The organism is Planotetraspora kaengkrachanensis (genome assembly GCF_016862895.1).
Taxonomy (GTDB): Bacteria; Actinomycetota; Actinomycetes; order Streptosporangiales; family Streptosporangiaceae; genus Planotetraspora; species Planotetraspora kaengkrachanensis.
Genome location: NZ_BONV01000015.1, coordinates 56,265 through 168,552, shown reverse-complemented (window position 1 = coordinate 168,552; position 112,288 = coordinate 56,265). Strand labels below are relative to the sequence as shown.

Annotated in this window: 108 protein-coding genes (2 of these 108 only partly in view); 52 read left to right on the top strand and 56 right to left on the bottom strand. The window is 70.6% G+C overall.

The window, feature by feature from the left end:
* Positions 1–7, bottom strand: partial view of an AraC family transcriptional regulator gene (locus Pka01_RS18940; RefSeq protein WP_203884120.1) — the beginning only. The gene continues 929 nt to the left of window position 1, outside the view; only the first 7 of its 936 coding nucleotides appear in the window; the start codon lies at positions 5–7; the stop codon falls past the left edge of the window.
* A 185-nt stretch (positions 8–192) separates the two neighbouring features.
* Here Pka01_RS18940 and Pka01_RS18935 point away from each other — a divergent pair, with 185 nt between their 5' ends.
* Positions 193–669 (top strand): anthrone oxygenase family protein, encoded by a 477-nt coding sequence (locus Pka01_RS18935; protein ID WP_203884119.1) that lies wholly within the window; start codon positions 193–195, stop codon positions 667–669.
* Positions 670–727: 58 nt separating this feature from the next.
* On the opposite strand, the gene Pka01_RS40820 is transcribed toward Pka01_RS18935, so the two are convergent.
* Positions 728–1,807, bottom strand: a complete 1,080-nt coding sequence (locus Pka01_RS40820; RefSeq protein ID WP_239115110.1) for a glycoside hydrolase family 75 protein — start codon at positions 1,805–1,807, stop codon at positions 728–730.
* A 43-nt stretch (positions 1,808–1,850) separates the two neighbouring features.
* Positions 1,851–2,297: a low temperature requirement protein A gene (locus tag Pka01_RS18925; protein WP_203884118.1), complete on the bottom strand. Its 447-nt coding sequence runs from the start codon at positions 2,295–2,297 to the stop codon at positions 1,851–1,853.
* Positions 2,298–2,524: 227 nt separating this feature from the next.
* Between Pka01_RS18925 and Pka01_RS18920 the strand changes: the two genes are divergently transcribed.
* Positions 2,525–3,190 carry a class I SAM-dependent methyltransferase gene (locus tag Pka01_RS18920; RefSeq protein WP_203884117.1) on the top strand — a complete coding sequence of 222 codons (666 nt, stop codon included), beginning with the start codon at positions 2,525–2,527 and terminating at the stop codon, positions 3,188–3,190.
* Positions 3,191–3,347: 157 nt separating this feature from the next.
* Positions 3,348–4,142: an SDR family oxidoreductase gene (locus tag Pka01_RS18915; RefSeq protein WP_203884116.1), complete on the top strand. Its 795-nt coding sequence runs from the start codon at positions 3,348–3,350 to the stop codon at positions 4,140–4,142.
* Here the strand turns inward: Pka01_RS18915 and Pka01_RS18910 are convergent.
* Positions 4,113–5,135, bottom strand: coding sequence for a helix-turn-helix domain-containing protein (locus tag Pka01_RS18910; RefSeq protein WP_203884115.1), 1,023 nt, complete (start codon positions 5,133–5,135; stop codon positions 4,113–4,115). The genes Pka01_RS18915 and Pka01_RS18910 overlap by 30 nt on opposite strands.
* Before the next feature lie 101 nt (positions 5,136–5,236).
* On the opposite strand from Pka01_RS18910, the gene Pka01_RS18905 reads away from it, so the two are divergent.
* Both Pka01_RS18905 and Pka01_RS18900 read left to right on the top strand, forming a co-directional pair.
* Positions 5,237–5,695, top strand: a complete 459-nt coding sequence (locus Pka01_RS18905) for a rhodanese-like domain-containing protein (protein ID WP_203884114.1) — start codon at positions 5,237–5,239, stop codon at positions 5,693–5,695.
* Between the two features lie 40 nt (positions 5,696–5,735).
* Positions 5,736–5,951, top strand: coding sequence for a DUF6203 family protein (locus tag Pka01_RS18900; protein ID WP_203884113.1), 216 nt, complete (start codon positions 5,736–5,738; stop codon positions 5,949–5,951).
* A 62-nt stretch (positions 5,952–6,013) separates the two neighbouring features.
* On the opposite strand, the gene Pka01_RS18895 is transcribed toward Pka01_RS18900, so the two are convergent.
* Positions 6,014–7,042 (bottom strand): GlxA family transcriptional regulator, encoded by a 1,029-nt coding sequence (locus tag Pka01_RS18895; RefSeq protein ID WP_203884112.1) that lies wholly within the window; start codon positions 7,040–7,042, stop codon positions 6,014–6,016.
* 72 nt (positions 7,043–7,114) lie between these two features.
* On the opposite strand from Pka01_RS18895, the gene Pka01_RS18890 reads away from it, so the two are divergent.
* From Pka01_RS18890 to Pka01_RS41275, 3 genes are all read left to right on the top strand, one after another.
* Positions 7,115–8,374 (top strand): MFS transporter, encoded by a 1,260-nt coding sequence (locus tag Pka01_RS18890; protein WP_203884111.1) that lies wholly within the window; start codon positions 7,115–7,117, stop codon positions 8,372–8,374.
* A complete protein-coding gene (locus Pka01_RS18885; RefSeq protein ID WP_203884110.1) occupies positions 8,371–9,033 on the top strand; it encodes a peptidyl-tRNA hydrolase in 663 nt (220 codons plus the stop codon). Before Pka01_RS18890 ends, Pka01_RS18885 begins: the two co-directional genes overlap by 4 nt.
* 154 nt (positions 9,034–9,187) lie before the next feature.
* On the top strand, positions 9,188–9,985 hold the full coding sequence (locus Pka01_RS41275; RefSeq protein ID WP_275414479.1) for a hypothetical protein: 798 nt from the start codon (positions 9,188–9,190) through the stop codon (positions 9,983–9,985).
* An 83-nt stretch (positions 9,986–10,068) separates the two neighbouring features.
* Here Pka01_RS41275 and Pka01_RS18875 read toward each other — a convergent pair whose 3' ends face one another.
* On the bottom strand, positions 10,069–11,934 hold the full coding sequence (locus Pka01_RS18875) for a CASTOR/POLLUX-related putative ion channel (protein WP_203884109.1): 1,866 nt from the start codon (positions 11,932–11,934) through the stop codon (positions 10,069–10,071).
* A 68-nt stretch (positions 11,935–12,002) separates the two neighbouring features.
* On the opposite strand from Pka01_RS18875, the gene Pka01_RS18870 reads away from it, so the two are divergent.
* Positions 12,003–12,590, top strand: coding sequence for a Maf family protein (locus tag Pka01_RS18870; protein ID WP_203884108.1), 588 nt, complete (start codon positions 12,003–12,005; stop codon positions 12,588–12,590).
* 10 nt (positions 12,591–12,600) lie between these two features.
* Positions 12,601–13,359, top strand: coding sequence for an EI24 domain-containing protein (locus Pka01_RS18865; protein ID WP_239115109.1), 759 nt, complete (start codon positions 12,601–12,603; stop codon positions 13,357–13,359).
* 27 nt (positions 13,360–13,386) lie between these two features.
* Here Pka01_RS18865 and Pka01_RS18860 read toward each other — a convergent pair whose 3' ends face one another.
* Positions 13,387–14,184 carry an SDR family oxidoreductase gene (locus Pka01_RS18860; RefSeq protein WP_203884107.1) on the bottom strand — a complete coding sequence of 266 codons (798 nt, stop codon included), beginning with the start codon at positions 14,182–14,184 and terminating at the stop codon, positions 13,387–13,389.
* A 163-nt stretch (positions 14,185–14,347) separates the two neighbouring features.
* On the opposite strand from Pka01_RS18860, the gene Pka01_RS18855 reads away from it, so the two are divergent.
* A complete protein-coding gene (locus tag Pka01_RS18855; protein ID WP_239115108.1) occupies positions 14,348–15,409 on the top strand; it encodes a DUF4192 domain-containing protein in 1,062 nt (353 codons plus the stop codon).
* Between the two features lie 66 nt (positions 15,410–15,475).
* Here Pka01_RS18855 and Pka01_RS18850 read toward each other — a convergent pair whose 3' ends face one another.
* The gene (locus tag Pka01_RS18850; RefSeq protein WP_203884106.1) at positions 15,476–15,826 is read right to left on the bottom strand and encodes a hypothetical protein; all 351 of its coding nucleotides are present in this window, start codon (positions 15,824–15,826) and stop codon (positions 15,476–15,478) included.
* A gap of 224 nt (positions 15,827–16,050) precedes the next feature.
* Here Pka01_RS18850 and Pka01_RS18845 point away from each other — a divergent pair, with 224 nt between their 5' ends.
* Positions 16,051–16,572, top strand: a complete 522-nt coding sequence (locus tag Pka01_RS18845) for a DUF1707 and DUF4870 domain-containing protein (RefSeq protein ID WP_239115107.1) — start codon at positions 16,051–16,053, stop codon at positions 16,570–16,572.
* Between the two features lie 13 nt (positions 16,573–16,585).
* On the opposite strand, the gene Pka01_RS18840 is transcribed toward Pka01_RS18845, so the two are convergent.
* The 5 genes from Pka01_RS18840 to Pka01_RS18820 all read right to left on the bottom strand — a co-directional run bounded on the left by Pka01_RS18840 (position 16,586) and on the right by Pka01_RS18820 (position 22,492).
* Positions 16,586–18,112 carry an ATP-dependent DNA ligase gene (locus Pka01_RS18840; protein ID WP_203884104.1) on the bottom strand — a complete coding sequence of 509 codons (1,527 nt, stop codon included), beginning with the start codon at positions 18,110–18,112 and terminating at the stop codon, positions 16,586–16,588.
* A 45-nt stretch (positions 18,113–18,157) separates the two neighbouring features.
* On the bottom strand, positions 18,158–19,630 hold the full coding sequence (locus Pka01_RS18835; RefSeq protein ID WP_203884103.1) for a glycosyltransferase family 39 protein: 1,473 nt from the start codon (positions 19,628–19,630) through the stop codon (positions 18,158–18,160).
* 89 nt (positions 19,631–19,719) lie between these two features.
* Positions 19,720–20,094, bottom strand: coding sequence for an FKBP-type peptidyl-prolyl cis-trans isomerase (locus Pka01_RS18830; RefSeq protein ID WP_203884102.1), 375 nt, complete (start codon positions 20,092–20,094; stop codon positions 19,720–19,722).
* Between the two features lie 153 nt (positions 20,095–20,247).
* Complete coding sequence (locus Pka01_RS18825) at positions 20,248–20,937, bottom strand: general stress protein (RefSeq protein WP_203884101.1); 690 nt, start codon at positions 20,935–20,937, stop codon at positions 20,248–20,250.
* A gap of 115 nt (positions 20,938–21,052) precedes the next feature.
* Entirely contained in the window at positions 21,053–22,492 is a 1,440-nt protein-coding gene (locus Pka01_RS18820; RefSeq protein ID WP_203884100.1) for a GuaB1 family IMP dehydrogenase-related protein, read from the bottom strand.
* Between the two features lie 106 nt (positions 22,493–22,598).
* Between Pka01_RS18820 and Pka01_RS18815 the strand changes: the two genes are divergently transcribed.
* Positions 22,599–23,069 (top strand): GyrI-like domain-containing protein, encoded by a 471-nt coding sequence (locus tag Pka01_RS18815; protein ID WP_203884099.1) that lies wholly within the window; start codon positions 22,599–22,601, stop codon positions 23,067–23,069.
* Between the two features lie 106 nt (positions 23,070–23,175).
* Here the strand turns inward: Pka01_RS18815 and Pka01_RS18810 are convergent, their stop codons facing one another.
* Both Pka01_RS18810 and Pka01_RS18805 read right to left on the bottom strand, forming a co-directional pair.
* Positions 23,176–23,844 (bottom strand): nitroreductase family protein, encoded by a 669-nt coding sequence (locus tag Pka01_RS18810; RefSeq protein ID WP_203884098.1) that lies wholly within the window; start codon positions 23,842–23,844, stop codon positions 23,176–23,178.
* A gap of 70 nt (positions 23,845–23,914) precedes the next feature.
* Positions 23,915–25,036 carry a CaiB/BaiF CoA transferase family protein gene (locus Pka01_RS18805; RefSeq protein ID WP_203884097.1) on the bottom strand — a complete coding sequence of 374 codons (1,122 nt, stop codon included), beginning with the start codon at positions 25,034–25,036 and terminating at the stop codon, positions 23,915–23,917.
* A 75-nt stretch (positions 25,037–25,111) separates the two neighbouring features.
* Between Pka01_RS18805 and Pka01_RS18800 the strand changes: the two genes are divergently transcribed.
* Entirely contained in the window at positions 25,112–26,089 is a 978-nt protein-coding gene (locus tag Pka01_RS18800; RefSeq protein ID WP_203884096.1) for a 2-hydroxyacid dehydrogenase, read from the top strand.
* Positions 26,090–26,117: 28 nt separating this feature from the next.
* On the opposite strand, the gene Pka01_RS18795 is transcribed toward Pka01_RS18800, so the two are convergent.
* Complete coding sequence (locus Pka01_RS18795) at positions 26,118–26,852, bottom strand: N-acetyltransferase (protein ID WP_203884095.1); 735 nt, start codon at positions 26,850–26,852, stop codon at positions 26,118–26,120.
* Positions 26,853–27,076: 224 nt separating this feature from the next.
* On the opposite strand from Pka01_RS18795, the gene Pka01_RS18790 reads away from it, so the two are divergent.
* The 4 genes from Pka01_RS18790 (at position 27,077) to Pka01_RS18775 (ending at position 32,799) form a co-directional block, all read left to right on the top strand.
* Entirely contained in the window at positions 27,077–28,450 is a 1,374-nt protein-coding gene (locus tag Pka01_RS18790; protein ID WP_239115106.1) for an FAD-binding oxidoreductase, read from the top strand.
* Positions 28,451–28,504: 54 nt separating this feature from the next.
* Positions 28,505–29,764: an SAM-dependent methyltransferase gene (locus Pka01_RS18785; RefSeq protein WP_203884094.1), complete on the top strand. Its 1,260-nt coding sequence runs from the start codon at positions 28,505–28,507 to the stop codon at positions 29,762–29,764.
* Between the two features lie 244 nt (positions 29,765–30,008).
* Positions 30,009–31,283, top strand: coding sequence for a cytochrome P450 (locus tag Pka01_RS18780; protein ID WP_203884093.1), 1,275 nt, complete (start codon positions 30,009–30,011; stop codon positions 31,281–31,283).
* A 241-nt stretch (positions 31,284–31,524) separates the two neighbouring features.
* Positions 31,525–32,799: a cytochrome P450 gene (locus tag Pka01_RS18775; RefSeq protein WP_239115105.1), complete on the top strand. Its 1,275-nt coding sequence runs from the start codon at positions 31,525–31,527 to the stop codon at positions 32,797–32,799.
* A 20-nt stretch (positions 32,800–32,819) separates the two neighbouring features.
* Here the strand turns inward: Pka01_RS18775 and Pka01_RS18770 are convergent, their stop codons facing one another.
* Positions 32,820–34,466 (bottom strand): hypothetical protein, encoded by a 1,647-nt coding sequence (locus tag Pka01_RS18770; RefSeq protein ID WP_203884091.1) that lies wholly within the window; start codon positions 34,464–34,466, stop codon positions 32,820–32,822.
* A 622-nt stretch (positions 34,467–35,088) separates the two neighbouring features.
* Here Pka01_RS18770 and leuS point away from each other — a divergent pair.
* Complete coding sequence (gene leuS, locus Pka01_RS18765; protein WP_203884090.1) at positions 35,089–37,551, top strand: leucine--tRNA ligase; 2,463 nt, start codon at positions 35,089–35,091, stop codon at positions 37,549–37,551.
* A 110-nt stretch (positions 37,552–37,661) separates the two neighbouring features.
* On the opposite strand, the gene Pka01_RS18760 is transcribed toward leuS, so the two are convergent.
* The gene (locus tag Pka01_RS18760) at positions 37,662–38,762 is read right to left on the bottom strand and encodes a MalY/PatB family protein (RefSeq protein ID WP_239115104.1); all 1,101 of its coding nucleotides are present in this window, start codon (positions 38,760–38,762) and stop codon (positions 37,662–37,664) included.
* Between the two features lie 108 nt (positions 38,763–38,870).
* On the bottom strand, positions 38,871–39,569 hold the full coding sequence (gene lexA, locus Pka01_RS18755) for a transcriptional repressor LexA (protein WP_203884175.1): 699 nt from the start codon (positions 39,567–39,569) through the stop codon (positions 38,871–38,873).
* 361 nt (positions 39,570–39,930) lie between these two features.
* Here lexA and Pka01_RS18750 point away from each other — a divergent pair, with 361 nt between their 5' ends.
* The 3 genes from Pka01_RS18750 to Pka01_RS18740 all read left to right on the top strand — a co-directional run bounded on the left by Pka01_RS18750 (position 39,931) and on the right by Pka01_RS18740 (position 44,477).
* On the top strand, positions 39,931–40,860 hold the full coding sequence (locus tag Pka01_RS18750; RefSeq protein WP_203884089.1) for a LysM peptidoglycan-binding domain-containing protein: 930 nt from the start codon (positions 39,931–39,933) through the stop codon (positions 40,858–40,860).
* A gap of 176 nt (positions 40,861–41,036) precedes the next feature.
* Positions 41,037–41,498, top strand: coding sequence for a transcriptional regulator NrdR (gene nrdR, locus Pka01_RS18745; protein ID WP_203884088.1), 462 nt, complete (start codon positions 41,037–41,039; stop codon positions 41,496–41,498).
* Positions 41,499–41,597: 99 nt separating this feature from the next.
* Positions 41,598–44,477, top strand: coding sequence for a vitamin B12-dependent ribonucleotide reductase (locus Pka01_RS18740; protein WP_203884087.1), 2,880 nt, complete (start codon positions 41,598–41,600; stop codon positions 44,475–44,477).
* 98 nt (positions 44,478–44,575) lie between these two features.
* Here Pka01_RS18740 and Pka01_RS18735 read toward each other — a convergent pair whose 3' ends face one another.
* From Pka01_RS18735 to Pka01_RS18725, 3 genes are all read right to left on the bottom strand, one after another.
* Positions 44,576–45,154 (bottom strand): 3'-5' exonuclease, encoded by a 579-nt coding sequence (locus tag Pka01_RS18735; RefSeq protein WP_203884086.1) that lies wholly within the window; start codon positions 45,152–45,154, stop codon positions 44,576–44,578.
* 92 nt (positions 45,155–45,246) lie between these two features.
* Positions 45,247–45,762 carry a methylated-DNA--[protein]-cysteine S-methyltransferase gene (locus Pka01_RS18730; protein WP_203884085.1) on the bottom strand — a complete coding sequence of 172 codons (516 nt, stop codon included), beginning with the start codon at positions 45,760–45,762 and terminating at the stop codon, positions 45,247–45,249.
* Positions 45,762–47,267: a DNA-3-methyladenine glycosylase 2 family protein gene (locus Pka01_RS18725; RefSeq protein ID WP_203884084.1), complete on the bottom strand. Its 1,506-nt coding sequence runs from the start codon at positions 47,265–47,267 to the stop codon at positions 45,762–45,764. The genes Pka01_RS18730 and Pka01_RS18725 overlap by 1 nt, the downstream gene beginning before the upstream one ends.
* 132 nt (positions 47,268–47,399) lie before the next feature.
* Here Pka01_RS18725 and Pka01_RS18720 point away from each other — a divergent pair, with 132 nt between their 5' ends.
* Positions 47,400–48,254, top strand: a complete 855-nt coding sequence (locus Pka01_RS18720; protein ID WP_203884083.1) for an isocitrate lyase/PEP mutase family protein — start codon at positions 47,400–47,402, stop codon at positions 48,252–48,254.
* Here Pka01_RS18720 and Pka01_RS18715 read toward each other — a convergent pair whose 3' ends face one another.
* Positions 48,255–49,199, bottom strand: a complete 945-nt coding sequence (locus Pka01_RS18715) for a helix-turn-helix transcriptional regulator (RefSeq protein ID WP_203884082.1) — start codon at positions 49,197–49,199, stop codon at positions 48,255–48,257.
* Between the two features lie 62 nt (positions 49,200–49,261).
* Here Pka01_RS18715 and Pka01_RS18710 point away from each other — a divergent pair, with 62 nt between their 5' ends.
* Positions 49,262–50,449 (top strand): epoxide hydrolase family protein, encoded by a 1,188-nt coding sequence (locus Pka01_RS18710; protein WP_203884081.1) that lies wholly within the window; start codon positions 49,262–49,264, stop codon positions 50,447–50,449.
* A 39-nt stretch (positions 50,450–50,488) separates the two neighbouring features.
* Entirely contained in the window at positions 50,489–51,115 is a 627-nt protein-coding gene (locus tag Pka01_RS18705) for an NADPH-dependent F420 reductase (protein ID WP_203884080.1), read from the top strand.
* Between the two features lie 31 nt (positions 51,116–51,146).
* Here Pka01_RS18705 and Pka01_RS18700 read toward each other — a convergent pair whose 3' ends face one another.
* Complete coding sequence (locus tag Pka01_RS18700; RefSeq protein ID WP_203884079.1) at positions 51,147–51,581, bottom strand: YbjN domain-containing protein; 435 nt, start codon at positions 51,579–51,581, stop codon at positions 51,147–51,149.
* A gap of 175 nt (positions 51,582–51,756) precedes the next feature.
* Between Pka01_RS18700 and Pka01_RS18695 the strand changes: the two genes are divergently transcribed.
* Positions 51,757–52,338: a GNAT family N-acetyltransferase gene (locus Pka01_RS18695; protein WP_203884078.1), complete on the top strand. Its 582-nt coding sequence runs from the start codon at positions 51,757–51,759 to the stop codon at positions 52,336–52,338.
* On the opposite strand, the gene Pka01_RS18690 is transcribed toward Pka01_RS18695, so the two are convergent.
* Positions 52,331–52,861, bottom strand: coding sequence for a TetR/AcrR family transcriptional regulator (locus tag Pka01_RS18690; protein ID WP_203884077.1), 531 nt, complete (start codon positions 52,859–52,861; stop codon positions 52,331–52,333). The two genes, Pka01_RS18695 and Pka01_RS18690, sit on opposite strands and share 8 nt — an antisense overlap.
* A 76-nt stretch (positions 52,862–52,937) precedes the next feature.
* On the opposite strand from Pka01_RS18690, the gene Pka01_RS18685 reads away from it, so the two are divergent.
* Positions 52,938–53,744: an SDR family NAD(P)-dependent oxidoreductase gene (locus Pka01_RS18685; RefSeq protein WP_203884076.1), complete on the top strand. Its 807-nt coding sequence runs from the start codon at positions 52,938–52,940 to the stop codon at positions 53,742–53,744.
* Here the strand turns inward: Pka01_RS18685 and Pka01_RS18680 are convergent.
* The 4 genes from Pka01_RS18680 to Pka01_RS18665 all read right to left on the bottom strand — a co-directional run bounded on the left by Pka01_RS18680 (position 53,729) and on the right by Pka01_RS18665 (position 56,953).
* Complete coding sequence (locus tag Pka01_RS18680; RefSeq protein WP_203884075.1) at positions 53,729–54,373, bottom strand: pyridoxamine 5'-phosphate oxidase family protein; 645 nt, start codon at positions 54,371–54,373, stop codon at positions 53,729–53,731. The genes Pka01_RS18685 and Pka01_RS18680 overlap by 16 nt on opposite strands.
* Positions 54,374–54,437: 64 nt before the next feature.
* On the bottom strand, positions 54,438–54,599 hold the full coding sequence (locus tag Pka01_RS18675) for a hypothetical protein (protein ID WP_203884074.1): 162 nt from the start codon (positions 54,597–54,599) through the stop codon (positions 54,438–54,440).
* Between the two features lie 712 nt (positions 54,600–55,311).
* Positions 55,312–56,169, bottom strand: a complete 858-nt coding sequence (locus Pka01_RS18670) for a TIGR03620 family F420-dependent LLM class oxidoreductase (RefSeq protein WP_203884073.1) — start codon at positions 56,167–56,169, stop codon at positions 55,312–55,314.
* Positions 56,170–56,203: 34 nt separating this feature from the next.
* Positions 56,204–56,953: an SDR family NAD(P)-dependent oxidoreductase gene (locus Pka01_RS18665; RefSeq protein ID WP_203884072.1), complete on the bottom strand. Its 750-nt coding sequence runs from the start codon at positions 56,951–56,953 to the stop codon at positions 56,204–56,206.
* Positions 56,954–57,066: 113 nt separating this feature from the next.
* Here Pka01_RS18665 and Pka01_RS18660 point away from each other — a divergent pair, with 113 nt between their 5' ends.
* Positions 57,067–57,669, top strand: coding sequence for a TetR/AcrR family transcriptional regulator (locus tag Pka01_RS18660; RefSeq protein ID WP_203884071.1), 603 nt, complete (start codon positions 57,067–57,069; stop codon positions 57,667–57,669).
* Between the two features lie 568 nt (positions 57,670–58,237).
* On the opposite strand, the gene Pka01_RS18655 is transcribed toward Pka01_RS18660, so the two are convergent.
* On the bottom strand, positions 58,238–58,594 hold the full coding sequence (locus tag Pka01_RS18655) for a hypothetical protein (protein WP_203884070.1): 357 nt from the start codon (positions 58,592–58,594) through the stop codon (positions 58,238–58,240).
* Positions 58,595–58,983: 389 nt separating this feature from the next.
* Between Pka01_RS18655 and Pka01_RS18650 the strand changes: the two genes are divergently transcribed.
* Positions 58,984–59,238, top strand: a complete 255-nt coding sequence (locus Pka01_RS18650) for a metallothionein (RefSeq protein ID WP_203884069.1) — start codon at positions 58,984–58,986, stop codon at positions 59,236–59,238.
* Positions 59,239–59,244: 6 nt separating this feature from the next.
* Here Pka01_RS18650 and Pka01_RS18645 read toward each other — a convergent pair whose 3' ends face one another.
* The 3 genes from Pka01_RS18645 to folE all read right to left on the bottom strand — a co-directional run bounded on the left by Pka01_RS18645 (position 59,245) and on the right by folE (position 60,712).
* The gene (locus Pka01_RS18645) at positions 59,245–59,592 is read right to left on the bottom strand and encodes a hypothetical protein (RefSeq protein WP_203884068.1); all 348 of its coding nucleotides are present in this window, start codon (positions 59,590–59,592) and stop codon (positions 59,245–59,247) included.
* 69 nt (positions 59,593–59,661) lie between these two features.
* Complete coding sequence (locus Pka01_RS18640) at positions 59,662–60,057, bottom strand: arsenate reductase family protein (RefSeq protein WP_203884067.1); 396 nt, start codon at positions 60,055–60,057, stop codon at positions 59,662–59,664.
* Positions 60,058–60,076: 19 nt separating this feature from the next.
* Entirely contained in the window at positions 60,077–60,712 is a 636-nt protein-coding gene (gene folE, locus Pka01_RS18635) for a GTP cyclohydrolase I FolE (protein ID WP_425571060.1), read from the bottom strand.
* A gap of 113 nt (positions 60,713–60,825) precedes the next feature.
* On the opposite strand from folE, the gene Pka01_RS18630 reads away from it, so the two are divergent.
* The 6 genes from Pka01_RS18630 (at position 60,826) to Pka01_RS18605 (ending at position 67,276) form a co-directional block, all read left to right on the top strand.
* Positions 60,826–61,548: a helix-turn-helix transcriptional regulator gene (locus tag Pka01_RS18630; protein ID WP_345338311.1), complete on the top strand. Its 723-nt coding sequence runs from the start codon at positions 60,826–60,828 to the stop codon at positions 61,546–61,548.
* 4 nt (positions 61,549–61,552) lie between these two features.
* A complete protein-coding gene (locus Pka01_RS18625; protein WP_203884065.1) occupies positions 61,553–62,788 on the top strand; it encodes an NAD(P)/FAD-dependent oxidoreductase in 1,236 nt (411 codons plus the stop codon).
* 139 nt (positions 62,789–62,927) lie between these two features.
* The gene (gene sthA, locus Pka01_RS18620; protein ID WP_203884064.1) at positions 62,928–64,331 is read left to right on the top strand and encodes a Si-specific NAD(P)(+) transhydrogenase; all 1,404 of its coding nucleotides are present in this window, start codon (positions 62,928–62,930) and stop codon (positions 64,329–64,331) included.
* Between the two features lie 409 nt (positions 64,332–64,740).
* Entirely contained in the window at positions 64,741–64,989 is a 249-nt protein-coding gene (locus tag Pka01_RS18615) for a carbohydrate-binding protein (protein ID WP_203884063.1), read from the top strand.
* Complete coding sequence (locus Pka01_RS18610) at positions 64,986–65,996, top strand: LacI family DNA-binding transcriptional regulator (protein WP_203884062.1); 1,011 nt, start codon at positions 64,986–64,988, stop codon at positions 65,994–65,996. Before Pka01_RS18615 ends, Pka01_RS18610 begins: the two co-directional genes overlap by 4 nt.
* On the top strand, positions 65,993–67,276 hold the full coding sequence (locus tag Pka01_RS18605; RefSeq protein WP_203884061.1) for a GH1 family beta-glucosidase: 1,284 nt from the start codon (positions 65,993–65,995) through the stop codon (positions 67,274–67,276). Before Pka01_RS18610 ends, Pka01_RS18605 begins: the two co-directional genes overlap by 4 nt.
* Before the next feature lie 45 nt (positions 67,277–67,321).
* Here the strand turns inward: Pka01_RS18605 and Pka01_RS18600 are convergent, their stop codons facing one another.
* The gene (locus Pka01_RS18600) at positions 67,322–67,975 is read right to left on the bottom strand and encodes a maleylpyruvate isomerase family mycothiol-dependent enzyme (protein WP_203884060.1); all 654 of its coding nucleotides are present in this window, start codon (positions 67,973–67,975) and stop codon (positions 67,322–67,324) included.
* Between the two features lie 68 nt (positions 67,976–68,043).
* Here Pka01_RS18600 and Pka01_RS18595 point away from each other — a divergent pair, with 68 nt between their 5' ends.
* Positions 68,044–69,099, top strand: a complete 1,056-nt coding sequence (locus Pka01_RS18595; RefSeq protein WP_239115103.1) for a sigma-70 family RNA polymerase sigma factor — start codon at positions 68,044–68,046, stop codon at positions 69,097–69,099.
* Positions 69,100–69,118: 19 nt separating this feature from the next.
* On the opposite strand, the gene Pka01_RS18590 is transcribed toward Pka01_RS18595, so the two are convergent.
* Both Pka01_RS18590 and Pka01_RS18585 read right to left on the bottom strand, forming a co-directional pair.
* Entirely contained in the window at positions 69,119–70,255 is a 1,137-nt protein-coding gene (locus Pka01_RS18590; RefSeq protein WP_203884058.1) for a low temperature requirement protein A, read from the bottom strand.
* A 46-nt stretch (positions 70,256–70,301) separates the two neighbouring features.
* Positions 70,302–71,291 carry an isopenicillin N synthase family dioxygenase gene (locus Pka01_RS18585; RefSeq protein ID WP_275414478.1) on the bottom strand — a complete coding sequence of 330 codons (990 nt, stop codon included), beginning with the start codon at positions 71,289–71,291 and terminating at the stop codon, positions 70,302–70,304.
* A gap of 105 nt (positions 71,292–71,396) precedes the next feature.
* Here Pka01_RS18585 and Pka01_RS18580 point away from each other — a divergent pair, with 105 nt between their 5' ends.
* Complete coding sequence (locus Pka01_RS18580; protein WP_203884056.1) at positions 71,397–72,311, top strand: DMT family transporter; 915 nt, start codon at positions 71,397–71,399, stop codon at positions 72,309–72,311.
* Between the two features lie 95 nt (positions 72,312–72,406).
* Here Pka01_RS18580 and Pka01_RS18575 read toward each other — a convergent pair whose 3' ends face one another.
* Positions 72,407–73,225 (bottom strand): DoxX family protein, encoded by an 819-nt coding sequence (locus Pka01_RS18575; protein ID WP_203884055.1) that lies wholly within the window; start codon positions 73,223–73,225, stop codon positions 72,407–72,409.
* 75 nt (positions 73,226–73,300) lie between these two features.
* Positions 73,301–74,833, bottom strand: coding sequence for an MFS transporter (locus Pka01_RS18570; protein WP_239115102.1), 1,533 nt, complete (start codon positions 74,831–74,833; stop codon positions 73,301–73,303).
* Between the two features lie 240 nt (positions 74,834–75,073).
* On the opposite strand from Pka01_RS18570, the gene Pka01_RS18565 reads away from it, so the two are divergent.
* The 3 genes from Pka01_RS18565 (at position 75,074) to Pka01_RS18555 (ending at position 81,173) form a co-directional block, all read left to right on the top strand.
* The gene (locus tag Pka01_RS18565) at positions 75,074–76,948 is read left to right on the top strand and encodes a tetratricopeptide repeat protein (RefSeq protein ID WP_239115101.1); all 1,875 of its coding nucleotides are present in this window, start codon (positions 75,074–75,076) and stop codon (positions 76,946–76,948) included.
* A 57-nt stretch (positions 76,949–77,005) separates the two neighbouring features.
* Entirely contained in the window at positions 77,006–79,357 is a 2,352-nt protein-coding gene (locus Pka01_RS18560; protein WP_203884052.1) for an AAA family ATPase, read from the top strand.
* 118 nt (positions 79,358–79,475) lie between these two features.
* Positions 79,476–81,173, top strand: coding sequence for an ABC transporter family substrate-binding protein (locus Pka01_RS18555; protein ID WP_203884051.1), 1,698 nt, complete (start codon positions 79,476–79,478; stop codon positions 81,171–81,173).
* Here the strand turns inward: Pka01_RS18555 and Pka01_RS18550 are convergent.
* The 5 genes from Pka01_RS18550 to Pka01_RS18530 form a co-directional block, all read right to left on the bottom strand.
* Positions 81,163–82,035: a 5-oxoprolinase subunit C family protein gene (locus Pka01_RS18550; RefSeq protein ID WP_203884050.1), complete on the bottom strand. Its 873-nt coding sequence runs from the start codon at positions 82,033–82,035 to the stop codon at positions 81,163–81,165. The two genes, Pka01_RS18555 and Pka01_RS18550, sit on opposite strands and share 11 nt — an antisense overlap.
* Positions 82,032–82,655 (bottom strand): 5-oxoprolinase subunit B family protein, encoded by a 624-nt coding sequence (locus tag Pka01_RS18545; RefSeq protein ID WP_203884049.1) that lies wholly within the window; start codon positions 82,653–82,655, stop codon positions 82,032–82,034. The genes Pka01_RS18550 and Pka01_RS18545 overlap by 4 nt, the downstream gene beginning before the upstream one ends.
* A complete protein-coding gene (locus Pka01_RS18540; RefSeq protein WP_239115100.1) occupies positions 82,652–83,416 on the bottom strand; it encodes a LamB/YcsF family protein in 765 nt (254 codons plus the stop codon). Before Pka01_RS18540 ends, Pka01_RS18545 begins: the two co-directional genes overlap by 4 nt.
* Before the next feature lie 209 nt (positions 83,417–83,625).
* On the bottom strand, positions 83,626–85,125 hold the full coding sequence (locus Pka01_RS18535; protein WP_239115124.1) for a hypothetical protein: 1,500 nt from the start codon (positions 85,123–85,125) through the stop codon (positions 83,626–83,628).
* Positions 85,126–85,274: 149 nt separating this feature from the next.
* Complete coding sequence (locus Pka01_RS18530) at positions 85,275–85,520, bottom strand: hypothetical protein (protein ID WP_373318165.1); 246 nt, start codon at positions 85,518–85,520, stop codon at positions 85,275–85,277.
* A 100-nt stretch (positions 85,521–85,620) separates the two neighbouring features.
* Between Pka01_RS18530 and Pka01_RS18525 the strand changes: the two genes are divergently transcribed.
* The 3 genes from Pka01_RS18525 to Pka01_RS18515 all read left to right on the top strand — a co-directional run bounded on the left by Pka01_RS18525 (position 85,621) and on the right by Pka01_RS18515 (position 90,401).
* Positions 85,621–86,187, top strand: coding sequence for an HhH-GPD-type base excision DNA repair protein (locus Pka01_RS18525; protein ID WP_203884046.1), 567 nt, complete (start codon positions 85,621–85,623; stop codon positions 86,185–86,187).
* Positions 86,188–86,365: 178 nt separating this feature from the next.
* On the top strand, positions 86,366–88,456 hold the full coding sequence (locus Pka01_RS18520) for a SpoIIE family protein phosphatase (RefSeq protein WP_203884045.1): 2,091 nt from the start codon (positions 86,366–86,368) through the stop codon (positions 88,454–88,456).
* Positions 88,457–88,673: 217 nt separating this feature from the next.
* Complete coding sequence (locus Pka01_RS18515) at positions 88,674–90,401, top strand: RNA polymerase sigma factor (protein ID WP_203884044.1); 1,728 nt, start codon at positions 88,674–88,676, stop codon at positions 90,399–90,401.
* 175 nt (positions 90,402–90,576) lie between these two features.
* Here Pka01_RS18515 and Pka01_RS18510 read toward each other — a convergent pair whose 3' ends face one another.
* Entirely contained in the window at positions 90,577–91,323 is a 747-nt protein-coding gene (locus Pka01_RS18510; RefSeq protein WP_203884043.1) for a YaaA family protein, read from the bottom strand.
* Between the two features lie 86 nt (positions 91,324–91,409).
* Here Pka01_RS18510 and Pka01_RS18505 point away from each other — a divergent pair, with 86 nt between their 5' ends.
* Entirely contained in the window at positions 91,410–92,147 is a 738-nt protein-coding gene (locus tag Pka01_RS18505) for a GNAT family N-acetyltransferase (RefSeq protein ID WP_203884042.1), read from the top strand.
* 52 nt (positions 92,148–92,199) lie between these two features.
* On the opposite strand, the gene Pka01_RS18500 is transcribed toward Pka01_RS18505, so the two are convergent.
* Positions 92,200–92,433: a DUF7455 domain-containing protein gene (locus Pka01_RS18500; RefSeq protein ID WP_203884041.1), complete on the bottom strand. Its 234-nt coding sequence runs from the start codon at positions 92,431–92,433 to the stop codon at positions 92,200–92,202.
* Between the two features lie 245 nt (positions 92,434–92,678).
* Here Pka01_RS18500 and Pka01_RS18495 point away from each other — a divergent pair, with 245 nt between their 5' ends.
* Positions 92,679–94,751 carry a DNA gyrase/topoisomerase IV subunit B gene (locus Pka01_RS18495; RefSeq protein ID WP_203884040.1) on the top strand — a complete coding sequence of 691 codons (2,073 nt, stop codon included), beginning with the start codon at positions 92,679–92,681 and terminating at the stop codon, positions 94,749–94,751.
* 162 nt (positions 94,752–94,913) lie between these two features.
* The gene (locus Pka01_RS18490) at positions 94,914–95,978 is read left to right on the top strand and encodes a DUF418 domain-containing protein (protein WP_203884039.1); all 1,065 of its coding nucleotides are present in this window, start codon (positions 94,914–94,916) and stop codon (positions 95,976–95,978) included.
* A 41-nt stretch (positions 95,979–96,019) separates the two neighbouring features.
* Here Pka01_RS18490 and Pka01_RS18485 read toward each other — a convergent pair whose 3' ends face one another.
* The gene (locus Pka01_RS18485) at positions 96,020–96,592 is read right to left on the bottom strand and encodes a TetR/AcrR family transcriptional regulator (RefSeq protein WP_203884038.1); all 573 of its coding nucleotides are present in this window, start codon (positions 96,590–96,592) and stop codon (positions 96,020–96,022) included.
* A gap of 114 nt (positions 96,593–96,706) precedes the next feature.
* On the opposite strand from Pka01_RS18485, the gene Pka01_RS18480 reads away from it, so the two are divergent.
* Positions 96,707–97,720 carry an aldo/keto reductase gene (locus Pka01_RS18480; protein ID WP_203884037.1) on the top strand — a complete coding sequence of 338 codons (1,014 nt, stop codon included), beginning with the start codon at positions 96,707–96,709 and terminating at the stop codon, positions 97,718–97,720.
* Positions 97,721–97,785: 65 nt separating this feature from the next.
* Here Pka01_RS18480 and soxR read toward each other — a convergent pair whose 3' ends face one another.
* From soxR to Pka01_RS18460, 4 genes are all read right to left on the bottom strand, one after another.
* On the bottom strand, positions 97,786–98,238 hold the full coding sequence (gene soxR, locus Pka01_RS18475) for a redox-sensitive transcriptional activator SoxR (RefSeq protein WP_373318164.1): 453 nt from the start codon (positions 98,236–98,238) through the stop codon (positions 97,786–97,788).
* An 85-nt stretch (positions 98,239–98,323) separates the two neighbouring features.
* Positions 98,324–98,647 (bottom strand): hypothetical protein, encoded by a 324-nt coding sequence (locus tag Pka01_RS18470; RefSeq protein WP_203884036.1) that lies wholly within the window; start codon positions 98,645–98,647, stop codon positions 98,324–98,326.
* Between the two features lie 33 nt (positions 98,648–98,680).
* On the bottom strand, positions 98,681–99,679 hold the full coding sequence (locus Pka01_RS18465; RefSeq protein ID WP_203884035.1) for an SPFH domain-containing protein: 999 nt from the start codon (positions 99,677–99,679) through the stop codon (positions 98,681–98,683).
* 127 nt (positions 99,680–99,806) lie between these two features.
* Positions 99,807–100,316, bottom strand: a complete 510-nt coding sequence (locus tag Pka01_RS18460; RefSeq protein WP_203884034.1) for a beta-class carbonic anhydrase — start codon at positions 100,314–100,316, stop codon at positions 99,807–99,809.
* Positions 100,317–100,473: 157 nt separating this feature from the next.
* Between Pka01_RS18460 and Pka01_RS18455 the strand changes: the two genes are divergently transcribed.
* Entirely contained in the window at positions 100,474–101,508 is a 1,035-nt protein-coding gene (locus tag Pka01_RS18455) for an acetate and sugar kinases/Hsc70/actin family protein (RefSeq protein ID WP_203884033.1), read from the top strand.
* Between the two features lie 84 nt (positions 101,509–101,592).
* Positions 101,593–101,964 carry a VOC family protein gene (locus Pka01_RS18450; RefSeq protein ID WP_203884032.1) on the top strand — a complete coding sequence of 124 codons (372 nt, stop codon included), beginning with the start codon at positions 101,593–101,595 and terminating at the stop codon, positions 101,962–101,964.
* Between the two features lie 71 nt (positions 101,965–102,035).
* On the opposite strand, the gene Pka01_RS18445 is transcribed toward Pka01_RS18450, so the two are convergent.
* Both Pka01_RS18445 and Pka01_RS18440 read right to left on the bottom strand, forming a co-directional pair.
* Positions 102,036–104,588 (bottom strand): DNA gyrase/topoisomerase IV subunit A, encoded by a 2,553-nt coding sequence (locus Pka01_RS18445; protein ID WP_203884031.1) that lies wholly within the window; start codon positions 104,586–104,588, stop codon positions 102,036–102,038.
* 562 nt (positions 104,589–105,150) lie between these two features.
* Entirely contained in the window at positions 105,151–105,453 is a 303-nt protein-coding gene (locus tag Pka01_RS18440) for a hypothetical protein (protein ID WP_203884030.1), read from the bottom strand.
* Positions 105,454–105,527: 74 nt separating this feature from the next.
* On the opposite strand from Pka01_RS18440, the gene Pka01_RS18435 reads away from it, so the two are divergent.
* The gene (locus Pka01_RS18435) at positions 105,528–106,073 is read left to right on the top strand and encodes an RNA polymerase sigma factor (RefSeq protein WP_203884029.1); all 546 of its coding nucleotides are present in this window, start codon (positions 105,528–105,530) and stop codon (positions 106,071–106,073) included.
* Between the two features lie 10 nt (positions 106,074–106,083).
* Here the strand turns inward: Pka01_RS18435 and grpE are convergent, their stop codons facing one another.
* From grpE to Pka01_RS18420, 3 genes are all read right to left on the bottom strand, one after another.
* Positions 106,084–107,304 carry a nucleotide exchange factor GrpE gene (grpE, locus tag Pka01_RS18430; RefSeq protein ID WP_203884028.1) on the bottom strand — a complete coding sequence of 407 codons (1,221 nt, stop codon included), beginning with the start codon at positions 107,302–107,304 and terminating at the stop codon, positions 106,084–106,086.
* 55 nt (positions 107,305–107,359) lie between these two features.
* The gene (locus Pka01_RS18425) at positions 107,360–107,719 is read right to left on the bottom strand and encodes a hypothetical protein (RefSeq protein ID WP_203884027.1); all 360 of its coding nucleotides are present in this window, start codon (positions 107,717–107,719) and stop codon (positions 107,360–107,362) included.
* 345 nt (positions 107,720–108,064) lie between these two features.
* Positions 108,065–108,640 (bottom strand): GNAT family N-acetyltransferase, encoded by a 576-nt coding sequence (locus Pka01_RS18420; protein ID WP_203884026.1) that lies wholly within the window; start codon positions 108,638–108,640, stop codon positions 108,065–108,067.
* Positions 108,641–108,750: 110 nt separating this feature from the next.
* Between Pka01_RS18420 and Pka01_RS18415 the strand changes: the two genes are divergently transcribed.
* Positions 108,751–110,859, top strand: coding sequence for a RecQ family ATP-dependent DNA helicase (locus tag Pka01_RS18415; protein ID WP_203884025.1), 2,109 nt, complete (start codon positions 108,751–108,753; stop codon positions 110,857–110,859).
* A 128-nt stretch (positions 110,860–110,987) separates the two neighbouring features.
* Here the strand turns inward: Pka01_RS18415 and Pka01_RS18410 are convergent, their stop codons facing one another.
* Positions 110,988–111,881 (bottom strand): carbohydrate kinase family protein, encoded by an 894-nt coding sequence (locus Pka01_RS18410; RefSeq protein WP_203884024.1) that lies wholly within the window; start codon positions 111,879–111,881, stop codon positions 110,988–110,990.
* Between the two features lie 298 nt (positions 111,882–112,179).
* Here Pka01_RS18410 and Pka01_RS18405 point away from each other — a divergent pair, with 298 nt between their 5' ends.
* On the top strand, positions 112,180–112,288 hold the start of the coding sequence (locus tag Pka01_RS18405; RefSeq protein ID WP_203884023.1) for a bifunctional acetate--CoA ligase family protein/GNAT family N-acetyltransferase. 2,534 nt of this gene lie beyond the right edge of the window; 109 of the gene's 2,643 nt are visible here — the first part of the coding sequence; its start codon is at positions 112,180–112,182; its stop codon lies off the right edge, out of view.

The following is a 112,288-nucleotide window of genomic DNA, read 5'->3' as shown; positions in this document are numbered from 1 at the left end:
CGTCCATGCGCCCGAGTCTAGACACTCGGACATGCCATCGGGATTCTCAGCGATGGCGGGGATCGCCCGGGCGGACTTCACTGGAGCCATGACAGGAAACGGAGACAAGAGGGCGACCGGTGCGGCCACCGCGATCCGCGACTTCGCCGGCCACGCCCCCGGGGCGGCCACGCCGGGCGAGGGGGAGACGTCATGAGCGAGTCGCTGCGCACGGTGGTCCTGTTCGCGGCCACGATGACGACGGGGCTGATGGCAGGGCTGTTCTACGCGTACTCGGTCTCGGTGATGCCCGGCCTGGCCGCGTCCGACGACCGGACCTTCGTGGTGGCGATGCGCAGGATCAACATCGCCATCCAGAACGGCCTGTTCCTTCTGGCCTTCGGCGGGTCGGCCCTGCTGACCCTGGCGGCGGCGCTCCTCCATCTCGGTGAGCCGCAGACGCCCCCGCTGGTGGCGGCGTTCGTGACGTACGCGCTGGCCCTCGTGCTCACGTTCTCCGTCAACATCCCGCTCAACAACGCGCTCGACAAGGTCGACGAGGCGGCCCCGGCGGCCGAGCACGCCCTGGCGCGGCAGCGGTTCGAGCGCAGGTGGGTGCGCTGGAACGTCGCCCGCACCTTCGTCCACCTCGCCGCCTTCGCCTTCATGATCTGGGCCCTCATGGTGTGACCGCCGGAGGGAACGTGACGTGCCCGCCCCGCGGCGCCGGGGCGGGCACATCACGCGTTCAGTTGGCGGAGACGAACTGCTGGGCGAGTTGCTGGCCGAGGGTGACGGCCTGCTGGTGGTTCTCGACGGCCGAGACCTTGGTGCCCGAGCCGGTGAAGACGACGTACGTCACCGGCCCGTCGGTGCCGCCGGTGCTGGGGTCGGGGTCGATGCCCAGGTCGGAGGCCGCCTTGTGGGACGCCTCACCGATGATCTGCGTGGGTCCGGTGTCGCCGACCACCGCGTACTCGATCTTGCCGTTGTAGATGACGGCGACCACCGTGCCGCAACCGATGCCCTTCGACGTGTAGTTCCAGATGCTGCTCGAGCTCGGCACCACGACGTACGGCAGGGCCGCGGAGTTGAGGGGGGAGTCGCCCGTCGTGTGGCAGGCGGTGTCGGGGTAGAAGCAGCAGTCGGTGTCCTCGTTGCACTGGGTGGTGCGGACGCCGTCGCAGTCGATGTCCATGTCGGCCTTCCAGAACACCGCGCCGGTCTTCTGGCACACCGGGACCGTCGCCGTGCTGACGTCCTCGTCGGTCTTGTACTTGCCGCTGGAGATCTGCGAGCACGACGTCACCTTGGCCAGCAACTGGTCGGCGGTGACGGTGCCGCCGCCCCCGCCGGGTGTGGTGGCGTCGATGTAGTCGAAGTTCGGGTTGCCGTCCGCGTTCGCGGCGGTGATCCGCACCTTGTTGGCGCCCGCGTTGAGGTTCGTGGTGATCGAGACGGTCGCCCAGGTGTCCCAGTTGCCGGTGCTGTTGAACGCGCGGTTGGCCGAGACGACGGTGCCGTTGACCGCGATGTTCGCGGTCCGGGTCGTGCTCGGTCCGTTGGAGTAGCGGATCGCCAGGGTCGAGCTGCCGGCGGCCGCCGCGGTCACGGTCCATTCGGTGTAGCTGCCCGAGACGTTGTCGCCGTTGACGAATCCGCTGCCGGAGTAGCCGGCGTGGTTCGCCTCGACCACGCCCTGGGAGACGACGGCGTTCTCCGCCTCCAACCGGTTGGTCGCCGCGTTCGCGGAGCCTCCGGCGAACAGGCCGGCCGCCACGAGACCCAGCATCACCAGCGCTGATGCGAAGCGGGGGGTCCTTCGCATCCCTCACCTCCAGAAGTTAGGAAGGCTTACTAACAATTGGCGGCTACGGTAGATCGAGAGTCAGGATTTGGTCAAGTCCCGAGAAAGGTGGAAAAAATCTGGCTTGTCGGGTAATTCCGAGCGAGGCGCGCGGCCCGCGGCGGAGCGACTCCCAGCTCGCGACGGCGACGACGACCGTCACCGCGGCGGCGGCCACAGCGAGCGCCACGAACTCGGCGGGCATGAGGGCGATCAGGGCCGCGACCCCGGCGAGATGGGACGCGGGGAGGTGCCCCCAGAGCACGCGCTTGAACAGGGCGTGACCGGCGAGGAAGAGCACCGGTCCGCTCGACGCGGTCAGGGCGACCTCCACGCGGGCCTCGCCCGGATGGCTGATGACCAACTCGTCGCCGACCGCGGACGCGACGATGCCCGCGACCATGGGCGGGTGGAGGAAGGTGTGGGCCGAGCGGGCGAGCGCAGCAGGCCCGAGTCCGTCGTCACGGACCACACGTTGGGGATATTCCGTACGAAACGGAAGTAGATGGGAGTTATCTCTACGTTAAGGCTTTTAGCCGTCTAATGACGGCATTCGCGTGGGAGGCGCAATTTGACAACCCGCCTTGACCTCGCAGAACTGGGATAATGCTGAATTTATGGTGAAATGGCTTGACTCGAATAGTGGCCACCCTCTATTCAGGAGAAGCAGGAGTCGGATGAGCACCATTGGTGGCGTAGATGACAATCGAATCTGGTTCGGGTAGCGCCCGGCAGGAGTACCGCGCACTGCAGGCGGAGGCGTTCAACCGCATCGGTGTCCGCTACGACGACGCATTTCCCCATAAAGAGGGACAAGTCGCCGCTGGGGAATGGTTGATCAAGCAGCTCAAGCCCGGCTCGCGCGTCCTCGATGTGGGCTGCGGAACCGGAGCGCCCAGCGCGCAGCAGTTCGCACAGGCCGGTTGCGAGGTGACCGGCATCGACATCTCCCCGGTCATGCTCGAGATCGCGCGGGAGAACGTCCCCGAGGGCACGTTCCTGGAGCTCGACGTGCTCGAGCTGGACGGCTCACTCGGCGCCTTCGACGCGGTGACCGCGTTCTTCTCGCTGCTGATGTTGCCCCGCGCGGGCATCACCGAGGCCCTCGGCAAGATCTACTCGGCGCTCGCGCCCGGCGGGCTGTTCTCGCTGAGCATGGTGGAGATCGACCTCGACGACGTTCCCTTCCAGTTCCTCGGGGCGCCGGTGCGGGTGACCGGCTATCTGCGCGACGAGTTGCGAGCGGCGGTCGAGGACGCCGGCTTCACCGTCCTGACCGAGAACCACATCTCGTACGCCCCGGCGACCACCCAGGCCCCACCGGAGATCCAGCTGTTCTTCAACTGCCGGCGCGAGCAGCTCTGAGCGGCCTCACCGGTGAACTCGGCGTGGGCCGCGCTGACGTCTTCGACGGGCAGGACCGTGTGGTTCTCCCCGCCGATCCCGTACTGCAGGCCGCGTTGACGGCCGCCGCGACGGGCGCGTAGGTTCCGATACCGACTGGTCGGTTCGGAGGGGTCGCATGCGAGTTCAGGACAAGGTGGTCGTCGTGACCGGTGCGGCGAGCGGGATCGGCCGCGCCATGGCGTTGCGGTTCGCCGAGGAAGGGGCGGCCGGGATCCTCGTGGCCGACCTGGACGAGGCGGGCGCGGCCGCCGTCGCGGAACGGATCGGCGATCGCGCGAGGGCCGTCCGGGCGGACGTGAGCGTCGAGGACGACGTCCGGGCGATCGTCGACACCGCCGAGCGTTCCCTCGGCCCGATCGCCCTGTTCTGCTCCAACGCCGGGATCATCACCGGCCACGGCGTGGAGGAGGCGACGGACGAGGAGTGGTCGCGCACCCTCGCGGTCAACACCCTCGCCCACGTCTACGCCGCCCGCGCGGTTCTTCCCGCCATGGTCGAGCGCGGCGGCGGATACCTGCTCAACACCTGCTCGGCCGCGGGCCTGGTGAACTGCCCCGGCGACGCGCCGTACGCCGTGAGCAAGGCGGCGGCGATCTCCTTCGCCGAGTGGGTGGCGATCCACTACCGGGCCAGGGGCATCGGGGTCAGCGTGCTGTGCCCTCAGGGAGTGCGCACCGGGATGATGCGGGAGGACCTCGAGGACGAGAACCTCACGGCCCGTGCCGTCATCTCCTCCGGAGCCGTGCTCGAACCCGAGGAGGTCGCGGGCCACGTGGTCGAGGGCCTGGACGCGGAGCGGTTCTACATCCTGCCCCATCCGGAGGTGGCCGGCTTCTTCCAGATGAAGGCCGGCGACCCCGACCGCTGGCTCAGCGGGATGTCACGTTTCGTGGAGTCGCTCGCCCGCTGAGCCGGCGGGCGCCGTGTCCCGGCGGAGAACCGCCCCGAACGTCCGCCGGTACGCCGAGGGGGACGTCCGCATGGCACGGGCGAAATGGTGGCGGAACGTCACCGGGCTCTCGAAGCCGACGGCGGCGCCCACCTCCTCGACCGGCACCGCCGTGGTCTCCAGCAGGGGCAGGCTGGCCGTGATCCGCTGCGCGACGACCCAGCGGAGCGGGCTCGTCCCGGTCCGCCGGTTGAAATGGCGGACGAAGCTGCGCGGCGACATCCGCGCGACCCCGGCGAGCACGGCTACCGTGATCGGCTCGCTGAGATGGGCCAGAGCCCACTCCATCGCCCGTCCGACGGCGTCGTCGTCGTCCACGGGGGTGACGGCGGCCTCGATGAACTGGGCCTGACCGCCCTCGCGGTGGGGCGGCACGACCAGCCGCCGGGCCACGGCGTTGGCCACGCTCGGGCCGTGGTCGAGCCTGACCAGGTGGATCAGCAGGTCGATCCCCGCGGCGCTGCCCGCGCTGGTGAGGACGTCTCCGCCGTCCACGTAGAGCACGCCGGGGTTCACCCTGACCTCGGGGAACCGTTGCTGCAGGATCGCGGCGTACTTCCAGTGGGTCGTCGCCTCCCTGCCGTCGAGCAGGCCCGCCGCCGCGAGGGCGAAGGCCCCCGAGCAGATCGAGACGACCCTGGCCCCCCGGTCGTGGGCCGCCCGCAGCGCCGCGACCAGCGCGGGGGAGACCGCGCCCCGGACGTCGGGTACGCCCGGGACGATGACCGTCCTGGCCGCCGCGAAATCCTCCAGGTCGTGGGCCGCCTGAACGGTGAAGCCGCCGACGGCCTTGAGCGGCCCGGCGGACTCGGCGCAGACCTGGAGGTCGTACCACGGGACGCCCAATTCCGGCCGGGGCAGGCCGAACAGTTCGACCACGCATCCCAGCTCGAAGGGGCTCATGCCGTCGAAGGCCAGGACCGAGACGGTACGGGTGCCGCGGCGTTCGAGCATGGCTGGATATTAGCGATATAGGGCATTCGTGCCACTCCTCGGAGACGGCCTCCGCCCGGCAGCCTTGCTCCCAGGAACGAACCGAGATCTGGAGGCGGACGATGTCCTTCGTCACGAGCACCCCCGCGGCCGACGGCGCCGCCGCGATCGCCCACTTCTCCGGGCGGCTGTCATATGAGACGGACGCGTCCGACGTCCACGCCGACCTGGCCGCCGGCGAGCCCGGCATCGTGGTCGTGGACTCCCGCGGCGACGAGAGCTGGCGGCAGGGCAGGATCAGGGGCGCCGTGCACCTGCCCACGAGCGAGATCGCGGACAGGGCCGCCTCGATGATCCCTCGTCACGTCACCGTGGTGACGTACTGCTGGGGGCCCGGCTGCAACGGTGCGACCCGGGCCGCGCTGGAGTTCGCCAGGCTCGGCTACGCGGTCAAGGAGATGATCGGCGGCTTCGAGTACTGGACACGGGAGGGCTTTCCCGTCGAGACCGACGACGGCGTGGAACGCCGGCCGGTCGACCCGCTGACCGCTCCCGTCGGGTCCATCACGTGTGACTGCTGACGGCCACATGAAAGGACAGGCCACGGGTAGTCGAACGGGTATGAAGCGGATTTTTCAGCTCCTCGTCACCCGCTGGCTGGCCCGCACGCCTCTGGGGCTCATCCTGCTCGGCATCGGCTGGTGGATCGTCCGCAAGAGGCGCGCCGACCGTGAGGGACGGCCCCCGGAGCTGCGCGAGCCGGGGCGGGAGCCGCGTGGACCCCACACATGGCAGGGACCGACCGGCCGGACCCGCCGCCGGGCGCGGGTCGGCTGACCAGGCGCTCCGGCCGGGTGCCCCGGTCCGGAGCGGTCATCCATGAGACGCCGGCCAGGTGATCACGCCGGCCGCGGAAGGGCCGCGCCGTCGGCGACCCCGGTCGCGACGGCCGCGCGGATGACGGCGGGATCGGCGGCCGGCGTGCGGAACGCCTGGCGGTAGGCCAGAGGGGACACGCCGACGGCCGTGTGGAGGTGCTGCCGCAACGAGACGGCCGTGCCGAACCCGGCCTGGCGGGCGATCACGTCGACGGACAGGTCGGTCGTCTCCAGCAGGTGGCGCGCGTGCTCCACCCGCAGCCGGGCCAGCCACCTCGCCGGGCTCAGGCCCGTCTCCTCGCGGAACCGCCGGGTGAACGTCCGGACGCTCATGCGGGCGTGGGCCGCCAGGACGGTCAGGTCGAGTGGGTCGTGCAGGTTCTCCTGCATCCAGGTGCGGGTGGACGCCGTGCTCGTGTCGAGGGGATCGGGCAGCGGCCGGTCGATGTACTGCGCCTGGCCGCCTTCCCTGAACGGTGCCGTCACGCAGCGCTTGGCCGTGCGGTTGGCGACCTTGCTGCCGTGGTCGCGCCGGATCACGTGCAGGCACAGGTCGATCCCGGCGGAGACGCCCGCCGAGGTCAGGATGTCCCCGTCGTCGACGAACAGCACGTCGGGCCTGAGCCGTACACGGGGGAACAACTCGCGGAACCGGTCGGCGTTGCGCCAGTGCGTCGTCGCCGGGCGGCCGTCGAGCAGACCGGCGGCGGCGAGGACGAACGCGCCGGTGCAGATGGAGATGAGCCGGCTGTGCTGGGCGGCCTCCCGCAACGCCGTCCGCAGGGACGGGTCGATCGTGCCGTCGGTCAGTGCGGAGCCCCCGTGGATGCCCGGGACCAGCACCGTGTCGGCGGTCTTCAGCACGCTGAGATCGTGGTCGGGCGTCAGGGCGTACCCCGCCGCCGAGGTCCGCACGGGCAGGCCGTCCGGTGTGCAGGTGACGATCTCGTAGAGCCGGTCGGGGTCGAGGGCGGCCCAGAACACCTGGCCGGGGATGCCGACGTCGAGCGTCGCGAAATCGTCCAGGACCACCATGGCGATGCGATGCATGGCCGGATTCTTTCACATCTTGGCCTTCCGGCCACTGGCCGGTGCCCGCCGCTCCGTTCAGGATGTGGGCTCATGAGATCGTTGCATCGCGCCTGGCTAGTGGCCGCCGTCGCCTTCGTCGCCATCATCGGAGCCGCGGGATTCCGGGCGACCCCCGGAGTGCTGATCACCCCGCTGCAGGACGAGTTCGGGTGGACGAGGGGCACGATCTCGCTCGCGGTCTCGGTCAACCTGATGTTCTACGGCCTGTTCGCGCCCTTCGCGGCGGCCCTGATGGACCGGTTCGGCATGCGGCGGGTGGTGACCTGCGCCCTGCTGCTGGTCACGGCGGGCAGCGCCCTCACCGTCTTCATGACCGCGAGCTGGCAGCTCGTCGCCCTGTGGGGAGTGCTCGTCGGGGCGGGCACGGGGTCGATGGCGCTCGTCTTCGCGGCGACGCTCACCGACCGGTGGTTCGTCCGGCATCGCGGCCTCGTCACCGGGGTGCTGACGGCCGGTGGCGCGACGGGCCAGCTCCTGTTCCTCCCGGTGCTCGCGCACCTGGCCGAGATGCAGGGCTGGCGGACCGCGTCGCTGACCGTGGCGGCCGCCGCCCTCGCCGTCGTCCCGCTCGTGTGGTTCCTGCTCCGCGACACCCCGGAGGAGATCGGCCTGACCGCGCTGGGCGCCACCGAGCCGGCCGTACGGACCGCCGGCGGGGGAGCGGCCGCCCGGGCGTTCCGCGTGCTCGGCCAGGCGGCGCGGCACAGGCGCTTCTGGTATCTGGTCGGCGGGTTCGCGATCTGTGGGGCGAGCACGAACGGGCTGGTGGGCACCCACTTCATCCCGGCGGCGCACGACCACGGCATGGGGGAGACGGCCGCAGCCTCGCTGCTCGCGGTCATCGGCGTCTTCGACATCGCGGGAACCGTCCTGTCCGGCTGGCTGAGCGACCGGGTGGACTCGCGCATCCTCCTCACCGTCTACTACGCGCTGCGCGGCCTGTCCCTCCTGATCCTGCCCCAGCTGTTCGCCGCGACGACCCAGCCCAGCATGCTCGTCTTCATCGTCTTCTACGGCCTCGACTGGGTGGCGACCGTGCCGCCGACCGTGGCCCTGTGCCGGAAGATCTTCGGCGCGGAGGGGTCGGTGGTCTTCGGCTGGGTGTTCGCGTCGCACCAGATCGGTGCGGCGATCGCGGCGAGCGTGGCGGGCGTCACCCGCGACCATCTCGGAAACTACGACCTCGCCTGGTACGGCGCGGGCGTCCTGTGCATGTTCGCCGCGCTGATGTCGTTCCGCGTGGTCTCCGGGGCGGAGCAGAACCGGAAGGCTGCGATCCTGGTCGGGTGACCGAACGTGTACTTCCCCTCGTGGTCAGGATCGAGCGCGCCGCTCCGCCGGAGCGCACCGACGCGCTCGAGGCCGCCGCCACGGCCGTGCTGAGCCTGCTCGACCCCCTCCAGGACCAGAGGCCGGCCTGGGACGAGGCCATCAGCGAATGGGAGGACCACCGGATCAGGAAGGTGGTCAGGCGGGCGCGCGGCGCGGAGTGGCGGCGGGTGCTCGAACTGCCCGGCATCACCGTCACGGTGCGGACGGCCGAGGTCCGCGTCCACCCGCCGGTGCCGCTGGACGACTGGCCCAAGGACCTGTCGCGGCTGCAGGTCTCCGGCACCGACCTCGCGGACACCGCCCCGCCGCCGTCCGCGACCGGCGGGGCGGTGCTCTGGGTCAACCCCCACCTCGACATGACCGCGGGTAAGGCCATGGCCCAGGCGGGGCACGGCGCGCAGCTCGCGTGGTGGGGGTCCGACGAGCCGGCGCGCGCAGAGTGGCGGGACCGGGGCTTCGCGACGGCGGTGCGGACCGCGAGCCCGGACCGGTGGTCCGCGCTGGTCGGCAGTGGTCTGCCGGTCGTCAGGGACGCCGGTTTCACGGAGATCGAACCGGGCTCGGCGACGGTGGTCGCCGAGGCGCCCTGGCTGCGCCTGGGCGTTTTCGAAGTGTGATCGGGATCGGACACGAGCGACCGGGATATGCCGTACGCTCCGATCCGTGGCACCTGGGGACTATGGGACGAAAGCTGTTCCCACTTACGTAGCGGCCGAGGCGGAGACGACCCCCCTTCCGAAGATCACGGTTCCGCTGGCTCCACCGGTCCCGGTGAACGCCCGCAGGGGTCTCGGCGATCTTCCGATGCGGGTCATCTACCGTCTCATCGCCGGAACCGCCGCGGTCGTGGGGGTCGGCACCGTGGCGACCGTCGTGATCCTCGGCAGGACCGGATCGGAGGCCCCCCGCGCGGCGGCCGCCGTGCCCTCGCCCCTGATGGCCACGGCGAGCCCGACTCCGACTCCGACGCCAACCCCGACGCCCACTCCCACGCCGACGGTCCCCGCGGCGCTGGCGGCGGCATTCGCCGACTCCCGGCTTGAGCCGCTGCCCGACGGTGAGAAGAGGCTGGGCAGGCTGCCCGGCAAGCCCGCGCCCAGGCGCGGGGTGCTCAAGGACCGCCGGGCCGGCGTCTCGATTCCGCGGTTCACCAAGGTCTGGCGGCCCGTGAAGACCAAGGCCTTCGGCACGCGGCAGGACCTCCCCCTGGTGAAGGGGTCCCCGGTCCACGGCATGGTGATCTCCCTCCCGCTGCCCGTGCCCGAGCAGGAGGAGATGCGCGACACCGCCCTGCTGGCCGCCCGGTGGACGCTGAAGTACCAGCCGAAGGGCACCACGCTGTCCTGGACGGCGATGGACGAGGTCACGATCGCCAAGCGGGACGCCCTCGTGCTCGGCTTCAACGCGCACTACAAGGTCAAGGGCAAGAAGCGGACCTCGTCGGCGGCGGTCGTCGTCGTCGACGTTCCGAACAGGAAGCCCGCCCTGGTGTACGCCGTGATCCCCGACACGCAGAAGAAGGCCTGGCGGGACATCAACAGTGTGGTGACCGGGATCAAGATTCCTTGATCCCGGTCACGCGTTTCAGCGAGATTCCTGCGGTTCGCGAGGGTCTCCGTTTTCCCGCGAAGGTCTCCACGGTTCGCGAGGGTCTAACGCTCCGCCAGCACGATCACCGAGTCGCCGGGCCCGAACGTCACGGGCCCTGACCTGTCCGGGTTGAGGACGACGCCGAAGTGGGGCGCCTCACCCGCTCCGGCGGCCAGGCGGTAGCCGATCGCGGTCTCGCCCCTTCTGCGGGCCGCCTCGAGCACGGTGGGGAAGGCGACGGGCGTGCCCTCGTCGACGTAGGCGCCCGCCGGCCGCGGATAGATCTCCGACCCCCGGGAGTCGAAGAGATAGCCGAACACCTCGCTCAGGTGCGGGCTCTCCGCGAGCTGCGCGAGCAGCAGGCCGATGACCGTGTCACTGATCACGATGTCGTCGGCCTCGGTCACCTCCGCCAGCGCCCGGTTGTTCTCGTCGTGCATCTCGCTCACGATCGAGTACCGCTCGCCCAGGGTCGCCTGCATGTCGCGGAGCTGCAGCAGCGTCATCAGCGTGCGGGTGTCGGCGTGGTGCGGCGTGTACCGGTCGTCCGACAACACGATCACGTGCTGGTAGAGCCCGACTCCCAGCGACTCCAGGGCGTACCTGTCGGTGGAGTCGCACTCCTTGACGCTGACCGTGAGGTTGCGCAGGCCCACCAGCCCGTCGCCGGCCGAGGGATGGTCGCTCGCGACGTCGAGGACCGAGCCGGCGGGGACGTAGCCGTCGAGGTAGCGCACGATCTGGGACGCCCGGCCGTTCCAGCCGAGCAGGAGCGTCCGCCCGGGGCCGGGCCGCGTGTGCTCGTGGTCGCGGACGTGGTCCTCGTCGATCACGCCGGCGTCGCCCGCCAGCCGGATGAGGGAGTCGTCCTGGGCGATCACGATGATCTGGTCGGAGGTGCCGAGCACGGTGTCCATCGGCGGGTTGAGCATGACGCCGTCGGAGCCGCGCAGGCCGATGACGGTCGCGGACGCGTAGGCGCCCAGCGTTCGCCCGTACGGCATGCCCGCGAGCGCGGGGTCGGAGCGTAAGTAGATCTCCCCGCCGTCGAAGTTGAGCAGGTCCATGCACACCACCGACATGCCGGACTGCCGGGACGACTGCACGATCAGCCGGGAGATGGTGTCGTCGGAGTCGACGAGGTGGACCCCGGGGCCGCCGGCGAGGCGGGCGGCCGCCATGTTGCGGGAGGTGGTGATGGCGGCCACCACCGGCGGGTGGTCGCCGGCGCGCTTGGCCAGCGCGAGCAGCGTCTTGATGACGTGCGCGTCCGGCTCCTCGCCCTGCGGGGACAGGACCACGACGGAGCGCGCGGAGTCCAGGTTCATCAGATCCAGGTCGGTCGGCTCGGTCGGCCGCCCGGTGCGGCAGACCAGGCGGGTCCTGCCGGTGTCGCCGACCCGCGAGCGGATGGCGTCCTCCATCGCGGGCTTGTCCACGTCCGCGAGGATCGCGATGACCGACCCCCGCTGGCTGGCGTGCGCCTTCACGAGTTCCGAGACGATCGTGAAGACCTGCTCGGACCAGCCGAGGATCACGGTGTGGCCGCTCTCGATGATCCTCGAGCGGCCCTTGCGCAACTCCTCGATCTTGCCCTTGAGTCCGGTGGAGAGCACACCGACGAGGGTGCTGACGATGAAGATGCCGCCGAGCGACGCGGCCAGCATCAGGCCGAGGAACGGCGCGGTCCCGGTGTCACTGGCGATCTTGCCGGGGCTCAGGGCGCGCATCAGCGTCATCCACAGCACGCCGGCCCATCCCTTGTGGGCGTCCACCTCGTTCGGCGTCAGCCACAGCGTCAGCGCGCTGACGGCCAGGATCAAGGCGCCCGAGACGAGGGCCAGCCAGCCGATGAGGGCGCCGGTGCCCTTCGCCATGGTGTTGTCGAACCAGTACCTCAGGCGTTCCCTGACAGTCGCCCTCGACAAAGGACAGCACCTCCGGACAAATACGATCATTGATCGACTCATAGTAGGGGCCGCTAGGCTCTGGTGGTGTGACTGAGCTCGTTCTGGCCTCTGCCTCCCCCGCCCGTCTCGGCGTGCTGCGCGGGGCCGGCCTCGACCCGAAAGTGATCGTCAGCGGGGTCGACGAGGAGGCGATAACGGCCGAATCGCCGGAGCGGCTCTGCCGTGCTCTCGCCGAGGCCAAGGCGGCCGTGGTGGCCGGATCCCTGACGGACGGGATCGTCATCGGCTGCGACTCGGTGCTCGAGTTCGACGGCGTCGCGTACGGCAAGCCGGGGTCGCCGCAGGAGGCGATCGACAGATGGCGGGCGATGCGGGGCGGGCAGGGCCGACTGCTGACCGGTCACTGCGTCATCGACGTCGCGACCGGCCGCGCGATCTCCGAGGTCGGTGCGACGGTCGTCCGGTTCGGAACGCCGACCGACGAGGAGATCGCCGCCTACGCGGCCAGCGGGGAGCCGCTGCGCGTCGCCGGCGCATTCACCCTCGACGGGCTGGGCGGCTGGTTCATCGAGGGGATCGACGGCGACCACGGGAACGTCCTCGGCATCTCACTTCCGTTGCTGCGCCGCCTTTTCGGGGAATTGGGCGTGTCTGTCACGAGCCTGTGGCGCTAGCCTGCCGGGCATGAGCGGCATGGGACGGCGACAGGTCGGCGGTTTCGCCGACGGCATCGGCTTCGCGTTCAGGGGAGTCGGCTGGGTCGCCAGGCATCCACGGTGGTGGCTGTTCGGGGTGATCCCGGCGCTGATCGCGTTGGTGCTCTACGTTCTCGCGCTGATCTGGCTGGGCACCCACGCCACCGACGTGGCGGAGTGGATCACGCCGTTCGCCGACGACTGGGGCTGGCGGGACCTCTTTCGCGTCCTCGTCGGCATCATGATCTTCGTGGGCGGCCTGGCGCTCGCGGTGGTGACCTTCACGGCGGTCGCGCTGGCGATCGGTGAACCCTTCTACGAGAAGTTGTCGGAGAAGGTGGAGGAGGACCTCGGCGGCCTTCCCGGTGGAGTCGACCTGCCCTTCTGGCGGACCTTCTTCCGGTCGATCCGCGACAGCATCGTCACGCTGGTCTACGTCCTGATGTTCACCATCCCCCTGTTCGCGCTGGGTTTCGTGCCGGTCGTCGGGCAGACGGTCGTCCCGGTCCTCGGCGCGATCATCTCCGGGTTCTTTCTGACGGTGGAGCTGACGGCCCTCGCCATGGAACGGCGGGGCATCGCGCGCAAGGAGCGCTTCGCCCTCCTGCGCTCGAACCTGGCCATGTCGCTGGGCTTCGGCGTCCCCGTCTTCCTGGCCTTCCTGGTGCCGCTGGTCGTCGTCGTCGCGATGCCGGGGGCCGTGGCGGGGGCCGCGATGATGGTCAGGGGACGGCTGGCCGCTTCCTGATCGTGCCGGGCGGGGTACCGCCCGGGATCACACGGGCGGCCCCTCGGTTTCGCCGGCCGCCGCCCAGATCGCCGCGACCGCGTCCAGGTACCTCTCGGGATCGGCCGCCCGCAGGCGTACGGCCGGCGCCGTCTCCGGGTGGGTGAAGATCAGGAAGCGCTCCTCCCGCAGGCCCTCGACGACGATGTCCGCGACCTCCGCCGGGTCCATGGGCGGGCCGTTGAGACGCAGGAACCGGCCGACCGCCCCGTCGCCCACCCCCTCGATCAGCGGCGTCTCCACCAGGGCCGGGCACAGGCAGGAGAAACGCACTCCCGATCCCCGGTAGAGCACGGCCAGCTGCTCGGCCAGGGCCAGCGCGGCGTGCTTGGTCACGGTGTACGGCAGAGCCCCGGGGACCATCAGCAGGCCCACCGCCGAGATCGTGCTGAGCAGATACCCGCCACCCCGCCTGACCATGGCGGGGACGAGCGCACGGGCCGCCCACAGATGCGCCATGACGTGCACGTTCCACTGTCGGGTCCAGCCCTCGTCGTCTGTGTCCAGTCCGCCGAGGGGGTGGGCCTGGCCGGCGTTGGAACAGAACAGGTCGACGGGCCCGTAAGCCTCCTCCGCCTCCGTGATCACTCGGCGGATCTCCCGTTCCCGGCCCACGTCGGCCGTGATCGCCAGGCCGCCGACCGACGCGGCGACCTCGGCGGCCGCGGCGCCGTCGCGATCGACGACGACGACGCCCGCGGCGTCACTGGCGAAACGCTCCACCAGTGCCCGGCCGATGCCGCTGCCCCCGCCAGTCACCACCACGTGTCTTCCCCGCAGTTCCATGACGGCGAGCGTTCCCCCTGTGAGGTGGAACCTCCCTCCGAGACGGTGGCCGTGCGGCACCCTCCTTCAGCCTCGAGGGGGCGGCGCTGTGGACAACCGCGCTCCTCCACAGAACAGCGTTAAGCTCCTGGTCGGCGCGCGCGTCTCGGCGATGCTCACGGCCATGACCACCCCGAAGCTCGTGCTCTCCAGTCCGGCGGACATCCTCGCCGTCGTCCCCTATCTCGTCGGGTTCCACCCCGCCGACAGCCTCGTCGTGATCGGCTTCACCGGGCCGTCGCTCGCGCTGAGCACGCGGTGGGACCTGCCCGCCGGGCCCGGCGACCTCGACCGTCTCGCGCCGCTGTTCGTGCGGGAGGGGGTCACCATGGCCGTCCTCGCCGGATACGGCCCCGAGCCGGTCGTGGACTCCGCCGTGCTGGAGGCCGGCCGGCTGCTCGAGGCCGCCGGCGTCCGGGTGACCGAGGCGCTGCGCGCGGAGGACGGGCGCTACTGGTCCTACACGTGCCCGACCATCGTGTGCTGCCCCGACGAGGGCCTGCCGTACGACCCGGTGTCCAGCCCGGTGGCGGCCGAGGCGGTCGTGCACGGGCTCGTCGCGCTGCCCGACCGGGGCAGCCTGCGCAGGAGCGTCGAGCCGAGCGCCGCGGCGGCGATGCGGGAGGTCTCGCGGGCCGTGGCGGGGGAGTTGCGGGCCCGGCTGGCCCGGCAGGGGCAACCGGACGACGCGATCGCGGCGGAGTTCGTCGCGGGGGGAGTAGCGAGGGTCCGTGCCGCGATCGACCTCTACGGCTCAGGCGGCCGCCTCGACGATCGAGCCGCGGCGCGCCTCGGGTTCGACCTCTCGATCATCCGCGTACGCGACGAGGCGTGGGCCCTGCTCGACGACGCCGGCGCCCATCTGGCCCTGTGGAAGGACCTGACCCGGCGGCTCGACCCCCGCTACGCCGCGCCCGCCGCCTCGCTGCTGGCCGCGGCGGCCTGGCGGTCGGGCGACTGCGCGCTGGCGGGCATGGCGGTCGAGCGCGCCCTGGAGGCGGACGGCGCCTACTCGATGGCCCATCTCCTCAGGGACGCGTTGATCCACATGCTGTCGCCCGCGTCCCTGCTGGACCGGATGCCCACGCCGGACGAACTGGCGGCCGAGATGGGGCCGCCCAGGGGCTGCTGGCTCGCCCCTCTCGTCACATGGCTGTCCGACGAGCCGTCCGCGCGGGCGGGCTGAGGCGGTTCACGGGGGCACGGGGCGGGGGCACGGGGCGGGGGCACGGTGGGGGACAGGGGCGTGCGGTCAGGCGTGCTCACCGCTCTCGGCCTGGCGGCGCCGCTCGTTGTACGCGCGCATCCGCGCCGGGTAACCGGTGAGCTGGACGTCGTAGACGGGGAGGGCCAGATCTCTGGCGACCTTCCTGATGACGGCGGGTGAGCCGACGCGGCGGCGTGTCCACTCCCCGTCGTGGGCCACGGCGACCGCGGTGGTGTCGGTCGCGAAGGTCTCCGGTTCGACGAAGAACTCCACCCCGCGGCGGGACTTCGCGAACTCGATGAGTGCTTCGATGTCGTCGTTCGTGGCTTCACGGTCGAACCTGGCGATCCGGGGGCCTCGGAGCCGCCGGATCCCGTAGCGATCGCGCCATTTCATATGCCTTGTATACCGTTCCGATTATCACGTTGGTGTTAAGAGGGACTTCTCGGGGCCAGGTAAGGGAAGTCCCCGATGGACCGGACGTCGATTCGCCGCGCAAGATGGAGTCAGGCCCGGCACAGGGCGGGGTGACTTCATCGACGGGAAGGCATGGTGTGATGCCGGCGGCAGCGACACCACCGTGGCAGGGGCGGGCACCGATGCCCCACCCGGGGCTGAGGGTGACCAACCAGGACCGCGAGCGGGTCGTCGAGCATGTCCAGGCGGCCTTCGCCGAAGGCAGGCTCGACAAGGACGAGATGGATGAGCGGCTCCATCTCGCGATGACCGCCCGCACCCACGCCGACCTCCTGCCGATCATGAACGACCTGTACGGCGTCCGCGCGGAGTTCGACCCCGGGCCGCGGTTCCCCACAGAGGAGCCCGTGCCGGACGCGGGGGAACGCGTCGGCGGCGCCGCGGCCCACCTGCTCACCTTCTGCGGCCTGTTCGTCGTCGGCCCCCTGATCATGCTGCTCGCGGGAGGCCGCAGCTCGCCCTACATCAGGCGGCACGCCCTTGAGGCGCTCAACTTCCATCTCACCGTGCTGGGCGCGACGCTGCTGCTGCCGATCACGGTGATCGGCGTGATCCTGCTGCCGTTCATCTGGATCCTGGCGTTCGTCCTGTCCGTCGTCGGCGGGGTCGCCGCCCTCGCGGACGGCCGCTTCCGGTACCCGCTGACGGTCCGGCTGGTGAAGTGACGCCCGCCGGCGGTCAGAGCATGAGCGCCCGGACCGCCGCCACCGTGTCGGCCTCCTCGGCCCGCTTGTCGGGCCGGTAGCGCAGGACACGGGCGAACCGCAACGCCATGCCGCCCGGATAACGGGTCGACCTCTGCACGCCGTCGAAGGCGATCTCCACCACGAGCTCGGGCTTGACGGCGACGACCCAGTCGTCGGTCGGTCCCGCCGCCAGGCGCAGGAACTGCTCGGTCTGCCAGGCCAGCAGCTCGTCGGTCAGCCCCTTGAAGGTCTTGCCGAGCATCACGAACCCGCCGGTCTCCGGGTCGAGCGCGCCCAGATGAAGGTTGGACAGCCGTCCGCTGCGGCGTCCGCTGCCCCACTCGGCGGCCAGCACGACGAGGTCGAGGGTGTGCCGCGGCTTCACCTTGATCCACCCGGCGCCCCGCCGGCCTGCGGCGTACGGCGTGGCAGGCGACTTGACCACCACACCCTCGTGGCCGCGCCGCAGGGCCTCGGCGAAGAACGCCTCGCCCTCCTCGGCGTCGGCCGTGACCAGCCGCGGGGTGAGGAGCTGCGAGGGGACGGCCGCCGCCAGCGCGGCGTGCCTTTCCTCGTCGGGCAGGTCGAGCAGGTCGGCGCCGCCGACGCGGAGGGCGTCGAAGAAGAAGACGCTGAGCGGAACGGTCTGCCGCAGCACGGCGACGTCGGTCTTGCTGGCCACCCGCCCACCGGTGACCTGGAAGGGCTCGGGCCGGCCGTCCGGCCGCAGCGCGATCACCTCTCCGTCGAGGACGAGGTCCTCCGACGGCAGCGCGAGGACCGCCTCGACCAGCTCGGGCACCTGGGCGGTGATGTCGTCCAGGGTGCGGGTGAATACGCCGACGCGCTCACCCGAGCGATGCGCCTGCACCCGCACGCCGTCGAGCTTCCACTCCACGGCCGCCGGTCCGCCGATCTTCTCCAGCGCGGCGGTGACGGTCGGGGCGCTCTGCGCGAGCATCGGGGCGACGGGGCGCCCGACCTCCAGCGTGAACGCGCGCAGCTCCTCGACGCCGCCCCGCAGCGCGGCCGCTCCGACGGCGGGCAGCCATCCGCGCAGCGTCAGCGCCTTTCTGACCTCGGCCGACGGGGCGCCTGAGGCCTTCGCGATCGCCTCGATCATCACCCCGTCGAGCGCGCCCTGCCTCAGCTCTCCGGTCAGCAGCCGCTGCAGGAACGACTGCTCCTGCCGCGTCACCGAGCCGAACAGCTCGGCCAGCAGCGCCCTGCGCGCGGCCTGGGAGCCCGCACCCGACTGCGCCTTGATCCGCTGCAGCAGGGAGTCGACCTCGGTGAGGGTGGCGATGGCCACCTGACGCGGCTCGGGCACGTCCTGGAGGGTGCGCCAGCCGACGCCGATCTGGCGCTGGGGCAGCTCTCCGGAGAGGTAGGCGACCGCGATCTCGGCTTCGTCCGGACCCACCCGGCTCAGGAGCTCGGCCAGATGCGCGATCTTGGCCAGACGGGCGGCATCCGAGGCGACCGCCGCGGACGTCCGGGTGAGGTCAATCAGCAACACATCGTCATCCTGCCTCAACGCACCGACGTTTGCCCACGGTGGACCTCAGCTGTAGTGCCGCGCCTCCGGCCACATCTGCCTCCAGGGCCGGACCGGGTCGCGGCAGACGCTGATCGGGATGCCCTCCTCCTCGCCCGCCATGCCGTGCACGGTGCCCGCCTGGGTGCACCGGGCGAAGCGCGCGGCCAGGAAGGAGGTGTCCCAGGAGAGCGCCACCACGACCCGGGTGCCCTCCGGAGGCGGGCCCCACCACCACAGCTCGTCGTGCCCGCTGTAGACCTTCGGCAGGCCGAGCTCGCCCGCCCACCGGTCGAGGGCGCCTGCCTGGCCGTAATTGCTCGTGAGCAGCACCGCCCCGGCCCGGTCGGCCGGCGGCAGCCCCCGTACGACCTCCGCGACCTGTACGGCGAGGCCGCGCATGCCGACCGACTCGCGGGCCACCTCGTTGATCGTGGCCACCGGGGTTCCGGTCAGCGAGGACGCCGGGATCACGGGCAGGGCGACCACGATCGACGCGGCCGCGTTGACGGCCAGTGCCGCGACCAGCACCGGCCGCCGCCGCCATCCGGCCGCCGTCACGCAGCCCGCCGCGAACAGGTAGAGGAGGAACACGCCGACGTAGTCCGGTCGGCCGCCTGAGTAGAGCGTCAGCGCGCAGGCGACCGGGTAGGCGATCGCGAGGGCCCGGGTCGCGCGGTCGCGCCACAGCCGGATCCATCCCGCGACGACGAGGACGAACTGAGGCGGGCCGAGCAGCAGGATCTGCAGGGGCACGAAGACGGCCCGGTTGTCGGAGCCCTCGTCGAGCTTCAACGCGTCCGCCATCTGCAACTGCGGCCAGTCGTGCGTCACCTGGTAGACGAGGTTGGGCGCGGCGATGACGAGAGCGAGGCCGGCGCCGATCCACAGCCGCCGGTCCAGGAGCACCTTCCTCGGTCCCGCCGCGAGGAGGCCGACCCCGGCGGAGACGAGCAGCAGCACGATCAGGTCGCGGTTGTAGGTCGCCACGCCCGCGAGCACGCCCACCCACAGCCAGTAGCGGCCGTCCCCGTGCAGCAGGACGCGCAGGAGGCAGAGCACGACCGCCGTCCAGACGACGAGGTCGGGGGTGAGGGTGAGCAGCGTGTGACCGGCGATCAGCGGGAGCACCGCCGTCGCCGTTCCAGCGGCGGCCAGGACCTGTGCGGCCCTGCCTCCGCCGAGCTCACGCGCGAGGAGGGCGACCAGCACGATCACGGCCCCGGTGCACAACGCGGGGATGATCCGCAGGGCGACGACGGTGTCGCCGAACACGGCGGCCGAGACCCGGGCGATCATCGGTGTGAGCGGCGGGGTGTCGAAATATCCCAGCCGAGGATGCTCGCCGAGGAGCCGGAAGTAGAGTTCGTCGCGGTGGTAGCCGTACCAGGGGCTGACGGCGAGAAGGACCGCCACCGTGGCAAGCGCGACGCCGCCGACAGGGGCTCGGGCGAACGGGGGGATGCGAGCGCCCTCGTGGACCTCGGTGATCGTGGTCACGGGGACATCATCATGTCACCGGGCCGCCCGCACCACCCCCCGGGGCGGCCCTCCTCGATCGGCGCGCCGTAGGCGGCCGAACCGGACGATCAGGCGACGCCGAGCAGGTCGACGACGAAGATGAGCGTCTCACCGGGCTTGATGGCGTTGCCCGCGCCGCGGTTGCCGTAGCCGAGGTGGGCGGGGATCGTGAGCCGGCGGCGCCCGCCGACCTTCATGCCCGCGACTCCGCGGTCCCAGCCGGCGATGACCCGGCCGCCGCCGAGCGGGAACTGGAAGGGCGACCCGCGGTTCCAGGACGCGTCGAACTCCTCGCCCGTGGAGAAGGCGACGCCGACGTAGTGCACGGTCACGGTGTGTCCGGGCTTGGCCTCAGGTCCGTCCCCCTCGACGAGGTCGACGATCTCGAGGTCCGCCGGAGGCGCCCCCTCCGGGAAGTCGATCTCGGGCTTCTCGAGTGCCACGTGGGTCTCCTGTTCTCTGCGCGCCGGATGTTCCCGGCCGACCGAACGACTCTACCGAAGATCGCCCAGACGACCGACGCCCTCCCCGACTCTGGTGGGAAGGGCGTGGCCGACGGCACGGCGTGGCGGTCAGTTCGTGCTGGTCTGAGTGGGTTACTCCGGGCGGTCCCTGCGGGTGTCCGGGCCGGGCCCGTGCCCGAGGTCCGTCCGTCCGGGATCGGTCCCCCTCGTCTCGGTGCGGTGCGTGTCGGGCCGTTCCATGGACGGCCTGCCCGGCATGCCCATGTGGTCCTGGCCGCCCGGTGCCCGCATGCCGCGGTCCTGCATGTGCATGGGGCCGTCCGGGCCGGGGCCGCCGGGCATGTGCATGGTGCCCGGGCTTCCCGGCGCGGAGCGACCCGCCGTGCCGGAGGCCGCGTGGGCGAGCGCCGACCGGGCCTGCTCGACCATGGGGCTCGCCACGAGCACGTCGTAGTGGCCGGCGACGATCGCGCTGCGTGAGGTGAAGTCACGCTGTCCGCGGCTCAGGGCGTGGGCCACGTAGCCGAAGATGGCGCCGACGATGGCCGCCCAGATGATCGACCAGATCACGATGCCGATGAACGAGATCGTGGTCGCGGTGAACAGCCCGAGGAACAGGCCGATGACGAGACCGATGAGCGCTCCGTTGCTCGCCCCGCGCAGCGCAGCCTTGCCGCTGGTCAGCCTTCCTGTGACCGTCTCCTCGAGCCGGAGGTCGCTGCCGACGATGGCGGTCGTCTCCACCGGGAAGCCGGCGTCGGACAGGGTGTCGACCGTCCGTTGCGCCGACGCGTAGTCGGGGTAACTGGCCAGTGGCCGCATGTCGGCAGTCTGTGCGACCGGCCCTTTGGCGGGAGAGGTGAACATCTTCGCCTCCGTCGGGTTGTGCGGTCGATACGACACGGCACTACCCGACGGTGGCCCGATATGCACGTCATTACCAGCTCTGGTGGAGAGGCATGCCTTCTGTGTACCCGGACGCGCTCTGGACGCCGACGACCGCCCGCTCGTGGAACTCCTCCAGGTCGGCGGCCCCCGCGTACGTGCAGGAAGAGCGCAGGCCGGCGACGATCTCGTCGATCTGATCCTCGACGCTCGGCCGCACCGGGTCGAGGTACATCCTCGATGTCGAGATGCCCTCTTCGAACAGGGCCTTGCGGGCCCGCTCGAAGGGCGTGTCGTCCACCGTCCGCAGCCGTACGGCCCGGGCGGAGGCCATGCCGAAGCTCTCCTTGTACTTCCGGCCGTCGGCGGCGGTGCGGGTGTCGCCCGGGGATTCGAACGTTCCGGCGAACCAGGAGCCGATCATGACGTTGGACGCGCCGGCGGCGAGCGCCAGGGCCACGTCGCGCGGGTGCCGCACGCCGCCGTCCGCCCACACGTGGCGGCCCAGACGGCGTGCCTCGGCGGCGCACTCCAGGACCGCGGAGAACTGCGGCCGGCCCACCCCGGTCATCATGCGCGTGGTGCACATGGCGCCGGGCCCGACGCCGACCTTGACGATGTCGGCCCCAGCCTCCACCAGGTCGCGGACGCCCTCGGCCGTCACCACGTTCCCCGCGGCGACCGGCACGCCGGGATTCAACGCCCGTACGGACCTGAGGGCGGCGATCATCTTCTCCTGGTGGCCGTGGGCCGTGTCGACGACGAGGACGTCGGCGCCCGCGTCGAGCAACTCCTTGGCCTTGGCCGCCACGTCGCCGTTGACGCCGACCGCCGCGGCGATCCGCAGCCGGTTCCCCGCGTCGACCGCGGGCTCGTACAGGGTCGCCCTGAGCGCGCCGGTGCGGGTGAGGATGCCGACCAGTTGACCCTCGTCGTCCACGACGGGCGCCAGGCGGTGACGGCCCTCGTGCAGGGCCTCGAAGGCCGTCTGCGGGTCGGTGTCCTGCGGCAGCGTCTGCGGCGACGGCGACATGACCTGGTGCAGCTGGGTGTACATGTCGACGCCCTGGCAGTCGGCCTCGGTCACGACCCCGACCGGGCGGTTCTCCCAGTCGACGACGATGACGGCGCCGTGGGCCCGCTTCGGCAGCAGGTTGAGCGCCTCGCCGACGGTGTCGTGCGGCGTCAGCGTCAGCGGCGTGTCGTGGATCAGATGGCGGCTCTTGACCCACTCGATGACGTCGGCCACCACGTCGAACGGGATGTCCTGAGGGATCACCGCGATGCCGCCGCGCCGCGCGATGGTCTCGGCCATGCGGCGCCCGGCTACCGCGGTCATGTTGGCCACCACGACGGGAATGGTGGTGCCTGTGCCGTCGCTGGTCGACAGGTCGACGCCGAGCCGGGAACCCACGGCCGAGCGTGACGGGATCATGAACACGTCGCTGTACGTGAGATCGTAGGGCGGCGTCACATCATTGAGGAATCGCACGTTTGTCCAGCCTACGTCCTGAGCCTTCCCTGTCCTGCATTCCCCGCGGGAGACGGCGCGAGACGCGAGGACGCCGGGTAGATTGACGCGGTTGGAAGGAGGAGCCGTGATCATCGTCGACCGGCCTGAACTGCTCATCGTTGGCCATGCCGTACGGACGACCAACGCCGCGGAGGCGGACCCGTCCCGTGCGCAGCTGCCCGGCCTGTGGGCGCGTGCGGGGGCGCCCGGCGCCTTCGCGCACGTGCCGGGCCGCGTCGATGAGAACCTCTATGCGGTGCTGACCGACTACGAGGGCGATCACTACGGGGCGTACACGCAGATCGTGGGAATCGCCGTGCACACCGCCGCCCGGCTGCCCGAGGGAATGGTCGCGGTCCGCGTGCCCGGCGTCCCCGCGATGCTGGTCGAGGCGCGCGGTCCCATGCCGGGCGCGCTGATCGAGGCGTGGCAGCGGGTGTGGAAGCACAGCGAGTCGGGCGCGACGCCCTCGAGGGCGTTCACCACCGACCTCGAGGTCCACCACAGGGGAGGGGCGGATCTCTACGTCGCCGTCCTCCCCCCTCCCCGGCCGTGATCATGCACGGATTCGGTCGCGGCACCTCTGACCTGCGCCGCAGCCGTCGGTGATCATGCTCAGGTTCGGCGGCGTCCGCTCCGGCCTGCGGATTCGCGGTTCGTGATCATGCACTCGGGTCGTCGCCGGGCCACAGGGGCTCGGAGATCTCGAAGCCGACCGGCTCGCCCCACTGGTTGCGGTAACTCACCTCGTGGACGGGCCGGCGGGGCGCCACACCCCAGCGGCCGGTCGGGTACCCGAAGGTGACCATGCAGGCCATCTCCCAGCCCTTGCCCTCGGGGACGCCCAGGATCCGCATCGCCTCGGCGCCGTGGAAGAGTCCCAGCACCGTCGTCAGCGCGCTGCCCACGCCGAAACCGCGGGCGGCGAGCTGCGCGCTCCACACCGAGGGGTAGATCGAGCCGCCGCTCGGGTCGTTCCTGGTGAAGGCGAACAGGAGCAGCGGGTAGCCCTCGAAGTTCTCCGCCAGATGGAGGGACGAGTTCATCACGCTCAGCGTCCTGGCGTCGCCGCTCGCCTCGGCGCGCTCCCGCGCGGCCTTGTAGTGCCCGTCGTACAGGGTGCCGAGCGCGTCGCGATACAGCGGCGCGAGCTGCTCCTTCACCGACGGATCGTCCACCAGCATGAAACGCCAGCCCTGCGCGTTGCCGCCGCTCGGCGCCCGGACCGCTGCGTCGAGAATCCGCTCCTGGATCTCCTGGGGGATCGGGTCTGACTTCACCCGGCGCATCGCGCGGGTCGTGTACAGCGCCTCGAAGAGGTCCATGCTCATCGGCCGTTCATTCCTCGCTCACGGTCGTGCGGCACGTGCGCGCCGCGGGTCTCTCATCGGTTTCCGGTGGTCAGCTCAGGACGCCCGCCGCGCGGTACGCCTCGGCCTCCTTCTCGGACAGGCCCCAGGCGTCGAGGTCGCGCAGCCGGGTGTTGGCGGACAGGTCACCCCTGCCGCTCCCGAGCAGGCGCGGGGCGGGGACCGGCTGCACCACGCCGTCGACCTCGACGAACGTGCCGCGAGCCTGGTTGTGGGGATGCCGGGCCGCTTCGCCCATCGACAACACGGGGGAGACGCAGGCGTCGGAGCCCTCGAAGACCGCCTCCCACTCCGCCCGGGTCCTGGACCGGAACGCGGCGGCGAGCCGCTCGCGGATCCGCGGCCAGTTGGCCTGGTCGTCGCGGCCGGGCAGGTCGTCGAGGCCCATCCTGGTCACCATCTCGGCCCAGAACTGTGGTTCCAGCGGCCCCACGGCGAGGAACCCTCCGTCGGCCGTCTCGTACGTGTCGTACATCGGAGCGCCCGTGTCCAGCAGGTTCGTGCCGCGAGGGCCCCACGAGCCGCTCTGGACCCCCTGGTAGAACATCGAGAACAGCAGGGCCGCGCCGTCCACCATCGCGGCGTCGATCACCTGGCCCCTGCCGGTGCGCTCCCGCTCGAACAGGGCGAGCAGCACGCCGTACGCCAGCATGAGGCCGCCACCGGCGAAGTCGCCGAGGATGTTGATCGGGGGAGTGGGCCGGCCGCCCGCGCGGCCGAGCATCGACAGGACGCCGGCGATCGCGATGTAGTCGATGTCGTGTCCCGCGGACTTCGCCAGCGGGCCGTCCTGCCCCCAGCCGGTCATCCGGCCGTAGATCAGCCGCTCGTTGTCCGCGCGAAGGTCGTCCGGCCCGATGCCGAGCCGCTCGGCGACGCCCGGGCGGAATACCTCGATCACCACGTCGGCTCCGGCCGCCAGCTTCTTGAACGCCTCGACGCCCGCGGGCGACTTGAGGTCGATGCCGATCGTGCGCTTGCCGCGGTCCATGACGTCGGGGCGCGGAGCGTCGGTCACGGCCGTGACCCGGTCGACGCGCAGCACCTCCGCGCCGTGGTCGGCGAGCATCATCCCGGCGAACGGCCCGGGAGCGAGCCCTGCCAGCTCCAGCACGCGTACCCCGGCCAGCGGGCCCTTCCGGGGCTGTTCCATTCCGGCTCTCCTCGGTGGGACCTACATTTGCTGCGCCCAGTAGAACATGTTTCTGGAGCATGCGAGACTCCGACCGTGACGTGGAAGATCCTTGCGCTCCCCCCACTGCCGGAGGAGGCCCTCCGCGACCTGCTCGGAGGCCTCGGCGACCAGGTGCGACTCGTCGTCCCCGCCCGCCGCGACCGGGAAGCCGTGATCGACGCGCTGCCCGACGCCGACATCGTCGTCGGCGACTGGAGCGGCGCGCTCGTGCTCGACGCGGAGGCCGTACGGCACGCCCCGAGGCTGTCCTTCGTGCAGCAGCCGTCGGTCGGCGTGGACGGTCATGACCTGGAGGCGCTGGCGAAAGCCGACGTGCCGGTGTCCAACACGGCCGGCGTCAACGCCGACGCCGTCAGCGAATGGTGTCTCGCGGCGTCGCTGGCGCTGCTGCGGCATCTGCCGGACGCGGACCGCGAGATGCGGGCCGGAGGCTGGCCGCAGTTCACGTTCCAGCGGCGTGAGCTCGCGGGTGCCCGCGTCGGGATCGTCGGCTTCGGACCGGTCGGCGCCGCGTGCGCCCGCATGTTCGGCGCGCTGGGATGCCGGGTGTCCTACTGGTCGCGTACGCCCAGGCCGGACGCCGGCGGCGCCGCCTATCTGGAGCTCGACGAGCTGACCGCGTCCAGTGACGTGCTGGTGCTCGCCATCGCGCTCGCCGACGAGACCCGCGGTCTCTTCGACGCCGTACGGCTGTCGCGGATGCCCCGCGGCGCCGTGCTCATCAACGCGGCCAGGGGCCCGATCGTGGACGACTGCGCGCTGCTGTCCGCGCTGGAGTCCGGGCATCTCGCCGGGGCCGCGCTCGACGTGTACGACACCGAGCCACTCGCCGCCGCGGACCCGCTGCGCGCGGCGGAGAAGGTCCTGCTGTCGCCGCACGCCGCCGCCGTGACGCCGGAGGCGAGCGGGCGGCTCATCCAGTGCGTGCTCGACAACCTCGCGGCGGCGGTCGAGGGCCGCCCCGTCGTCAACGTCGTCAACGGCGTCGACCCGGTCGTCCGGCGCAGGTGAGCCACCGGTCGTCCGCGCAGGTGAGCCCTCAGCGAAGGGCGTGCCGTACCCAGACGTTGGGCTCGACGTAGACGGCCTGGTCCGCCTCGAGGTCCACGTGCACGGGGCTCAGCGCCCCCGGGACCTCGAGGCGCCCCGCCCGGTCGAAGGGGAGCCCCGTCCAGCGCCGCCACTCCGCGAGCGTGCCGGGGATCACCATGGATCTCGGCGCCACGCGGTCGACCACCCCGCCCGCGCGGACGTGCACGCGAAGCCACGGGTCGTGGGGCAGGCCGTCGTCGCGGGTCCGCCAGGCGTACTCGGACATCGGCGTCCACGGCTCGAGGTGCTTGGCGTTGGGGCGCACGGGGGCGAGCAGTTCGGCGAACCCGAGCGCCGCGACCTGGTCGCGCAGATGGGCCAGCATCACCGCCGACAGGCCACGCCCGAGCACGTCGGGGCGTATCGAGATCTCGAGGGCCGAGACGGCGTCGGGACGGTCGCCCCGCAGCCTGGCGCGCCACGCCCGCATGACGACCTCGTCCCAGCCGCCTGCGGGCAGCGGGTCCCCGCCGAGCCGCAGGGGGACCGACAGCGCCTTCGCGGCGAGACCGCCGTCGATGGTGGCGACGAGCACGAACTCGGGATAGTCGGTCACGGCCACCGAGTAGTACAGGGCGGCGATCGGATCGTTGAACATGAATTCGGGCCATGCCGTGGGCATGCCGAACAGGTCGTGCGCGAGTTCCGGACGCTCCGCGAGGGTGCTCACAACGAGATCCACAAGACGTCATCCTCGCCCCGGCCGCGCCGTCCGTCCATAGATCACCGGGTGGCGTACCGTCTGACCTGCGACGATTCGAAAGGCCTGGAACGGCGGGAGGCCTCGCCGCCGGCTACGGCATACCCCGATGATTTTCGGAGCCGTAACGTGTCTAATCTGGTCTGCGGTGTTTTCGAGGGATAACGTGCCTAGAGGCGGTCTCAATGATCCATGGGGGTGGTGCCATGCCCACGCGCAGCACGACCAGTATGACCGCCCACAACAAGGCGGTGGAGCAGATCAGGGACTCCTACGCGGCGATCCCTGAAGACGCGGCCCCCCGGCTGGCGAAGGCCACCACGAACCTCTTCCGGTTCCGCGAACCCACCAAGACGGCGTCGCTGTCGGCCCGTGACCTGGACCAGGTGATCCAGGTGGACCCCGAGACCATGACGGCCGAGGTCCAGGGCATGACGACGTACGAGCACCTGGTCGACGCGACCCTGCCGTACGGGCTCATGCCGCACGTCGTGCCGCAGCTCAAGACCATCACCCTCGGCGGGGCGGTCACCGGCCTCGGTATCGAGTCGTCCAGCTTCCGCGACGGCCTGCCGCACGAGTCGGTCGAGGAGCTCGAGATCCTGACGGGCGACGGGCGGATCGTGGTCGCGCGGGCGGACAATGAGCACGCCGACCTGTTCAACGCCTTCCCCAACTCCTACGGCACGCTCGGCTACGCGCTGCGGATCCGCATCAAGCTGGCGCCGGTCAAGCCGTTCGTACGGCTGACGCACATCCGGTTCACCGACGCCGACAAGTGCATGCTCGCCCTGAGCGAGATCTGCGAGAGCCGCAGCCACGAGGGCGAGCCGATCGACTTCGTCGACGGCACCTACTTCGGCCCCGGCGAGCTCTACGTCACCGTCGGGACGTTCGCCGACAAGGCGCCCTACACGTCCGACTACACCGGGATGCGCATCTACTACCAGTCGATCCGCACCCGGCCGCGCGACTGGCTCACCATCCGCGACTACCTGTGGCGCTGGGACACCGACTGGTTCTGGTGCTCGCGCGCCTTCGGCGTGCAGCAGCCGCTGGTCCGGTCCCTGGTGCCGCGCCGCTGGCTGCGCTCGGACGTCTACCGCAAGCTGGTGGGCTTCGACCAGCGGCACGGCGTGACCGCCCGGCTCGACCGCTGGCGGGACAGGCCGGTGCAGGAGTCGGTCATCCAGGACGTCGAGGTGCCGGTCGAGCGGGGCGCGGAGTTCCTCGAGATCTTCCAGAGCGAGGTCGGCATGACGCCGGTCTGGATGTGCCCGCTGAAGGCGACCCGCGACTGGCCGATCTACCCGCTCGAGCCGGGCAAGCTCTACATCAACTTCGGCTTCTGGGGCATGGTCCCGTTGCCGCGTGGCCAGCAGGACGGCTATTACAACCGTCTCATCGAGCATGCCGTGCACAGGCTCGGTGGCCACAAGTCGCTCTACTCCAGCTCGTACTACGAGCGGGCGGAGTTCTGGCGGCTGTACAACGGGGACTCGTACTGGCCGGTCAAGCGTGCGTACGACCCGGGCGGGCGACTGCTCGACCTGTACGACAAATGTGTCCGGGGCAAGTAGGCAGTTCCTACGTGTGGATTTCGTACGAGATTTCGTACGTGGGGAGAGGTTGACATGACTCTTGCCGAGATTTTCGAGAAAATCGTTGGCAGCGACGCGGGTGTGCAGTTCTCCGCGTACGACGGAAGCAAGGCGGGCTCGGCGGGCGCCGACATCCGCATCGAGGTCAAATCGCCGCAGGCGGTGGCCTACCTCGCCAAGGCGCCGGGGGAGCTGGGCCTCGCGAGGGCGTACATCTCCGGGCACCTCGACGTCCACGGCGACATGTACACGCTGCTCGATCGCATGTGGTCGCTGACGCTCAACGACCTGCCGCTCAGCGAGAAGGTCGCCGCCATCCGCTCCATCGGCCCCAAGCCGCTGATGATGAAGGCGCCCCTGCCGCCCCAGGAGATGCGCCGCAGCGCGCTCGCCAGGCTCGGCAGCCGCCACGCCAAGCAGCGTGACGCCGAGGCGATCCACCACCACTACGACGTCTCGAACAAGTTCTACGAGTGGGTGCTCGGCCCCTCTATGGCGTACACGTGCGCGGTCTTCCCGACCGCCGACGCGACGCTCGAGGAGGCGCAGCACACCAAGTTCGACCTCGTGGCCAAGAAGCTCGAACTCAAGCCCGGCATGCGCCTGCTCGACGTCGGCTGCGGCTGGGGCGGCATGGTGATGCACGCCGCCCGCGAGTACGGCGTGAAGGGCCTCGGCGTGACGCTGTCGCGCCAGCAGGCGGAGTGGGCCCAGAAGGCGATCGCCGAGGCGGGTCTGTCCGAGCTGGCCGAGGTCCGCTACATGGACTACCGCGACGTGGCGGAGACCGGATTCGACCGGGTCAGCTCGATCGGCCTGACCGAGCACATCGGCAAGGAGCAGCTCCCGTCGTACTTCTCGTTCCTGTACGGCAAGCTCAAGCCGGGCGGGCGGCTCCTGAACCACTGCATCACCCGCCCCACGGGCACCGAGAAGACGATCAACAAGGGCGGTTTCATCAACCGCTACGTCTTCCCTGACGGTGAGCTCGAGTCTGTCGGCCACCTGGTCCGCCAGATGGAGGACATCGGCTACGAGATCCGCCACGAGGAGAACCTGCGCGAGCACTACGCGCTGACCCTCCGCGAGTGGTGCAAGAACCTCGACGACCACTGGGACGAGGCCGTCGCCGAGGTCGGCATGGGCACCGCCCGGGTCTGGCGCCTCTACATGGCCGGATGCGTGGTCGGGTTCGAGCGGAACAAGGTGCAGCTGCACCAGGTGCTCGGCATCAGGCTCGACGACGACGCGTCGGCGCAGATTCCCCTCCGCCCGAGCATCGACTGGCCCTGATCCCCGGCCTTCCTCGCTCTTCCGCGTGATCATGCACAGGTTCGGTGATCACGCGGTTGAGCAGGGCGCCCACCGCGCGTGATCATGCACGCATTCGCGGACCGCCGGGCTGACCTGCGCAAACGGGGTCCGTGATCATGCGCGGATTCGGTGACGGCACCGCTGACCAGCGCGAAAGCCGTACGTGATCATGCAGTAGGCGGAGGTCTTGACGCACGCGGGCGTGTGCACAAGATTTGGCGGCATGAGCGTGGCACCGGAGCTCGACCTGTCGCGAATTCCGTTCTGGGCGCTGCCTCGGGCCGAGCGGCTGGACGCCTTCCGGCGGCTGCGCGAGCTGGACCGGCCGGTCTTCCTCGTCGAGAACAAGATCCCCTTCATCCCGCAGGGCGCTGGTTATTACGCGCTCGTACGGCACGCGGACGTGAGCGAGGCCAGCAGGAACGCCGGGATCTTCAGCAGTGAGCCGACGGCCAACAGCATTCCGGACATGCCACGCTGGCTGGCCGTCTACTTCGGCTCCATGATCAATATGGATGACCCCCGACATGCGAGGCTCCGCCGGATCGTCTCGCGGGCCTTCACGCCGCGCGTGCTCGCCAAGATGGAGGAGGACCTCCAGCGGGCCGCCGAAGAGATCGTCGACAGGGCCGTGAAACAGGGCGCCGGCGACTTCGTCCCGCAGATCGCCGCGCGGCTTCCCGTACAGGTCATCTGCGACATGATCGGCATTCCGGCGAAATTTCATGACATGGTGCTCAGTCGTACCAACACGATCCTGGCCAACGCCGACTCCGAGTATGCGGGATTCGGCGTGGACTCCGCGCGTCCCGACGAGGTCGCGGGCCGCTGGACGACGGCCCGCGGTCTGATCCGGCTGCTGCGCGCCGGCCACGCGCTGAGCTCGCTGGCGCAGCGCCTCGGGCGCGAGCGCCGCCGCAACCCGACCGATGATCTGACCACCCTGCTGGTCAACGGGGACGAGCGGCTCACCACTCAGGAACTCGGGTCGTTCTTCATCCTGCTCGTGGTCGCCGGCAGCGAGACCACCCGCAACGCGATCAGCCACGGGCTCAAGGCGTTCACCGACAATCCGGACCAGCGTGCGTTGCTGACCGGCGACTTCGAGAGACACATCGCCGGCGCCGTCGAGGAGATCATCCGCTACTCGACCCCGGTCATCCAGTTCCGCCGCACGGTCACCCGTGATCACACCATGAACGGCATGGACTACAAGAAGGGCGACAAGGTTCTGCTGTTCTACAACTCGGCCAACCGGGATGAGGCCGTGTTCGCGGATCCGGACGCCTTCGACATCACGCGCACGCCGAACCCGCACGTCGGCTTCGGCGGGCCCGGCCCGCACTACTGCCTCGGCGCCCACCTGGCCAGGCGGGAGATCACCGTGATGTTCCGAGAGCTGTTCACCCGGATGCCCGGCATCCGCACCGAGGGGGAGCCTTCGTATCTGCTCTCCAACTTCATCAACGGGATCAAGCACCTGAACTATCGCTTCTAAGTGCATGATCACGTACGGCTTTCGCGCAGGTCGGGGTGGTCGCCGCCGAATCTGTGCATGATCACAAACCGGGACGGTGCAGGTGGGGGCGGGCGCCGCCGAATCTGCGCATGATCACGCCAAGGAGGGGCTGGGCGTGATCATGCCGGGAATTTTTGAGAGATCACCGGAATCGGGGTGGTCTGTGGCAGGATAAAACCGAATGTCATTCTGTTTTGGCACCGCCAGAAAGGGATCGGCCGTGACCTCCCAGCCTGTGGAAAGCACTCCCATCACGTCGGCCGCGGACATCAACCTGTCCGATCACGCCTTCTGGCTGCGCCCGCCCGCGGAGCGGGAGCACGCCTTCCGCCTGCTACGCGAACTCGACAAGCCCGCGTTCTTCGCCGACCCCGAGGTCCCGTACATGTCGGTCAAGGGGCTCGGCTACCACGCTCTCGTCCGTCACGCGGACATCCTCGAGGCGAGCCGCAACCCCGAGGTCTTCGCCTCCGGCCAGGGTGGCGCGACCAGCATCATCGACATGCCGGCGGAGTTCGCCGAGTACTTCGGCTCGATGATCAACATGGACGACCCCCGCCACGCCCGACTGCGGCGGATCGTCTCCCGCGCGTTCACGCCCAAGATGATCAAACAGTTCGAGGACGACGTGGAGGTCGCCGCGGCGAGCATCGTCGACGACCTTCTGGCGACGGGCTCGGGCTGCGACTTCGTCACCGAGGTCGCGGCACGCCTTCCCCTCAAGATCATCTGCGACATGATGGGCATCCAGGAGAGCGACTACGGCTTCGTCTTCGACCGGTCCAACATCATCCTGGGCGCCTCCGACCCCGAGTACGTCGCCGACGCCGAGTCGATCGGCGCCGCACTGCTCACCGCCGGCATGGAGCTCCAGGAGCTCGTGCAGAGGCTGGCGGCCGACCGGGTGGAGAACCCCACGAACGACCTGACGTCCTCCCTGGTCAATGCCAACATCGACGGGGAGAGACTGACCGCCCAGGAACTGGGCTCGTTCTTCATCCTGCTCGTGGTCGCCGGCAACGAGACCACCCGCAACGCCATCTCGTACGGCATGCGGCTGCTGACGCTCAACCCCGACCAGAAGAGGTCGTGGCTCGAGGACGTCGACGGCCGGGCGCCCGGCGCCGTCGAGGAGATCGTCCGGCTGGCCTCCCCGGTCAACTACATGCGGCGCAAGGTGACCAGGGACCACGAGATGAACGGCAACCTGTACCGCGAGGGCGAGAAGGTCGTCCTCTACTACTGGTCGGCCAACCGGGACGAGAACGTCTTCGACGACTCGCTCCGGTTCGACATCGCCCGCAACCCCAACCCGCACGTGGGCTTCGGCGGCCCGGGTCCGCACTTCTGCCTGGGCGCCCACCTGGCACGGCGGGAGATCACCGTGATGTTCCGCGAGCTGCTCCGGCGGGTGCCTCAGATCGAGGCGGGGGAGCCCGAGCGCCTGTTCTCCAGCTTCATCAACGGCACCAAGCACATGGAGTGCACCTTCTGACCGCCCCCGCCGCGTCTCGCCTAGCTCGCCTTGAGCTTGCGCGTCGACTTGAAGACCGAGTTGATGTCGGGAAGCAGGTCGTCCTTGAGTTCGGGCACCGCCACGTAGACGATCGCCGGCAGGTCGCCGCCCGTGTTGAGGGCCGCGACGGCGACCGTCGTGTCCTCGTGGTCGGCGGTGACCTTGTAGGTCACGAGCAGGCCGGTGATGCCGTTGTGCGAGTAGCGCTGCTGCGCGACCTTCGAAGCGGTGCTGCCCTTGGGGAAGAACGTCTGCCGCGCCGTCGTCATCACGGCGGCGACCACGGGAGTGAGCTTGCTCGGCGAGGTGTACTTCGAGGCCAGCGACTCGGGGAGCGGCCCCGACATCACCTGGGCGAACTCCTGCTTGCCGCGGGTGGTCATCCCGGCGGGGACGTACTGGCGCGTGGAGAATCCGTACGTTGTGCGGATGGAGGCCGCGTTGGTGTCGACCTTCCACGGCCCGCGCAGCCGCGGCAGCGAAAGGGCCGCGTCCGGGTCGGGCACCGTGCCCTTGACGGGGGAGGGCGTGCCCTTGTAGGCCGCGAGGGCCGGGAAGAGCACCTCCGGCTTGGCCGCGGCGGCCGACGTCGTCGGCTCGGCCGACGGCGCGGCGCTCGTGTCGCCGGTGTCGCCGGAGCTGAGCGGCCCCGCGACGAAGGCCCACACCAGCCCGCCGATCAACGCCAGGATCACCGTGGTCACCAGCGCGAAGACCCAGACAGGACGGCCGCGCTCGTCGTCGTAGTCGTCCATCGTCTGGGAGGTGTCGCCGAAGACCGTGTCCCACAGTTCCTGCTGCCGGTGCGCGGGAGGCGTCTTGGGCCCGCTGATCTGTCCCGCCGTCACGAACGGCTTGTACGGATCCTCGCCTCGCGAGGGGTCGGGCGACGTCGGCTGCGCCACGTCGGCGGGCGGGCCGGGCCAGGGCGGGCTCGCCTGGGCGGGTGCCCCGCTCCACGCCGGGTCCGCTCCCCGGGCCTCATTCGCGGCCCAGGCCGTATCGGACCCGCCCGTACCGGCGGTGCCCCAGGCCGTGTCGGAGCCGCCCGCACCCGCGGCGGACCAGTTTGCGTCCGACCCGGTGGGCGCGCCCCAGGACGTCTCGGCGGGAGCCGGGGGAGCCGGCGTCGACCAGGCGGGAGCGGGGGCGGCGGGCGCGGACATGGAGGCGGGGGCGGGCCATGACGCGGTGTCGGCCTGGCCGGACGAATCGGGCCATCCCCCCTGTCCCGGCTGTGGCCGCTCCCCGTGACCCGACATGGGCCGTTCCGACCGGTCAGGCTGGGACCAGTCCGCCTGGCCCGGCTGCGACCATGACGCGGTGTCGCCCTGGCCCGGCTGGGCCCAGGAGGGCGCCGGGGGCTCCGGCGGCGCCGAACTCGGCCGGAGAGGGTCGAACGGTCCCCCTGGCGCCGGACGGGCGCCGTCGAAGGGGCCTCCGGTGGTGGGCATGGCGTCGAACGAGGCGGACGGGGTCCACGCGATGTCCGAGGGCTCAGTGCCGGGCACGGGGGCGGTGACCGGGGTGAACGGCGAACGCATCTCGGCGTTCCGCTGCTGGGACGCCGCGGGGATGTCGGTGCCGATGGGCCCGGTCCACTGGTATTTGGGGGCGTTCGACGTACCCCGGCCGGGCGCGGACACCGGGGAGGAGTACGGAGAGTCAGGGGTGGCGGGGATGGGCGGCATCGCCGCGGTCGCGGGGCCGTTCTCGCCGAAGGCCGGAACGGGGTCGTTGAACGACGAGGATGGTCCTGGGACCTCTGGCCACGCTGGGGGTACCTCCGGCCAGGAGTTCGACCGGTGTGGCTCATTACGGTCCGAGGGCACGTTACCTCCCGAATTCATGCCCGGATTGGGGGTGCCTGGCATGTTCTCATGCCCCGTGGGGGGTGCCGCAGCGAAACTGGAGAATGCCCCACGAAACTGCTCCCCCGAGGGATCGGTTGGCGGATCCTGCATGGGCAGGTCCGGGAATGGGTCGGCCACAGCGAAGACAGTAGACTAACGGGACATAAGAGGTCACTACGGATCTGTCTCCAGCGGGCAGCGCGGCTTGACTCGCACCGTCAGCCCCGAATATCCGTCGGCGACCGCCTTGTCGTCTGCGCTACGCTGGACTCGCGTGTCGCGACCCTGCTTTTCAGGCAGCTGTTCCGTGAGTCGGCACGATGTGCGGAAACGCAGGCTGCCCCTCGTGCGGAGCGGGGGGCTCCGTCATGAGCAGGCGTCTTTCATCTGATCAGCCGCCTGGCGAGGAGTGGAAGTGGACGAGCCGGTGTACGACCCGCGGGCGCTGCAGGCCAAGTGGCTGCCGCGGTGGGAGGAGCTGAAGCCCTTCGCCGCGTCGGAGGACGCCGGCGACCTCCGGCCGCGCACGTACATGCTCGACATGTTCCCCTACCCCTCGGGCGATCTGCACATGGGGCACGGCGAGGTGTTCGCCATCGGCGACGTCGTCGCGCGGTACTGGATGCAGCGGGGCGACAATGTCCTGCACCCGATCGGCTGGGACTCCTTCGGCCTGCCCGCCGAGAACGCGGCGATCAAGCGCAACGCGCACCCCGCCGAGTGGACCTACGCGAACATCGAGACGCAGGCCACCTCGTTCAAGCGGTACGGGATCTCCTTCGACTGGTCCCGCCGCCTGCACACCAGCGACCCCGAGTACTACCGCTGGAACCAGTGGCTGTTCAACCGCTTCTTCGAGCGCGGCCTGGCCTACCGCAAGGGCGGCCTGGTCAACTGGTGCCCGGTCGACCAGACGGTGCTGGCCAACGAGCAGGTCGTCGCGGGCAGATGCGAGCGCTGCGGCTCCGAGGTGGTCCGCCGCGAGCTGACCCAGTGGTATTTCAAGATCACCGACTACGCCGACCGGCTGCTCGACGACATGGCGCAGCTGGAGGGCGGCTGGCCCGAGCGTGTGCTGACCATGCAGCGCAACTGGATCGGCCGGTCGACCGGCGCCGACGTCCAGTTCCGGATCGAGGGCCGCGACGAGCCCGTCACCGTCTACACCACCCGCCCTGACACGCTGTACGGCGCGACGTTCTTCGTGGTCGCCGCCGACGCCGCGCTGGCCGAGGAGATCGTCGCCCCCGACCGCCGTGAGGCTCTGGCCGTGTACAGGGCCGAGGTCGCCAAGCTCTCCGACATCGAGCGGCTGTCGACGGAGAAGGAGAAGACCGGCGTCTTCCTGGGGACGTACGCGATCAACCCGGTCAACGGCGAGCGCATCCCGGTCTGGGCGGCCGACTACGTGCTGTCCGACTACGGCCACGGCGCGATCATGGCGGTCCCCGCGCACGACCAGCGCGACCTCGACTTCGCGCGGAAGTTCGGCCTGCCGGTCAAGACGGTCGTGCACACCGGCATGGCCGACCCGGGCGAGACCGGCATCGCGACGCCGGGCGAGGGCACCCTGGTCAACTCGGGGCCGCTCGACGGTCTGTCCAAGGTCGAGGCCATCCAGCGGATCATCGAGATCCTGGCGGAGCGCGGCACCGGCAAGGCGACGGTCAACTTCAGGCTGCGCGACTGGCTGCTGTCCCGTCAGCGTTTCTGGGGCACGCCGATCCCGATCATCCACTGCCCCGACTGCGGCGAGGTTCCGGTCCCCGACGAGCAGCTGCCGGTCGCGCTGCCCGACCTGCGCGGCGCGGACCTCAAGCCCAAGGGCGTCTCGCCGCTGGCCGCGGCCACCGACTGGGTGAACGTCGAGTGCCCCAAGTGCGGCGGCCCGGCGCAGCGCGACACCGACACGATGGACACGTTCGTCGACTCGTCGTGGTACTTCCTGCGATACGTCGACCCCCACTACGAGGACGGGCCGTTCGACGTCGAGAAGGTCCGCAAGTGGGGCCCGATCGACCAGTACGTCGGCGGTGTCGAGCACGCGGTGCTGCACCTGCTGTACTCGAGGTTCTTCACCAAGGTCCTGCACGACATGGGGATGGTCGACTTCACCGAGCCGTTCCTGCGCCTGCTCAACCAGGGTCAGGTGATCAACCGGGGCAAGGCGATGTCCAAGTCGCTCGGCAACGGCGTCGACTTGGGTGAGCAGATCGACTCCTTCGGCGTGGACGCCGTCCGGCTGACCATGGTGTTCGCCGGTCCGCCCGAAGACGACATCGACTGGGCCGACGTGTCGCCCGCGGCGTCGCAGAAGTTCCTGGCGCGTGCGTTCCGCGTGATGGCCGAGGCCGGCGCCGCTTCCGCGCCCGGCACCGACCCCGCCACCGGCGATGTGGAGCTGCGCAAGGTCACCCACCGGACCATCGACGAGGTCACCAAGCTCGTCGAGACGTACCGCTTCAACGTCGCCGTCGCGCGCATGATGGAGCTGACGTCCGCCGTGCGCAAGGCGATCGACTCCGGCCCCGGCGCCGCCGATCCCGCGGTGCGCGAGGCCGCCGAGACGCTGGCCGTGATGCTCTCGCTGGTCGCGCCGTACGTCACGGAAGAGGGCTGGGAGCGGCTCGGCCACGGGCCGACGGTCGCGCGGGCCGGCTGGCCGACGGCCGACCCTGCGCTGCTGGTGCGTGAATCGGTCACGGCCGTCGTCCAGGTCGCCGGCAAGGTGCGCGACCGCCTGGAGGTCTCGCCGGAGATCTCCGAGGACGACCTGCGCGAGCTGGCGCTGGCCTCCGGCAAGGTCCAGGCTCACCTCGACGGCACGCCGCGCAAGGTGATCGTGCGGGCGCCGAAGCTGGTCAACATCGTCCCGTGACCGCCCGCTGACGGTCCCCGGTCGGCGGCGCCTCCCGCGCCGCCGACGCCTGATTTCGATCCCGTACGGCAGGCCCGCGTTCCGGTGCCTGCCGTACGAGGCCGGGGAGATCAGAGCGCCCGCGTGATGCGGGAGAGCATCTCCTCGAGGATAGGGGCCGAGGTGGCGAAGTTGAGGCGGGCGTGCGTGTCGGGGCCGCCGTATATCGGACCGGGGTTGAGCCGCACCTGTGCCTCCCGCCCGACGAACGCGGCGGCGTCGGTGATGCCGAAGTCCAGCCACGCGAGATAGGTGGCCTCAGGGATCCGGTAGCCGACCCGTGGTGGCAGCCGTTTGGCGATCAGCTCCCGGTTGCGGTCGAGAATCGCCAGGACCTCGGCCTGCCAGGCATTGCCGTGCCGCCACGCCGCGATCGTGGCGTCGACGCCCAGCACACTCGGTGAGCCGTAGATGTTCGGCGGTTCTGCGGCGAGCGCGTCGCGTACGGCCGGGGCCCCGATGTGGGCGACGGAGCAGTGCAGACCCCCCATGTTGAAGGCCTTGCTCGCCGAGGTGAGCGTGACGGTGCGCTCCGGGAGGATCGTCGCGAAGGGGATGTGCACCGCCGGGGCGTGGACGAGTTCCGCGTGGATCTCGTCGGAGATCACCAGGGCTTCGTGCCGTTCGGCGTATTCGGCGACGTCCGTCAGCTCCGCGCGGGTGAACGAGCGGCCCGTCGGATTCTGCGGGTTCACCAGGAGGACCACGCGAGCGGGCTCGTCCGGCATCTCGAACCGGCCGTCTGGCCCGATCGGGATGGGCAGCAGCCGCAGGCCCATGGCCCGGAGTGTGCCGAAGAAGGGATCGTAGGCCGGCACATGCATCGCCACGGCGTCACCGGGCCGGGTGGTCAGCCGCAGCACCACCTGGAGCGCCTGGGCGATGTCCGTGAAGGATCTGACCTGGCCGGGGTCGAGCCGCCAGCCGTACCTGTCCGCCATGCGCTCGGCGAACGCCTCGGCGAGCGGGGGAACACTTGCGTCGTCCACCCACGTCGGGTAGCCCAGATCGCGCCCGGCACGCCGCAGGACGGCTTCGCGGACTTCGTCGGGGACAGGGAAGTCCATGTCCGCGACCCAGGCGGGGATCACGCCGGGCGCGGTGGCCGCCCACTTGATCCCGTCGCGGGCACGCGCGTCGTCGAGGGACAAAGAGTCAAGATCATACGCCATGGATACAACCTATTCCGCCCTATTAATGGACGAAATAGGTTATTGCTCCGCGGAGCCGCGATCCACTCCGCGGAGCACCCGGCTGTCAGGGTGTGTCGTGACACACGCCTAGAGCTTGCGCAGGACCGCCGTGACCTTGCCGAGCACGGTCGCCTCGTCACCGGGGATCGGCTCGTAGCTCGGGTTGTGCGGCACCAGCCACACGTGCCCGTCCTTGCGCTTGAAGGTCTTGACCGTGGCCTCGCCGTCGATCATGGCGGCCACGATGTCGCCGTTGTCCGCCACGGGCTGCTGCCTGACGACCACCCAGTCGCCGTCGGCGATCGCCGCCTCGATCATCGAGTCACCGGTGACCTGCAGCAGGAACAGCGTGCCCTCGCCCACGAGCTGCTTGGGCAGCGCGAAGACGTCCTCGATGCTCTGCTCGGCCAGGATCGGCCCACCGGCGGCGATGCGCCCGACGAGCGGCACGTAGGCCGCGGTCGGCCGGTTGAAGCCGGCCTCCTCCTCGGTCGCGTCGGGATCCACCCACAGCACCGGCTCGCCCGGCAACCGAACCTCCAGCGCCCGGGGACGATGCGGGTCGCGCCGCAGATAGCCCTTGCGCTGAAGTGCCGTCAGCTGGTGGGACACACTCGAGGTGCTGGTCAGCTGGACCGCCTCGCCGATCTCCCGCATCGACGGCGGGTAGCCCCGCTGCTGGACCGAGTCGCGGATCACCTCGAGGATCTTGCGCTGTCTCGGGGTGAGGCCAAGCGAGTCACGCCTGCGAACGGCGAGATCGCTGACATTCTCCGCCTGCTCCATTCGGTCGCTCACGTTGCCACCTCTCAATCCGTGTTCCTCATGTCGCTCAGAGCGACGGTACCTCGATTCAAGATCAATATCAAACAATTGTTCGATAGTCCTCGAAAACGTGGGCACCGTGGTGTACAACATCGTACGGGAGTTCGATCGACATCGTGTTCGATTTTCCGATCTTCTTTTCAACTGTGTCCATGCAGCTCAGGAACAGTTAAGGGAGGCCATCGTGCGGCCGGAGCCCAACGTCCCCCGTATTCTCCGTATCAATTCAGACGTTTCACGGCCTCATGAGGGCCGCGAACGGGTGCATGGCGCTCGGGAACACGCTTGCGAAATCCGCGAGGGTTCCGCGGATGTGCACGGTGTGCCCGGTGCGCGTGCCCGTGAGGGGGAGGCACCGGAGCTTCCGAGTAACGTCCGGGAGTTCGTCCGGCCGGCACGGTCCGGGCGGCCGCCGGCGCGTCCGCGCGGCGCGTCGTCCCGCTCCGCGGGCGTCACCGCGCTCGGCGCGTCGCGGCCGGACGTCCGGGCCGCCGGTCTCCCCGGCGGGAAGCCGGGCGCCTCCGCCGGTGTCACCAAGATCGCCGGGCCGCCTCGCTCGGCGAGCGCCACCGGGCTCGGCGCGGCCGCCGGAGGCGGGGCGCCGCAGAACCGCCCCAGGGTGGACGGCGCCGCCGCGGGGCGCCGTCCCGGCGTCCAGGGCGCGCCCCGCTCCCGTCCCGTGGCGCGCCGCGGTCCCGAGGCCGGGGACGGCTCCGGTTCCGCGACCCTCGCGCGTGTCATGGCGCGCCCGGGTTCCCGGACGGAAGAGGTCTCTGGTTCCGCGACCCTCCCGCGTGTCGTGGCGCGCCCGGGTTCCCGGACGCAAGGGGTCTCCGGTTCCTCGGCCCGTTCCCGCTCGGCGGCGCGCCGAGGTCCCAGGGGAGGCGGCGCGTCCCGTCAGGGCGCCGCCGGCCACGGCCGCACGGCCCCGCCGTTGCGGCTGACCCGGCGGGGAAAGGTGGTGCTCGTCGCGGCCGTCACGATGGCGGCCCTCGGCGTCCTGTGGCTGGGCACCCTCGCCGCGGTGACCGCGTCGACCGGCCCGGCGTCGCCCGCACACGACGGCCTGCCGTACGTGGACGTCCGGCGCGGGGACACGCTCTGGACGATCGCGGACGCGGTCGGCGACGGCGGCGACCCCTCCGTGATGGTCCGCCAGATCATGAACCTGAACGGGCTGTCCGACTCGCTGATCCGTCCGGGCACCCGGCTCTACGTCCCCAGCGGCATGTCTCCGGCGAACCTTCCGTGACGCGTGGGGGGACTCCTGTGACACGCGGGCTGAACAGCGACTTCGGCGTGGCGGGGCGGGTCGACTTGCGTTCATGGTCGGGCACTTCTACCGTTGGACCACAACATCTAGTAGTCACACCGATGTAACTTCACCATACCTAGTGGTTACGGTGTGCGGTCCCGGGAGGTGATGACATGTACTGTCCGTTCTGTCGTCACCCTGACACGCGAGTCGTGGACAGCCGGTCGACCGAGGATGGGGCGGCGATCCGCCGCAGGCGGACCTGCTCCGAATGCGGGCGCAGGTTCACCACCCAGGAGACCGTACTCCTCATGGTGAGCAAGCGCAGCGGCGTGACCGAGCCGTTCTCCAGGGACAAGGTCATCGCGGGGGTGCGGCGGGCCTGCCAGGGCCGGTCGGTCAGCGAGGACTCGCTCGCGCAGCTGGGGCAGCGTGTGGAGGAGACCATCCGGGGCACCGGAGCGGCGGAGATCGCCTCACACGAGGTCGGTCTCGCCATCCTGGGGCCGTTGCGTGATCTCGACGAGGTGGCCTACCTGCGATTCGCCTCGGTCTATCGGGGCTTCGAGACGCTGGCCGACTTCGAGGCCGAGATCGAGCAGCTCAGGGCCGCTCGCGCTCCGGCCGATCAGTAACAGCCCGCCCCGTGCCGGGTACCGGCCGGCACGTCGGTGTGGTTATAGAGACATGTGGTCCGACAAGGGGCTCCCACCGGGCCCTTGAAGGGGGAAGTCATGACGGAGATCGTGAACGGCACCGCGACAGGAACCGGGGGGACGGCCGGCGGAGGCCGTGGGGGAAAGCGTCCGCGCAAGGGCCTCAAGATGAAGCGCATCTTCACGACGCCGGGGGTGCACCCCTACGACGAGATCCGCTGGGAGCGCCGCGACGTCGTGATGACGAACTGGCGCGACGGCTCGGTCAACTTCGAGCAGCACGGCGTCGAGTTCCCTGAGTTCTGGTCCGTGAACGCCGCGAACATCGTCACGACGAAGTACTTCCGCGGCGCCGTCGGCACGCCGCAGCGCGAGTGGAGCCTGAAGCAGCTCGTCGACCGGGTGGTGGGCGTCTACACGAAGACCGGCGTGGAGAACGGCTACTTCGCCTCCGACGAGGACGCCGAGATCTTCGACCACGAGCTCAAGCACTCGCTGGTCCACCAGATCTTCAGCTTCAACTCGCCCGTGTGGTTCAACGTCGGCACGCTGTCTCCGCAGCAGGTGTCGGCCTGTTTCATCCTCGCCGTCGACGACACGATGGAAGCGATCCTCGACTGGTACAAGGAAGAGGGTGTGATCTTCAAGGGCGGCTCCGGTTCGGGAATCAACCTGTCCCGCATCCGCTCGTCGAAGGAACTGCTGTCCAGCGGCGGCACCGCGAGCGGTCCCGTGTCCTTCATGCGCGGCGCCGACGCCTCGGCCGGGACGATCAAGTCGGGCGGCGCGACCCGCAGGGCCGCCAAGATGGTCGTGCTCGACGTCGACCACCCCGACATCGAGGAGTTCATCGAGACCAAGGCGCGGGAAGAGGACAAGATCCGCGCCCTGCGCGACGCCGGGTTCGACATGGACCTGGGCGGCAAGGACATCGTGTCCGTGCAGTACCAGAACGCCAACAACTCGGTCCGCGTCTCCGACGAGTTCATGCGCGTGGTCGAGGCCGGCGGCAAGTTCGGCCTGCGGGCCCGCCTGACCGGCGAGGTCATCGAGGAGGTCGACGGCAGGTCGCTCTTCCGCAAGATGGCCCAGGCCGCCTGGGAGTGCGCCGACCCCGGCCTGCAGTACGACGACACGATCAACGACTGGCACACCTGCCCGGAGACCGGGCGGATCACGGCCAGCAACCCGTGCTCGGAGTACCTGCACCTGGACAACTCGTCCTGCAACCTGGCCTCGATCAACCTGCTGAAGTTCCTGCGCGACGACGACAGCTTCGACGTCCCGAACTTCGTGAAGCTGACCGAGCTGATCATCACCGCGATGGACATCTCGATCACCTTCGCGGACTTCCCGACGGAGAAGATCGGTGAGACGACCCGGGCGTACCGCCAGCTCGGGATCGGCTACGCCAACCTCGGCGCGCTGCTCATGGCCACCGGCCACGCCTACGACTCCGACGGCGGCCGGGCCATCGCCGGAGCGATCACGTCGCTGATGACCGGCACGTCCTACCGCCGCTCGGCCGAACTGGCCGCGATCGTCGGCCCGTACGACGGCTACGAGCGCAACGCCGAGCCGCACAAGCGGGTCATGCGCAAGCACGCGGCGGCGAACGACGACCTGCGCACGATCGACGACATGGACCGGACCATCCACGCCGAGGCCACCCGGCAGTGGCAGGAGTGCCTCAAGCTCGGCGACAAGAACGGCTACCGCAACGCGCAGGCCTCGCTGCTCGCGCCGACCGGCACCATCGGCCTGATGATGGACTGCGACACCACCGGCATCGAGCCCGACCTGGCCCTGGTCAAGTTCAAGAAGCTCGTCGGCGGCGGCTCGATGCAGATCGTCAACCAGACGATCCCGCGTGCGCTGCGGCGCCTGGGCTACCAGGAGGAGCAGGTCGAGGCGATCGTCGAGTACATCGCCGAGCACAGTCACGTGGTCGACGCCCCCGGCCTGCGGCCTGAGCACTACGAGGTGTTCGACTGCGCGATGGGCGAGCGGGCCATCGCCCCGATGGGACACGTCCGGATGATGGCGGCCACCCAGCCGTTCCTGTCCGGTGCGATCTCCAAGACGGTCAACCTGCCGGAGTCGGCCACGATCGACGACATCGAGCAGGTCTACCTGCAGGGCTGGAAGCTCGGCCTGAAGGCGCTGGCCGTCTACCGCGACAACTGCAAGGTGGGCCAGCCGCTCTCCGTCGCCAAGAAGCCCTCGGAAGAGGCGAAGGCCGAGACGCCCGCCGTCCAGGTCATCGAGGTGCCGCGGCCGACGCGCCGCCGGATGCCGAACCAGCGGCCGAGCCTGACCACCCGGTTCACGGTCGGCGGCGCCAAGGGTTACATGACGGCGTCCTCCTACCCCGACGACGGCGTCGGCGAGGTCTTCCTCAAGATGTCGAAGCAGGGGTCCACGCTCGCCGGCGTCATGGACGCGTTCTCCGTCGCCATCTCGATCGGCCTGCAGTACGGCGTGCCGCTGGACACCTTCGTCCAGAAGTTCGTCAACATGCGGTTCGAGCCGGCCGGGATGACCGACGACCCGGACGTCCGGATGGCGCAGTCCGTCATGGACTACATCTTCCGGCGGCTGGCCCTCGACTACCTGCCGTACGAGGACCGGGCGGCGCTGGGCATCTACTCGGCCGCCGAGCGTACGGCTCAGGCGCGAGGCGAGGACCCGGCGGCGCTCCAGGACGTCGTGGACACCGCCGCGCTCGCCCAGTCGGCGCCGATCGAGGCGAAGCCGGCCGAGGGCAAGCAGGCCGAGGGCAAGTCCGCGGCGGCTCCTGCCCCCGCCCGGCAGGAACTCGAGCTCATCCCGTCGCTGGAGAGCCACGCCGGCCGTACGGCCGACGCCCCGCTGTGCATGACCTGCGGGACGAAGATGCGGCCCGCCGGCAGCTGCTACGTCTGCGAGGGCTGCGGCAGCACCAGCGGCTGCAGCTGACGTCGCGGCGGCGTCCTCGCATCGGCGGGGACGCCGAACGGACACGGGTGAACCGAAGGCCCTGGCGGTGACGCCGGGGCCTTCGGCCGTGATCGGGCTCAGGGCGTGAAGGCCCAGGGGTCGTCCGGCCGTCCCCGCCGGGCGTGCGCCATCCGCAGGACGAGGGCGCCGATGTTCCACGCGTCGTCGGCGCCGCTGTGGTGGCGGCCCTCCAACGGCAGCTCGGCGTGCTCCAGGGCGGCCTTCATGCCCAGCCTGCGCGTCAGGCCGTACGTCTCTGAGTAGGTGAGCTTGGTGTTGACGTGCCGGGCCCCGAAGGGGTAGCCGCCGGATGCGCGCTGCCGCTCGAACTGCCGTCTGTCGTAGTCGCCCCAGCTCGTCCAGGTGCGGCAACGGGCGTGGTGGTCGCGCCGCAGGACGTCGCAGGCCTCCTGGAATCCGACGCCGCCGTCGACCTCCCGCTGCGTCAGACCGGTCAGTTCGGTGCAGACTTCGCTGACCTTCGACCGGGCCGGGCGGACCAGCAAGCGGTGACGCGACACCCGTTCCAGGGACTCCAGGTCGACGACGCAGAGCCCGATCTCGATGATCTCACTGGTCTGCCCTGGTGGAGGCGGGCCGTCCCAGCAGGTCGCCTCCACGTCGACCACGTTGAGGAAACGCCCGAATGATTCCATGGCGGACACGCTAGTGATCGGGGTGTCCCGGCCGCCGCTGAAATTCCGCGGGCTCACAAGGCGGGCCCAGAAGGCGGGCCCACAAGGCGGGCTCAGAAGAGCGCGGCTCCGCTGACCTGTCGCTCGAAGGCGAGCAGCTGCCGCTTGCGGTCCAGTCCGCCGCCGTAGCCCACCAGGCTGCCCGTGGCGCCGACGACGCGATGACAGGGCACGATGATTCCGATCGGGTTCCTGCCGTTGGCCAGGCCCACCGCCCGGACGGCGGCCGGTTGCCCGATCCGGTCCGCGAGCTGCCCGTACGAGATCGTCTCGCCGTGGGGGATCTCACGGAGGGCGGCCCAGACCCGCTGCCGGAACGGCGTGCCCGCCATCGCCAGCGGGAGGTCGAAAGTCGTGCGCCGCCCGGCGAAATATGCCGTCAGTTGCTCGCTCACCTCGTCGAACGCGGTGTCGTCCGGCTCGCCGAACGTCTCCTCGCCGGGGCGGTGCCGCTGTCCCTCCATGTAGAGCCCGCTCAGGACGCCGCCCGTCGCCACGAGGGTGAGCGGGCCCACCGGGCTGTCCACCACGGTGTGCGTGCGGTGGCCCGCGGGGGCTTTCGTGGTCATCACAGATCCCTTTTCTCCGGTCGGTGGTCCGCCGGGGTGCCCGGCATGCGGTTGATCGAGTGATCACCGGTGGCCCACAGATGTTGTACGGCGTATGCGCGCCAGGGCCGCCAGGCGGCGGCGTGCCGGCTCAGCGCGGCGGGGGTCGCGGGCAGGCCCAGTTCCCGTGCGGCGACGCGGACTCCGAGGTCGCCGGGCACGAAGGCGTCAGGATCGCCGAGGGCGCGCATGGCGACGGTCTCGACCGTCCATGGTCCGATCCCGGGCAGGGCGGCGAGCTGGGCGCGGGCCCGCTGCCAGTCGTTGCCGGCACCGAGGTCGACGTCTCCGGCCGCCAGGGCCTGGACCAGCGAGACGACGGCGTCGCGGCGTGCCCGGGGGAGGGCGAGCCCGGCCGGGTCGAGTTCGGCCAGCGCCGCCGCGTCGGGGAACAGGCGGGTGAGGCCGCCACCGGGGTCGGCGACCGGCCTGCCGTACTCCGCGGCCAGCCGTCCGGCGTGGGTGCGCGCCGCGGCCGTGGACACCTGCTGCCCGAGCACCGCGCGGACGGCGAACTCGTCCGCGTCGACGGTGCGGGGCACCCGCCGTCCGGGGACCTTGTCCACGAGCGGGGCGAGGGCCGGGTCGCGGCGCAACAGGTCGTCGACGGCGACGGGATCGGCGTCCAGGTCGAGCAACTGGCGGCATCGCGCGATGGCGGTCGACAGATCGCGCAGGTCGGTCAGTGTGAGCAGGCAGGCGATGTGCTCGTGTGCGGGCCGCAGCGCGACCACCCCGTGCCCGCGGGGAAGGCGGAGCGTCCGCCGATAGGCGCCGTCCCGCCACTCCTCCACTCCGGGCACCGCGGTCGCCGCGAGATGGCCGAAGAGGTTGTCGGGGCACAGCGGCGCCCGGAACGGCAGGCGCAGGGTGAGCACGCCGGGGACCGCGGCCTGCTGTCCGCGGGCCGAGCGCGCCCGCAACTCGCTCGGGGTGAGGGCGAAGACCTCGCGGACGGTGTCGTTGAACGTCCGTACGCTGCCGAACCCCGCGGCATGGGCGACGTCGCTCATGGACAGGGAGCTCGTCTCGATGAGGATCCGGGCCGTCTGGGCGCGCTGGGCACGCGCGAGCGCCAGCGGCCCGGCGCCCATCTCGGCCATGAGCTGCCGTTCGATCTGGCGGGTGCTGTACCCGAGCCGGGTGGCGAGCCCCGAGACGCCGTCGCGGTCCACGACGCCGTCGGCGATCAGGCGCATGGCCCGGGCCACGATGTCGGCCCGCTCGTTCCATCGCGGGGACCCGGGGCTGGCGTCCGGCCTGCACCGTTTGCACGCCCGGAAACCCGCCTGCTGCGCCGCGGCCGCGGTCGGGTAGAACCGCATGTTCTCCGGTTTGGGCGGCACCCCCGGACAGCTCGGCCGGCAGTAGATCCCCGTGGTGACGACCGCGGTGAAGAACCATCCGTCGAACCGGGCGTCCTTGGACTGCACGGCTCGCACGCATCGGTCCCGGTCATCATGCATATGGACAACTGTGGAGCCGGCCATCCGTGCAAGCTAGCGGAAATCCGACATCAACGTCGACACGGCCGTCGGATGACGTTGATGTCGGAATCTCGCCAGACCTCGAGAGGCGGATCCCGCTGGAATGTTCGTATGTCCATTTCGCACACCCAGACCTCGACCTCGGCCGACCGCGCCCGGCTGTTCCGCGACCTGCACACGAGCGGACGCCCGCTCGTGCTGCCCAACGCGTGGGACGTGGCCGGCGCGCGCGTGGTGGAGGCCGCGGGCGCCGCGGCGATCGCCACGACCAGCGCGGGCGTCGCGTGGAGTCTCGGCGCCGCCGACGGCGACCGGCTCGACCGGGGCCTCGCCGTCGATCTCGTCGCCCGCGTGGCCGCCGCGGTGAGCGTTCCCGTGACCGCGGACATCGAGAGCGGTTATGCGGACGCGCCCGGCGGGGTCGCCGCGACGGTCCGGGACGTGGTCGCCGCCGGAGCCGTCGGGATCAACATCGAAGACGCCCGTCATTCCGGGCCGGGGAAGCTCCTCGCGGTGGGGGAGCAGGCGGAACGGATCGCGGCCGCCCGGGAGGCCGCCGCTCCGGCCGACCTGTTCATCAACGCGAGGATCGACACCTACCTGATGTCCGCCGGAGACCCCGGGACCCGGCTGGCGGACACCCTGGACCGCGCCGAGGCCTATGTCGCCGCCGGCGCGGACGGGATCTTCGTGCCCGGCGTCACCGACCCTGAGCTCGTCCTGGCCCTGGTGAAGGGGTCGGGTGCGCCGGTGAACGTGCTCGCCGGTCCGGGCGCGCCGACGGTCGCGGAACTGGCCGCGTCGGGGGTCGCGCGCGTCAGTCTCGGCTCGTCCATCGCCGAGGCCGCCTACGCCGTCGTCCGGCGCGTCGCCCGAGAGGTGCTCACCACCGGTACGTACGGAACTCTCGCCGAGGCGATCGCCTACGGTGAGCTCAACGACCTCCTGCGCGACTCGGGGGCGTGATCACGGCGCCGCTCGGGAGTAGCGCTCGCCGAGCCGCCGGATGTGCTCGACGAGTTCGGGCGGCTCCGTGACCTCGAAGTCGGCATCGAGCATGCCGAGATAGAGGGCGAGCATGTGCGGGGTGTCCGACCCGGCGGTGATCACGCAGGTGTGTTCGTCGACCGCCTCGACGGTGATGGCGGGCGGCAGCCGTCCGGCGATGACGCCGGCGGGCGCGTGCACGGTCACGCGGGCGCGGTACCTCCAGGTGGCCTGCCCCAACCCGGCCATGACGTACGTCTCGAGGTCGGGAAGCTCCCGCGGGGCGAAACGCGGGCCGGTGGGGGTCCTGGGCTCGATGCGGTCGGCCCGGAACGTCCGCCAGTCCCGCCGGGCGACGTCCCAGGCGACGAGGTACCAGCGGCCGCGGGCGTGCACGAGGCGGTGCGGCTCCACCTCACGCCTGCCTGCCGTACCGTCGTGGCCCGTGTAGTCGAACCGCAGCCGCTGACGGTCGCGTGCGGCCCCCGCGAGGACGGTCAGGACGGAGGCGTCGACAGTCGGGCCCGTTCCGGGGACGGCGACCGTCTGGCTCTGCATCGTGGTGACCCGGTCCCGCAGTCGTGCGGGCAGCACCTGCTCGAGCTTGGCCAGTGCGCGCAGCGAGGTCTCCTCGATCCCGGAGACGCTGCCGCCCGCCGCCGTCCTGAGCCCGACCGCGACCGCGACGGCCTCCTCGTCGTCGAGCAGCAGCGGTGGCAGACGGGCGCCTGCGCCGAGCCGGTAGCCGCCGGCGACCCCCGGGGTCGCGTGCACGGGATAGCCGAGGGAGCGCAGCCGCTCCACGTCGTTGCGGATGGTCCGGGTGGTCACGCCGAGCCGTTCGGCGAGTTGCGGCCCCGTCCAGTCGCGGGGGGTCTGCAGGAGCGACAGCAGACGAAGGAGACGTGCCGAGGTTTCCAGCATTTCTTCACCATCTCATCGAACGCGGAACGAAGCTTTCCGCATGCGGTGACAACGTCGCCGTCATGGAGAACACCGCAGACATCCGTCCGTTCCACATCGACATCCCGCAGGCCGACCTCGACGACCTGAACGACCGCCTGGGCCGTACACGGTGGCCCGGGGAGATCCCCGGCGCCGGCTGGACCCGCGGCGTCCCCCTGGAGTACCTGAAGGGGCTCGCCGCGTACTGGCGCGACGGGTACGACTGGCGCGAGCACGAGGCGGAGCTCAACAGGCTCCCGCAGTTCACGACGACGATCGACGGGCAGGACTTCCACTTCGTCCACGCACGCTCACCCGAGCCGGACGCCCTGCCGCTGATCCTCACGCACGGGTGGCCGGGGTCGTTCGCGGACTTCGCCAAGGTCGTCGGCCCGCTGTCCGACCCCCGGGCGTACGGCGGCGACCCCGCGGACGCCTTCCACGTGGTGGTCCCCTCGCTGCCGGGCTTCGGGTTCTCCAACCCGGTCCGCGAGCAGGGCTGGGGAAACATCTTCCGGGTCGCCGGCGCGTTCATCGAGCTGATGGACCGGCTCGGCTACGACCGGTTCGCCGCACAGGGCGGCGACATCGGGTCCGGGGTGTCGGGAATGCTCGCGATGCTCGCGCCCGATCGCGTCGCCGGCGTGCACATCAACGGACCGGGGCCGGTGCCGTTCGGGCCGCCGGTGCCGCTCGGCGGGCTCGGCGAGGCCGACCGCGTCCGCGCCGAACGGTTCAACGCGTTCCAGTCGGACGGCATGGGCTACCTGGAGATCCAGTCCACCCGGCCGCAGACCCTCGCCTACTCGCTCAACGACTCGCCGGCCGGCCAGCTGGCCTGGATCGCCGAGAAGTTCCGCGAGTGGACGGATCCGGCGGCCGAACTCCCGGAGGACGCCGTCGACCGGGACCACCTGCTGACCGGCGTGAGCCTGTACTGGTTCACGGGATCGGGCGCCTCCTCGGCCAACTTCGGCTACGAGGGGATGAAGGCCTTCAAGGAGATCGTCGCCCGGTCCGGCGGCGAGGGCGGGCACGGCCGGCTGAGCTCGTCCGGGCCGCTCGGCGTGGCGGTGTTCGCCGCCGACAACGGCATCCGGAGCCTGCTCGACCCGGACAACGAGATCGGTCACTGGTCGGAGTTCGGCACGGGTGGGCACTTCCCGGCCATGGAGACGCCTGACCTGCTGGTCGCCGACGTGCGGGAGTTCTTCCGCACACTGCGCTGAGCGGGGAATGCGACCTGTCGGCGGTGTGTTGCAGCGGCCATGGTTATTGGACTGATCGGCAGCGGGCACATCGGTGGCACGGTCGCGAAGCTGGCGCTCGACGCCGGCCACTCGGTGGTCGTGAGCAACTCCCGCGGTCCGGAGACCCTGTCGGAACTGGTCGAGCGACTCGGCCCCGGAGCTCGCGCGGCGACCGCGGCCGAGGCGGCGGCGGCCGGAGACATCGTCGTGGTGACGATCCCCTTCGGCCGCTACCGCGAGGTACCGGTCGAGCCGCTCGCCGGCAAGATCGTGATCGACACGAACAACTACTACCACGAGCGTGACGGGCGCTTCCCGGACATCGACTCGGGTGAGACGTCCGACAGCGAGACGCTGGCCGCCCACCTGCCGGCGTCCCAGGTGGTCAAGGCGTTCAACTCGATCCACTATGCCCAGTTGGGGGAAGAGGGCGTGTCGAGGGGTACGGAGGGCAGGCGCGCGCTGCCCATCGCGGGTGACGACGCGGAGGCCAAGAAGGTCGTCGCCGAGCTGATCGACTCCTTCGGCTTCGACGTGGTCGACGCCGGTCCGCTCGCCGAGGGCCGCAGGTTCCAGCGGGACAAGCCGGCCTACGGCCCGCGCTTCACGGCCGAGACGCTGAAGGAGGCTCTCGCCCAAGGCTGACGGCTCAGCCGCCCGGTCCGGCCTGAGCCGCTCAGTCGGACTCGAAGGCGAGGCGGTCGGCCAGCCAGCGGTGGAACTTGATCGCGAACCTGACCCAGTGGGCGATGACCGTGGTGAGATGCTCCCGGGTGACGCCCGCGCCGATGTACAGCTGCGCGTCGCCGATGACCCGGATCAGGCCGCTGTCCGGGGTGAACGCGTAGACCTTCGGCCACATGGTGTCGGCGTTCCACTCGTTCAGCGCCGTGAGCAGCATCGGCTTCTCGTCGACCGAGTAGTGCCGGTCGTAGAAGGTCCGGATCGTGAAAAGGTCTCCCTCCGAGCCGAACAGGAAGAAGACCGTCAGTTCCGAGGTCGAGATCGCGAGATCCCCCTCGGAGTCGACGGTGTGCTCGAGATCCAGCTCGTCGAGGATCTCGATGATGAGCTCCCGATCCGGCTGGACGACCGCTGGCGAAGGGGTCACATCCACCATCCTGCATCATGGCGCCGTTGATGAGCGGGCGGTCGCGTAAGCGGAGCGCGAGGAGGACCGCGAGCGGCGGTCCGGGCCCGCCGACCGGCTCCGGCCGTCGATCGGCTCCGGCCGCTGAGCGGTTCCGGCCGTCGTCCGGCCGGACGGCGAGGCGCACGATGGGAACATGCCGGTGTCAGCTGACGACCCAAGGGGTCGGGGAACTTCAGATCCGGTCGCGGGGCCCGGCCCGGCCGGCGGCTCCGAGCCCGGGACTCCCGCCGCGTCGCGGGTCCGGCGGGCCGTACCGGGCGATGTCCCCGCGTTGGTACGGCTCCGCGCGCTCATGCTCGGGGAGATGGGTCTCGACATCGGCGGCCGGGACGCCGCATGGCGTCACGGCGCCGTCTCCTGGTTCGAGGAGCGGCTGAAGGAGCCGTCGCGGTTCGCGGCGTTCGTGGCCGACGATCCCGAACTGGGCGTCGTGAGCTGTGCCGCGGGGATCTGCGAGGACCGTGCGCCCAGCCCGACGAACGCCGGTGGATGCCACGGCCACGTTTTCAACATCAGCACGGACGTGCGCGGCCGGCGACTGGGATACGCGAGGGCGTGCCTGGTCGCGCTGCTCGGCTGGTTCCGTGACGAGACGGAGGTCGGGGTGATCAGCCTCAACGCCACCCAGGACGGCATGAGCCTGTATCGGTCTCTCGGCTTCGAGTCTCCCGGGCATCCGCCGCTCCACTTGCGGATCGATCGTCGTCTCAGCTGATCCTCCGCACCAGGTCCGTGATCTCTTCGGCGAGGGCGGCGTCGACGGGCGCATGCCGGTTGAGCAGCCGGTACCACATCGCCCCGAAGATCATGTCGACGGTCAGGTCGAGGTCGGCGTGCGAGGAGAGGGCGCCCTCCAGCACCTTCCTCAGCGCGGCCCGCCGGGGGCCGATGAGCAGGGTACGCAACCGTTCCGCGAGATCGGGGTCGCTCTGCGCCTCGGCCATGAGCCCCACGACCACGCGTCCGGCGACTCCGTCCGTCAGGGCGAAGGTGTCCAGCAGGAAGGACCGCAGGTCGGGCGGCGACGGGGGGATGCGCGGCGCGACGATGGTGGTCATGGCCTCCAGGAGCACGTCGGCCTTGGTGTTCCACCACCGGTAGAGCGTCTGACGGCCGGTGCCCGCCTCCGCGGCGACGGCCTTGAGCGTCACGTTCGGATAGCCGTCGCGTTCACACAGCCGCAGGGCGGCCTCGAGGATGGCCCTGCGGGAAGCTTCGCTGCGCGGTCTGCCGACCATGCGGTCACTTTACAGGACACGGTGTCTCGTTTAGCCTTTACGAGGCATAATGTCTCGATTTAATCAGGGGAACGGCATGAGGACGATTCTCATCACCGGCGCAACGGACGGCCTGGGCCGTCACCTCGCCGGGCGCATCGCCTCCAGGGGCGACCGGGTGATCGTCCACGGACGGGACGCCGACCGGGTGCGACGGGTGCGCGAGGAGATCGGCGGCGCCACCGAGGGCGTGCTGGCGGACCTGGCGGACCTTCGCCAGGTCGACCGCATGGCCACCGAGGTCGAGGAGCGGTTCGACCGGCTGGACGTGCTCGTGAACAACGCGGGCATCGGCGGGGGAGTGCCCGGATCCGGCAGGGAGGAGAGCCGTGACGGCATCGAGCTCAGGTTCGCGGTGAACTATCTGGCCGGCTGTCACCTGGCCCGGCGGCTCGTCCCGCTGCTGGTCAGGTCGGCTCCCGCCCGGATCGTGAACGTGGCCTCGGCGGGTCAGCAGGCGATCGACTTCGGCGATCCCCTGCTCACGAAGGAGTACGGCAGGCAGCGGGCGTACTCGCAGAGCAAGCTGGCGCAGATCATGTTCACCGTCGACCTGGCGGCCGAACTGGCCGGTCAGGGGGTGTCCGTCACCGCCCTGCACCCGGCGACCTACATGGACACCACGATGGTCCGTGACTCGGGGGCCCCGATCCTCTCGCCGGTGAGTGAGGGGGGCGACGCGACCCTGCGCCTCATCGACGAGGACGTCCCGAGTGGCCGCTACTTCAACGGCACGCGCGAGGCCCGAGCGGACTCCCAGGCGTACGACGCCGAGGCCAGGGCCCGCCTGCGCGTGCTGAGCGACGATCTCATCCGCCGTGCGCTGGGTCAGACGACTCCCTGATCTCCGGACGTCCGGCGGGCGACGTGGTCGGGGACCGGGTGGCTCGCGTGCGGGTCGGTGACCGGTTCCCGCCACGAGGTCGACAGCGGCAGCACGCCCGCCCAGACGTCGTGCGGGTCGTCGGCGTCCTCCGGCGGGCCCTGCCGCACCTTGACCGAGGCCTCCTCCAGAGGGATCGCCAGCATGGTCGTGGCGGCCAGTTCCTTGCGGTTGGGCCGGCGCGCGTAGTCCCACTGGCCGGGGGCGACGTGCTCGGTCAGGCATTCGAGCGCGGCCAGTTTCTCCTCGCCCTCAAGCACGCGCGGAACGCCGTAGATCATGGCGCTGCGGTAGTTGACCCCGTGCTCGAACACCGAGCGGGCGAGCACGAGGCCGTCGACGTGGGTGATCGTCACGCACACGGTCGTCCCCGAGGTGAGGCTGCGGCTGGCGACCGATCCGTGCACGTAGATGTGGCCTGAGTCGAATCCGTAGACGGTCGGCACGACCATGGGGTCGCCGTCGACGACGATCCCCAGGTGGCAGATGAACCCGGCGTTCAGGACCGCGAAGAGATCGGCGCGGTCGGTGCGGCCCTGCTCCCGGAGCCGGCTGTGGCGGGTTCGGCTGGTAGCCGACAGATCACTCATAAGGTGACATCTAACCCAAGTGCGGAGCCGGCCGGAAGCCTCAGAGGCCTGCCGCCGGATCCGATCACGCCGCCGGGGTCGGACCCGAGGTGCGGGGGAGTCGGATGACGTTGCCTCCGGTGTAGGCCCGCAGGTCGACGACCTTGCGGCTGGGCCGGATGGGCCTGCGGCGCAGGAACGGACTGATGTCCCTGACCTTGGCGAGAGACGGCACCACCTTGAGCATGTAGACCCCCCGACCGTGATGATTCCGTTATCCGTCCCAGATAAATACAGGGGATCGCGTAAAGCAGGCGTAAAGAGATCAGTAAGGCAGGCGGCGGCCGGAGGGGGAGCGGAGATCGAGGTCGAAGAGGCCGGTGACGCGGCGGGTGCGGCGTGGCCGGGAGATCCTTATCCGTCTCATGATCCGTGCCTCCTTGCGACGATGGTGAGCAGACTATGCTCCCTCCCGCTTGCGGTCCCCTTGTTTTCCGCTTGCAGTGTCGATGGTGCGTACGGCGGCCTCCGCCGTACGCGGGCGCCGTTCGGTGCGGCTCGCCCCGGCCGGCCCGGGACGCGGCGGCGCGCATTATCTGCCTAATTATCCACTTAGCAGGAACTTTGTCCGTTTCGGGTGTCCGCCCGCCCGCGCCGATCAGACGATGCGATCCGGACACCGACGCCCCACCTGACGCCGCGCTCCGCCTTCGACCACGGCGTCAGGAAGCCCTCCAACCGCTGGGTGGCGCCCGGCGTGTCCATCGGCCCTCTCGTGCGGCTCGGACAGCACCATGACGACCGACCCGGTCCGCTGCGTGACGAGGCTGCGGGCGTTGCGGTTGACGACGTAGCCGCTCTCGGCGATCGCGCGGCGGCGTGGGCGCCGGGCTGACGCGGGATGAGCGACACCAGTGCCGCGGGTCACGGGAGCCGTACGCCCTCGGCATCCGGAGGCGTCAGCGGGTGAGGGGCGCCAGCTCTCGCCACTCACGGCGCGGGAACGTCCCGTCCGCACGCAGGACGTGGAGGGCGACGTGGTCGGCCCCCGCGTCGTGGTGTTCTCTCACGCGGCCGGCGATCGCCTCGACCTCCCCCCAGGCCACGACTCCGTCGATCAGGCGGTCGCTGCCGCCGTCGGCCAGATCCTCGTCGGCGAACCCTTGGCGCCGCAGACTTCTGGTGTAGTGACCCATGGTCAGGAACGGCCCCAGGAAGCCGCGCGCGGTGGCACGGGCCCTCTCGGGATCCCTGTCCAGCACGACGGCCTGGTAGGGGGCGAGCGTTGGCCCCCGCCCGAGCGACTCCCGCGTGGCCGCCGTGGACTCGGGCGTGACCATGAACGGGTGCACCCCCGAGGTGCGTCGCCCGCCCAGCCGTACGAGGTGCGGGCCCAGCGCGGCCAGGATGCGCTCGTCCGCGGGGAGGGGGACGTCCGCGTGGTCGAGGCGGTCGAGATACCCGTTCATGTCCGCCACCGGCCGGAACGGGCGGCCCGCTCCGGCCGCGGTGGCGGGGTCGCTCACCCCGAGGCCAGTGAGGATGCGTGCGCCGTACGACTCCCGGAGCGCGGCGTGCCCCCGGGCGATCTCCTCGGCGTCGTGCCGCCAGATGCTGATGACGCCGGCGGCCACCTTGGCCGTACGGGTGGCCCGCAGCAGCCTTTCCATGTCACCGAGGACGTCGCCGCCGCCCAGGCCGGGGATCCACAGTGTTCCCCAGCCGAGATCGTCGAGTTCGGCCGCGGCGTCCGTCGTCTCGCCCGGATCGCCGAGGCGGAGTTCCGTGCTCCAGATTCCCGTTCGTCCCAGGTCCATCGTTGACGCTCCTGTCCGTCTGTCGGCTCTGGTCTCAGATCTGGTTCAAGCCGCCGTCGACGTAGAGGTTGGAGCCGGTGACGAAGGTGCTCTGACCGGAGGCGAGGAACAGGACCGCGTCGGCGACCTCCTCCGGCCGGCCCATCCTGCCCATGGGCACCTGGCTCGCCATGTAGCCCTTGAGCTGCTCGGCCTGCTCCTCGTCGGGGGCCAGGCCGCTGAATCCGGGAGTGTCGACCGGCCCGGGTGTGATGGCGTTGACCCGGATGCCGCGGACCCGGAGTTCGTTGGCCCAGGTGCGGGCGAAGGAGCGGATGGCCGCCTTGGACGCCGCGTACACGCCGAAGGCCTCGTCGCCCGAGTCCGCGCTGCTGGAGGAGGTCAAGATGATCGACGCGCCGTCGTTGAGCAGTGGCAGCGCCTTCTGGACGGTGAAGAGTGTGCCCTTGACGTTGGTGTCGAAGGTCCGGTCGAAGTGCTCCTCGGTGACCTGCTCGAGCGGCGCGAAGGCGCCGCCTCCCGCGTTGGCGAACAGCACGTCCACTCCCTGTCCCCGCTGCTCGACCGCGGCGTAAAGGCGGTCGAGGTCAGCCAGGTCCGATACATCGCCCTGGACGCCGACGGCGTTGGGGCCGATCTTCCGTACCGCGTCGTCGAGTTCCGGCCTGCGCCTGCCGGCGACGAACACGAACGCGCCCTCCTGCGCCAGTCGCTGCGCCGCGGCGAGTCCGATGCCCGTGGTGCCCCCGGTGACGACGGCGGTCCTGCCTTCGAGCTGTCCCATAGTTCTAATCCTGTTCCTGCGAAAACTTCGGTACCGATCGGTACCGAAACCGACCATAGCACCGCCCGGCCGACTTGTGTACCGATCGGTTTGTGTTGGGTACCCTGAAGCGCATGAGCAGCACTGGACGGGCCGTGATCGGCCGGCCTCGCGGATTCGACGCCGATGCGGCGCTGGACCGGGCACTCGAGGTCTTCTGGCGTCAGGGCTACGAGGGCGCCTCGCTCAGTGACCTCACCGAGGCGATGGGAATCAACAAGACCAGCATGTACGCCGCCTTCGGCAACAAGCGTGACCTGTTCGGCAAGGTGCTCGCCCGCTACGCCGCGGTCGACATGGCCTACGCGCGCGACGCCCTGGCCGCGCCGACCGCCAGGAAGGTCGCCGAGACCTTCCTGCGGGAGAACGCGAAGGCCGTGACCATGCCGGGGCGGCCGCCGGGGTGTCTGTCCATTCAGGGCGGTCTGTCCTGCGGGCCCGACAACGCCGAGGTGACCGAGACCCTCGCCCAGGCGCGCAAGGGTGGGGAGGTCGCGATGCGCGACCGGTTCCGCCGCGCGATCGAGGACGGTGACCTGGCCCCCGAGAACGATCCCGACGACCTCGCCCGCTACGTCATGACCGTGTCGGAGGGCCTGGCCGTCCACGCCTCCGCCGGCGCCACCCGCGAGGAACTGGCCCGCGCCGTCGAAATCGCCCTCCGAGCCTTCCCCTGACCCCTCAGGCAACCCCTTAGGTGTGACCCTTGGGCGTGACCCTTAGGCGTGATTCTTGGGCGTGATTCTTGGGCGTGATCATGCACACATTCGGTGGCAGCCCACCTGACCTGCGCAGGCACCTTTCGTGATCATGCACAAATTCGGGGAAGTGTCCGCTTGCCTGCGGTAAGGCCTGCCGTGATCATGCACGGGTTCGCGCCACCGCCGTGTGACCTTGGCTGATCCAGTCCGTGATCATGCAGGTAGGTACCCCTTGCGTGCCGTACGGCAGGTATCGGTCGCGAACGCGATCATCGCGGCGAGCTGGCCCGTGCGATCGACGCGCATGATCACGAAAAGGGTCTGTGCAGGTCGGAGGTGATCCCGCCGAATCTGTGCATGATCACGGGAGGTGTCGGCGCAGGTCGCGCGGGATCGCGCAGAATGTGTGCATGATCACGAACTGTGAAGGGGTTGGTCGGAGGGTCTCCCCGCGAGGGTGTGCATGATCACGCGCGGTGTGGGGCTGGTCGGACGGCATCTCCGCGAATCTGTGCATGATCACGCGGAGGGGTTCGCGGAGGGGTTAGGGCTCGGGGGAGGCTTCCCATTCGTAGCAGGGGCGTAGGGCGTAGTGGTGGTAGATGATGATGCAGACCGCCAGGCGGGGGTCGCCCTCAGGTCCGTCGTCCTCGTCCGCCTGTTCCAGGCCGTCCGCCCGCTCCCAGTCGGCCAGGCCGATGCCGGGGGAGTCCGCGCCGTCCAGGACGTCCTCGTCCTCGAGGTCGGTCAGGTCGTCAGGGTCGACGACGCCGTCGAGGTCGGGGTCCTCCAGGAGGTCCGCCGCGCTCACGATCTGCCCGGCCGGTCCACAGATGCAGTCCGGCGTGCCCTCATGGCTGATGACGTCGTCGAGCGGCATCACGTGAACGAACCTGTTCATGCCACCTCCTGCCCCCTACTTGCCGGTTACATTACCCAAAACCGGCATAAAGCGGAACAAAAGGGTGAAAGTCGCCCTAAGGTATCTATTTCGATCTTCCGGGCGTCAAGCGGAGCCTGCCCAAGGAGCTCTACCTCGGCGGGATCGTCGACTTCTGTAATCGGGTGGATTTCGGCGAGAAGCTCTGGAACAGCCTTCTCATCAGCGGCGTGGTCGCGGTCGCCGCCGTGGGGCTGTCCTCGCCGTGATCCTGATCTTCACCGTCATCGGGCGCCAGGTCCGTGATGAAAGTCCTGGTCAGCCCGTTGTTATGCGCGGTCCATCGCGGTTCGCAGGTCTGGCCCGAGGGGTATGCCGGAGTCGGAATATCGGCTGACCGGGGGTGGACCATGGCGACCTGCGAGGTCTGCGGCAACGATTACGACATGGCATTCGAGGTGCACGCTCAGGGAGTGGTGCACGTCTTCGACAGTTTCGAGTGCGCGATCACCCGAATGGCGCCCGTGTGCGAGCACTGCTCGTGCCGCATCGTCGGGCACGGCGTGGCCATGGACGGGCGGTGGTTCTGCTGCGCCCACTGTGCGCGTAAGGAGGGCGCGAAGACCATCGCCGACCGTGAGACCGCCCCCGGCGGGCGGCGGTAGTCCGGGTCAGGACTCGAAGGCGATCAACCTGATGATCACATAGCCCTCGCCGTCGGGGACGGGAGGGAACGTGGTGCCGGGCACGGCGTCGAACACGCCGGGACGCTCTGCCCGGGTCACCACGCCGAACATGTCGCCGGGCAGGGTCATGCCGAACACGTGCGCCCGCTTGGCCGCCGCGTAGAAGCTGCCGCCCGCCTCCAGGTCGGCCGCGACCGCGGCCGCGGCCCGGTGGTCGACCAGCCGCAGGTACGCGACGCGTGCCTTGTCCGGCTTCACCGCCTGCGCGCTGAGATAGTCCTCGATCTCCCAGATGAGGAGCTCACTGAGATACCGCGAAGTGTCCTTCCACATACTTGGCAGGGTGGCTCGCCCCGGTTGCGTCTGAGTTGCACTCGGATTGCTTCGCCTGCTCGCGGGTGATCAAGGGGCTCCGTTCTGCGGCGACGGGCTCGGCTGTGGCGGCCCGAGGACGGAGCGGACGGCGTCGGCGGACCGGCCGATGACGGCGGGCCCGTCGTCGGCCGTGATGATGGGGCGCTGAATCAGGATCGGGTGGGCGGCCAGCGCCTGGATCCACCGATCGCGGTCCGCGGGGTCGCGCGGCCAGCCGGCGATGCCGAGGCGGTCCGCCTCCCTCTCACCGGTCCGGGTGATGTCCCACGGCTCGAGGCCGAGCCTGGCCAGGACGTCACGTAGCTCGTCTTCTGTGGGCGGCTCGTCCAGATAGCGCCGGACGGTGTACTCCGCGCCCTCGGCGTCCAGGAGGGACAGGGCGGAACGGCACTTCGAGCAGTCGGGGTTGATCCAGATCTCCATGGGCTGCCTGTCGCCTCCGTCAACGGCCGGTGGGATGGGCGAGGGCGAAGAACTCGCTGCGCGAACGAGCGTCGTCGCGGAGCACGCCCAGGAGGGCCGAGGTGACCGTGTGCGATCCGGGGGCGCGGACGCCGCGCAGTGTCATGCAACTGTGGTCGGCCTCGACCACCACACCGACTCCCTTGGGGTGGAGTCGGGCCTGCAACCAGTCGGCGACCTGTTTGGTGAGGCGTTCCTGCACCTGCGGACGGCAGGCGAAATGCTCCACGATCCGGGCGAGTTTCGACAGGCCGACGATGCGCCGCCCGGGCAGGTACCCCACGTGGGCGACGCCGGAGAAGGGAAGCATGTGGTGCTCGCACACGGACCGGACGGGGATGGCGCGGACGAGGACGAGCTCGTCGTACCCCTCGTCGTTGGGGAAGGTGGTGAGGTCGAAGGGGCGCGGGCTGAACAGTTCGGCGTAGGCGTGGGCCATCCGGCGAGGCGTGTCCCGCAGGCTTTCCGCGTCGACGGCGATGCCGAGGGCGCTGAGGAACTGTGCGGCGGCGCGTTCGGCCGCCGCGACGTCCACGTGGTCGTGACGCGGCGGGCGCCCGTGGGCCCCCGGGACCATCGTCACCGGCCGTTCTGCCTGGTGTGCCGGACTGGACATGGCCACCTCCTATTTCGGAAGCAAGTGTTAGCCATATCGGAGAGGAACGTCAACAAGCTGGACAATCAAGCTATTTAGCCAACAAGTTTTGGTGTTATTGTGGTCAGGTGACCATGGAGGACCCCACGCTCGCGGCCGCCGCGGTGCTCAGCGACGATCTGCGCCGCAGCATGTACGGCTACATCCGGCGGTCGGACGGCCCGGTCACCCGGGACGAGGCCGCCGACAGCGTCGGGATCTCGCGCAAGCTGGCGGCCTTCCATCTGGACAAGCTGGTCGCCGCGGGACTGCTGCGGGCCGGGTACGGGCGGCCGCGAGAGACGGGCCGGGTCGGCCGCGCGCCGAAGGTGTACGAGCCGGCCGATCTGGACGTCCAGGTCAGCATCCCCCGGCGTGAACACGGCCTGCTCGCAGGCATCCTGCTCGACGCCGTACGGACTCAGGGACCGGGGGAGAGCGGACGGGACGCCGCACTGCGCGTGGCGGCCGAGCGTGGTCACGAGTTGGGCGACGCCGAGCGGAAGCGGATGCGGCCGGGGCGCCTGGGGGCCGAACGGGCTCTGACCTGCGTCGGCGAGATACTCGAACGCCATGGATTCGAGCCCGCACGCGCCACGCCGACGCTGGTCCGGCTGCGGAACTGCCCCTTCCATCCGCTGGCCGCCAAGGATCCCGATCTGGTCTGCGGGATCAACCACGCCTTCCTGGCCGGGTTCCTCGGCGGACTCGGCGCCACCACTCTCAACGCCACCCTGGCGCCCCGGCCGGGAGCCTGCTGCGTCGAGTTCGGCGCAGCCATCCCGCCCGCGTCCGCCACGAGGTCGACTGGAGCATGACGTCATGTCCACACCCCCCACGTTCGTGATCGCAGGCGGCGGGCTCGCCGCGGCCAAGGCCGCCGAGGCGTTGCGGGAACAGGATTTCGACGGCCGGGTCGTGCTCATCGGCGACGAGCCGCATCCGCCGTACGAGCGGCCGCCACTGTCCAAGGACTACCTGCAGGGGAAGTCGGAGCGGGGGAAGATCTTCGTCCACGACGCCGGCTGGTACGGGGAGCACGACGTCGATCTCCGCTCGGGAGTCGCGGTGACCGGAGTGGACCCCGGCTCGCACCAGGTCACGCTGTCCGACGGGGAGCGGCTCGGCTATGACAGGCTGCTGCTGGCCACGGGTGCCGCGCCCCGCCGCCTGGCCGTTCCGGGGGCGGACCTGGACGGCGTGCTGCACCTGCGCACCGTGGACGACAGCGAGCGCATCCGGGACGCTCTGGCAAAGGTCTCCCGGATCGCGATCGTCGGCGCGGGGTGGATCGGTCTGGAGGTCGCCGCCGCCGCCCGCGCCGCCGGGGTCCGGGTGAGCGTCCTGGAGATCGAGCCGCAGCCGCTCCTGCGCGTACTCGGCTCCCGGATCGCCTCCGTGTTCGCCGACCTGCATCGCGGTCACGACGTGGATCTGCGGCTGGGAGTGCGAGTCGCGGAAATCACCGGACAGGACGGTCAGGTCCGAGGGGTGCGGCTGGCGGACGGCGACCGTCTCGACGTGGACGCGGTCGTCGTCGGCATCGGTGCGGTCCCCAACACCGGCCTCGCCTGGTCCGCCGGGCTGGCCGTCGACGACGGCGTTCGGGTCGGCGCCGACCTGCGCACGTCGGATCCTGACATCTTCGCGGCCGGTGACGTCGCGAGCGCCTACCACCCGCTGCTCGGCGCCCACATCCGTGTCGAGCACTGGGCCAACGCCCTCAACCAGCCCGTGGTCGCCGCGGGCGCCATGCTCGGCCGGGACGTCGCCTACGACCGGCTGCCCTACTTCTACACCGACCAGTACGACCTGGGCATGGAGTACAGCGGCCACGCGTCGCCCGGCCACGTGGACGACGTCGTGGTGCGAGGCGACCTCGCGTCGCGTGAGTTCATCGCGTTCTGGATCGCGGACGGCAGAGTGACGGCCGGCATGAACGTCAACGTCTGGGGTGTCGCCGACCAGATCCAGACACTGATCCGCTCGGGCGCCCGCGTCGACAGAGACAGGCTCGCCGACACGGGCGTGCCGCTGTCCCAGGTGGCCGCCGACTGACCCGGGCGACCGGCTCGCGTCGCTCTGTCGTCCGGCGCCGTGTGAACTCTGCGCGAACCGCGGATCAACATGTCCGGTCGGGCCAGGTGAAACGAACGGAAGTCTTTCCGGCGCCACCTGGGAGCCTCAAACTAACGATGTGACCGACTTTGACGTACTTGTCCTTGGCTCCGGACCGGGTGGGCAGAAGGCGGCGATCGCCGCGGCGAAGCTGGAACGACGGGTCGCCATCGTCGAACGCCGCGACATGATCGGCGGCGTCTGCATCAACACCGGGACCATTCCCTCCAAGACGCTCCGCGAGGCGGTGCTGTACCTGACCGGCCTGACCCAGAGGGACATGTACGGCCAGAGCTACCGGCTGAAGGAGGACATCACCGTCACCGACCTGACCGTGCGGACGCGGCACGTCGTGGGACGTGAGGTCGACGTGATCCGCAATCAGTTGGCCCGCAACCGCGTGACGGTCCTGAGCGGCTCGGGCCACTTCGTGGACCCGCACACCGTGGCCGTCGTCGACGAGCGCGGCAACGAGATCAAGGTCACCGCCGACAAGATCATCGTCGCCACCGGCACGAGACCCGCGCGGCCCGCCAGCGTGCAGTTCGACGACCAGACGATCATCGACTCCGACGGCATCCTGCAGATGGACCAGGTGCCCGACTCCATGGTGGTCGTCGGCGCCGGGGTCATCGGCATCGAGTACGCCTCGATGTTCGCCGCCCTCGGCACGAAGGTCACCGTGGTGGAGCGGCGCGACCGGATGCTGGACTTCTGCGACCTCGAGGTGGTCGAGGCGCTCAAATATCACCTGCGCGACCTCGCGGTGACGTTCCGGTTCGGCGAGACGGTCGCCGCGGTCGAGAAGCACCCGCGCGGAGCCCTCACCATCCTGGAGAGCGGCAAGAAGATCCCCGCGTCCACGGTCATGTACTCCGCCGGCCGGCAGGGGATGACCGAGAACCTCGCCCTGACGGCCGCGGGGCTGACTGCCGACGACAGGGGCAGGATCGCGGTCGACGAGTTCTACCGGACCTCCGTCCCGCACATCTACGCAGTCGGAGACGTCATCGGGTTCCCCTCACTCGCCGCGACCTCGATGGAGCAGGGCAGGCTGGCCGCCTATCACGCCTGCGACGAGCCGGTCAGCGGGCTGAACGGGCTCCAGCCGATCGGGATCTACACCATCCCGGAGATCAGCTTCATCGGGAAGACCGAGGACGAGCTGACCGACTCGCTCATCCCGTTCGAGGTGGGCGTCTCCCGCTATCGCGAGCTCGCCCGCGGCCAGATCATCGGCGACACCTACGGCATGCTGAAGCTGCTGGTCTCCCCCGAGGACCGGACGCTGCTCGGAGTGCACGTCTTCGGCACGGGGGCGACCGAGCTCATCCACATCGGCCAGGCGGTGATGGGCTGCGGCGGCACCATCGACTATCTGGTGGACGCGGTCTTCAACTACCCGACGCTGGCCGAGTCGTACAAGGTGGCCGCCCTCGACGCCGTCAACAAGCTCAGGAGGGTGGCCCGGATCACCGACTGACCAGGTCCCGCGTGCTCCGGCCGCGAGCGGCCACTCCCGCCCCGCGTTCCCGTTGACATCGCCTCGGTGGTTACCACGTCCACCTCGGGCCGTGGCTGCTCGGACCCGCCATGCGCACTCGTGCGGGCGCACGGTCACCGGCCGCAGGTCAGACCGTACGGCGTCTCCGGTGCGACGGGCGCACGGATGGAGCGGTCCTTCTTGGGTCTTGACCGGAAGCCAATGAACCGGCAGCCTTCCGGATAAGTCCGGAATTATCCCATCGGAAACGTCATTCGATTCCTTTTCGAAGCGCTTCGAATCCGGTGCCTCGGTGAACCGAACACGGCAGGTCGAACGCACGGTGGCGCCTCAGGATGCGTTCTTCCGTCCGGCGATCGAAGCGCTTCGGCAGGAAGGTCGGATCCTCATGAACGAACCGGTCACCGCCTCGGGTCCGGCGGCCGGCTGCGAGGCCCGTGACGCCCCCTCGTTCAGGGACGCCGCGCCGCCCGTCTACGGCGACGTGATCGGAGCGGTCACGGTGCCGCCCACGCCGAACAGGCACGATTTCGCCGGGCTCGCCACCCCTCTGGCGGGAGCGGCCGGAGTGCGCGATCTTCATGTGGTGTTCGAGGACGAGCGGCTTGCGGTGAGCGCGCCGGAGTCGCGCCCGTGAGCTCTCCAAGAACGGCGACCATCGCGGACGTGGCCAGGCACGCCGGAGTCGCGGTCAGCACGGTGTCGTACGTGCTGAGCGGCAAGCGGGCCATCTCGGCGACCACCCGGCAGCGGGTGCTCGACAGCGTCCGGGCGCTCGGGTACCACCCGAACGCCGGAGCCCGGGCGCTCGCCAGCAAGCGCGCCAAAGTGATCGCGCTCGTGCTGCCGTTGCGCGCGGGCATGAACCTGCCGGTGCTGATGCAGTTGGCCACCTCGGTCGTGACCACCGCGCGGCAGTACGACCACGACGTGCTGCTGATGACGGCGGACGAGGGTCCCGACGGATTGCGCAGGGTCGCGGCCAGCGCCCTGGTCGACGGCCTCCTGCTGATGGACGTGGAGATCCACGATCCGCGCGTGCCGCTGCTGCGCCGTCTCGGCGAACCCAGCGTGCTGATCGGCTTCCCCGCGGACAGGGAAGGGCTGACCTGCGTCGACCTCGACTTCGCCCGCGCCGGGGCGCTGTGCGCCGAGCACCTCGCGGGGCTCGGCCACCGGGAGATCGCGCTGCTCGGGGCCCCGGGCGTGGTCTACGAGCGCGGCACCGGCTTCGCCGAGCGCACCCTGGCGGGCTTCGTCGAGGCGGCGGACAGGCACGGCGTGCGGGCGGTCACCCGGCCGTGCGAGGAGTCGTTCGACGAGGTCTGCTCGGCCGTACGCGACCTGATGGACGAGCACCCGGGCGTGTCCGGCCTGGTGGTGCACAACGAGGCCGCGGCCGGGCACGTGCTGGGGGCGCTGCGGGTCCTCGGCAGGAGGGTGCCCGAGGACGTGTCGGTCGTGGCGATCTGCCCCGACGACGTCGCCGAGCGCGCCAGCCCGGCGCTGACCTCAGTGCTGGTCCCCGCCGAAGACGTCGGCCGGCAGGCCGTCAGACTACTCATGGCCAAACTGGACGACCGTCCCGTACCGCAGTCGACCCTTCTCGAACCCCGCCTGACCATACGTGAGAGCACTCAATGACGATTTTTCCTGACGGCTTCCTCTGGGGAGCGGCCACCGCCTCGTACCAGATCGAGGGAGCCGTCGACGCCGACGGCCGCGTGCCCTCGATCTGGGACACCTTCTCCCACACGCCCGGCAAGGTCCGCGACGGGCACACCGGCGACGTGGCGTGCGACCACTACCACCGGTACCTCGAAGACGTCGAGACGATGTCGTGGCTCGGACTGGGGGCCTACCGCTTCTCCGTCGCCTGGCCGCGCCTGGCCGACCTCGGCTTCTACGACCGGCTCGTGGACGCGCTGCTCGACAGGGGCATCGCGCCGGTGGCCACCCTCTACCACTGGGACCTGCCGCAGAGCCTGCAGGACAAGGGCGGCTGGACCGACCGGGACACGGCCTACCGGTTCGCCGACTACGCGACGCGCGTCCACGACCTGCTGGGCGACCGCGTCCGGACGTGGACCACGCTGAACGAACCGTGGGTCTCCGCCTTCGTGGGCCACGGTTCCGGCCGGCACGCGCCGGGCGTCGCCGACCCCGCCGCGGCCTTCACCGCCGCGCACAACCTCATGCTTGCGCACGGTCTCGGCGTCCAGGCGCTCCGCGCGGCGGGGGCCGAGTCGATCTCGCTGACGCTGAACCTGACGCCCATCCTCGGCGACCCGGAGCCGGCCCGCCTCGTCGACGGCCTCGCGAACCGGATCTTCCTCGACCCGGTGCTGCGCGGCGCCTACCCGGACGACGTCCTTGAGCACCTGTCGCGCTACACCGAGGTGAACCTGGACGACCTGGCGACCATCGCCCAGCCGATCGACGTTCTCGGCGTGAACTACTACACGGTCAACCGCGTGGTCGCCGACCCCACGGCCGAGGGGTCGCTCGAGCACCCAGGCACAGCGGGCATCGCGTGGGACAAGCCCCACGGCGAGCTCACCGAGATGGGCTGGGAGGTCATCCCGGCCGGACTCGAGGACCTGCTCGTACGGCTCTCGCAGGACTACCCCGGCGTCCCGCTGATGATCACGGAGAACGGCGTCGCCGTGCCGGACGGCGTGGCGGACCCCGGCCGGGTCGACTACCTCGACGGGCACCTGCGCGCCGTGCACGCCGCCATCGGCAGGGGTGCGGACGTGCGCGGCTACTTCGTGTGGTCGCTGCTCGACAACTTCGAGTGGGCCCGGGGCTACGACATGAGGTTCGGCCTGGTCCGGGTCGACTACGACACCCTGGAGCGCACCCCCAGGGACAGCGCTCACTGGTACCGCGACGTGATCGCGCGAGGCGGCCTGCCGTCCTGAGCCTTGATCGGCGGCCGCCGCCCCTGGCCGACCCTGCCGCGGAGATCAGCGATGGCGGAGGGCGGCGACGCCGTCTCCCTGCAACTCGTCGCAGTACGCCGTGCGTCCGGTCATCGCCATGATCAGGGCCACCGTGGGGCCGGACACGAGTGGCCCGGATCCGGTGGTGAACGGACCGTCGGTGGCGGCGAGTCGCAGGCCGGCGATTCGCCCCTTGGCGAGGACGACGAGGTCGGAGCCCTGGTAGTACTCGGCTGCTCGCGTCAATGTGCCGATCGGGTAGTCACGGTGGATGCCCAGCGGGCGCCGGATGTCTTCTCCATGCACGATCGTCTCGCCGAGCATCGCCAGAGTCGGCAGGGGCGGTTTGGTGGTGCTGGTGAGGATGCCGCGGAATCTCTCGAGCGTCTCGGCCTCGGTCGAGCCGAGCTGCTCGGCCAGCCGCATGGCCACCTGCCTGTCGAAGTCGAATCGGCAGCGGATCACGCCCGCCAGCCAGCGCACCGGGGTGAGGCCGGCCGAGGCGGTCAGGTGGGCGAGCACTTCGCGTACCGTCAGCCCGGTGCACAGCGACGGTGTCGCCCATTCCTCGTCGGTCAGGTTCACGAGGTCGGCCGCCAGGGCGGCGCGTTCGGCGTGGATGAGAGACCATGTCTCGGTCCGGCGCCCGAGATCTGAGGTCGCTCGCGTCTTGGGCATGTCGTGGACTCCTGTCGATGGTGGTAAGTCGTAGTGGTGACTCCCGCCGCACGGCAGAATCGTCGCTCGTGGGGGAAGTCTTTTCCGGACCGTCCGCGGGCTCCGTGGTGAGCGCCGCCGAGCACGCCGACCTGGCCCGGGCGCGTGCGGGAGACGACGCGGCGTTCACCCGCCTGATCCAGCCGTTGCGGCGGGAGCTGCACGCGCACTGCTATCGCATGCTCGGCTCCACCCATGACGCAGACGACGCGCTACAGGACGCGCTGCTGCGGGCGTGGCGAGGGCTTGCGCGTTTCGAGGGACGCAGCTCACTGCGCTCGTGGTTGTACGTCGTGGCGACCCGCATCTGCCTGGACATCGTCGACACCCGCGCCAAGCGTGCGATGCCCGTCGACCTCGGCCCGTCCAGTGAGCGCGCCGTACTCGACTCAGCACCACTGACCGACGTCGCCTGGCTGGGGCCCTACCCCGACGCCGGGCTCGGTGACGGTCCCGCCACGCCTGCCGCGCGCTACGAGCAGCGGGAAGCCGTCGAGCTCGCCTTCGTCGCCGCCCTGCAACACCTGCGCGGCAACCAGCGGGCGGCACTGCTGCTGTTCGACGTCCTCGGCTTCTCCGCGTCCGAGATCGCAAGCATGATGGACACCTCGGCCACCTCGGTGAACTCCGCCCTGGCCCGAGCCCGCAAGATCGTTGCGGAGAAGGTTCCCGGTTCCGCTCAGCAGCAGGCGCTGCGCCGAATGGGCGACGGCCGGGTGCGGGAGATCGTCACCAGGTTCGCCACGGCTCTGGAACGAGGCGACGCCGACGCCCTGGTCGCGCTGCTGACCGAGGACGTCACCTGGTCGATGCCGCCGCTGCCGCACTGGTACCGCGGCCTCGCGGCCGTCACCGACTTCGCCGTCCAGGTCCCGCTGACCCGTTGCCCCAGCTGGCGTCACCGCCTCACCGGCGCGAACGGCCAGCCGGCCGTCGCGTGCTATCTGGGAGAAAGCCCCACCGGCGTTCACCACGCCTGGTCGATCAACGTGCTGACTCTGCGCGACTACCACATCGCCGAGATCACGTCGTTCCTCGGCTCCGAGCACTTCGCGCCCTTCGGACTGCCCCTCTCAGTGCCGTGAGCCGGGGCTCGCGCCGGATCTACAGGGCGCGCTCTGCCGACAGCGTCACGACGAGGAGCGCGACCAGGGCTCCGAGGTGCGCTGCCGACGACCACAGGCCGATGGGGAAGCTCGCCGCGGCCAGCAGCGCGGCGAGCGGTCGCGCCGCCCCGCGGCCGAGCCCGAGCTGGCGGCGGAACCACACGTCACCGATCATGAACAGGGCCACGCCCGCCGCCAGCGCCACGGCCGGACCGAGGCCGAGATGGTCGTGCCCGATGGCCTTCTTGATCCCGGCGGCCGTGGCCACGACGCCGAGCAGCAGGGGGATGTGCGCGTAGAAGTAGGCCCCGAGGATGCGCCGGGTGCGGCTCACGACCTCCAGGCGGAGCAACGCCCGGACGGGTGCCTCCTCGTCCCCGCCGAAGTACACCCACCACAGTGCGGCCGTGAGCGCCAGCCCGAGCAACGCGGAGACGACCAGCCCCGCGGACGGGTGGGCGCCGCTGGCGCCGATGCCGATCGCGACGATCGACTCGCCGAGCACGATGATGACGAGCAGCCCGTGCCGCTCGACGATGTGCGCCGGGTGGAGGGCGAAGCCGCGCTGGCCGATGAAGTAGGGGCTGGTCCACACCAGGACGAGCGCGGCCGCCCAGAGCACGTAGTTCCACGGAGCGGCCGCGAACGCCGCGCCGAAGATGAGCGCGGTCGCCCCGAGATTGAACGGCAGCAGCCGGAACACGCTGCTGGACGCCTGCAGGTAGAGGCCGCCGTGGACGAGCACGATGACGAGGTAGCCGATCGCGAACGACAGGCCGCCGCCGTCGAAGGCGCTCGGAATCGCCAGGGCCATGATCAGGAAACCGGCCATCCCGCAGACGACCAGCACCCGCCGCGCCGGCCGTTCCGGCGGGACGGCGTTCGTCAGCCAGGCGTAGCCGGCGTACATCCACCACAGGACGCCGAAGATGAGCAACGTCTGGACGACGCCCTGCCCGGCGAAGTGGTGCGCGCCGGGCGCCCGTTCCGTGAAGTCGCCGACGACCAGCGTGGTCAGCTGCGTGACCGTGAAGACGAAGACGAGGTCGAAGAAGAGCTCGATCGTCGAGACGCGGAGCTCGTTCTCGGGGGAGGTGGGCTCCACCCTTTCGCTGAACCAGGTGGGCAGATGCATGCCGACATTGTGCCGGTGTCCTGATTACAACATTGCACCGCTTACATCACGGCTGATCGAGAACCTCGTCACGCAACTGGGGGAAGACCTTGGAGACCTTGCCGAGCAGGTAGTCGCCGTACGTGCCGGTGAAGGCCCGCAGGTCCTGCCCGTCCCAGCGGGGGCGGCCGCCGCCGCGCCGCGGCAGCGAGGGCAGCGGCGGCACCTCGCAGTCCCATCCGGGGTCGAAGAAGAACGGGAACGACAGGCGGTCGCGGCCGCTGACGTTGCGCACGCGGTGAGGCGTCGACCGGTAGTGGCCGCCGGTCAGCCGGTCGAGCATGTCGCCGATGTTGCAGACGAACGTGCCGGGAACGGGCGGGGCCTCGATCCAGCCCCGCGACGTGTGGACCTGGAGCCCGCCGTTGTCGTCCTGGAGCAGCAGTGTCAGCAGCCCGTAGTCGGTGTGCTCGCCGACCCCCCATTCGTCGGAATCCGGCGGCGCCGGCGGGTAGTGGAACATCCGGAACAGCACGGTCGGCGCCGCGGTGTAGCCGGAGGAGAAGTAGTCCTCGTCGAGCCCGAGGCTCAGGGCGATCCCGCGCATGACCGCCTGGCCCACGTCGGTGAGCACGTCGAGGTAGCGCAGCACCACGTCCCGCATCTCCGGCATCGCGGCCGGGAAGAGGTTGCGGCCGTACAAAGGCCGCTGCCGGTCGTCGAGCGCCTCGGCGCCGAAGTAGACGCCCTCCTTGAGGTCGGGACGGCCGGAGGTGAGCTCGCCGCCGACGGGGAAGAAGCCGCGCCAGGCCCGGCCGCCCCTGTTCATGGAGATCTCCATCTTGCGCTCGAGGGGGAGCGCGAAGAAACGCCGTGCGGCGCCGTCCAGACCGGCCACGAGTTCCGGCGGCACGCCGTGCCCGCTGATGTAGAAGAACCCGCTGTCCCTGCAGGCCGCCTCGATCTGACGGGCGGCCTCCGCACGGTCCTCGGACGAGCCGGGGCCGACGAGGGAGCTCACGTTGATGATCGGCAAGGGTCCCGATGCGCTCGACATTCTCCTATCCCAACACATAGTCCGAAAACCGCTCGAAATCAGGTGTCATAGGGGATTACGCTCCTTACCGGCACTAGATCGTTCCGCGAGCGGAGGACTGCACGCATGCGCCGGTGGGTTCCCTCCTTCATCCTGCTGGCCGCCATCTGGGGCAACAGCTTCTTCTTCATCAAGGTGGCGGTGGGCAGCCTCCATCCGCTTCAGATCTCCTTCGGCCGGATGGCGATCGCGACGGTGACCCTGCTGGTCGCGCTGTACGCCGGTGGGCGGCGCCTGCCGAGGGATCCCCGGCTGTGGGGGCACTTCGCCCTCGCCTCGACCGTGCTCACCACTTTGCCGTTCACGCTCTTCGGGTACGGCGAGCAGCACGTGTCCTCGGTGGTCGCCTCCATCTGGAACGCCACGACGCCGCTGTGCACGCTCGTGTTCGCCCTGCTGCTCCGCAGCGAGCGGGCGACCGCCGCCAAGATCACCGGCCTCGGCGTCGGCTTCGCCGGCGTGATGGTGGTCCTGGGGGTCTGGGAGCCCGTCTCCGGCGGCGAGCTGAGCGGCAGCCTCGCCTGCTTCGCCGCCGCCGCCTGCTACGGCGTCGGCGGGGCCTACCTGGGCCGCTTCATCACCCATCGTGGTGAGGAGCCGATCGTCCTCGCCACCTCCCAGCTCGTCGCCGGGACCGTCCAGCTGGCCGTCATCACGCCTCTCGCGGGCGTCCCGCTCGTCGATCTCGACGTGCCTGCCCAGGTGTGGGGCAGCCTGCTCGCCCTCGGCGCGCTCGGCACTGGAATCGCGTACCTGCTCCTCTACCGCGTCCAGCGCATCGCGGGGGTCACGACCACCTCGACGGTGACGTATCTCCTGCCGGTGTTCGCCACCGTCTCCGGAGTCGCGATCCTCGACGAGCGGCTCACCTGGCACCAGCCCGTCGGCGCGCTCGTCGTGCTGGCCGGGATCGCGGTGATCCAGGGCGCCGTCCCGTTCCGCCGGGCCCGGCGCCCGGTCGCCGCGGCGGCCGCTGAATAGCGACGAGCCCCGGCGCGGCCGGCTCCCGGCGCCGAAGCGATGGCCGTCCCCTAATGCCCGGGGCGTCAGCCCTTCCCGCCGGCGCCCGGTGGCCGTCAGCCCTTCTCGCCCGCGCGCCGACCGGCGACCAGGACGTCGTCCTTCTTCGACGGGGGAGCCTCGCTGCGGCTCTCGGTCGTCTCGTCAGGCCGCTTGGGACGGCGGATCCTCGGCTTCTGCACGGTGGCGTCCCGGTCGGCGTCCTCGGCCGTCTTCGCCTCCCCGGCCTGCGTGCCTCCCGCGTCCCGCGTACCGCCGGCGTTCCCGGGCGTTCCGCTCCGCGGCGCCTTCGGCTCGGCGGACGGCGAGGTGACGGAGGCCGCGCCCTTGCCGTCCGCGCCCTTGCCGGCGGACTGTGTGGCGGCCGGTCCCTGGCCGGGCCTGACGTCGCCGGGCCGGGGCTCGCGCAGCGCGGCGATCACGGCGTCGGCCTCGGCGTCGGCGGCGAAGTCGTCGGCCTCCTCGGCCTCGCGCCGCTTGATGACGACCATGTGGTCGACCGAGATGCGGCCCGCGCCGACCACCGCGAGCAGCACGGAGGCGGCGCCGAGCGCGACCATCAGCTCGATGCTCCCGCCGGTGAGCGGCAGCCCGGTGTCCCCGGCCGCCACGATGAACACGGCCAGGGCCTCGACGAACAGCAGCAGCCCGATGGCCGGCACGACCAGGCCCGCGATGAGCAGGGTGCCGCCCACCAGCTCGATGAGCATCGTGGCCGCGGCCCACAGGTCGGGCACGGGGGCGCCGATCGCGGCGAACTGCACGCCCGTCGCGTCGAGGCCGGCCTCCAGCTTGTGCCAGCCGTTGGCGAAGAAGATTCCGCCGACGCCCATCCGGGCGGCGAGCGACGCGAGATCTTGGAGGGTTCTCTTCACGGCTCCTCATTCTGGGGGGATCGGAGGGGCTTGCCCAGACACTCTCCCCGCGACTTCCGCCCTCATGCGTGGTCGTCAGGCGGACAGGCGTTCGTCGTCCTCGGGGGCCGAAGGGGCGGGCCGGGGGATCAGCACGGCGACGGCGAGCGCGGTCATGCAGAGCAGGACCACGCTGACGACGACCGTGGAGTGCAGGGCGGTGACGAAGGCGACCCGGGCCGCGCCGAGCAGCTCAGGACCGGCGGCGCTTCCCGTCTCGGCCGCCACGTGGGCGGCGGAGGCGAGCGATTCGCGGGCCTCGGCCATCAGGGGCTCGGGCACGCCGGGGACCGTCGCGAGCGAGGGCGCGTAGACGATCGCGGTGATCGTCCCGAGCACCGCGATGCCCAGTCCCGCTCCCAACTCGTAGGCCGTCTCCTCGATCGCCGCCGCTCCTCCGGCGCGCGACTCGGGGGCGGACGCCATGATCGTGTCGGAGGCCGCGAGCAGCGCCACCTCGACCCCGAAGCCGATCCCCACGAAGCAGAGCGTGAGCATGACCGGGTGCTGCTCCACACCCCAGGTCAGGACGGGAACGAGGGACAGGGCAGTGAGGGCGAGCCCTCCGCTCGTCGTCGCCCGCAGGCCGATCCGCTGGAGCACGTGCGCCGCCGCGAGCCCTCCCGCGATGGCGGCCACCATCAGGGGCAGCATGCGGACAGCGGCGGCCAGCGGAGTCAGGCCGAGCACGAGCTGGAGGTACTGGGCGAGCATCAGCTCCAGCCCCACCAGGGCGAAGATCGCGAACAGCACGCAGGCCACGCCGGTCGAGAACCCGCGCTGCGCGAAGAGCCCGATGTCGAGCAGCGGGAACGCCAGGCGGCGCTGACGCCGGACGAACCAGATCAGCAGCAGTACGCCGATGACGAACACGACCGCCGACGGGCCGCGGCCGATCGTGTGGCCGTAGCCGGCCTCCTTGAGCCCGAACGCGACCGACAGGATGCCGAGCGTCGAAAGGACGGCGCTCAGCGCGTCCCACGGATGGCCGGAGCGGCGCTCCGACGGGGGCAGGAGCCGAACCGCCAGCGGCAGGGCGACGATGAGCAGGGGGACGTTGATCAGGAAGACCGCCCCCCACCACAGGTGCTCGACCAGCACGCCGCCGACCAGCGGCCCGACGGCCGCCCCTGCCGCCGCCACCGCGCTCCAGACGCCGAGCGCGATCGCGCGTTCCCTGCGGTCGGTGAACACCTGCCGGATGATCGAGAGCGTGGCCGGCATGATCATCGCGCCGCCGACGCCGAGGAGTGCGCGCGAGACGATCAGTGCCTGCGGGCTCCAGGCGAACGCGGAGGCGAGCGAGGCGAGTCCGAAGACCACGTATCCGGCGAGCACGAAGCGCCGCCTGCCGTACCTGTCTCCCAGCGTGCCGAAGGTGACCAGCAGCGGTGCGACGACGAGCGAATAGATGTCGATGATCCAGAGCAGTTCGACCGAGGACGGCTCGAGCGCCGCGGTCAGCGCGGGTACGGCGATGTGCAGAACTGTGGCGTCGACGGCGATCAGGAGCAGGCTGAAGCAGAGCAGCACAAGGATCCACCACCGGTTCGCCCGGTGTTCATGCACGACGCCTCCAGCGCGGACGGCGCCGGACTCGGCCTCAACCCCGACCGTGATCATAGACGGATCACGGCTCCTGGGGGTGCTGGAACATGCGTGGCAGCTTAGGCCATCACGTGCGACTTCCTCAGCCGCTTCCGGTGAGCTCCACCCGATATCGGGTCATGCCTCTTAAGTCTCTCTAGAGAGCTATAGGTATATATCCGCTGTCTAGGCAAGCCGCGACCCGCAATGGATCATGCGGGGGTGGGGAGCGAGAACGATCAATGGGACACGTCCCCGGTTCCGCCCCCGCACGACCACGCCGACCCCCGGGCCTGGTGCTCGGTCGCGGTGGCGAGACTGGCGCGCGACCAGCACGAGGCGGCGCTGGACGCGGCTCGTCAGGCCGTGGACCGCGACCCGTACGGCGAGTGGGGTCATCGCCTGGCGAGCCTCGCGCTCGAACGTCTCGGCAGGGACGCGGAGGCGGTCGAGGCGGCGCGCGAGGCGGTCCGGCTCGCGCCGGGGTCATGGGCCGCCCGGCTCCGGCTCGGAGGAGCCCTGCGCCGCGTGCCCGGGCACTGGCGCGAGGCGTGGGCGCAGGCGCGCACGGCCGTCCGGTTCGCGCCCGAGGAGCCGGATCCGCACGTCCTCATCGGAGATCTGGCCCTGCTCAGGGGAGAGCACGACAGAGCGGCCAGGGCATACGAGGCCGCGCTCGGCCGGTCGCGGGACCACCGGGTGGCGCGGATCAACCTCGGCCTCACGTTCCTGCGCTGGGAACGGCCGCGTGCTCACCACGACCCCGCCTGGGAGGCCGATCCGCGTGACACGGGCCGCGCCAGGCACGCCATCGTGATGTGGTCGCGTCAGGTCCGCGTGCTCCTCGCGCTGGCGCTCACCGCGGCGTCGGCCGCCGGCCTCGGCTTCGATCTGCGCAGGGAGGCGCAGATAGGGGGAGCGGCGGTGCTCGCCCTGGTGCTGGTGGTCACCATCAGGCAGGCCGGCCGCGTGCGGGCCTGGCCGTACGTGGTCCCGATGATGGGACGCGACCTGTGGCTCAGCATGTCGGTGTCCGTGGGCCTCCTCGTCGTCGCGGCCTACGTGGCCGGCATCGCGACGCTTCCCGACGCGCCCACTGCGGCGCTGACCCGGCCGGAGGACGGCGTGTGGGCGGGCGCGTTCGGCCTGGTCCTGTTCAACGGCGCGGCGGTCGCGCCGGCACGCCTGATCGTGGAGACCTGGCGGGGCAGGCTCGTCCCCGCGCTGACGCAGTTCGCCGCCGCCTCGGACGACAGGACCGCCCTGCGCGACATCGACGTGACGCTCTGGCTCGTCGTCGGCCGCGCGTGGTGGCTGGTGGGGATCGCCGCCCTGCTGCCTTACGTCACCGGCGAGCCGTTCATGGCCGTGGCAGCGCTCGCCGTCCCGGTCGGCCTGCTGTACGGAAGGTCGAGGGTCGCCCGCGCCGGCTCGGGAGGGATCCCGCTGCGCGTGATCCTGCGGGGCGACCGGTGGCTCGCGCTCGCGTTCGCGGCGCTGCTCGGCGCGGCCGCGGTACTCGTCGTGGCGGGGGTCGCCGGCGGGACCGCCGCGATGCTCGCCGGGCCGGAGACCGGAACGGCGCCCGCGGGGACGTCCGCCGTCACCCGGGCGGCGCTGCTCGGCGCTGTGGGCGCCCTGGCGGTCGTGGCCGTCGCGTTCGCCGCGCGGGCCGCGCGGGCGTGGTGGCGCGGCGGCCCGGGGCCCCTGCGCTCCTCCCTCGTCATGTCGGACGCGCGGGCGGCGCCGCTGCCCGGCGACGTCAGCCCGTCGACGGGGCTGAGCGACGACGTACGGCACGCCGCGACCTTCTCCCGGAGCGTCGTGCTTGCCTACACCGAACCCGGAGGCCCGCGCGCGCTCGCGGTGAGCGCGGTCACCTCGGTCAGCGCGTCGGGGGAGTTCCGGCTGATCACAGGGGACGAGGCCTGGGACGCCGTGGAGCGCGACCCCCGGGTCGTCCTGTACGTCGGCGACCCGCGCTTCTGGGCGGAGGTCAGGGGAGTCGCCGTGCCCGACGACGACGTCCTGCGCGTGACGCCGAGGCACGTCCTCATGCGGGAGTACCCCGGCCGCCACCAGGCTCGCACCCGTTAGGTCCACCCATTGCGCCGCGCCGTGCGGTATAACCGGGGGCGAACCGGGGAGGCGTCGATGCGAGACTCCGAAAGGGCACGGTCCGCGGGGATCTTAAGACGGACCACGGCAAGGGATGTGTTCGAACAGGTCCGCGTTCGCTATTTCCGCCTTTCGCCGTTCGCCAGACGTGTCGTGTTCGTCGGGCTGCTGATCGCGGTCATGGGGCTGGCCGCGGCGCTGAGCTGGCCGCTGAGCACGACTTTCGTGTGCACCGTCGTGGTGCTGGCCTTCGTCGCGCTCGCGCTCAGCTATCCGAGGGCCGCGGCGACCGCGCTCGTCATGGCCGCCTGGGGGCTGCTGCTGTGGCCGTTCCTCGGCGTGTTCGGCACGCAGTCGTTCGCGCCGTCCCTGTTGTTGTTCCTCGCCGTCCCCGTCGCCGTGGCCGCGCACCTGATCCGCTGGGTGACGCCGTGGGTCACCACGCTCATGGCCCTCGCCCCGGCCGGCGTCGTCGCGTTCGCGGTGTCGTGGCTGTCGTCCGCCGCCTCCCTGTGGAGCGCGTACGGCGTCGCCGCCGGCGTCCTCGTCTTCCGGCTCGTCCTGGCCCGCAAGGTGCGGGCCGACTACGAGCAGGACGGAGGTGAGGGCGAGCCGCCGGTCGCGCAGCAGCGGATCAGGATAGGCGGCCACCAGGCCCCCTCCGGAGACAAGGGCGCGCCGCCGCCCATCACGGTCGAGCAGGCGCTCGGCGAGCTGGAGGCCATGATCGGCCTGGAGCCGGTCAAGGAGCAGGTGCGGGCGATCGCGGCCTCCATCGAGGCGGCCAGGCTCCGCAAGGAGGCGGGCTACGCCAACGAGGCGCCCATGCGGCACTTCGTCTTCGTCGGGCCGCCTGGCACGGGCAAGACGAGCGTGGCCCGCACGGTGGCCAAGATCTTCTACGCCTTCGGGCTGCTGGAGACCCCGTTCGTGGTGGAGGCGCAGCGGGCCGACCTCGTGGGCGAGTATCTGGGCGCCACGGCGATCAAGACGAACGAGCTCATCGACCGGGCGCTCGGCGGGGTCCTGTTCGTCGACGAGGCCTACAGCCTGATCAACTCCGGAGACGGGCAGCCGGACAGGTTCGGCTCGGAGGCGGTGCAGACCCTGCTCAAGCGGGCGGAGGACGACCGCGACAGGCTGATCGTCATCCTGGCCGGCTACGAGAAGGAGATGAACGGCTTCCTCGCGTCCAACCCCGGTCTGTCCAGCAGGTTCGCCAGCAGGGTCCGGTTTCCGAGCTACACGCCTGCCGAGCTGCTGGAGATCACCGAGGCGTTGCAGGCCAGGCGCGGCGACGCCCTCGCCCCCGACGCCAGGCCGGTGTTCCGCCGCCTCTACGAGGACGTGCACCGCCGCGGCCTGGTGGACGAGCTGGGCAACGCCAGGTTCGCGCGCAGCCTGACGGAGGCCGCCGCGCAGGCCCGTGACGTGCGGGTCGTCAGCGCAGGCGGCGCGCCGCGCGGCGAGGACCTCGTCACCATCGTCTCCGCCGACGTCACCCGGGCGTTCAACGAGATCACCGCCCGCTTCCGCGGCTACCAGGCCACGCCCACGCTCGAGGACGCCCTCGCCGACCTCGACCGCATGGCCGGCCTCGAGCCGGTCAAGCAGCAGGTGCACGCGATAGCGGCGCAGCTGAAGGTGGCGCGGATGCGCCAGGAGCAGGGACTGCCCGTCCAGTCGCAGATGCGACACTTCGTCTTCGTCGGCCCGCCGGGTACGGGCAAGACGACCGTCGCCCGGATCCTCGGCCGGATCTTCTCCGCCCTGGGCCTGCTCGCCCGGCCCGACGTGGTCGAGGCGTCCCGCGCCGACCTGGTCGGCCAGCACCTCGGGGCCACCGCCATCAAGACCAACGAGCTCGTCGACCGGGCGCTCGGCGGGGTGCTCTTCATCGACGAGGCGTACAGCCTGGTCAACGCCGGCTACTCCGGAGGCGACGCCTTCGGCGCGGAGGCCGTGCAGACGTTGCTGAAGCGAGCCGAGGACGACCGCGACCGCGTCGTCATCGTCCTGGCCGGCTACCGGCGGGAGATGGAGGCCTTCCTCGCGACCAATCCCGGCCTGGCCTCCCGGTTCGACCAGCGGGTCTCCTTCCCGTCGTACGCCCCCGCGGAACTGGCCGAGATCGCCGCGCTGACCGCGTCGAAGAGCGGCGACCGCTTCGACGACGCGGCGGCCCGCGACCTCGCGGACGTCTTCGACTGGGTCTGCCGCGAGGGCCTCATCGACGGCCTGGGCAACGGCCGCTTCGCCCGCTCGCTGTACGAGAAGGCGGCGCTGCGGCGTGACGTGCGGCTGGCGGCCGTGGGAACCGCCAACGCCGCCGAACTCACGACGATCACCAGCGAGGACGTCCGCAGCGCGGTCGACGAATTGTCCTGACCCGCTCAAGCGTTCCTGACCGTCCATGTTTTCCGTGCTCGCGCGTCCAGATGCCCGGAGTGATTACTTTCTGCTACTAATCAAGTGCGATAAGTAGCTGGAGGAATCGGAGAGCACGTTGAGAGCACGATGGCCGGCCGCCCTGGCCGCACTGATCGCTCTGGGATCCGTGAGCGCCTGCGGGGGCGAAAACCTCCCGGGGTGGCGTGGAAGCAGCCTCGCTCCGTCTCCCGTCAAGGCGATCGACGTCAACCCCATGCCGCGAGAGAAGGTGAAGGACGGGGGCACCCTGAAATGGGGGCTCGGCGACTTCCCCGTCCAGTGGAACCAGAACCACATCGACGGCGACATCACGAGCGTCGACACGGTCATGAGCGCCCTGATGCCGACGCCCTTCCGGTCGGACGAGAGGGGGCAGGTCACGCTCGACCTCGACTACGTCACCAACGCCCGGGTCACCGCGACCACGCCCCGCCAGGTCATCACCTACACGCTGAACCCGAAGGCCAAGTGGTCGGACGGCAGGCCGATCACCTGGGCCGACTACGCGGCGCAGTGGAAGGCGATGAACGGGCAGAACAAGGCCTTCCGCGTCGACTCCACGATCGCCTACGAGAACATCCAGAGCGTCGCGCGGGGGACGAGTGACCACGAGGTGGTGGTCACGCTCACGCAGCCGTTCAACGAGTGGCAGTCGCTGTTCTCGCCCCTGTATCCGAGTTCGTCCAACGCGACGCCCGAGGCGTTCAACTCCGACTGGGTCAACAAGATCCCCGTCACTGCCGGGCCGTTCAAGTTGTCGTCGTTCGACGGGAAGAACAAGACGATCACGCTCGACCGCGACGACAACTGGTGGGGCGACAAGGCCAAGCTCGACAAGATCGTCTTCAAGGGCGTGAAGGCCGACATGGTCCGCGCGTTCACCAAGGGCGAGGTGGACGTCTTCGACGTCGGCGCCTCTCCCGAGGAGTACTCGCGGGCGAGGGGCGCCTGGGACGCCGTCGTACGGCAGGCCGCGGGCACCGACTTCCGGCAGTTCACCTTCAACGGCGAGAGCCCGACGCTGTCCGACATCCGGGTCCGCCGGGCCATGGCGATGGCGCTCGACCGCCGTGCCCTGATGCAGCTCGACCTGAAGGGGCTCGGCTGGCCGGCCGTCACGCTCGACAACCACTTCCTGGCCAACAGCCAGCAGGGGTATCGCGGCAACGCGGGCGACCTCGGCGCCTACAACCCGCAGCGGGCCGGGCAGTTGCTCGACGAGGCGGGCTGGAAGCTCTCGGGCAAGACGAGGGCCAAGAACGGCACGCCGCTGAACCTGCGTTTCGTGGTGCCGGCCGGGGTCGGCGTCAGCGACACCGAGGCCGAGGTCACGCGGCTCATGCTCCGGCGCATCGGGGTCGGCGTCACCATCCAGACGGTGCCGTTCAACGACTTCTTCACCAAGTACCTGATCCCGGGCAACTTCGACCTCACGGCCTTCTCGTATCCGGCCACGCCGTTCCCGATCTCCAACGCCTTCGACGTCTACGCCAACGGCGAGGCGGCCAAGGGCGACGACATGAAGTGGTACTCCAACCTGGGCCGGACCGGCAGCCACGAGATCGACCAGGCGATGTACCGCGCGGGCAGCGTGCTCGACCCGGAGGAGGCCGCGGAGTCCGTCAACTCGGCCGACCAGCTGGTCTGGCAGGAGGTCAACGTCATTCCGCTCTACCAGACGCCGCAGAACGTGGCCGTGCGGTCCACTCTGGCCAACATCGGGGCCAACGGGTTCTACGACCTCAAGTACGCCGACATCGGATTCACGTCCTGACGCCGCGGCCCGGCACCGGCCGGAACCACAGCCGGTCGCCGGGTCGCAACTGCGCGACCAGCGGGACGTCGCGCGCCGCCACCACGCCGATCACCGGGTAGCCGCCCGTCGTCGGATGGTCGGCGAGGAACACGATGGGCCGGCCGTCCGGGGGAACCTGGACGGCCCCCAGCGGCATCCCCTCACTGGGGATCTCGCCCTCGCGGGCCCGCTCCAGGGCGGCCCCCCGCAGCCGCACGCCCACACGATTGGTCTCCGTGGCGACCTCGTAGGGCCCGGCCCGCAGCGTGTCGGCCGCGTCGGGCGCGAACCAGTCGGCCCTCGGCCCGAGGACGACGCGGACGGAAGGGCCCGGGGAGAACGGCCCCTGGACGGCGGAGTCCACCCTGATCGCGGCCTGCGGCCCGGCGTCGCCGACGGGAAGGACCGTCCCCGCGCGCAACACCGGCGGGCCGAGCCCCGACAGCGAGTCCGTCGACCGGCTGCCCAGCACCGGCTCAACGGCGATCCCGCCCCGCACCGCGACGTACGTCCGCAGGCCCTCGCGCGGTGCGCCGACGTTGACCGTGCCGCCCTGGGGGACCCAGACGGGCGCGCACATGCCCGCGGGCCGTCTGCCGGCCTCCACCGGGCAGGGCGCCCCGGCCAGGGCGATCCACGCGTTGACCCCGAAGCGCAGCACCGCGCCCCCGAAGGTCAACTCGATCCCCGCCGCGGACTCGGGATTTCCGACCAGCCGGTTGGCCAGCCGCAGGCTGGGGGCGTCCGCGGCCCCGGAGCGCGGCACGCCGAGATGGGCGTAGCCGGGCCTGCCGAGGTCCTGGACGGTCGCGTACGGCCCGGGCGCCACGATCTCGATCATGGAACGAACCGGACCCGCGTGCCCGGCGGCAGCTTCGCCGGGGGATCGGCGGCCACGTCCCAGACCCGCAGGTCCGTACGGCCGAGCAGCCGCCATCCGCCGGGGGAAGCCGAGGGGTAGACGGCGGAGTACGGGCCGGCGATCGCCACCGAGCCCGGCGGGACCGACGTGCGCGGTGCGTCGAGACGCGGCACGTGCAGTCGCGGGTCGAGCCCGAGGAGGTAGGCGAACCCGGGGGCGAAGCCGAGCCACCCCACGACGAACTCCGAGCCCGCGTGCAGCGCGATCACGTCGTCGGCGCCGAGGCCGGTCAGCGCCGCCACGGACTCGAGGTCCTCGCCGTCGTACACCACGGGGATCTCGACGGTCCCGGCCGCGGCCCCCGCCTCGTCCTCCCGCGGACCGGCGGCCGCCGCCGACGCGAGCAGGCCGGCCAGCCGCGACTCCAGACGCTCCTGGTCGGCGTCCGGAGCGACGACCAGCACGGTCTCCTGGCCGGGCACGATCTCCTCGACGTGCGCGGGGCGGTCGGCGCGCAGGAGCGCGTCCAGGCGGTGGGCGACGGCGGGCGAGCCCGTCTCCACCAGCAGGGCGTGCTCACCCGCCCGCCGGATCGTCATGCGAAGGCCTCGATCGTGACGCCCGCTCCCGTCAGGGCCTTGCGGACGGCCTCGGCGAGCGCCACGGCGCCGGGGGTGTCCCCGTGGACGCAGACGGACCGGGCGTCGATCCGCACCTCGGTGCCGTCGACGGCGGTCACCGTCCCCTTACGGGCCATCCTGACCGCGCGGGCGGCCACCTCGTCCGGGTCGTGCAGGACGGCGCCGGGCTCGCTCCGCGGCACGAGCGTGCCCGACGGGGTGTAGGCCCGGTCGGCGAACGCCTCGCTCACGGTGGGCACGCCGTACCTGGCGGCGACCTCGTGCAGCACCGATCCCGGCAGCGTGAGCACCGGCAGGGGACGGCCCGCCGATGGGACGTAGTCGGCGACGGCGGCGGCCACTGCCTCCGCCTGCTCGACGTCCCAGCAGGCCCGGTTGTAGAGGGCTCCGTGCGGCTTCACATAGGACACCATGCCGCCCATGGCCCTGGCGATCCCGTCGACGGCCGAGACCTGGTAGAGCACCTCGGCGCAGAGCTCCTCGGGGTCGACCTGCATCTCCCTGCGGCCGAAGCCGGCGAGGTCCCGGTAGGAGACCTGGGCCCCGACGGCCACGCCCCGGTCCACGGCGGCGGCGCAGGTCCTCCTGATGATGAGCGGGTCCCCCGCATGGAATCCGCACGCCACGTTCGCGCTCGTCACGACGTCGAGCAGGGCGAGATCGTCGCCGAGCCTCCAGACCCCGAAGCCCTCGCCGAGGTCCGCGTTCAGATCGATCATTGCGTTCATGGTCCTCGCTCCGCTCGGAGGGCTCAGGGGCGCCTTGGAGGCGGTGATCGTGCCGGAGGCGCGCGCCGAACCACGGTGGACCGCGATGACCGCCGCCCTCGTCGCGTGCCCGTCCGCCTCTCGCCGCGGGCGCTCCCCGGCCCGGGCATCGTCACGCCCCTCGCATCACCAATCCTGCCGCAGATCGGTCCGGGCGCGGGTCAGACCGGTGGTTCGTCCGGGATGTCGGCGATGTCGTCCAGGGCCGCGGCCAGCTCGTCGGGATGGTCGCCGATCCGCTCGGCGATCTCGATGAGGATGTGCAGCACGTCGTGCCGGTCGTGGCCGAGATCGATCATGCGCTGGGCCGCCTCCCACAGCTGTGGAGGGTCTCCGACCCAGAGCCGGCCCGCGATCTCCTCATGCCAGGCGAGGTGCTCCTCGAGGTCGTGCCTGCTCAGCTCGTCCGCGTGGTCGATCTCGAGCAGGATGCGCCGGTCCGCGTCGTCCGACGGGTTGAGCAGGTCCAGGTCGGTCGAGCCCCGCATGCCCTGGAGGAGCGGGAAGGCGAACGCGCGCCTGGCGAGGGCGGACAGGTCGCCGTCGGGCAGCAGCCGCCGCACCAGGGAGGGGTCGAGGCCGAACGACGTCGGGTCCCGGTAGGCCTCGGTGAACCGCGCCGTCGCCTCCCAGACCGCGTCCAGGGTGGCCCGGATCCCCTCCTCGGGCAGGCCGATGCGCGGTCCGGCGAAGCGGACCCAGGCCGACAACACGTGCGGGATGGCGTCCTGCTCGGCGGGGGAGAGCAGGACCTTGCGCGGCAGCCAGTCGAGCAGGAACGTCTCGCACTTGGTGGGGCTGACCCGCATCGGCCGGCCGAAGTCCTGGTCGCAGCCGTAGTCGATGATGTGGTCGGCGCACCGCGAGGCCGCCGAGGGGTCGGACAGGTTCTCCGCCGCGTCGGAGGCGAGGAACTCGGCCGCGAGCATGGCACGGCGGTCCCGGCTGTAGGGGGCCTCCGTGTGCGCCGGAGCCGGCCGCAGCCGTCCCGGCGGCAGCGCCTTGATCCGCGACCTGGCGAAGGCGTGGTAGGCGCTGTAGCTGTCGCTGACGAGCTGGGGTGCCTTTCTCCCCTGGGCGGCCCCGGTGGCCTTCATGGCGAAGTCCAGGAGCGCACGGGCCTGCTGGGGCTCGATCTCCTCGAAGCGGAGCAGCGCGTTCCCCGACGCCTCCTGCCTGGCCTGCTCGAGCAGCTTGTCGACCTGCGACGACACCCACGCGTCCCGGGCCATGCCGCCCATGTTGTAGTCGACCACCATGACCAGGGCGTGCGTGTCCTGCCCGTTGTAGGCGAAGGTGCACACGACGGTGTCCTGGTCGCCGTAGACGTCCCGGGAGACATAGCAGCCGGCGGGCTTGACCGCGCCGACGCGGTCGGCCCACTGCGGCCTGGCCACGTCGGACTCCATCAGCGCGAGCGCGGCGCCCTCGGCCTTGGCGGCCTGGCGGGCGGTGCCGAGATAGGCGACGGACACGAGCAGCGTCAGCGCCGCGGGGGTGCCGGCCTTGGCCGCGTAGTCGACGAGGCCCTCGCCGAGTATCTGCTCGACGTCGCCGCCGCGCAGCCGCCGTCCCCACCAGGCGCCGAGCATGTCGGACACCATGAGCTCGGCGTCGAGCGGGCTGCGTACGGCCAGCAGTTCCCTGGCCGCCAGCAACATCTCCGCGAAAACGTCGTCCGGCGGCCGGGTCTCCCTGGGATCTCGCCGGTGCCGACGACTCACGAGAACTCGCTCCGCTCGCTCACGCTCCCACCTTCTCGCATTCCCGGGCCCGAAGGCATCAGGAACGCGGGCCGGTGACGTCCCCGTTATGTGCGGGGAGGCGGTGCGGAGTTGACCCTTCCGAGCAGGTGCTCGCGGGCGACCCGCTCGACGATCTCGGGAGTCACCTCGAGTCCCAGGTGGCCGGCGCACGCGGACACGTCCGTGACACACCGGTTGATGGAGCTCACGGGGATGCTCAGGAATTCGGCGGCCAGCCGGGCGATCACGAGTCCGCGGAGCTCGGCGTCCGCGGACGGGCCGCCACTGACACGCATTGCGAGTGCGGGCATAGGCTGCAATCCTCGCTCAATGGGGTCCTGCCGCCCCTTATTCCACCTCTTTCCGGGCGACTGTCAACCCTTTGATGACGTCGCATGCAAAGCTGGTCGCATGCGGATCCAGCTCGCACAACAACCGCAGGCCGACGAGTTGCTCGGCCGCAGCCCTCTCGCCCTTCTGATCGGCATGCTGCTCGACCAGCAGATCCCGATGGAATGGGCGTTCTCGGGGCCCCGGGCCATCGCCGACAGGATGGGCGGTGACTTGGACGCGCGGGAGGTCGCCTCCTATGATCCTGCGCAGTTCGCGGATCTGCTGGCGGTCAAGCCCGCGGTTCATCGCTATCCGAAGTCGATGGCGGGCCGGATCCAGCAGCTCGCGGCCTACCTGGTCGAGCATTACGACGGCTCGGCCGACGGGGTGTGGGAAGATGTCGGCGACGGTGCCGAACTGCTGCGCAGATTGATGGCGCTGCCCGGATTCGGGCGGCAGAAGGCACAGATCTTCGTGGCACTGCTGGGCAAGCAAGTCGGTGTCCGGCCGCAGGGGTGGCGTGAGGCGGCGGGGCCGTACGGCGAGGAGGGCGTGCACCGGTCGGTGGCCGACGTCGTCGACGCCGGCAGTCTGGAACTGGTCCGCGCGACCAAACAGGAAGCGAAGCGGGCGGCGAAGAAGTAAGCCCGGATCTTCCTGCGCGGGGTGCCGGTCTTTTGACAGGATGCGTTGACCGTATGGCGGGCGGGGCTTCCGTCCGCACATGCCCATCGCCGATGATGTAGGGCAGATCTGCGCTACCAATCACAGTTATGGAGATGTGCCTCGTGGGAGAGCCTGGCACGCGACGGAGGTGCCGACCATGAGCGCCGAAACCTCCGTGCCCCGGCCCCGGGAGTCCGGTTTGGACATCTCAGACTCCGACCTCTTCAGAGGTCTGATGTCGGAGGCTCCGTTTGCCTTTGCCTTTTTCGACCCATCTGGTCGATTTGTCCGAGTTAATTCCACATTTACTGAACTGACCGGACTTCCCGTCGAGCGGCATCTCGACCGCCGCCCCGCGGAACTTCTCGCCGCCGATCTCACGGCGCTCATCGACTCGGCCCTGCGGCGAATCGGTGAGGAGGGCCTGCCGGTCACCGACCAGCGGATCAGGACCAGGGCGGAGAACGGCGACAGCCGCCACTGGGCGGTGTCGTTCTACCCGATGCACGGCGACGAGGGCGTGGTGGGTGTCGCCCTGTTCGGCATCGACCTCACCGAGCGGCAGATGACCGAGGAGGACCTGCGGCGCAGCGAGGAGCGGTACCGGTCGCTCGTCGAGTCGCAGCAGCAGCTCGTGTGGATCACCTCCCCGAGCGGCAGCGTCGTCGAGGACGCGCCGCAGTGGCGGGCGATCACCGGCCAGGGGCTGGAGGAGTACCTCGCCCACGGCTGGCTCGAGGCCGTACACCCCGACGACCGTCCCGGCGCCGAGGAGGCGTGGCGCGAGGCGCTGCGCGGCCGGACGATGTTCGAGTGGAGCTACCGGGTCCGCACCCGGGCGAGCGGCTACCGGCACTTCGAGGTCCGCGCCGTGCCGATCATCCGGCACGGCCGGGTGGTCGAGTGGGTCGGCGCGAACTCCGACGTCACGCCGCAGCGCGAGGCGGAGGAGATGCGGGGCCGCCTGACCGACCAGCTCGGCGCCGCGGCCCTGCGCACCGCCAGGCTCCAGGGCGCGACGGCGCTGCTGGCCGAGGCCCTCACCGTCGAGCAGGTGGTGCAGGTCATCATCGACGTCGGCCGCACGGCCCTGGCCGCCGACCACTCAGCGGTCGCGCTGCTCGACCCCGACCGGGCCACGCTCAAGGTGATCAACAGCGGTGGCATCCCCGACGCGCCCGGCGCGCCGGGAGAGGACATCCTGTTGTCCCAGTCCAGCGTGATGACCATCGCGGTCAACAGTCGCCGCCCGGTCTTCGCCGAGTCGCCGGACAGCCTCCGCACCAAGCTGGTCGACGCCGGCGCGGAGGAGGAGCAGATCCTGGGCTTCCTCAAGCACACCGACGAGCGCGCCTGGGTCGGCCTCCCGCTGCTGGCCGCGGGCCGCGCCCTCGGCGCGCTGCGGTTCTCCTTCACCCGCCCGCAGAAGATCTCGCAGGAGGACGGCGTCTTCCTGGAGGCCCTCGCGGGCCAGTGCGCGCTCGCCGTCGAGCGGGCGACGCTGTTCGAGCGTGAGCACCGGACGGCCGAGACGCTCCAGCGGAGCCTCCTGCCCGACCGGCTGCCCGTCGTCCGGGGCCTGGAGCTGGCTCAGCGGTTCCGTTCGGGCTCGCGCCACGTCCAGGTCGGCGGCGACTGGTACGACGCGTTCGTCCTGCAGGACGGGCGTGTCGCGGCCGTCGTCGGCGACGTCATGGGCAAGGGCGTCAAGGCCGCCGCGGGAATGGGCCGCATCCGCAACGCGATGCGGGCTCTCGCGCTGACCAACCCGCCGCCCGCCGCCGTCCTCACCGGTCTCGACCGGGTCTTCGAGGCCACCGAGGAGGAGGAGCAGGTCACCACGCTGGCCTACATGGTCGTCGAGCCCGCCACGGGAGAGGGCACGCTGGCACTGGCCGGCCACCCGCCGCCCCTGCTGGTCTCGCCCCAGGGGACGGCGCTGCTCCACGAGACCGAGCCGGGGACGCCGCTCGGCTGGGCCACCAGCCGGAGGCAGTTCCGGTTCTGCGTGCCGCCGGGTCACACGGCCGTTCTCTACTCCGACGGTCTCGTCGAGAACCGCAAGCGGGGGCTGGATGCGGGGCTTCGCGAGCTTTCGTCTGTTGTGGCCGAGGCGCCCCCAGAGGTCGTGAGCAGCCCTCATATGTTGCTGGATTTCCTGGTGGACCGAATGTTGTCCGGGTATGAGCAAGATGACGACGTGACGGTACTCGCAGTTCATGTGCCGTCCGCCACGAAGAGTGACTGAATGAATCAGTCATAACGGTTGCTTTCGGGTATCAGTGACCGGCTTCCGTACGCACTAGTCTCTCGGTCCGCCTAGGGTGGAGAGGCAACCGGCGGTACGCGGCCGTATTACGTGCCGTGGCGTGCCACAATGGCATGTCGCGGTCCGCGCGGCCTCACCACCGGAAAAGAAGAAGCACTGGGTCCATTCCCGTCATGCGTTCGTTCGAGAGGTGTTCGTGTCGCCTGCAAGTTCGACTCGCTCGAAGCCGTCGGAGCTGAACGAGCCAGTGATTCAGCAGCTCCTCGAGCGTGGGCGCTCGCAGGGTTTCCTCGAGTCCGAGGATGTCCGCAAGGCCTTCGAGGAAGCGGACATCCCGCTGTCGCACGCCGCTGGATTCCTGCGCAGCCTCAGCAAAGAGGGAGTGACCGTCGTGGTCACCGCTGCTGACTCCGCTGCGCCGAAGCGGTCCCGAGGTCAAGCCAAGCGTCGCACCACCGCGCCCGTCAAGAAGACGACGACCAAGTCGGCCGCGGCCAAGGAATCGCAGCCGGAGACCGTCACCGCCGTGGTGACCGACTCCGCGCCGGCGGACAAGCCCGCGGCGAAGAAGGCGCCGGCGAAGCCGGCCGCCAAGCCGGGAGCCGCCAAGGCCGCTCCGGCGAAGCCCGCGCAGGCCGCCGCCAAGAAGGCCGCGCCGGGGGCCAAGCCCGCGGCCAAGGACAAGCCGGCCGCGCCCGCCAACGGGCCCGAGTCCAAGGTGACCAAGGCCGAAGGCAAGCCCAAGTCCGCCGACGTGGCCGAGGACGAGGAAGATCTCGACCTCGAGGGCGACGTCGAGATCGAGGACTTCGACCTGGAGACCGAGGACGTCGAGATCGAGGCCGAAGCGGACGCCGACGGCGAGTCGGACGCGGAAGCCGAGCCCGACGGCGAGGCCGAGGCCGAAGGTGACGAGCCGAAGGCCGAGGTGGTCGTCCAGTCCGACGATGAGGTCCTGATCCTCACCGATGACGACGACGACGCGCCGGTCGCCCAGGTCGCGGCCGCGGGTGCCACGGCCGACCCGGTCAAGGACTACCTCAAGCAGATCGGCAAGGTCCCGCTCCTCAACGCCGAGCAGGAGGTCGAGCTCGCCAAGCGGATCGAGGCCGGCCTGTTCGCCGAGGAGCAGCTGTCCAGCGACGGCGAGCAGTTGCCCGTCGACGTCCGGGCCGAGCTCGAGTGGATCGCCGAGGACGGCCGCCGGGCCAAGAACCACCTGCTCGAGGCCAACCTCCGCCTGGTCGTCTCGCTCGCCAAGCGCTACACCGGCCGCGGCATGCTCTTCCTGGACCTGATCCAGGAGGGCAACCTGGGTCTGATCCGCGCGGTCGAGAAGTTCGACTACACCAAGGGTTACAAGTTCTCGACCTACGCCACCTGGTGGATCCGGCAGGCGATCACCCGGGCCATGGCCGACCAGGCGCGGACCATCCGCATCCCGGTCCACATGGTCGAAGTGATCAACAAGCTGGCCCGGGTTCAGCGGCAGATGCTGCAGGACCTCGGCCGGGAGCCCACGCCGGAGGAGCTGGCCCGCGAACTGGACATGACCCCGGAGAAGGTCATCGAGGTCCAGAAGTACGGCCGCGAGCCGATCTCCCTGCACACTCCTCTCGGTGAGGAGGGTGACAGCGAGTTCGGTGACCTGATCGAGGACTCCGAGGCCATCGTCCCGGCCGACGCCGTCAGCTTCACGCTGCTGCAGGAGCAGTTGCACTCCGTTCTGGACACGCTGTCCGAGCGGGAGGCGGGCGTCGTCTCGATGAGGTTCGGTCTCACCGACGGCCAGCCGAAGACTCTCGACGAGATCGGCAAGGTCTACGGCGTGACCCGGGAGCGCATCCGCCAGATCGAGTCCAAGACCATGTCGAAGCTCCGGCACCCGTCCCGCTCCCAGGTTCTGCGGGACTACCTCGACTGATCGGTTTCGATCTCTCTGTGACGTCGCGGTCGCACACCGCGCGCCTCGGCGCTCCTTGACTCCCTTCGGGGACGACGGGAGCGATCGAGGTGGCCCGGGCGTGCTCGGGCACCGAGGCTTTACGTGCGGGCCGGCGGCTAACCAGCCCCGGCTCGGCGGGGTCAGCGGCTCGACGTCAGCTGACGATCACATCCAGGGTCCACGGCCTGCCGGGCCGCGGTGGTTTTCCCAGCTCGGCCCGGTGCCCCCGCTCCGCAAGGAACTCCGCGAGCTGCCGAGCGGTGCCGATCTTGTCGGGGGACTCCACGAGAGATCGGGCCACGGCACCCCGGGTGGCCTTGGCCATGTGGCTGACCACCGTCCGCGTACCCGCGGCCTCACGCAACACCCGTACGGTGACCGCCCGCTCGCCCGGCTGCCAGGCCGCCGCGTAGGTCGAGGAGCGCAGGTCCACCACGAGGCCCTTGACGGGATCGAGCGCCTCAGCCATGTGCGGCTTCCAGAACGCCGCCAGACCGCCCATGGGCGGAAGCCGCACGCTCATGGACAGCCGGTACGGGGGCACCCTGTCGCCCAGCCTCAGCAGCCCCCACAGCCCCGAGAACACCACGATCCGCCTGGTGGCCCTCGCCTTGGCCTCCGGCGGCAGCGAGCTCAGCCCCAGGTTGTCGTACAGGACGCCGGTGTAGAGGTCGGAAACGGGCAGGCCGGGCGCCGTGCGCAGTTCGCGGTTGAGGGCGATGGCGGCCGCCTGGCCGTCCGAGAGGCCGAGCACCGACTGCGCCTGCCCGGACTCGGACAGCGTGATCAGGGCGTCGAGGACCTTCTCTCGCGGGGACGCCAGCTCGGGGAAGCTCAGCCGCCTGAGTTTCGAAGTCCCCCGGGGCGCCTTCCCCTCTGAGGGTGGCAGCAGGATGAGCACGAAACCGCACTCTATTAGGCCGCGGACCCGGGCGTGCGGGCACCCTGAGCACCAGGGACGTCACCCCGGCTGACTACGCTCCTCGGATGGACGAGGAGAAGCCGTTCGACCGGCTTGTGGATCAGGCGTGGCCCGCGCCGCACCGGGTGGACGCGGACGGCTGGATCTACCGGCACGCCGGCGGGGTGACCAAACGGGCCAACTCGGTGTTGCCGCTGGGGGAGCGGCGGGACCTGTCCCGGGCCGTCGACGAGGCGGAGGGTTTCTACGCCGGACTCGGCCTGCCGTGCGTGTTCTCTGTGGGCGCCGAGGCGCCGCCGGATCTGGACCCCGAGCTCGCCCGGCGTGGATACCGGCGGGCCGACCCCACCGTCGTCATGACGGCGCCGCTGGCGGAGTGGGGCGGGGAAGTCCCGTCGGGCACCGAGGTCCGCGACAGCCCGTCCGAGCCGTGGTTGAGCACCTGGTGGCGCGTGGACGGAGGCCGGCATCCGGATGGCGGCCGGGTTCCGGCGCGGGAATGGGCCGAGCGCATCCTCGGCGGCGTCGCAGCGGGCTACGCGTCGGCGGGCGCCGGGACGGCGGTGGGCCGTGGCGTGCCGCAGGGAGACTGGCTGGGGATCTACTGCATGGCCGTGGACCCCGGCGCACGGCGCCGCGGCCTGGGCACGTCCGTGCTGCGCACCCTGCTCACCTGGGGACGGGACAGGGGCGCCAGCCGGGCATACCTCGTCGTCACGATGGCGAACGCCGGAGCCCGCGCCCTGTACGAGAGCGAGGGCTTCGGCGTCGCCGGGAACTATCACTACCGGATCGCACCCTGAGAACACCGGCGGTGCGGCCGGGACCACTCATCCCGGCCCCACCGTTCGATGATCAGCGTTCGTTGTCCGGGGCGGTCGCGGGGGATTCACTGAGTCGGGCCGACTCGTCCTGGATCTCAGCGCCTTTGTCGCGCAGGGCAGCCACGTGCTGACGCCCGTGGTGGGCGCAGAACAGCAGCTCCCCGCCTACCAGGGGCAGGGTCGCGCGGATGTAGGCCTGAGCTCCGCACCGGTCGCACCGGTCCAGGGCTGTCAGCGGCTTGGTGGGGGCGAGAGCTCCAGTCACGTATCGCCTTTCGGGTCGCCCCACCATGTGGGGACGTTGGCGTCAGTCACTTGGGACAACATCTAACCCGACGGGGGGCTTCCCAACCGTGCCGCAACTACGCCGAGAGCGGAATGATCTGCAAAGTGACGGGGATCACAGCGTTGGTGTGGAGGACTCCACTGCGCCTGGCAAGCTTGTACGCGTAAAAACGTGGGTGACGGTAAGCTGCGTACGCGTGTTCGATTGATAAGTGGGAGCTCGGTGTGACGGCGGTTAGCGCGGAGACGGGTTATACGGCTCGCCATCTGTCGGTGCTTGAAGGCCTGGAGGCCGTTCGCAAGCGGCCGGGGATGTACATCGGGTCCACCGACACCCGCGGACTGATGCACTGCCTGTGGGAGATCGTGGACAACAGTGTCGACGAGGCGCTCGCCGGCTACTGCTCGCACATCGAGGTGGAACTTCACCCGGACGGCTCGTTCGAGGTCCGCGACGACGGGCGAGGCATCCCCGTCGACGTGGAGCCCAAGTCCGGCCTCGCCGGAGTCGAGCTCGTCTACACCAAGCTGCACGCGGGCGGCAAGTTCGGTGGCGGCTCCTACGGCGCGTCCGGCGGCCTCCACGGCGTGGGCGCCTCCGTCGTCAACGCGCTGTCCTCGCGCCTGGACGTCCATGTCGACCGCGACGGTCGCACACACGAGATCAGCTTCCGCCGGGGCGTGGCCGGCGCCTTCGACGGCGACGGCCCGACGGCCAAGTTCCGCAAGAAGTCGGGGTTGCGCGACGGCGGGCCGGCCGGGAGGAAGTCCACCGGCACGCGGGTGCGCTGGTGGACCGACCGGCAGATCTTCCTGCCCGAGGCCGAGGTCTCCGTCGACGAGATCCACGTCCGGCTGCGCCAGACGGCGTTCCTGGTGCCGGGCCTGTCCCTCACGCTGCGCGACTCCCGGGGCGAGGAGCCCGTCGAGGAGTCCTACCGCTTCGACGGCGGCATCGGCGAGTTCACCGACTTCCTCGCCCGGGACGAGGCGGTGTGCGACGTGCTGAGGCTGCAGGGCGCCGGGCACTTCCACGAGACCGTCCCGGTCCTCGACGAGCAGGGCCACATGACCTCCACCGAGGTCGAGCGCGAGCTCAGCGTCGACGTCGCGCTCCGGTGGGGCAAGGGCTACGAGACGACCGTGCGTTCGTTCGTCAACGTGATCGCCACCCCCAAGGGCGGCACCCACGTGGCGGGCTTCGAGCGCGCCCTGGTCCGGACGATCAACGAGCAGCTTCGCGAGACCCGGTTGCTCAAGAACGGCGACGACCCGGTCACGAAGGAGGACATCCTCGAAGGCCTGACGGCCGTCGTGACCGTCCGCGTTCCCGAGCCGCAGTTCGAGGGGCAGACCAAGGAGGTGCTCGGCACCTCCGCGGCCACCCGAATCGTGGGCCACGTGGTCGCACGCGAGCTCAAGGCCCAGTTCGCCAATCCCAAGCGCGGGCAGAAGCAGCAGTTGCGGGCGATGCTCGAGAAGGTCGTGGCCGCGGCCAAGGCCCGCATCGCCGCCCGTGAGCACCGCGACAACCAGCGCCGCAAGTCGGCCCTGGAGAACTCGGCGCTCCCCGCCAAGCTGGTCGACTGCCGGAGCGACGCCATCGACCGCAGCGAGCTGTTCATCGTCGAGGGAGACTCCGCGCTCGGCACGGCGAAGCTGGCCCGCGACTCGGAGTTCCAGGCGTTGCTCCCCATCCGGGGGAAGATCCTCAACGTGCAGAAGGCGTCCGTCGCCGACATGCTCAAGAACGCGGAGTGCGCCGCGATCATCCAGGTGGTCGGAGCGGGATCGGGCAGGTCGTTCGACATCGAGGCGGCCCGCTACGGCAAGGTCATCCTGATGGCCGACGCCGACGTCGACGGCGCGCACATCCGCTGCCTGCTGCTGACCCTCTTCCACCGGTACATGAAGCCCATGGTCGAGGCCGGCCGGGTATTCGCCGCGGTGCCGCCGCTGCACCGCATCGAGGTCACCAACCCCGGCAAGGGCCAGGACAAGTACGTCTACACCTACTCCGACGCCGAGCTCCAGAAGGTCATGCGCGACCTGGAGCGGCGGGGCAAGCGCTGGAAGGACCCCATCCAGCGCTACAAGGGCCTGGGCGAGATGGACGCCGACCAGCTGGCCGAGACCACCATGGACCCGCGCCACCGCGTCCTGCGCCGCGTCAGGATCGAGGACGTCGAGGAGGGCGAGCGGATCTTCGACCTTCTGATGGGCAGTGACGTCGCCCCGCGGCGCGAGTTCATCGTCGGCAACGCGGCCGAGGTCGACCGCGACCACATCGACGCCTAGTCGCAGAGGCCGCGTCACCGGGGCTCTTCCCCCCGTGACGCGGCCCGACGGGCCTCACCCGACGGGGACGCGCGCGAACCGGCCGGAAGTACTACCGGAGCCGCGGTGAACCCTTCTTCCGGCAGGTCCGGTGCCTGAACCGGGGTCGCAGACTGGGGCCCCATGACACACGAAACGCTCTCTCCTGCGGCGGAGGCCGGAAGGCCCGGGGAGCCCACGACGACGCCCTCCGGCCGCCCGCGCATCGCCGCGCTCGACGTGCTGCGCGGGTTCGCCCTGTGCGGGATCCTGCTGGCCAACGTCAAACCGATCGCGCACATGCTCCACAGCGCGTCCGCCACACAGGCCGTGGTGACGGACAGTCCGGACGGCTCCTGGTTCGGGCTCGGGCTGTTCGTCGACCAGCGCTTCTTCCCGATCTTCTCGCTGCTGTTCGGCGTCGGTTTCTCGCTGCTGCTGGACTCCGCGGGAGCCCGTGTCGCCCGTCCGCGCGTGCTCCTGCTGCGCCGGCTCCTGGTGCTGCTCGCCATCGGCCTGGCTCACATGTTCCTGCTGTGGCGGGGCGACATCCTGACCATCTATGCCGTCGTCGGCCTGCTGGTGCTGCTGCCCTCGACCTGGCTGCCGCGCAGCGCCGTCGCGGGGCTCGCCGCCGTACTGGTCGCGTTGCCGCCGATCACCGGCAGCAACGGCGTGGTGCTGGTGCCCGGGCTGTTCCTGCTGGGCTCGGCGCTGACCCGGTACGGCGTGATCGGCCGGATCGAGCGTTCCTTCCGCGTCCCCGCCGTGCTCGGCCTGGTCTTCACGGTGGGTGCGGTGCCCGCCGTATGGATGCAGATCGACGCCGGCGCCGCGGGAAGGGACGATTTCGGCACCTGGTTCGGCCTCGCCGGCCTGCTGACGGCGGGCGCGTACGTGTGCGCTCTCCTGCTCCTGCTCAGGACGCCGCTCCGGCCGGTGCTCCAGAGGGTCTTCGCACCCCTGGGCCGGATGGCGCTGACCAACTACCTGTGCGCCACGCTCCTCGTCCTGCTGGCCGGTCGTCTCGTCGGCGGCTCTCCGGACGGCTGGTCCTCGGCGACGGTGCTGCTGATCTCCGGCGCCATCCTCGTCCCCCAGTGGCTGGTGTCCACGCTCTGGCTGAGCCGCTACCGCCAAGGGCCCCTGGAATGGCTCTGGCGCTGGGCCACCTGGGCGCAGCGCCCGCCCCTGCGCCGTACGTCCTGACCGGCGAGCTCACCCGGGCCGGCCATGAGGCGAGACCCGGGTCAGCGTTGTGAGCGCAGCCCGTCGAAGACGAACGCCAACGTCCTGGCGCGCAGTTCCTCGCTCCACTGGTTGCGTTCGGCGGCCAGGCAGGCGGCCGCGAGCAGGGCCAGCAGCTCGGGCATGCGCAGGTCCTGGCGGACCGCGCCCGCCTCCTGGGCGCGGACCAGCAGCCTCTCGATGACGTTTCTCATGTCCCGGCTGACGTCCGCCGTCCCGGCCTTGGGGTCGACGCCGGCCTGGGTCAGCACGTCGGCCAAGGTCTTCTTCCGCGTCGCGTCCACCACGATGCGAGTGAAGTAATCGAAGAACGCCGCACCCGGATCATCCGCGGCCAGCGACGTGTCCGCCTCGTCGATGAGCCGCTGCGTACGGTCGATGATCACCGCTGCGTAGAGGGCCTCCTGGGTGGGGAAGTTCCGATAGATCGTGCCGAGCCCCACACCCGCGTGCTGGGCGATCGCCCGCATCGAGGCGGACAAGCCGTCACGGGCGACGACGACCTCGGCCGCGTCCAGAATCCGCTCCCGGTTGCGTTGCGCGTCGGCGCGCAACGGCCTGGCTTCCCCGCCCATCGTCCTCCTCGACGCGTTGACAACCGGAACAGCTGTTCCGTATGTTCCGTAACCGGAACAGCTGTTCCGATCTTAGCCGGTCAACCGGTCACCTCGCGGACGAAGGACCTCCCCATGCGATACACGACGCTCGGCCGCTCGGGCCTCACGGTCTCCCGGGCATGTCTGGGAACGATGAACTTCGGCACTTCCGGCGGCGGCGCCTGCGAAGAAACCGAGGCGGCTCGCATCGTCGACGCCTTCCTGGATGCCGGCGGCAACATCATCGACACCGCCGACGGTTACACGGGCGGCCAGTCCGAGGAGATCGTCGGCCGGGCCGTCAAGAGCAGACGGGACCAGGTCGTGCTGGCCACCAAGGCGTTCCTCCCGCAGGGGCCGGGCCCGAACGACAGGGGACTGTCCAGGATCCACCTGACCAAGGCGCTGGAGTCCAGTCTGCGGCGGCTCGGCACCGACTACATCGACCTGTACCAGTGTCACCAATGGGACGACTCCACTCCCATCGAGGAGACGATGGCCACCCTGGACGGGTTCGTGCGATCCGGCAAGGTCCGCTATCTCGGCTGCTCCAATTTCTCCGCGGCCCAGATCGTCGAGTCCCAGTGGGCGGCGCAGCGCACCAACGCGGCGCCGTTCATCAGCCTCCAGCCGCAGTACTCGCTGGTGGCCCGCGGCATCGAGGCGGAAATCCTGCCGGCCTGCCGGCGGCACGGTCTGGGCACGCTGGTCTGGTCTCCGCTCGGCGGCGGCGTGCTGACCGGCCGCTACCGTCGAGGCGTCGTCCCCGACGCCGACAGCCGGATGGGCCGGCTGAAGGCGTCCGCGCTGCCCATGGCCCGCGCCTGGGCCGACGGCCTGCTCAACGAACCGAACCTCGACATCGCCGGCCACGTCGTCGAGACCGCCGCCGAACTCGGCATGACTCCGGCGGCCGTCGCACTGGCATGGGTACGGCACAGGCCGGGCGTCACGTCCGTCATCATCGGACCCCGCACGCTCGAGCAGTTCCACGGGAACCTCGCCGGGCTCGCCAAGGAGCTGCCGTCAGAAACGATCGCGCACCTCGACGAAATCTCCCGATCCGCCGGCACCACGATCGTCAACGGCATGAGCACGCCCCGGTAGCGGGCCCCAGGCGCCTTGGAGCCGCAGCGCGGTGGGAGAGGCCCCTGAGGGGCCCGCCGGGCACCTCAGGGGCCGAGCAGGCGGCGTGCGCCGGGGCCCTCGTCGCCGAGGGTGTCGCACGGGTTCGCCAGGGCGCACCGGTCGATCGACAGGCAGCCGCATCCGATGCATTCGGTGAGGTCGTCCCGCAGTCGCTGGAGGTGCTCGATGCGGTCGGTGAGGTCGTCGCGCCACCACGCGGACACGCGCGCCCAGTCCTCGCGGTTCGGGGTGCGTTCCTCCGGCAGCAGGGCGAGGACCTCCTTGACCCGGCTGAGCGGGATGCCGACACGCTGGGCGACCCGGATGAAGGCGACCCGGCGAAGGGTGTCACGGGTGAAACGCCGCTGGTTGCCGCTCGTCCGGCGGCTCCGGATGAGGCCCTGGCGCTCGTAGAACCGGAGAGCCGACGAAGGGACGCCGCTCCGGTCCGCCAGATCGCCGACCGTGAGCTCGCGGGCCTGCCAGGACACAGTCACGGCCCCACGCTAGCGAACCTGAACCATTGTTGAAGTATCTTCACGGATCGTCCGCCGACGGACACGTGCCCGTGGGGCCCGGCGGTCAGCTCGACTCGATCTCCAACGTGGCCACGCGGGCACGGGCCTCCACCATCGCCTCGCGGTAACGCTCGTCCCAGTGGGCGTCGTCGTCGGGGATGGCCCGGACGGTCTGGCGCGTGAGCTCCACCGGGCCACGCCGGCCGTGGGCGGTCCGCTTGACGATGATCAGCGTCCAGCCGTCCTCCATGACCGTGTCGACCTCCCAGCGAGGCGCGCCGCGGGCGTCGTCGGGCGCCGCCCTCCTCCACCCCCGGAGGAGGACCACCAGGAGGTAGATCAGGGCGGCGACCACGATCAGCGCCACGGGGAGGGCGAACAGCCGCATCGGGTCCTCCCTCCTTCGCCGTGGGTCAGTGCGTCACTTGGTGGGCAGCGCGACGCCGCCGGTGTTGCCGGGGGCGTACACCGTGATGCCCTGCGGAAGCGCCTTGAGCTTCTCGATCTCAGCACATGTGGGGCACCTGTTGTAGCCGTCCTGGCGTGCCTTGTTGGCGTCCGCCTCGGCGCGGGCCGAGGCGACCCTGGCCTGGGCCTCGCTGACCTGCGCGAAGGCGGCCTGCGCCTTGTCGACCGCCGCCTGGACCTCGGGCGGCAGGGTGACGCGGGAGAGGTTGAAGTGGATGTCGGTCAGGAACTCCCCGCCCAGCGTCGACTTGAAGTCCTCGGCGAGGCTCGTGTTCACCGCGTCCTGGATCTTCGCGATGTTCGCGTTGTTGCCCTGCTGGGGCAGGCCGCTCTGCGGATCGGTGTTGTTCTGCACGAGCGTGCAGGAGGACACGAGCTCGGCGCAGCGGAAGTTGTTGACCTCCGTCCGCAGGTCGTTGTCGATCACCGGGCGGATCATCTGGTCGAGGAACGCCGACCAGCCCGCGTCGCCGTCCCACGGGTAGTAGGTGCCGCCCGCCACGCTGCGGTAGGTCCGCGTGCCGTACCTGTCGTCGAACGACTTGAGCGTCGCGTGGTCGAGGTTGAGCGCGAAGTACACCGTGCCCTCGATGCCCATGTTGACGCCGTCGCTGCTCGGCACGGTGACCACGTCGACGCCGGAGCGCTCACCCTGGCCGACCGAGGTGATCGTGTAGAAGCGCTGCTGCGCCGGATACCGGTGGAGCTGGGACCACCATCCGACCCAGGTGACGCCAGAAGCGGGATCGATGACCTGGCGGACCTTGTTGTCGTCGAGCAGTCCGCCGTTGCGGACGACGGCCACCTCGCCTCCGCTGGTGCGCTCGAAGCCGTGGAAGGCCCCGATCACGGTCGGCACCGCGACGACGATGAGCGCGATGACGATCAGGATGGCGATTCTGCGGAGGGACCGGAAGCCGCCGGTCGCCGTGCGGACGGATGTGGGGGACATCGGCGGGTTCCTTCGACGGGTCGGGGGGCCGGTGGACCACGAGGAGATGATCCACTCAGCAGGAGAACGTAGCAGCAGAAGCCGGGGTTCCAGCTTCTGTACGGCCCCCTGACGCCGTGCGGAACGGTTATGGGCGCGGAGTCTCGACCAGTCGCAGGGCGCCGGTGCGGACGTCGTACAGCGCGCCTCCGACGGTGAGGTTCGCTGGCAGGAACGGGCTGGTCATGATCCGGGTGATGTCGTGCCGGAGGGTCTCCTCCTGGTCGCGCACGGTCTGGAATTCCAGGCTCCGGGTGTCGATGCCGTACTCCGCGGAGATGAGCCGGTGGACCTCGTCGTCGGTCGACTTCGACATCCGGCAGTCGGTGTGCGGCATGACGAGGACACGGTCCACGCCGAGCAGGTACACCGCGAGCACGAGCGTGCGGAGCACGTCGTCGGTGACGCGGGCACCGGCGTTGCGCAGGATCTTGGCGTCTCCCGCGCGCAACCCGAGTAGTCCGAGGGGGTCGATCCGCGAGTCCATGCACGTCACGACGGCGAGCCCGCGGGCGGCACGCCCGGTCAGATCGCCCTGCGAGAACGTGCTCGCGTACGTCTCGTTGGCGGCCAGCAGATCATCGAAAGCACCGGTCATGGGATTGATGTTCTCTCATGTCCATTTCGTTCGTTTGGTGGGGGTCCGGTGATCGGAACCCGGGATGCCGAAACGGCCTGTAGCAGCCGGGCTGAGCACACCGATATACGGGGGTCCGGCTCGTTCGACCACCGCGCACCGAGCCACTGGGAGAGTCGTGACGGATCTCGTATACGGAATCGAGTTCGGCGCCACGCACGCGGCCCTCGTGGTCGGAGAGAGGCCCGGGAGCCACACCGGGATCGGAGATCCCGAGCCGATCGGAAGCGAGATCCCCGCCCGCGTCCTCGGCCTCCTCCGGGTCCGCGCTCAGGCGCGGGTCCCGGGAACCCCGGCGATGGTGGTGATCGCGGTGCCCGCGTCGTGGGACGGGCAGCGGCGCGGTGAGATGGCGGAGTCCGCCGTCGCCGCCGGATTCGACCGGGCCAGGGTCCGCGTCGAGACCTCCGGCGCCGCCGTCGCCGCCCTCGGCCCGGGCCCTGCCGGCGCAGGGGCCGGCACCGGGGCCGGCACCGGGGACGACACAGGGCACGACACAGGGGACGACGCGGAGGCGGTCGCGCAGCGGCGGCCAACAGCGGGCCGTCCTCGGGCTCGACGGTCAGCCCTTCGCCCGGGTATACGTCCAGCCCTCCGGCCTCGCCGTCAGACTCCCCGTCCGATTCGTACACCCCGACCCCGTACGAGTCCCCCCTCCCCGGACGGACTTTCCGTGGCGGACACTCCCACGCCGGAGTACGACGACGGGCAGGACCAGGCCGAGGCGATCGACGACCTCCTCGACGAGAGCGCCTCCTCGCGGTCCGGCCTTTCCACCGCCATCAGCGACCTGTCGGCCTGCCGGGACATGGACGGCGCGCTCAGCACCGTGTCGAGCATCGGCGACGATCGTGATAGCCAGGCGAGCACCGCTCGGGACCTGGAGGTCGACGCGCTCGACGACGGATACTCGCTGCGGGACCATCTGGTCGAGTTGCTGGAGGACTCAGCGGCCGCGGACGAGGCGTTCCACGACGCCGGCTGGTCGTACCAGGACGACGGCTGCAGCGGCAGCATCACCGACTACTCGTCGTACGACGACGGCGTCTCCTACTCCGAGGACGCCGGCGCCGCGAAGGCCGCCTTCGTCGACCTGTGGAATCCGGTCGCCGAGTCGTACGGCCTCTCGACCCGGAGCCGGGACGAGATCTGAGAAGCCCACGCGCCCGTCTCCGCGCACCGGCGCCGGCCGGAACGCCGATGTAGGGTCCGACCGGTGAGCCGAAGGAGGTAGGCGATGAGCGGCATCGCACGGATGCGGTCGATCGTGCTCGACTGCCCGGACCCGAAGGCGCTGGCGGACTTCTACGCCGCCCTGGTGGGTTGGAAGATCGTACGGGTCGACGACGACTGGGTCACGGTCTCCGACGGCGGGCCGATCCGCCTGTGCTTCCAGCTGGCGCCCGACCACAAGCCGCCGGTCTGGACCGACCCCGAGCACCCGCAGCAGTTCCACCTCGACGTGACCGTCGACGATCTGGCCGAGGCGGAGGCCGCGGTGCTGGCGCTCGGGGCCGTCAAGCACGCCCACCAGCCCGGGGCCGACGACGGATTCACCGTCTTCCTCGACCCCGCGGGTCACCCGTTCTGCCTGTGCGTCGACGACTGAGCGGCGCCGACGCCGAGGCGGCACGGCGCCGACCTCGGCGGCTCGGTGCCGCTCAGCGGATCGCCGCCGGGCTAGAAGATCTGCGTGGCCTCCGACTGCTCGTCCGGCGTGCCGTCCGAGGGTGATGCGGCACCGTCCGCGCCCTCGGCGTGCGCCGAACCCGTGTAGCCGGGGCCGGCCCCGAGCGCGCCGCCGACGGCCGCGACCCCGTGCAGGAGCCGCACGCCGGAGCCGTCCCGGCGGCCGATTTCCTCGGGCAGGGGGACGGGCTTGCCCGTCGAGGAGACGGCCTTGGCCGGCGCGGGGCCCGCCCAGGCGAGCAGGAGCGTGTCCTCGCCCTTCAGGAACCGCTGGGCGCGGACGCCGCCCGTCGCGCGGCCCTTGGCCGGGAAGTCCGCGTAATCCGACACCTTGCCCGCGCCCGTCTGGGTGCCGGCGAGGGCCGTCGCCGACCCCGCGACCGTCACGACCCGCGCCTCCAGCGACGGGTCGACCGACCCGAACCAGATGACGCGCGCGTCGCCCTCCAGGCGGATGCCGGCCATGCCGCCCGCCGGACGGCCCTGCGGTCGCACCTGGGACGCCGGGTAACGGAGCATCTGGGCGTCCGAGGTGATGAACACGAGGTCGTGGTCGGCCGAGGTCAGCTCGACGGCGCCCACCACGGTGTCGCCCTCGCGAAGGCCGATGACCTCGAACTCGTCGCGGTTGGCGGGGTATTCGGGCACGACCCGCTTCACCACGCCCTGTGCCGTGCCGATCGCGAGGCCGGGGCCGTCCAGGTCGATCCCGCCGAGCCCGACGACGTGTTCGCCCGGCTCGAGCGTGACGTACTCGGACACGGGATGCCCGCCCGCCAGAGTGGGCGGGTTCGCCGACGGAGGCAGCGCGGGCAGGTCCACCACGGACACCCGGATCATGCGTCCCTCGGACGTGACGGCGCCCACCTCGCCGCGGATCGTGGCACGGACGACGGAGACCAGGACGTCGTGCTGCGCCCGCTCACCCTCGCCCCCGAGCGGGGACGCGTCGGTCGTGCGGGCGAGGAGCCCGGTCGACGAGAGCAGCACGAGGCACGGGTCGTCGGCCACCTCCAGCGGCACGGCGGCGGTCCGCACGACGTCGGCCGACTCCAGCAGCACGGTACGGCGGGGCGTGGAGTAGGTCTTCGCGACCTCGGCCAGCTCGCCGGAGACGACGGTGCGCAGGCGGTCCTCCGAGGAGAGGATCGCGGTCAGCTCGTCGATCTCGGCCTGGAGGGTCTCCTTCTCGCGGTCGAGCTCCAGCTTGTCGTAGCGGGTGAGGCGGCGCAGCGGGGTGTCGAGGATGTAGTTGGCCTGGATCTCGCTCAGCGAGAAGGTCTCGATCAGCCGCGCCCGCGCCTGGGACGAGTCGTCGGAGGTGCGGATCACCCGGATGACCTCGTCGATGTTGAGCAGCGCGATGATGAGGCCGTCCACCAGGTGGAGGCGCTCCTCCCGCTTGCGGCGGCGGAAGGCCGATCGCCTGCGCACGACGTCGATGCGGTGCTCGACGTAGACCGACAGGAGCTCGCGCAGCCCCAGCGTCCTCGGCTGGCCCTCGACGAGCGCCACGTTGTTGATGCCGAAGGTCTCCTCCATCGGCGTGAGCCGGTAGAGCTCGTCGAGGACGGCCTCGGGGTTGAAGCCGTTCTTGATCTCGATGACGAGTTGGAGGCCCTTGTGCCGGTCGGTGAGGTCCTTGAGGTCGGCGATCCCGGTCAGCTTCTTGGCGTTCACCAGCTCCTTGATCTTGGTGACCACGCGCTCCGGGCCGACGTTGTACGGAAGCTCGGTGACGACGATGCCCTTGCGGCGCGGCGTCACGTTCTCGACCGTCGCCCTGGCCCGCATGCGGAAGGTGCCCCGGCCGCTCTCGTAGGCGTCCCGGACGCCCTGGAGACCGATGATCGAGCCGCCGGTCGGCAGGTCGGGCCCGGGGACGAAGCGCATCAGCTCGTCGAGCGTCGCGTCCGGATGCCTGATCAGGTGCCGGGCCGCCGCCACGACCTCGCTGAGGTTGTGGGGAGCCATGTTGGTCGCCATGCCGACCGCGATGCCCGTGGTGCCGTTGACGAGGAGATTGGGGAACGCCGACGGCATCACCGAGGGCTCGGTCTCCTGGCCGTCGTAGTTGGGCCGGAAGTCGACGGTCTCCTCGTCGATCGACTGGACCATGAGCATGGCCGCAGGGGCGAGCCTGGCCTCGGTGTACCGCATCGCGGCGGGGGAGTCGTCCGGCGAGCCGAAGTTGCCGTGCCCGTCGATCAGCGGCAGCCGCATCGAGAACGGCTGCGCCATGCGCACGAGGGCGTCGTAGATGGCGCCGTCGCCGTGCGGATGGTACTTGCCCATGACCTCGCCGACGACGCGGGAGGACTTGACGTGGCCGCGGTCCGGACGCAGGCCGAGCTCGCTCATCGAGTAGAGGATGCGGCGCTGGACGGGCTTGAGCCCGTCCCGGGCGTCGGGGAGCGCACGCTGGTAGATGACCGAGTAGGCGTACTCCAGGTAGCTCGCGCGCATCTCAGCGGACACGTCGATGTCGACGATCCGCTCCTCGAACTCCTCGTCCGGTGTGGGTGTGGTCGTCCGTCGGGCCATATCGAACATTGTGCCGATGTCCAGGCGTGGTCGCGACTCGGCCATGGTTCCTGCCCGATTTGGTACCGCTCGTGCCGGGCGTCCCGCCGGCGGCGGTCCGCGCATCGGCGGGGAGGCGGCGTCCGCGCATCGGCGGCAGGACAGGTCAGGCATGTCCCGCGGGGCCGGATCTCGCATTCCGTGTTCGGGACATCATTTCAGCACCATTCATTGCCAACCCCAGGGAAAAGGGCGACCATCCATCTCAGTGCTCGCGCGATATGGGTGGGGGAGCCTCGAATGGCTTTGTGGTGCCTGGGAGTCGATCTAGGTACGAGTTTCTCCGCTGGGGCGATTGCGACGGACGACCGTATAGAAATTCTTGAAATCGGGGGAGAAAAGCGGATTCCGTCCACAATTCTGCTCAATGAACAGGGCGTGCTGGTCGCCGGACGGGTGGCGCAGCGGTCGATGGCCGCCATCCGGAGCGGGTGGAGCGCAACCCGAAGCGGTACGTCGGCAAGAAGACGCTTGGCGATCGTGGCGTCGCACAACTCTCTGAGCCGATCGCAGGGGTCCGGCGTCATCCGTCCCCGTCTCCGTCCCCCGGCCGGTGGCCGTCGTGGGGGTGATGGTGGTCGGCCCAGCCCGCGGCTTCGTCGTGCGAGAACTCCGTGCCGGGGTCCCAGTACGCCGGCTCGCCGGGGTCGGGAATGAAACGATCATATTCGGCGAGATCGGAATGGCCGTCGTCGGGTGAATTAACGGTTTCATAGAACATTGCGGCGCTTTCTTCATCGGTCGGAGAAAGGGCCGGGTCGTAAAGCAGTCGCTGGAACTCCATTGATTCCGCACCGTCGAGATCATGATTACGGTCGAATATCATGCCCGCCCATCCCCTGCCGGTACGGCGTTCCGCGTGATCTCATCGTGGCAGATTCCCGCACCGGGGGAGGTCGCGTGTCCGTCCCCACAGTCGGCGACGACGAGAACGTCCTTCTCGGGGCCGCGCGCGCAGGAGACGCCGAGGCGTTCCGGCGTTTGTGGGCCCCCGTCGCGCGCAGGGCGTTCGGTCTGTGCCTGCACCTCACGGACAACCGGGCGGACGCACTCGACGCGATCCAGGAGACCCAGATCGCCGTGTGGCGAAACCTCGGCCGATTCGAGGGCCGCGCGCCGTTCGCCGCCTGGGTCATGGTGATCGCGCGCAACTCCGCCCGATCGGTGGCGCGGCGGGTCAGGGCGGCGCGGGAGGACCTGCTGTTCCCCGAGGCGGCGGAGCCCGCCGCCATGGAGAGCGGCTTCGACGAGACCGTCGCGGGCCTGGTCGACCTGCGCCGCGCGCTGGCCGCGCTGCCCACGTCGCACAAGGAGGCCCTGCTGTTGTGGGCGGGCGGGCTCACCTACGAGCAGACGGCGGCCGGGCTCCAGGTCCCGCTCAACACCGTACGGGTCTGGATCTTCCGGGCGCGCAAGGCGCTGCGGGAGACGCTCGGGCCGCGGTGAGGCGGGCACGTCAGCGCTCCAGCCGGTAGACGCTCACTCTCGGCACGCGCACGACGCGGTCGCCGTCGACGTATCCGGGGCGTTCGGTGCTCGCGACGACGTCATGGAGACGGGGGTCGGCCGTCGGGACGACGTCGACCGCTTCGTGCACCCGCCCGTCGAAGGGCTGACCGTCGGCCCCGATCTCCCGCACTCCCGCGGGGCCCAGGGCGTCGAGCAGGCGGTCGGCCAGGAGGGGGTGCCGCTCGCCGAGCTGGTCCCTGAACCGGACGCAGGCGTCCACCAGTGCGTCCCTGCCGGGCTCTGCGGCGAGCAGCCGGTCGATCTGCTGTGCCAGGGCGTCGCTCACCCCACCGGCCGCGATCTCCCGCAGAGCCGCCGTGAGATGGCCGGTCCCGCCGGCTGCGGCCGTCCAGGAGGACGTGGCCGTTCCCACGGACGCCGCCGCGGGGAAGCCGGCGATCCGTGCGGACGGCGCGGAGGCCGGTCCACCGGAATGGGACGGCTGCATGGCCGGCACCCCCGGGGGCCACGCCTCCGTCTGCGGAGCCCGTCGTCCGCGTGCGACGAAGACCGCGCCCACTCCGCCGACGACCAGAACGAGGGCGAGCCCGCCCACCAGCCGGCCGCCCGAGGAGCCCTCGGCGTCCACCGGCGCGGCGGTGGTGGGCGGGATCGTCACGGGTGTCGTCTTCTTGTCCGTGGGGGTCGGGTGCGGGCTCGCGCTCTGCTTGGTCTGCCCGCCGCCCTTCGCGGGACTCTTGGACGTCCTGGGCGTGGCGGTCCCGCCGCCCGCACCCTGTTTCGGCTTGCCGGTCGTCTTGGCCGTCACCCGGGGGTCGGGCGTCCTCGTAGGGGGCTCGACCGGGGCGGCCGCCCCGTCTGCGGTGAGGGAGGTGATCGGGCGCAGCGTCCCGTCGGGCTGTGTCGCCTCGCCCGCCGCCGCGGGGTCGTCCTGTGCCTGACGGGAGGCCGCCTGGCCGTCCCGTGCCCGGCCTGCGGCCGCCGTGCTGACGGACGGCTCCGCCCCCACGGGAGTGGTGACGGCGGACGGCGGCTCGGGGCGGCCGGCCGGCGCCGCCTCCTGCCCTCCCGCTCCGCATCCGGCGAGGACGACCATGATCAACAACAGGCCGGGTGCCGCGATGCGCCGGCGGCTGATCGCCGGGGACGCGGGCTCCGCCGCTCGGGGGCCTCGCCGGTGACGGTGACCGGGTCGAGTGGGGTTCATGCCCTTCTCCTCCTGTGGGGCCGGCCGTCCTGGCCGGAGGCGACTCTCCCGGGTCTCACTCGGCGCGGTCGGCCTCGATCCAGGCGTCGGTCTCCGCCTCGTGCGCCTGGTTCGACCACTGGACCTCGCGGTCGTGCTGGATCACGTCGTTGTAGACCTGGTCCTGGTAGGTGTAGCCCTCGAGCACACTCGAGTTCCGCGCCGCGTTGTCGATCCGCTCCTCGGCCGAGGCGAGCTCGTCGTCGGAGACCGAGCTCGGGTCGAGCGCCGACCTGTAGACGGTTCCCGCGTCGGCCATCTGCGAGTTGAGGTTGTCGAGGAAGCCGCCCATGCCGCCGCCCACCGGCGGCACGTAGGCGGCCGTCGTCTCGGGGAACAGGGGAGCGGAGTCGGCGTAGTCCGTCGAGTCGTCCACCGGGGTGAGGGTCGCCGCGTCCGAGGTCGGAGGAGCCGGACGAGTCCGAGGAGCCCGACGTGTCGGAGTAGTCGTCCAGCACGGAGTCGGCGATGCCGTCGCTGTTGCCGTCCGTGAACTGCTGGTCGGCGATTCCGTCGCTGTTGTTGTCGACGAGCAGGGTGTCCTCGGTCCCGTCCCTGTCGAGGTCGGCCCACTGCGTGTCGGCGTCGAAGGCGTCCATGCGTTGCTCCGTCGTATTCCGGACAGGTGTGTCACGGAGGGGGACGCCGACGGAGGGCGCATTGTTTCAGCGGATGCCCGGCGGAGTTCGCCCGCCGGGCGTCGCGGTCATGCGGGACGGCGTCAGCCGCGAGGTCCCGCCCCCGGCCACGGACCCGGCGTGACGCCCTCGTCCTCGTCGCCGGGCACGTTCAGCTTGTCGTCGTAGATCCGGAAGCCGCGGGCCTGGTAGTTGGCCAGGGCCGCCGGGCTGTCCAGAGAGCAGGTGTGCACCCAGACGCGGCGCGTCTTCTCGCGGCCGGGCCAGCGGTCGGCGAGGTCCCAGGCGCGGGCGGCGCCGGTTGCCAGCAGGTGCCCGCCGAGGCCCCGCCCGATGGCGAACGGCAGAAGCCCGAAGTTGGTGATCTCCACCGAGCCCTCGTCCTGGGCGGCGAGCTCCACGTATCCGGCGGGCGTCCCCTGTGACCAGGCGACCCAGGTCTCGAGGCCGGGACGGCTGAGCCAGTCCATCCACTGCCGCCAGGTCCAGGTCAGCCGCGTGGTCCACTGCCAGTCGCCGCCCACCGCGGTGTAGAGGAACCGGCTGAACTCCGGGCTCGGGTGTTCCGCGCGGACGATCTCGGCGGGATCGGAGGGCGGGCGGCCGGGGCGCAGGTCGCCGGGGCCGGTCTGTTCGAGATACCACGTGGTGACGTCCATAGCAGGGCTTATCAAACCATGACATCTCGCCCATTCGGCGGACGCCCCTCGCAGACGGGGACCTCGGGTACGGAGGCGGTTCGTCACCTGAACCTGGTACCAATGACCGGGTGAGCGAAGAGGAGTCCCTGAGGGAAGAGGCCGAAGAGCGGTTGCGGGCGCTGGCCGGTGAGGGCGCGCGCCTGCGCGACGACCAGTGGGCTGCGATCAAGGCCCTGGTGGTCGACCGCCGACGGGCACTGGTCGTCCAGCGCACGGGCTGGGGCAAGTCCGCCGTCTACTTCATCGCGACGGCCTTGCTGCGCGAGCTGGGCGAGGGCCCGACGGTCATCGTCTCGCCGCTGCTCGCGCTCATGCGCAACCAGATCGCCGCGGCGGAGCGGGCCGGCATCCACGCGGCCACCATCAACTCGGCCAACCCCGAAGAGTGGGAGAAGACCTACGCACAGGTCGCAGAGGGCATGGTCGACGTGCTCCTGGTCAGCCCCGAACGGCTGAACAACCCCGAGTTCCGCGACCAGGTCCTCCCCGAGCTCGCCGAGAGCGCCGGCCTCGTCGTCATCGACGAGGCCCACTGCATCTCCGACTGGGGGCACGACTTCCGCCCCGACTACCGCAGGCTCCGCACGCTGCTCGCGGAGCTCCCGCCGGGCATCCCCGTGCTCGCCACCACCGCGACCGCCAACGCGCGGGTCACCCGTGACGTCGCCGAACAACTGGCCGTCGTCGCGGATCCGGAGGAGGCCGAGCTCGACGACGTCCTGGTCCTGCGGGGTCCGCTGGAGCGGGAGAGCCTCCATCTCGGCGTCGTACGGCTCCGCGGCGCCGAGCAGCGGCTCGCGTGGCTGGCGCGGACGCTCCACGAGCTGCCCGGCTCGGGGATCGTCTACACGCTGACCGTGGCGGCCGCCCAGGAGATCGCGGCCTACCTGCGCGAGCAGGGGCACCCGGTCGCGGCCTACACCGGGCAGACCGAGCCCGCCGAACGGCTGGCCGCCGAGGAGGATCTGCTCGGCAACAGGATCAAGGCGCTCGTCGCCACCTCGGCCCTCGGCATGGGGTTCGACAAGCCCGACCTCGGCTTCGTCGTCCACGTGGGCGCCCCGGCGTCACCGGTGGCGTACTACCAGCAGGTCGGCCGGGCGGGGCGCGGCGTTGAGCAGGCCGAGGTGATCCTCCTGCCCGGCACCGAGGACCAGGAGATCTGGAGCTACTTCGGCTCGCTGGCGTTCCCGCCCGAGCCGGTGGTCCGCGCCACGCTGGACACGCTCGCGGCAGGGGAGATCACGTCGACCGCCGCGCTGGAGACGCGCGTCGACCTCAGCCGCACCCGCTTGGAGATGATGCTCAAGGTCCTCGACGTGGACGGCGCGGTCCGCCGGGTCAAGGGCGGCTGGGAGGCGACCGGCGAGTCCTGGACCTACGACGCCGACCGCTACGCGCGCGTAGCGGCGGAGCGCAAGGCGGAACAGGACGCCATGCTCGCCTACATCACGACGGCCGACTGCAGGGAGGAGTTCCTCCGCCGCCACCTGGACGACGAGGCCGCGACCCCGTGCGGCCGATGCGACAACTGCACCGGCGCCCACCGTTCCGCGGAGATCGCGCAGGAGGCCGTGGAGGCCGCCCGCGCCCGCCTCACGCGGCCGGGGATCGAGATCGAGCCGCGACGTCAGTGGCCGACCGGGCTGGCCGACCTCAAGGGGCGGATCAAGCCGGACCTGTCGGCCGATCCCGGGCGCGCCCTCGGCCGGCTGACCGACATCGGCTGGGGCACCCGCCTCAGGGAGATACTCGCCGCGGGCGACGCCCCCGTGCCGGACGAGGTGCTCTCCGCGGTCGTCGCGGTGCTGACGTCGTGGAAGTGGGAGCAGCGCCCCGTCGCCGTCGTGAGCGTCCCCTCGGCCTCCCGTCCCACACTGGTCCGCAGCCTCGGCGAGGGGATCGCGCGGATCGGACGGCTGGCTTACCTGGGCGAGCTGGGTTATCGCAGCGGCTCCCCGGGCCGTCAGTACAACAGCGCCCAGCGGGTGGCCGCGATCCGGCACACCCTCGCGATGCCGCGCGAGCTGGGCGGCAGGATCGCCGAGCTGGGCGGGCCCGTGCTCCTCGTCGACGACCGCGTGGACACCGGCTGGACCATGGCGCTGGCCGCGGCGCAGATCCGGCACGCGGGCGCGCCCGCGGTGATGCCCCTGGCGCTGGCCACCACCAACTGAGCCCCAACCAGCCGGGCCCGACACAGCCGAAGCCCGGGCGCCTGAGCCCGGGCTCCTCAGCACAAGCACCTGAGCCCGGAAACGGGACAGGCCCGCGCCGACGGCGAGGGCCTGTCCCGGACGACCGATCAGAGGCGGGGGCGGGCGCCGAGGTTGGAGATGCACTTGGCGGCCAGGGCGTTGCCCGCGGCGAGCGCCTCGGCCGGCGGCTTGCCGTCCAGCCACTGGGGCAGGAAGCCCGCGGTGAACGCGTCACCGGCGCCCGTGCCGTCGACCACCCGCTCGACCGACTCGGCCGGCACGCGAACCGGTTCCGCCCGGTTGTTGGTGTACCAGAGCGAGCCCTCGTCCTTGAGCTTGATCACGACCTGCGGGAACCAGGCGGTCAGCACCTTGGCGGCGGCCTCGGGCTCGTCGCGGCCGGTCAGGACCTTGGCCTGGTCGATGTTGGCGAACAGCAGCTTGGCGCCGTGGGTCCACTCGAGGAACGGCTCCGCCCCGGTGCGCTCGACCGGCGCCGAGGACGCGCAGTCGACCGAGATCGACATCCCGGCGCGGCGGGCGAAATCCAGCGCGGCCAGGCCGGCGTCGCGGGAGCCCTCGTTGATCAGCGTGTAGCCGGAGATGTGCAGGTGGCTGCCGCCCGTGAACAGGTCCCGGGGCAGGTCCTCGGGGGAGAGGGCGGCGTTCGCGCCCGGGTCGGAGAGCATGGTCCGCTCGCCCTTGTGCGTCACGAGGACGACGCAGGTGCCGGTGGGCCGCTCGGGATCCATCACGAGCCTGGCGTCCACGCCGTAGCCCATGAGCTCCATGTCGCGGTTCCTGCCGGTGATGTCGGCGCCGCGGCGTCCGATGAAGGCCACCTCCGAGCCCTCCACGGCCAGCCAGGAGGCGATGTTGGCGCCGGAGCCGCCACCGTGCATTGTCACCACGGCAGGGGTGTCGCTCGCCCTCGCGAGAGGGAACTTGGCGCGGGCGACCGCGTCCGTCATGAGATCGCCCACCACGACGACCCGCGTCATGATGTCACCACCTTGCCGACTGCTGTGGAGGTGAGTCCGCCGACGCCTGTGGAGGGGCGGCGTCCTCTCCGTGCTGTGAGGCTGACGCGAAGAAACCTAACAGTTTCCGGAGGCGCCGTGGGGCAGAGAGCGGACACCGGGGCGCAGTCGATGCACAAGCGTTGTCCAACTCACCAGCTGGAGAGTTGTCTTCTTCCCCCGCGATCCCGGCCGTTCAAAGGGGACGTTACGCCCGGGTTTCGTAAAAGTAAGAAACACCTCAATCAACAGAAAGCCGGACAACGCTAGCCTCTCGTTCGTGCGACCTCATTACCCCGCTCACTGGGAGGCGGACGTCGTCCTGTCCGACGGCGGCACGGCACACCTGCGCCCGATCAGGCCGGACGACGCCGACCTGCTGCGCTCCT

What these genes read in the sequence shown, in the direction of transcription:
- Pka01_RS18935 (WP_203884119.1), top strand. Translation starts at nt 193, where the DNA reads ATGAGCGAGTCGCTGCGCACGGTGGTCCTGTTCGCGGCCACGATGACG.
- Pka01_RS40820 (WP_239115110.1), bottom strand. Translation starts at nt 1,807, where the DNA reads ATGCGAAGGACCCCCCGCTTCGCATCAGCGCTGGTGATGCTGGGTCTC.
- Pka01_RS18920 (WP_203884117.1), top strand. Translation starts at nt 2,525, where the DNA reads ATGACAATCGAATCTGGTTCGGGTAGCGCCCGGCAGGAGTACCGCGCA.
- Pka01_RS18915 (WP_203884116.1), top strand. Translation starts at nt 3,348, where the DNA reads ATGCGAGTTCAGGACAAGGTGGTCGTCGTGACCGGTGCGGCGAGCGGG.
- Pka01_RS18910 (WP_203884115.1), bottom strand. Translation starts at nt 5,135, where the DNA reads ATGCTCGAACGCCGCGGCACCCGTACCGTCTCGGTCCTGGCCTTCGAC.
- Pka01_RS18905 (WP_203884114.1), top strand. Translation starts at nt 5,237, where the DNA reads ATGTCCTTCGTCACGAGCACCCCCGCGGCCGACGGCGCCGCCGCGATC.
- Pka01_RS18900 (WP_203884113.1), top strand. Translation starts at nt 5,736, where the DNA reads ATGAAGCGGATTTTTCAGCTCCTCGTCACCCGCTGGCTGGCCCGCACG.
- Pka01_RS18895 (WP_203884112.1), bottom strand. Translation starts at nt 7,042, where the DNA reads ATGCATCGCATCGCCATGGTGGTCCTGGACGATTTCGCGACGCTCGAC.
- Pka01_RS18890 (WP_203884111.1), top strand. Translation starts at nt 7,115, where the DNA reads ATGAGATCGTTGCATCGCGCCTGGCTAGTGGCCGCCGTCGCCTTCGTC.
- Pka01_RS18865 (WP_239115109.1), top strand. Translation starts at nt 12,601, where the DNA reads ATGAGCGGCATGGGACGGCGACAGGTCGGCGGTTTCGCCGACGGCATC.
- Pka01_RS18860 (WP_203884107.1), bottom strand. Translation starts at nt 14,184, where the DNA reads ATGGAACTGCGGGGAAGACACGTGGTGGTGACTGGCGGGGGCAGCGGC.
- Pka01_RS18855 (WP_239115108.1), top strand. Translation starts at nt 14,348, where the DNA reads ATGACCACCCCGAAGCTCGTGCTCTCCAGTCCGGCGGACATCCTCGCC.
- Pka01_RS18850 (WP_203884106.1), bottom strand. Translation starts at nt 15,826, where the DNA reads ATGAAATGGCGCGATCGCTACGGGATCCGGCGGCTCCGAGGCCCCCGG.
- Pka01_RS18825 (WP_203884101.1), bottom strand. Translation starts at nt 20,937, where the DNA reads ATGCGGCCACTGGCCAGTTACCCCGACTACGCGTCGGCGCAACGGACG.
- Pka01_RS18810 (WP_203884098.1), bottom strand. Translation starts at nt 23,844, where the DNA reads ATGAGCATGGACCTCTTCGAGGCGCTGTACACGACCCGCGCGATGCGC.
- Pka01_RS18805 (WP_203884097.1), bottom strand. Translation starts at nt 25,036, where the DNA reads ATGGAACAGCCCCGGAAGGGCCCGCTGGCCGGGGTACGCGTGCTGGAG.
- Pka01_RS18790 (WP_239115106.1), top strand. Translation starts at nt 27,077, where the DNA reads ATGCCCACGCGCAGCACGACCAGTATGACCGCCCACAACAAGGCGGTG.
- Pka01_RS18785 (WP_203884094.1), top strand. Translation starts at nt 28,505, where the DNA reads ATGACTCTTGCCGAGATTTTCGAGAAAATCGTTGGCAGCGACGCGGGT.
- Pka01_RS18780 (WP_203884093.1), top strand. Translation starts at nt 30,009, where the DNA reads ATGAGCGTGGCACCGGAGCTCGACCTGTCGCGAATTCCGTTCTGGGCG.
- Pka01_RS18760 (WP_239115104.1), bottom strand. Translation starts at nt 38,762, where the DNA reads ATGGCGTATGATCTTGACTCTTTGTCCCTCGACGACGCGCGTGCCCGC.
- lexA (WP_203884175.1), bottom strand. Translation starts at nt 39,569, where the DNA reads ATGGAGCAGGCGGAGAATGTCAGCGATCTCGCCGTTCGCAGGCGTGAC.
- nrdR (WP_203884088.1), top strand. Translation starts at nt 41,037, where the DNA reads ATGTACTGTCCGTTCTGTCGTCACCCTGACACGCGAGTCGTGGACAGC.
- Pka01_RS18740 (WP_203884087.1), top strand. Translation starts at nt 41,598, where the DNA reads ATGACGGAGATCGTGAACGGCACCGCGACAGGAACCGGGGGGACGGCC.
- Pka01_RS18735 (WP_203884086.1), bottom strand. Translation starts at nt 45,154, where the DNA reads ATGGAATCATTCGGGCGTTTCCTCAACGTGGTCGACGTGGAGGCGACC.
- Pka01_RS18730 (WP_203884085.1), bottom strand. Translation starts at nt 45,762, where the DNA reads ATGACCACGAAAGCCCCCGCGGGCCACCGCACGCACACCGTGGTGGAC.
- Pka01_RS18725 (WP_203884084.1), bottom strand. Translation starts at nt 47,267, where the DNA reads ATGCATGATGACCGGGACCGATGCGTGCGAGCCGTGCAGTCCAAGGAC.
- Pka01_RS18720 (WP_203884083.1), top strand. Translation starts at nt 47,400, where the DNA reads ATGTCCATTTCGCACACCCAGACCTCGACCTCGGCCGACCGCGCCCGG.
- Pka01_RS18715 (WP_203884082.1), bottom strand. Translation starts at nt 49,199, where the DNA reads ATGCTGGAAACCTCGGCACGTCTCCTTCGTCTGCTGTCGCTCCTGCAG.
- Pka01_RS18710 (WP_203884081.1), top strand. Translation starts at nt 49,262, where the DNA reads ATGGAGAACACCGCAGACATCCGTCCGTTCCACATCGACATCCCGCAG.
- Pka01_RS18705 (WP_203884080.1), top strand. Translation starts at nt 50,489, where the DNA reads ATGGTTATTGGACTGATCGGCAGCGGGCACATCGGTGGCACGGTCGCG.
- Pka01_RS18695 (WP_203884078.1), top strand. Translation starts at nt 51,757, where the DNA reads ATGCCGGTGTCAGCTGACGACCCAAGGGGTCGGGGAACTTCAGATCCG.
- Pka01_RS18690 (WP_203884077.1), bottom strand. Translation starts at nt 52,861, where the DNA reads ATGGTCGGCAGACCGCGCAGCGAAGCTTCCCGCAGGGCCATCCTCGAG.
- Pka01_RS18685 (WP_203884076.1), top strand. Translation starts at nt 52,938, where the DNA reads ATGAGGACGATTCTCATCACCGGCGCAACGGACGGCCTGGGCCGTCAC.
- Pka01_RS18680 (WP_203884075.1), bottom strand. Translation starts at nt 54,373, where the DNA reads ATGAGTGATCTGTCGGCTACCAGCCGAACCCGCCACAGCCGGCTCCGG.
- Pka01_RS18675 (WP_203884074.1), bottom strand. Translation starts at nt 54,599, where the DNA reads ATGCTCAAGGTGGTGCCGTCTCTCGCCAAGGTCAGGGACATCAGTCCG.
- Pka01_RS18670 (WP_203884073.1), bottom strand. Translation starts at nt 56,169, where the DNA reads ATGGACCTGGGACGAACGGGAATCTGGAGCACGGAACTCCGCCTCGGC.
- Pka01_RS18665 (WP_203884072.1), bottom strand. Translation starts at nt 56,953, where the DNA reads ATGGGACAGCTCGAAGGCAGGACCGCCGTCGTCACCGGGGGCACCACG.
- Pka01_RS18660 (WP_203884071.1), top strand. Translation starts at nt 57,067, where the DNA reads ATGAGCAGCACTGGACGGGCCGTGATCGGCCGGCCTCGCGGATTCGAC.
- Pka01_RS18655 (WP_203884070.1), bottom strand. Translation starts at nt 58,594, where the DNA reads ATGAACAGGTTCGTTCACGTGATGCCGCTCGACGACGTCATCAGCCAT.
- Pka01_RS18650 (WP_203884069.1), top strand. Translation starts at nt 58,984, where the DNA reads ATGGCGACCTGCGAGGTCTGCGGCAACGATTACGACATGGCATTCGAG.
- Pka01_RS18645 (WP_203884068.1), bottom strand. Translation starts at nt 59,592, where the DNA reads ATGTGGAAGGACACTTCGCGGTATCTCAGTGAGCTCCTCATCTGGGAG.
- Pka01_RS18640 (WP_203884067.1), bottom strand. Translation starts at nt 60,057, where the DNA reads ATGGAGATCTGGATCAACCCCGACTGCTCGAAGTGCCGTTCCGCCCTG.
- folE (WP_425571060.1), bottom strand. Translation starts at nt 60,712, where the DNA reads ATGTCCAGTCCGGCACACCAGGCAGAACGGCCGGTGACGATGGTCCCG.
- Pka01_RS18630 (WP_345338311.1), top strand. Translation starts at nt 60,826, where the DNA reads ATGGAGGACCCCACGCTCGCGGCCGCCGCGGTGCTCAGCGACGATCTG.
- Pka01_RS18625 (WP_203884065.1), top strand. Translation starts at nt 61,553, where the DNA reads ATGTCCACACCCCCCACGTTCGTGATCGCAGGCGGCGGGCTCGCCGCG.
- Pka01_RS18615 (WP_203884063.1), top strand. Translation starts at nt 64,741, where the DNA reads ATGAACGAACCGGTCACCGCCTCGGGTCCGGCGGCCGGCTGCGAGGCC.
- Pka01_RS18605 (WP_203884061.1), top strand. Translation starts at nt 65,993, where the DNA reads ATGACGATTTTTCCTGACGGCTTCCTCTGGGGAGCGGCCACCGCCTCG.
- Pka01_RS18600 (WP_203884060.1), bottom strand. Translation starts at nt 67,975, where the DNA reads ATGCCCAAGACGCGAGCGACCTCAGATCTCGGGCGCCGGACCGAGACA.
- Pka01_RS18590 (WP_203884058.1), bottom strand. Translation starts at nt 70,255, where the DNA reads ATGCATCTGCCCACCTGGTTCAGCGAAAGGGTGGAGCCCACCTCCCCC.
- Pka01_RS18585 (WP_275414478.1), bottom strand. Translation starts at nt 71,291, where the DNA reads ATGTCGAGCGCATCGGGACCCTTGCCGATCATCAACGTGAGCTCCCTC.
- Pka01_RS18580 (WP_203884056.1), top strand. Translation starts at nt 71,397, where the DNA reads ATGCGCCGGTGGGTTCCCTCCTTCATCCTGCTGGCCGCCATCTGGGGC.
- Pka01_RS18560 (WP_203884052.1), top strand. Translation starts at nt 77,006, where the DNA reads ATGCGAGACTCCGAAAGGGCACGGTCCGCGGGGATCTTAAGACGGACC.
- Pka01_RS18550 (WP_203884050.1), bottom strand. Translation starts at nt 82,035, where the DNA reads ATGATCGAGATCGTGGCGCCCGGGCCGTACGCGACCGTCCAGGACCTC.
- Pka01_RS18545 (WP_203884049.1), bottom strand. Translation starts at nt 82,655, where the DNA reads ATGACGATCCGGCGGGCGGGTGAGCACGCCCTGCTGGTGGAGACGGGC.
- Pka01_RS18540 (WP_239115100.1), bottom strand. Translation starts at nt 83,416, where the DNA reads ATGATCGATCTGAACGCGGACCTCGGCGAGGGCTTCGGGGTCTGGAGG.
- Pka01_RS18535 (WP_239115124.1), bottom strand. Translation starts at nt 85,125, where the DNA reads ATGTTGCTGGCGGCCAGGGAACTGCTGGCCGTACGCAGCCCGCTCGAC.
- Pka01_RS18530 (WP_373318165.1), bottom strand. Translation starts at nt 85,520, where the DNA reads ATGCCCGCACTCGCAATGCGTGTCAGTGGCGGCCCGTCCGCGGACGCC.
- Pka01_RS18525 (WP_203884046.1), top strand. Translation starts at nt 85,621, where the DNA reads ATGCGGATCCAGCTCGCACAACAACCGCAGGCCGACGAGTTGCTCGGC.
- Pka01_RS18520 (WP_203884045.1), top strand. Translation starts at nt 86,366, where the DNA reads ATGAGCGCCGAAACCTCCGTGCCCCGGCCCCGGGAGTCCGGTTTGGAC.
- Pka01_RS18505 (WP_203884042.1), top strand. Translation starts at nt 91,410, where the DNA reads ATGGACGAGGAGAAGCCGTTCGACCGGCTTGTGGATCAGGCGTGGCCC.
- Pka01_RS18490 (WP_203884039.1), top strand. Translation starts at nt 94,914, where the DNA reads ATGACACACGAAACGCTCTCTCCTGCGGCGGAGGCCGGAAGGCCCGGG.
- Pka01_RS18485 (WP_203884038.1), bottom strand. Translation starts at nt 96,592, where the DNA reads ATGGGCGGGGAAGCCAGGCCGTTGCGCGCCGACGCGCAACGCAACCGG.
- Pka01_RS18480 (WP_203884037.1), top strand. Translation starts at nt 96,707, where the DNA reads ATGCGATACACGACGCTCGGCCGCTCGGGCCTCACGGTCTCCCGGGCA.
- Pka01_RS18470 (WP_203884036.1), bottom strand. Translation starts at nt 98,647, where the DNA reads ATGCGGCTGTTCGCCCTCCCCGTGGCGCTGATCGTGGTCGCCGCCCTG.
- Pka01_RS18465 (WP_203884035.1), bottom strand. Translation starts at nt 99,679, where the DNA reads ATGTCCCCCACATCCGTCCGCACGGCGACCGGCGGCTTCCGGTCCCTC.
- Pka01_RS18460 (WP_203884034.1), bottom strand. Translation starts at nt 100,316, where the DNA reads ATGACCGGTGCTTTCGATGATCTGCTGGCCGCCAACGAGACGTACGCG.
- Pka01_RS18450 (WP_203884032.1), top strand. Translation starts at nt 101,593, where the DNA reads ATGAGCGGCATCGCACGGATGCGGTCGATCGTGCTCGACTGCCCGGAC.
- Pka01_RS18445 (WP_203884031.1), bottom strand. Translation starts at nt 104,588, where the DNA reads ATGGCCCGACGGACGACCACACCCACACCGGACGAGGAGTTCGAGGAG.
- Pka01_RS18440 (WP_203884030.1), bottom strand. Translation starts at nt 105,453, where the DNA reads ATGATATTCGACCGTAATCATGATCTCGACGGTGCGGAATCAATGGAG.
- grpE (WP_203884028.1), bottom strand. Translation starts at nt 107,304, where the DNA reads ATGAACCCCACTCGACCCGGTCACCGTCACCGGCGAGGCCCCCGAGCG.
- Pka01_RS18420 (WP_203884026.1), bottom strand. Translation starts at nt 108,640, where the DNA reads ATGGACGTCACCACGTGGTATCTCGAACAGACCGGCCCCGGCGACCTG.
- Pka01_RS18410 (WP_203884024.1), bottom strand. Translation starts at nt 111,881, where the DNA reads ATGACGCGGGTCGTCGTGGTGGGCGATCTCATGACGGACGCGGTCGCC.